Origin of the sequence: Mycolicibacterium neoaurum (genome assembly GCF_036946495.1) — a bacterium.
In the GTDB taxonomy this organism is placed as follows: domain Bacteria; phylum Actinomycetota; class Actinomycetes; order Mycobacteriales; family Mycobacteriaceae; genus Mycobacterium; species Mycobacterium neoaurum_B.
Genome location: NZ_JAQIIX010000001.1, coordinates 230,686 through 344,898, shown reverse-complemented (window position 1 = coordinate 344,898; position 114,213 = coordinate 230,686). Strand labels below are relative to the sequence as shown.

The window sequence follows — 114,213 nt, the reverse complement described above, 5'->3', positions numbered from 1 at the left end:
AAATGTCGAGCAGATCGGGACACCCGCCGATATCTACGACCGCCCGGCCACCGTGTTCGTCGCGGGATTCATCGGACAGGCCAACCTGTGGGCCGGCCGCCAGACCGGTCGGGTCAACCGTGATCACGTCGAGATCGAGGTGCTGGGCACCCGACTCAAATCCCGACCCGGCGAGACCGCCATCGAATCCGGCGGTCACGCCACGCTGATGATCCGTCCGGAACGGGTGCGGGTATCGGCCGACGAGCCGACCGGTGACCTTGCCGTCGTGCGGGGCACCGTGCGCGATCTGACGTTCCAGGGCCCCGTCGTGCGATTGGCCGTGGCGGCACCCGACGACTCGACCATCGTCGCGCACGTCGGTCCCGAACAGGATCTGCCGATGTTGCGCCCCGGCGACCCGGTGTATGTCAGCTGGTCCCCGGAAGCGTCCCTGGTTCTGCCCGCCGCCGACATCCCCACTACCGAGGATCTCGAAGAAATGCTCGACGAATCCTGACCCGCGCGTTCACGTTCCTCCCTCCCGACGAAAGGCCAAGTATGTCCCACGAGATCGATCCCCGACTGCTGTCCCGACTGGCGGCCAACCGCACCAGCCGGCGGCGGTTCATCGGTGGCAGTGCTGCCACCGCAGCGGCGGCGATCCTCGGCTCGTCGTTCCTGGCAGCGTGCGGATCCGACAGCGGCAGCTCATCCTCGGGATCGTCGGACACCGGTGAGACCTCCAGCGACACCCTGCGCATCTCCAACTGGCCGTTGTACATGGCCGACGGTTTCATCGCGGCGTTCCAGACGGCCTCCGGCCTGACCATCGACTACAAAGAGGATTTCAACGACAACGAGCAGTGGTTCGCCAAGGTCAAGGAGCCACTGTCGCGCAAACAGGACATCGGTGCCGACCTGGTCGTGCCGACCGAGTTCATGGCCGCCCGGGTCAAGGGTCTGAACTGGCTCAACGAGATCAGCGATGCCGGCGTTCCCAACCGTAAGAACCTGCGTCAGGATCTGCTGGACTCCAAGGTGGACCCGGGCCGAAAGTTCACCGCTCCCTACATGACCGGCATGGTCGGCCTGGCCTACAACCGCGCCGCCACCGGCCGCGACATCCGCTCGATCGACGACCTCTGGGATCCCGCCTTCAAGGGGCGGGTCAGCCTGTTCTCCGATGTGCAGGACGGCCTCGGGATGATCATGCTCTCGCAAGGCAACTCGCCGGAGAATCCCAGCACCGAGTCGATCACCAAGGCCGTCGACCTGGTCCGGGAGCAGAAGGACCGTGGGCAGATCCGCCGGTTCACCGGCAACGATTACGCCGATGATCTCGCCGCCGGCAATATCGCCGTGGCACAGGCGTATTCCGGTGACGTCGTGCAGTTGCAGGCCGACAATCCGGACCTGCAGTTCATCGTCCCGGAGTCCGGTGGCGACTGGTTCATCGACACCATGGTCATCCCCTACACCACCCAGAACCAGAAGGGTGCCGAGGCCTGGATCGACTACGTCTACGACCGGGCCAACTATGCCAAGCTGGTGGCGTTCACCCAGTTCGTGCCCGCCCTGTCGGATATGACCGACGAACTGGCGAAGGTCGATCCGGCCGCGGCGAAGAACCCCTTGATCAACCCGTCACCCGAGGTGCAGGCGAACCTGAAATCCTGGGCCGCGCTGACCGACGAGCAGACCCAGGAATTCAACACCCTCTACGCCGCGGTCACCGGTGGCTGATCACCCCACGGCACGGCGGAGGCGAGGAGCATAGATGGCAGGAGTCGCCGCGAGCAGCAGGCAGCGCAGCAAGATCGCCCCGTATCTGATGATCTTGCCCGCGTTGGCCTATCTCGCCATCTTCTTCGTGGTGCCGTTCGTGACGCTGGCCCGCACGTCGTTGTCATCATCGGGTGGATCGGTGTATCTGCCGACGCTGACCTTCGACTGGAATTTCGGCAACTTCGTCGATGCGTTCATGCTCTACAAGGACCCGATCCTGCGGTCCTTCGGCTACGCGGCAATGGCGACGGTGCTGTGCCTGCTGCTCGCCTTCCCGCTGGCATATGTCATCGCGTTCAAGGCGGGTCGGTTCAAGAATCTGATCCTGGGTCTGGTCATCCTGCCCTTCTTCGTGACCTTCCTGATCCGCACCATCGCCTGGAAGACGATCCTGGCCGACGAGGGTTGGGTGGTCAGCGCACTGGGTTCGATCGGTCTGCTACCCGATGAGGGGCGGCTGCTCTCGACGAGCTGGGCGGTGATCGGTGGCCTGACCTACAACTGGATCATCTTCATGATCCTCCCGCTGTACGTGAGCCTGGAGAAGATCGATCCACGACTGCTCGAGGCGTCCAGAGATCTGTATTCCGGTGGCACACGCAGCTTCCGGAAGGTGATCCTGCCCCTGTCACTGCCGGGCGTGCTCGCCGGCAGCATGCTGGTGTTCATTCCCGCGGTGGGTGACTTCATCAACGCCGATTATCTGGGCAGCACCCAGACCACGATGATCGGCAACGTGATCCAGAAACAGTTCCTTGTCGTCAAGGACTATCCGGCGGCGGCCGCGCTGAGCCTGGGCCTGATGGGCCTGATCCTGGTCGGGGTCATTCTCTACACGCGGGCACTCGGAACGGAGGATCTGGTATGACCGCCGTACAGCGGCCGTCGACCCCTGAGGCCGGTCATCGGCATTCGCCGAAGACCGTGCGGCCGCGCCCGAAGTGGGGTGACTACTCGTTGCGGATCGTTGCGGGACTGGTGCTGCTGTATCTCTTCCTGCCGATCGCCGTCATCGTGGCGTTTTCATTCAACAAGCCGGCGGGCAAGTTCAACTACACCTGGCAGGGTTTCACCCTGGACAACTGGCTCGACCCGTTCAAGTACCCCGCCCTCACCGATGCCCTCAAGCTCAGCCTGGAGATCGCACTCATCTCCACACTGATCGCCCTCGTACTCGGCTCACTGCTGGCGATCGCTCTGGTGCGGCAACGCTTTCGCGGGTACCGCGCAGTGGACACCTTCGTGATCCTGCCGCTGACCGCGCCCGAGGTGGTGATGGGAGCCTCGCTGTTGACGCTGTTCCTGGACCTCGGGTGGGCTGCCGGTTACACGACGATCCTGATCGCCCATGTCGCCTTCGAGGTGAGCTTCATCGCGATGACGGTCCGGGCCCGGGTCCGCGGGTTCGACTGGACGCTCGAAGACGCGTCGATGGACCTCGGTGCCAGTCCGTTGCGGACCTTCTTCAAGGTGACCCTGCCACTGATCGTGCCCGGCATCGTGGCGGCGGGGATGTTGTCGTTCGCCCTGTCGCTCGACGACTTCATCGTCACGTACTTCGTCAGCGGGTCGACGGTCACCTACCCGCTGTACGTCAACGCCGCGGTGAAAGCCGCCGTGCCGCCGCAGATCAACGTGCTGGCCACCGCCATTCTGGTGATCAGCCTGATCCTGTTGGCCGTCGGCACGCTGTACCGGCGCAAGGTCAAGGTGTAAGTATCAGCGAGACCCGTTGGCAGTCAACGATCAGCGGGTGCGCTCGGGGAACCGGTCGTTGCGAAAGTCGATCTGAGCCGCGGCATTGCTGACGGCGGTGACCATACCTGAGCCGATCGGGCCGTGACTGTCGAAAAGTGTCGAGGTACCGACCGCTATTCCGTCGGCCGCCCAATGCGAATCGGCCTGCACACCGATCCACTCATCGCGCGGTAACCGTGCCAACGCCACGGTGAGATCACCGTTGATATAGCCGACACCCGCGGTGCCGAGGTTGGTGACCAGGCTCGTTCCTTCGGCGACCATCGCGGCCCGCACGAACGGTGAATTGCGCACGCCCTCGACGACGTCGATCGGCCTGTTCAGCATCCGCTTGCGTGCGGTGTTCTGGTGGTCGGCGATCGCACCGGTCCACCCCAACGCATCGCTACCGATCCCTATGCCCCGTTCTTCGTCGCGCACGACCGGCATCTCGAAATCGGTCGTGCCGAACCACTCCTCGCCGCGCGGCGGCTCGGACCGGCGGTACTGGACCAGTATCGCGTGCACCACCGTGACCCCCTCCTGGATCAGCTCGCACTCGGAATTGCGTACCCGCCTGCCGTCGCGCACCATGGTCAGCTTGACGACGGTGGGTACCCCACGGGCCGCCTTGAACAGGTCAACGGTCAGGCGCGCGGGCAGGAAATCCGGTTCACCGAACTGGTTTTCCAGGCAGCCGGCCGCCAACCCGACCAGGGCGGGACCGTTCAGGTGGTCATCCCCCCAGTGACTCTGCGCATACCCGGTGGGCACGAAGGCATCGTGGTCGCCCCTGCTGAAATGAAACGGTCGTTCGGTCACTTTCGCATCGTCGCACGAGGACCGCGACGGCCACCCAGCGGATCAGGTGGACGGTCGCGCGGCCAGCATGTCGTCGGCCGGTTCGTCCCAACGGTCCAGGTTGACAGCGTGCGTCAGCGGACGTCGCCGCAACCTGCCGTGACGGCCTTTCGGCCAACCCACCACGATGTGCCCACCCAACATCCAGTCGTCGGGAACGCCGACGGCATCCCGCAGAATCTTCTCGCCACCGTAGGACGCCCAGCTGGTCAGGCAGGCACCCAGACCCTGCGCTCGCGCGGCGAGCAGGAAGTTCTGGATGGCCGGGAAGATCGATCCGCCGAGCAGCAATTCGGATGCTGTCGGAAAGCGCTTCTGCGCGAACAAGACCGACGTGAATTCCGTAGCGCGGTCGTGCAGTTCGTAGGTCGCCCTGGTGTTGCGGGCAATCAGGTCGGTCTCCTGATCGGTGGGGCGGGTCATCCCGTAGACCGGCTCGACGATCGCGAGAACGTGGCGTGCGGCCTCGGCCACCACCGCCCGCTGCTCGGGCGAACGCAGCACGATGAACCGCCAGGCCTGGGCATTGGCACCCGACGGGGCCCAGCTGGCGGCCTCCAGGCATCGAGTCAGGGTGGTGTCGTCGACCGGTTCGTCGGTGAATCTGCGAATCGTCCGCGCTGTCGACAGCACCTCCCAGATGTCACTGCTCGCTGAGGCCATCTGCGCACCCTAGCCTGCGCCCGCCGACGGGATGGTGGGTCCGGCGAGTCGCACAGGCATGGCGGATCTGCGCGCACGGCCCATGCATCCACGGAACCGAGTAGGTTCATCGACATGACCACAGGTGGATTCGACCCACAATCAACCAACTACGCTGCGTCCGGGCGCGTTCCCGGCGGCCTGCTCGCTCGCTGGCTCGCGCGCGTCATCGACGGCATCCTGATCGCCATCGTCTCGTTCCTGTCGGCCTTCGCCACCGACTCGCTGGAGAGCATCTGGGTGACCGGTCTGTTCACCGGACTGCTGACCTTCGTCTACTACGTCGCCTTCGAGGTGACCCAGGGCTGGACGCCGGGCAAGAAGGTGCTCGGCCTGAGCGTGAACGGCGCGGGTGATGGCGGAAAGCCGACCTTGCAGCAATCGGCCATCCGCAATGCGTTCACGTTGCTGCCGATCATTCCGCTGATCGGCGGACTGCTCGGCGTGATCGCCATCCTGGTGATCGCGGTGACCATCAACAGCAGCCCCACCAAGCAGGGCAAGCACGATGAGCTCGCCGGTGGCACGCAGGTCGTCAAGAACTGATATCGACGAAAGCGCCCGAATCCGAGTGGATTCGGGCGCTTTCGTCGTACCGGGGTCAGATGAACAGGTCGAGGATCAACACCACCACGAGGCCGGAGACCGACAGCACGGTTTCCATGATCGACCAGGACTTGATCGTCTGTCCCACACTGAGTTTGAAGTACTCCTTGACCAACCAGAAGCCGGCGTCGTTGACGTGAGAGAAGAACAGCGAGCCCGCGCCGACGGCCAGCACGATCAGCGACACCTCGCCCGAGCTCATACCCTCGATCAATCCGATCATCAACGACGATGCGGTGATCGTGGCGACGGTGGCCGATCCGGTGGCCAGTCTGATCGCCACCGCCAGACCCCAGGCCAACAGCACCACCGAGATATTGGTGCCCTCGGCCAGATTCTTGAGGGCGGTACCGATTCCGGTATCGACCAACACCTCCTTGAAGCCGCCGCCGGCGGCCACGATCAGGATGATGCCTGCGACCGGCGGCAACCCGGATTCGACGCATCTGGTGATCTCGGTCCGGGTCATCCCACCACCGCGCCCCAGCGTCACCATGCCGACGATGACCGCGATCAGCAGGGCGATCAGCGGTGTACCGAGCGTGTCGAAGACCTGCCGGAACCACTGGCCCTCGTCGGCGATGAAGATGTCCACCAACGCCTTGCCCAGCATCAGCACGACCGGCAGTAGCACGCTGAACAGCGTGATCGCGAAGGACGGACGGCGACTCTGGTCTCGGTCGGCGGACTCGTCGGCGTCGAAGGTGTCCGGGGCGCCGACCACGACCCATCTACCCGCCAGCTTGCCGAACAGCGGACCCGCGACCACGATCGTCGGGATCGCCACCGCGACGCCGAGCGCCAGGGTCAGGCCGAGGTCGGCGCCAAGGTAACCGATGGCCGCCAGCGGTCCCGGGTGCGGCGGGACGAAACCGTGCATGGCCGACAGTCCGGCCAGCGCCGGGATCCCGACGGTGATCAGCGACAGACCGGACCGGCGGGCCACCAGGTAGATGACCGGCATCAGCAGCACCAAGCCGATCTCGAAGAACATCGGCAGACCGATGATCGCGCCGACCAGCGCCATGGCCCACGGCAACATACGCGGTGACGACCGACCGATGATGGTGTCGACGATCTGGTCGGCACCGCCGGAGTCGGCGAGCAATTTCGCGAACATGGCGCCGAGCGCGATGAGGATGCCGACACTGGCCGCGGTCTTACCGAAGCCGTTGGAGAACGAGGTCAGTACCGTCGCGAATTCCTCACCGGCCACCACCCCGACCGTCACCGCCCCGAAGATCAACCCCAGGAACGGGTTCAGCTTCACCACCGTGATCAGCACGACGATGACAGCGATACCGGCCAGGAAGGCCAGCATCAGGTGTGGGGTGGAGGCAACGGGTTCGACGAGTTTCGGCGCGTCCGCGAGCACGGTATTCATCAGGCCTCCAGTCCGGTCCGGGAAACGTATTCGTCGACAATCGAATCGATGCTCTTGCCGACGTCGATGGTCTCGCCGTTCTCATCGGCGGCGAGTGGTTCGAGGGTGTCGAACTGAGACGCCAGCAGTGATGCGGGCATGAAGTGTCCGGGCCTGCTGGCCTGTCGGGCTCCGATGACCTCCGGGGTGCCACTGAGGTGAAGGAACCGCACGCTCGGGCAGTGGGTGCGCAGCTGGTCGCGGTAACGCTGCTTGAGCGCCGAACAGCTCATCACACCTCCGGTGCTGCACCGCTCTTCCAGCCAGTCCCCGATCGCCTCCAGCCACGGGTGGCGGTCTGCGTCGTCCAGAGGTTCGCCGGCGGTCATCTTGGCGATGTTGGCCGGCGGGTGGAAGTCGTCTGCGTCGGCGAACGGGACCCGCAGCCGCTGCGCGAGCGCGGCACCGACGGTCGATTTGCCCGATCCTGAAACGCCCATCACCACGGTTGGTGCCGTCATGTCCCCTACCGATGTCTTACTGTGTCTGGCCTCACATAGCGTGCATCAATAGTCTGATTATTGCAAGCAGATCACGGAAAGAATCTGTTCTTACTTCCCGTTGTGGGTCTATGACAGGATGTATGAGTGGTAACCCGGTACAGTGTCAGCGCGCTGCACGAGAACGTGCTGACCGCGCTCGGCACCGCCGTCGTGTCCGGCGCATACCCCGCCGGGCAGGTGATAAACCTCGAACGGGTCAGCGCGGAGCACGCCGTATCCCGCAGTGTGGCGCGCGAGGCGGTCCGCGTACTCGAGTCCATGGGAATGGTCGCCTCCCGGCGCCGCGTGGGCATCACCATCCAGGCCCCAGAACACTGGAACGTGTTCGACCCCAGGCTGATCCGCTGGCGGTTGGATTCCGGCGACCGAGCCGCACAGCTGTTGTCGCTTTCGGAGCTGCGGCGCGGATTCGAACCCGCCGCCGCAGCGCTGGCCGCCCAGCGCGCCGATCCGCACCACTGCCGCATCATGGCCGCTGCGGTGTCCGACATGGTGATGCACGGCCGCTCGGGCGATCTCGATTCATACCTGCAGGCGGACAAGGTGTTTCACCGGACACTTCTGGAAGCCAGTGGGAACGAGATGTTCCGGGCACTCAACGCCGTGGTGGCCGAGGTCCTCACCGGGCGCACCCACCACGGCATGATGCCCGCAGCGCCCAAGCCCGAAGCCATCGCACTGCACGATGAGGTCGCGCGCGCCATCCGATTGCGGGATGCAGACAGCGCCGAACGTGCCATGCGCGCCATCATCGACGAGGCCAGTGCGGCCGTCGCCGACGAACCAGCTGGTGATTGACTCTCAGGGGTGAGCAGATCCACGACCCTCGCCCGCCGACTGTTCGACCGCCTCGAGCCCGTGCACGCGGTCACCTACTTTGCGCCGCAGGCTCGCGCAGCCCTCGACGGCCTCGGATTCCGCGGATTCTGGAGCGGTTACTTCGCTGCGCGCTCGGCGCCGTTGGGACCGGTGCCGCCCGAGGTTGTCACCGCGGTCTTCTACAACTTTGCCCCGCACCGGGTGGCCAAGGCGCTGCCGGCTGCCTGGGAGATCGCCGCACCGCACGTGGTCCTGGCCGCCAGGGAGAATGCAGCGGTCGCTGCGCTGCGCGGGTACGGCCTCGCCGACGGGGTCGATACCGCCGCTGAGCTGCTCGGTGCCGTCGCCCGCAGCGCCGCGCCGGAGGGTCGGGCGTTGTTCGCGGCGAACCTGGCCCTGTCCTGGCCGGAGGAACCGCTGGCTCGGCTCTGGCACGCCGCTACCCTGCTGCGCGAACACCGCGGGGACGGACACATCGCTGTGCTCCAAGTGCTCGGCATCAGCGGCCGCGAATCGAATGTGCTGCACGCGGCGGCGGGCCGGGTGCCGGTCGAGATGATCAAACGCAGCCGCGATTACGACGATGCACTCTGGCAGGAGCAGGTCGACCGGCTTGCCGACCGCGGTCTGCTGGACGGCACCGGCGCACTCACCGATGCCGGGCGTGATTTGAAGTCAGAAATCGAAGACGCCACCGACCGGCTGGCGCTGTCGGCCTTCGACGTCCTCGGCGACACCGACCTGGATGTCTTGTTTCGTACCCTGACCCCGTTGACCAGGTTGGTGATCGGCGGCGGCGACGTCCCCGCGGCGACGCCCATGGGACTCGACCGCACCGACCTGGACAACGACACCTACTAACCCGGATGGGGTCAGCGCGGCGCGTACATGATCAGTCCGACGCCGAGCAGGCATATCAGCGCGCCCGAGAGGTCCCAGCGGTCCGGCCGGAAACCGTCGGCGACCATGCCCCAGACCAACGATCCTGCGACGAACACCCCACCGTAGGCGGCCAGCACCCGTCCGAAATTGGCGTCCGGTTGGAACGCCGCTACGAAACCGTAGGCGCCCAGCGCGATCACCCCGGCGCCGACGAACAGCCAGCCGCGATGTTCGCGCACGCCCTGCCACACCAACCACGCGCCACCGATCTCCAGGATCGCGGCCAGGACGAACAACACCATCGATTTGAGTACCAGCACGGCCATCACCATGCCGTGAGCGTGCGCGAAATGCGGTAGCTGCGCGGCGTGTCCTACGCAGACACGCACGCCGGCCGGGTTCAGTTGCGGTTCCACTCCAGCCAGCCGACGCCGGTACGGCCGTCGGCGGTCGTCACGCGCGCCCATGCCCGCGGGAACCTGCTGACCCGGCCGTCGGCAGCGGTCAACAGCACCGGGGCATGGCCCTCGATCGTAGCCACCGCCTCGACTCCCGTCGGCGCCAACGACAGCGTGGTCGAGATCGGCAGATCGTCGGCGCCGAACTCCTCGGTGGCGACCACACCGCCGAGCTCGATCAACGGCTCCCCTTCGCGCTGGACGTAGCCGATGCCGATCGGTCCCATACCGGGCACCCGCAGATCCAGCCCATGGATGTGGGTGCCATCGTCGAGATGCAGCGCACTCCACACCCAGTCCATGGTCCACCAGTCCCGCACGCCCCAGGAATGATCCCGCTGTCCGGGCACACCGGTGAGGTCATGGGTTCGACCGTCGGCGGACACCGAACCCGAGACCGCGCAGGCGATCTCGTACCGCGGCGTGATCCGGTACTGGTAGGGCGTGCTGAGTGAGGTGAACTCCAGATCGAAGGCGATGTCCACCGCACGCCCGGGACCGTGCCCGGGCTGTAACAGCACCGCCGGGTCATCGTAGGCCTGCGCCCGCCCCTGCAATGAGAGCCGATAGGTCTGCAGCGGCACGGTCGTCGAGAGCTCCAGCGTCACCTGATCGGTGCGCACCGCGCCGGGATCGGCGGGCAGGGCGGCAGCCTGGTCGTCGATCACGATGGTGGGTAACCCCGGTCCGCACAGGAACGCGTGAATCCAGGCCGTCTGCTGATTGGGTATCAGGCCCAACCGCACCCAGCCGCCCAAACCCTGTGTGGCATCGACGAAATCGAAGTACCAGCTCTCGCTCCAGAGGGCGTCCTCTGCCGGTGGGTGCGGGCCCTCGTCCGCGGGCTCGGGGCGAAGCGGTTCGGCCTGTTCTGCGCTGGGCAGCAGGTCCAGCGCGCCGGTGTCCAGCACATGGGTGCAATGTCGGTCGAGCATGGTCATGAACATCTCGTCACCGCGCTCGGTGCGCTCGACGAGCATCGAGGAGACGATGGCCATCATGACACCGAAGAAGCTGGACCGCCGGACGCCGGCACGGACATCGTCCAGTGACAGCGCAGACCCGGCGCCCAACGCCTGGTGATAGGTGCGCAGCAGCTCGTCGTAATGTGCGCGGCGCTGTTCGTTGGGCAGTGCGCAGCCGAGGAAGTAGGCCACATCGGTGTGCGCCGGTCCTCGTGTGACGGTCTGCCAATCCACCACCGTCAACGGACGCTCGGAGCCCGGCCCGCCGAAGAGCATGTTGTCCAGCCGGTAGTCGCCGTGCACCAGGCCCTGCAGTACCGATGCCTCGTCGGCGAGATAACCGTCGAAGGCCGCGACCAGACGTTCACACACCACCCGGTGCCGCGGGTCGATGCGATCGGCGAACCGTTCGCCGAATCCGGCCCACAGCGTGGCCAACAGCGCCTGCGTCACCGGCGCGTCCCGGTTGAGCCATTCGGCACCGGCCAGGCCGTCATCGCCGAGCAGCGGGCCGTGCACGCTGCCCAGCTCAGAGAGGGCGAGCATCGCCTGCTCGACTGTCGCGCCGCGGATCTCGTCGCCCACCGTGGCCGGGGACGCATCACCCAACAGTAGGTCGAAGGCGCCGGTTTCGGCGTCGTAGGCGTGGTGGTGGCACGGCGCGAACGGGCCGGTCCGGTCTCCGGTCAGACCCGGCGCGATCTCCGCGTAGAACCGCACCTCACGCTCGTAGAGCCCGAGCGCCAACCCGGTCTGTCTGCTGTTGGAGTCGGCTGCGGCGACCTTGAGTATCACGCTGGCCGGCCCCTGGACGCCATCGGCGTAGCGCAGTGTGACGCGGTAGCACTCGCTCATCTGCCCGGTCCCGATGCGCTCGAATTCATGCCCGGTGACGGTGCCGACACCGAGGGCGTCGGTGAGCCATTCGTCGGTCAGATCGGTCGGGCGCTCGATGAGTTGACTCTGCACACAGCTGAACCTAGCAGTGGCGCTGATCACATATGACAGGTGTCAACTTTTGTGGCATTCGGCCGGCGTCGGCGGCACATCCAAGGCCGGGTTGCGATCGAAGAAGCCGAACGGCTTCAGCCAGAACGACACCACGTCCACCGGCATGACCGGCCAGTCCTCCGGTCGGGTGATGTGATGGATACCGAAGACGTACCACAGCACCACATCGGTGTTCTCGATCGACCGGTTGGCCTTGGTCCATTCACCCAGCCCGGTGTCGGTTGCCGACTGGTTGACGAATTCACCTGCCGGCCAACGCTCGTCGGCCCGATTGGGTGTCACCCACAATGCATGCCCGATGACGTTGGCGCGCTGCAACACCGGCGCGGACGGGTCGAACATCGCCGGTATCGCCCCGGTCGGCACCAGCTTGTAGGAGGGGTGGGTGCCCAGGCGAGAGCGGACGTTGGTGTTGACGACCTTCCAGCCGCGCTGGGTGCCGAAATCGACGTCCTGCTTGCCCTCCTCCTCGGTGCGCAACGCGACATTTCGGGTCACCAGCGACAACCCGTGTGGGTTGTCCGGGCCGATGGGTTCGGCGAAGGATTCGGACATGTAGACCGTGTTGTCCGGTCCGTCGACGTCCAGGTCGAGCCGTGCCACCAGGAAGTGCTGGTGGAACGGCGCGTAGGTGCGCTCGTCGACGAGGGTGCCGTTGGGGCTCGCCGCGCCATCGGGCAACGGTGTGGTCACCATGATGCCGGTGGCACGCACCTCACATTCGATGTTGCCGTCCTGATACAGCCGCCAGTACACGAGGTACTCGTAGTTGGCGACGGTGACGTGGAACGAGATCGTCAGCCGGCGCATGCGGCGCACCTCGGCACCGGCATGGTGGTCGACGTGCTTCCACAGCACCGCATTGTCTTCCTCATGGATGCAGATGGCGTTGTCGATGGTGTACGGCTCGCCCTTGCTGTTGTGCAGTACCGCGTCCAGGTATCTGATCTCGCCGAGGCAGTCGCAACCCAGCGTCAGCGAGGTGGTCATGAAACCCAGTCCCCACTCGCCGATGTCGAATGCCGTGCGCCGGTAGTGATCGGCCGAGGGGTCCCGGTAGGGCACCACCATCTCGGCAAAGGACAGCCGGTGGGCCACCGAACGATCGCGGTCCCCGTCGCGGTAGCGCACCGAGTGCAAGACCATGCCCTCGCGATAGTTGAACCCGACCCGTAGTGACCAGTTCTGCCAGCGCAACAGGTTTCCGTCCAGGCTGAACGACGGTCCGTCGGGTTGGGTGATGTGCAGGGGCGCCAACGGTTCCCGGTGCTGTGCGGCACGGAGCCGTTCCGGGATGTGCCGCGGGGCGTACTCACCCATCACCGCCGGGATGTCGATGTGCTCGCCGTCCTCGACGCGCAGTACCTCCATCGAGTTGACGTCGATCACGCAGTGCAGCCCGCTGATCAGGTGGGCATATGGATTCATGCCGGGCCCATCCTTGAGCCAGGTGTCGGACCAGCCCAGCCTGCGGTCCGCGAATTCCGGAGGGGCGACGGCATCTCCGTAGGTCCAGGTGTCGAAGAACACCAGGTCGATATCGTGGATGCCCCGACGCGCCAGCGCCGCGAGCAGTTCGGGGTTGGTGCGCAGCAACTCGTCGCATTCGTTGAATTCGTCGACGGTGAAGTTCGGCTGCACGCCGGGAACGAGCTCGAAGGATTCCACCCGGTCCTCATCGAGTGCGATGACGGCGCGATGAGTGCTGTTGGCCGCCCGGTTCAGGCACACCGCCTGCGCCCGACGCGCGGGTCGTGCTCCCCCGGCCTCGAAATCGCGCAGCTCGGCCTTGTCGGGTTCGACGAGCTCGATCGACGCGAATCGCCAACCCTCCCCGACACCGTGAACGCGCCCCAAGATCGCGGCGACAGCACTGAATTCGTCGTGGCCCAGCGGGTCCAGCGGATGTGTCATCGGCACACGCAATCACACCCTGGCCCGTCGCGCACGCGGTTGCCGCCAATCGCTACCTGACCGCCAGCGTGAAACCCTCCCAGGCCTGGCGGCGGTCGGCGTGCGGGTCGTACTCGAGCCTGGTGTGCCGGTCGAACACCAGCACCGCCCGCATGTCCTCGTCATAGCGCGGCCAACCCTCACCGGGCGTTCCGGTGCGGCTGAACTCGCCCCACCGACGCTGGACGTCCCGGCTCACCCGGGCTGCCGACGCACGGTCCCCGGCCGCGGTCAACACCGACCCGAAACGAGTTCGGTAGATGTCGAACACTGCGAACAACTCGGTCGCATGTGTCGCTCCGAGACCGGACCACCGAAAGGTGCGCGGTGCGTAGTCGTAGCGGTAGACGTAGGTCGGACTGTGCGCACCGTGCGCCTCGGCGATCTGCCAGGCCGCGGTGCCGAAGGCGAAGTCCCCGCCCAGCCGCACACACGCCGACGGGCTCGGGTATCCGGGATAGGCGCTGGTGATCCGCTCGCGGACCTCGATATCGCTGTCGGCGAGCAACATCTCGATCGCCGGCTCGGTGGTCGGCAGCAACTGCAGGAAGCGGGTGAACAGCTTGCCCTCGTCGGCATTGGTACCCACGATGAGCGGCACCTGATGCGCGTCACCGTCACGCATCGCCACCACCGGGTCCTTCGGCAGCATCTTCGTGCCATATGTCGGCCCCACCGGGAACGCACCCCGCATGGCCTTCATCCCGTCGACCATCAGCCGATCCAGCGCCGCGATCAGCTGTGCAGGCTTCGCCGTCATCGCCGCGGCAGCCCCCTCCGACGGGCGGACACCGAGCAGGGCCGCGTAATCGTCGGCGAACGCCGCAGCCACCTCGGCGCTGCCGGCCATGCCACTGGCGGGGCTCTCGGCGATGGCCTGCCGGAACAGGCCGGCCGCCGCCGGTGTGGCCATCAGCGTCGCCACCGCGTGCGCCCCGGCGCTCTCGCCGAAGATAGTCACATTGTCGGGATCGCCGCCGAACACCGCGGCGTTGTCCCGGACCCACTGCAGGGCCAGCACCAGATCACGCAGGAAGAGATTGTCGTCGATGGGGTGCTCGGGGGTGGACAGCGACGAAAGATCCAGACACCCCAGCGGACCGAGCCGGTAGTTGACCGAGACGTAGACGCAGCCCCGTTTGGCCAGCGCGACACCGTCGTAGATCGGGGTTGCCGAGCTGCCGAGGATGTAACCACCGCCGTGGATGAAGAACATGACCGGCAACGGTTCGTCGCTGTCGCGGTGCTCGGGCGCGACCACATTGAGTGTCAGGCAATCCTCGCTCATCGGCTGGTATTTGCCGACGCCGAGCAGGGTGTACATCTTCTGTTGCGGGGCGCAGTAGGTGAAGCCGTGGCAGTACCGCACCCCGGGCCAGGGGTCGGCCGGTACGGGCGCCCGAAAACGTAACGGGCCGACCGGGGCCTTGGCATAGGGGATGGATCGCCATCGATGCACGCCGTCTTTGGTGAACCCCTCGACGGTGCCCGTGCTGATGCGGGCCCGGATCGTCTGCTGGTGCATGCTGCCGACGTTAGCGAAAAACCGGGTGCGTGCCGCGACTTGCGGGCCGCCGCCACGCCGCCAGCTACCCTGACCGCATGCGATGGATGTTGGTGACGGCGACATCTGTGCTGGTGGTGGGGTGTTCGGCGGGCCCGGGTGGGGATACCGGCCGGACGCCGCTGACCGTCGCACCGAAGACCACCGAACCCGCGCAATCGTCGACGCGCACCACGCCGACCACCACAAGTTCGACCGCGACAAGTTCGAACGCACCAGGAGTTCCGTCGGCCCAGGCCGACCTCACCGAGGTGATCGACTGGATCCAAGCGGGTACCGCCGCGCCGGCGGAGCGATACGCCACGGTGTCCCGCGCCGGGGCCACCTCGGCCGTCGACGGGGTGGCCTTCACCACGGCCGTCACCAACTGCATCAGCACGACGCGGTATCGCGGCGGCGCCCTGGCCTGCCTGGTCGACCTCGACGATCCGCCGCCGCGACCGCCGGACGCGATCACGGTGTGGCGGGGCGACTGGGTCGATTTCGACGGCTCGGCGGTGGACATCGGATCGGTGCGCGGCGACCCTGGTCCGTTCCGGGACGGCGCGGGTGCCGTCCTACCTGTCGGGGAGTCGTTGACGTTCGGCGATATGCGGTGCCGTGCCGACACCTCTGCGTTGGTGTGTGTGAACTACGCACAACGTACGGCGGTGCGGATGGCCGCCGACGGCGTCACCGGATACGGATGCCTTGTCCGGGACCGCCCGCAGCCCGGGATCGGCATCCGATTGTCCTGCTGAACTCCTCAGCGCCAGCCGTCGGCCGCCTTGGCCGCCCCGAGCAGGTCCTGGCACAGCGCCAGCAGCTCGGCGGCCGTGGCACCCTCCTCGACCGCGGTGGTGACATCCTCGGCGGCACAGCGCAGTTGGTAAAGCCGGTCGGACAGGTCGGCTGCTTCCTCTGCCGACAACACCACCGCGTCAGGGGCCACCGAGGTGCCCTTGACCTGCGCGCGTTGTTCATAGGCCCGCTGGCGACAGGATTGCCTGCAGTACTGGCGGCGTCGGCCCATCCCGGCGTCGGGCACCTCACGGCCACACCAGCGGCACGGTTGCGGCCGTGCCCGCCGGCGGGTGGCCGAACTGCCCGGCGTAGCAGAAGTCACGGGGCGACTGTAGACGGCCTGGCCGGGTGATCGCAGCATCTGCCGTATCCTGGTCAGTCGAGTCGGAGGACGCCGGGGAACCAATCGGGTATCTGCTGCGTTGATCCTCCGGAACAATTGCGCGTGTCTAAGGAGAGTTGACGATGGCTGATCGAGTCCTGCGGGGCAGCCGCCTCGGTGCCGTGAGCTACGAAACCGATCGCAACCACGACCTGGCACCGCGTCAGGTTGCGCGCTACCGCACCGACAACGGCGAGGAATTCGAGGTCCCGTTCGCCGATGACGCGGAGATCCCGGGCACCTGGCCGTGTAAGAACGGCATGGAAGGCACCCTTATCGACGGTGACGTTCCGGAGCCCAAGAAGGTCAAGCCCCCGCGTACGCACTGGGACATGCTGCTGGAGCGCCGTTCGGTGGAGGAGCTCGAGGAACTGCTCAAGGAGCGCCTCGACATCATCAAGACCAAGCGTCGCGGCTGAGCGCCCCACCGGGGGCCGGCACAGTTCGTCTCAGAGCTGTGCCGGCTTGCTGGTGACACCGCGGGCCCGGTCGATCCGCCCGCGCAGACCCCACTCGGCCACCTTGACCATGGCCTCACGGATATTCGATCCGCTCATCTTCGACACCCCGAGCTCGCGTTCGGTGAACGTGATCGGGACCTCGACGACCTTGAAGCCCGCGTTGATGGCGCGCCAGCTCAGATCGATCTGGAAGCAATACCCCTTGGAGTCGACGGCCGAGAGGTCGATTTTCTCCAGTACCTCACGCCGATAGGCGCGATAGCCGGCGGTGATGTCGTTGATGCTCACCCCGAGCAGCACCCTGGCGTAGGTGTTGGCGGTCTTGGACAGCGCGAACCGCCGCCGCGGCCAGTTGCGAATCGCACCGCCGGGCACATAGCGCGAACCGATCACGAGGTCGGCACCGGCATCCACCGCGTCCAGGAGCCTGCCGAGCTCCTCCGGGGCGTGACTGCCGTCGGCGTCCATCTCGACAAGCACCGAGTATCCGCGGCTCAGCCCCCAGGCGAATCCCGCCAGGTAGGCCGCGCCGAGACCGTCCTTGCTGACCCGGTGCATCACGTGCACCCGGTCCGGGTCGGCCAGGGCCAGTTCGTCGGCGAGCTGGCCGGTACCGTCCGGACTGCCGTCGTCGACGACGAGGATGTGCACGTCCGGTGTGGCGGCGCGCACCCTGCCCGCGATCAACGGCAGGTTCTCGCGCTCGTTGTAGGTGGGAATGATCACCAGCGTCCGCCGACTGGGAGAAGCGGGATAGCCGGAGTCGTGCTCCTGGTTATCGGTCGTGCTCATGCTCTCTCTTCTCATCCTCACTGCTCTGGGCGGATTGCTCCCGGACCTGCCCGGATGCGGCGGCGTCGGCTTCCGGCCGTCGGTCTCCGGTGTTGCTGGCGGCGGCCTTGCTCCCGCTTGCGAATCTCCGATTATGCAGCATCGCGGCGAGCACAGCGGTAAGGCCGATCCCCACCAGCACCCCCTGCACCACCGGCCCCCAGCGAGTGGCGAAGGTGATATCGGAGCGCAGCTTCACCACCGAATCCAGATACGCGGGTTCGAACCAGTCGGTGCGTGCCACCACCTGCCCGTCGGGGGCGATGACGGCGCTGATACCGGTGGTTCCCGCCACGACCACGTAACGGTCGTGCTCGACGGCCCGCAGCCGGGCGAACGCCAATTGTTGGCGGCTCATCGTCTCGTCGAAGGTCGCGTTGTTGCTGGGCACCGCGAGGAACTGCGCACCGCCCAGGACGGATTCGCGGACCGCCCGGTCGAAGATCACCTCCCAGCAGGTGGCGACACCGATCGGGACCCCCGCCGCCTGCACGACACCGTTGTCGGTGCCTGGGACGAAATAGCCGGCACGGTCGGCATAGGACGAGAACTTGCGGAAGAAGCCGCGCCAGGGCAGGTATTCACCGAAGGGCTGCACGATGCGCTTGTCGTGGCGGTCCTGCGGCCCGTTCTCCTGATCCCAGACCAGGACGGAGTTGGTGGTCACCGGCTGGGTGGGCGTGTAATCGGGCGCGGCCAGCACGGTCCCGACCAGGATCGGGGCACCGATGGCGCGGGCGGCTTCCGAAATGGCCGCCGAGGCGTCGGTGTTGCGCAGCGGGTCGATATCGGAGGAGTTCTCCGGCCAGATGACGACCATGGGCTGAGGTGCGCGTCCCGCGCGCACCTCGTCGGCCAGCCGCAGTGTTTCGGCGACATGGTTGTCCAGCACCGCACGACGCTGGGCGTTGAAGTCCAGCCCAAGCCGCGGCACGTTGCCCTGGATCGCGGCCACTGTCACCGCGGGGTGATCTCCGGCGCCGACACCGGATTGCCGCACCGCCGGCCAGACCAGCGCGGTGGCCAGCAGCACCACGCAGATGCACATGCCGGGCAGCACGGCTTCCGGGCGGGCGGCGTCGAAACTGCCGGCACGCCGGGGCTGGTTCGGGTGGCTGTGTCGCCACCACAGCACGATCTCCAGCGTCAGCGCCGTGAGACTGAACCCCACGAGTGCGGTGGCCACCGACACCAGCGGCGCCCCGCCCACCTGCGCCAGCGGTAGCAGTGGGCCGTCGGTCTGTCCGAAACCGACCACGCCCCAAGGGAAACCGCCGAACGGCACCGTCGATTTGAGCCACTCCCCAACGGCCCACTCCGCGGCGAACCACACCGGCCAGCCGGGCAGTCGTCGCACGAGCACCGCGAGCAGACCGAACAACGCCGGGAACAGCGCCTCCAACAGCGCCAACGCCAGCCACGGTCCGGTGCCGACGAACAGCCCAATCCACGGCAGCAGCGGCAGGGCGAACGCCAGCCCGAACAGCAGGCCGTAACCGAACCCGCCGGCGCGCGTGGTCTGGGCGCGGGTCAGCACCCAACCGAGCAGCGCCAGCGCCGGGAACGCCGTCCACCACCAGCTGACGGGCGGAAAGCTCAGATACAGCAGCGCCCCACCAATGATCGATGCCAGCAACCGGGCCCAGCGCGCGACCAGCGCACGCCGCACGCTGTCGGTGTAGCGGGCGAACCGGCCGGCCTCGCCGTCACCCATGCAGCACCGCGCCTCGATGCACGGTCCGCAGGCAGCGTGGCAGCACCCCGTCCAGGTTGGGCAGCGCGGGCACCCGCGACCGCGGATCGGTCGACCACCGCGCGGCCGCGTCGTTGGCGGGGGTGCTGATCTCCAGCGGGCCGGTTTCCCAGATGGCGTAGCTGGCGGGGGCACCGGGAACCAGTGTCCCGGTGACACCGTCGCGCACTCCCCCGGCCCGCCATGCTCCGCGGGTGGCCGCCGAGAACGCTGCGCGAGCAGAGATTCCGCTGCCCGGCGTCCGATGCTGGACGGCCGCGCGGACCGCCTCCCAGGGGTTGAGCCCGGTCACCGGACTGTCGGAGCCGAAGGCGAGGGGCACGCCTTGAGATGCTAACAGCGCGAACGGATTCAGAAGCGCGGCACGATCGGCACCGAGCCGCTGCGCGTACATGCCCTCGGGACCACCCCAGAGCGCATCGAAAGCGGGCTGGACGCTGGCGATGATCCCCCAGCGCCCGAGATCGGCGGCCTGCCCGGAATCGACCATCTCCAGATGCTCGAGCCGGTGGCCGCAGCGAGCGACCGCCGGACCCCCGAACCGCTCGACGACCTGCCGTACCGCCGCGGTGACCTCGCTGACGGCGGCGTCGCCGATGACGTGGAACCCCGCCGGGACGCCTGCCTCGGTGCAGGCGTGCAGGTGGGCGATGATCTGGTCGCTGTCGAGGTAGCGATTGCCGCACGTGTGGTCCGCATCGGCGTAGGGCTGGTGCAGCCATGCCGTGCGTGACCCCAGCGCACCGTCGACGAACAGGTCACCAGCCAGCCCTGCGGCGCCGGTGGACGCCATCAGGTCACGGGCGGCGGCCGCACTGTCGACGGCCTCGCCCCAATAGCCCGTGATCTGTACGCCGTGTTCGAGCGAGAGCACCGCATCGAAGTCCTCGCGGCCGCCGATATCGGGGCCACCACACTCGTGCACGGCGGCGATGCCGTGCGCGGCGGCCGCATCCAGTGCGGCGTGCTGGGCAGCGCGCCGCTGCCGGGGTGTCAGCATCTCGCGGGCGGCCGCGCGGACAAGGTGATGGGCGGTCGCGGTCAGCGGTCGCTGGGGATCGAAGCCCGCAGCCACCTCGAGCCCGGTGGCCGCGGACCGCAAACCCGTGGAGGCCACCGCTGAGTGCACGTCGACACGGCTGAGGTAGGCAGGGCGGTCGCCGAGAATTCCGTCGATCTCGACGGTGCTCGGTGGCGTGCGATCGGGCCAGCCCGACTCGTCCCAGCCGGAACCCCAGATGATGCCATCGGGATGCGCGGCGGCATGGGCGGCGAGCAGGCTCAGGCAATGTGCCCGAGAGGTGGCCGAGCGGAGGTCCAACCCGGTCAGACTCAGTCCGGTCGCGGTCAGGTGGACGTGGCTGTCGACGAAGGCCGGCGCCACGAACGCGCCGTCCAGATCGACCACCTCGGCGTCGGGGAACTCCGCTCGCGCCGTGTCATCGGCACCCAACCACTTGATGGCGCCGTCCGGTCCGTCGCCGAAGGCGATCGCGGTGGCGTCGGGTGCGGCGGGACTGTGTACCCGGCCGTTGATCAACAGTGTCGTCACGAAGGAGACACGTTAATCGTTGCGGATGCCCCGGTACTCCAGCGCAGTCGGATCGGGACGCGTCGACGGCGATCCGTCGACGTCCACGACTTCGATGACCTCACCCTCGACGTACTCGCGGGCGGGGTGCTGCGCGCGGGCGAAACCGCCCGGATAGACCGTCACGACCGGGGTCGCGGCGAGCCTGCGGCCTACCAGGCCGACGGCGAGCGGACGTGCGACGCGGCGGGTCGGCGGCAGCAGGAGCAGCGCACCGAGCAACGTGCTGGCCAGCCCGGGGATCACGACCAGCACCGCGCCGAGCGCAACCAAGGCACTGTCGGTGGCCAGCGCACCAGAGGCCGAACGCGAGGCCAGCGCGGACTGCAGCCGGGCGAGGTGGCGGGCAACCTGGGAACCGGCCAGCGCCAGGCCCACCACGAAGGTGACCATGACCGCCAGCACCGTCCAGCCGAAGCCGATGGCGTAGACCAGCCCGACCACCACGGCCAGTTCGACCAGGACGTAGATCAGGAACATCCGCATTGCCATGTCGGGTCAACGTATGGGGTGGGGTGCGGGTTCCTTGATCGCCGAAGTCCTGTCAGGTCAGGGCTGTCACGCTAATGCGATGCCCAGCTCGGCGGCGAAAACCTTGATCATGTGCTGCACACCGATCTCGTTACGACCGATGATCATGTGATCGTGTTGCGCGCGGCGAACGCCCTCGCCGCACTGCGGGAGCATGACGAAATCCTCGTCCCGCACGGCCGCGTGCACACCCTCGAAGATGAGGTCGTAATTGGCGCGCATCTCGTCGTTTTCGGCGGGCACCCGGCTCATCCAGCTGTGCCGCACGGTGCACCGGGTCGGTTCGCCGGCGGGCAGCATGTCGATGATCTCGACGCCCACCGGGCTGTTGGCGAGAATCAGGTTCGGATAGATCCAGTAGATCACCCCCATGTTCATGTGCGGATCCCACGATCCCGACGGGTCGTCGGCGAGATTGCGAATCCAGTTGAACGGGAAGCCGATTCGGTGGTGCCTGCCGAACTCGTCGTAGACACCGGTATTGGCCAGCGTGTTCTGACCGATGACGCTCTCGCCGTGCACGAACGGGAAGTGATAGCCCTCGGCGAACGCCTCCAGTGCGCCCTTCCAGGACACCTGCGATTGGAATTCCTTCTCGCCGTGATAACCGTAGGACGCGTAGTCCAGCAGTTCGAGTTCGGGCCCGAGCACGCCGAGGTGGGTGTCGACGTCGATATCGGCGTCCGCGGTCAACACGGCCCAGATGAAGCCGTGCCGTTCCTGGCTGGGCAGTTCGACCAGCCCGTAATCAGCTTTGTCCATCGAATCGAATCCGGCCTGGCCGGGTACGACGAACAGTTCGCCGGTATTGCGGTAGCTCCAGGCGTGGTACGGGCAGACGAAACGGGACGCGTTACCCGATCCGCAAGCAGGCATCGCGCCGCGGTGCCTGCAGTAGTTGAGGAAGACGTGGCTGTGGCCATGCCGGTCGCGGGTGACCAGCAACGAGTCGCCCAGCACCGACCGCACGACATAGTCGTTGACGCCCGCGACCTGCGCGCTCGGCACGATGGCCAGCGGCACCCTGCGCAGGATCTGGGACTCCTCCACCTCGGTGACCTTGGGGTCGCGGTAGTAGTGCAGCGGCACCCGTAGCTCGCGGGGGGCCATGTCGGTGGTCTTGCCGATGGCGTGTGCGAGGGCACGACGGGTCAGTTCTTCGTCCCGGTTGCTCACCGGCGTTCCGGTTGTTGCGGTCATGAATTTAGAGCATACATAGAAGACGATTTGTATGCTCTAAATCTGCTGCGAGGATCTCCGTCCCGCGCGTCGGGATGGCACGATGCCTTCATGCGCAGACACGGATGGGGCGGTGACATCCCCACCGACGACGACGAGGCCGCACGTCGGATCATCGATGCCGCGCGCCGCTGTATCGATGACAGCGGGTCGGTCACCATCTCCGATGTCGCGGCCGCGCTGGGGATCACGCGCCAGACGGTCTACCGCTATTTCGCGACCCAGGATGCGCTGCTTCAGGCGACCGCCCTGGCCTCGGTCGGTGGATTCCTCGATCGGCTCGCCGCCGATCTGCATGAGATCGACGACCCGACCGTCGCGGTCGTGGAGGGCATCGCCTACACCCTGGAACAGCTACCGCACGATCGATACCTCGGGTTGGTCATGCATCCGGGGCGGGCCAGCGCATTCGCCGTCGGTGTCACCGCCGATGTGGCGATCGCGTTCGGTCGCTCGATCCTCGAGCGCTTCGACGTCGATTGGACCGCAGCGGGTTTCACCGACGAGAGCTTCGACGAACTCATCGAGTTCATGCTGCGCGTACTGCAGTCGTTCATCCTCGATCCCGAGGGCACCAGCCGGCGCGGGGCAGAACTTCGTGGGTTCCTGCACCGGTGGGTTGCGCCCGCGGTGCTCGCCGCATCGGGAGCCCGGACGGTGCCGGAACGCTAATCCACCGGGCTGACCTCGATGGCGGCGTGCACCTTGTCCACTCCGCCGCGGATCAGCGCCTGCGGAATCCACCACCAGGCGTGCCACCAGTACCGCCGGGTCACCATGTCGAACACCCGGCGGGTCTCGGATTTCGGCAGGTTGCGTGCGACGGCCTCGACGGGCTCACCCTTGACCTTGCCGAGAACTCCGCACTTCTGGATGGTCACCCGCGGCGTGTTGTTAATCCGCTTGGTTTTCCACGAACCGTCATCGGTGCTGATCAACAGCTTGCCCTCGTGCGGCACACCCCACACCGGCGTCGGCTTGGGCCTACCGTCCTTGGTGAACGTGGTCAGCAGCAGGTACTTCTCGCGGTAGACATCGTCGAATGTCGGAGCCATGTCAACAGTTCACCACGGCGGACGGTCGACCGCTCAGAAGATGACGGTCTCGCCGTCGTGGCGGACGATCCGGTCCTGGCAATGCCACAGCACCGCCCTGGACAGCACCGCGCGCTCGACATCGGCGCCGAGGCGCACCAGATCCTCGACGGTGTGGGTGTGGTCGACACGAACCACGTCCTGCTCGATGATGGGCCCCTCGTCGAGATCCTCGGTCACGTAGTGGGCGGTGGCGCCGACCAGCTTCACACCGCGCTCCTTGGCCCGCCGATAGGTGTTGGCGCCGATGAACGCGGGCAGGAACGAGTGGTGGATGTTGATCAGTGGGCAGCCGATCTGATCCAGGAACTCTGGCGTGACGATCTGCATATAGCGGGCCAGTACGACGAGGTCGACGTTGCCCTTGAGCAGTTCCAGCTGGCGCGCCTCGGCCTCGGCCCGGGTATCGCGCGTGGCGGGGATGTAGACGAAAGGCACCCCGAACGGACGCACCTGGTCGGCGAGGTCGGGGTGATTGGCGATGACCATGACCACCGACATGTCGAGTTCACCACGACGATTACGCCAGAGCAGATCGAGCAGGCAGTGATCGGCCGTAGAGGCGAAGATGGCGACCCGCTTGGGGGTGGCCGCATCGGTGAACCGGTGATCGATATCGAACTCGGGTGCGATCCGTTCGGCGAACCGGGCTTCCAGTTCCGGCCGCGCGGCAGCGAGTCCTGGGAGATGGAACACGGTGCGCTGCAGGAAGGTGCCACCCTCGGCCTCGGTCGAATGCTGGTCGAGGGAGATGATGTTCGCGCCGGCCTCGGTGAGGAAGGTCGAGACCGCGGCGACGATGCCGGCCCGGTCCGGGCACCGCAACAGGAGCCTGCCGATGTCCTTGTGCCGGGCCGACTTCGACGTGCCCGTCGGATGACTCGCGGTCATCAGGAGTCGGCCGCGCGCAACTCCAGCGCGACATTGTTCTTCATCCCGCCGCGAAGCTTGGAGAACAGACCGAACAGCTTGCCCACGATGCCGTAGCGCCGAGCGATCCCGTCATAGGTCCGGCGCAGCGCCGCCTCGTCCAGGATCGCCGCCACCGCCTCGACGGGCTCGCTCTTCGGATTGCCCCGACGATCGCAGACGGCCACCGTGACCCGTGGGGTGTTGCGGATGCGCTTGACCTTCCACGAGCCGGCCTGGGTCACCACCAGCAGCCGATCCCCGTCCGGCACCGCCCATATCGCGGTGGGCTTGGGCCGCCCGTCCTTGGTGAACGTGGTGAGCAGGACGTAGTCGGCCTTGGCGACATCGGCGAAGGTGAGAGCCATGCGGGCAATCCTAATGCGCGGCACGGATGGCGCCGTCCGGCGCCGGCGGGCTCACCCCTCCAGTTCACCTTCGGTTTCCAGCAGCACCTGCTTGAGTCCGTCGAGGGTGGCCGTCTCGGGCTGAGCCCACATGCCGCGACCGGCCGCCTCCAGCAGACGTTCGGCCATCCCGTGCAGCGCCCACGGATTGGACTCGTTCATGAACTTCCGGTTTTCGGCGTCGAGTACGTAGGTCTGGCTCAGTTGCTCGTACATCCAGTCCGACATCACATGCGCGGTCGCGTCGTATCCGAACAGGTAGTCCACGGTCGCCGCCATCTCGAACGCGCCCTTGTAACCATGTCTGCGCATCGCGTTGATCCAGCGTGGATTGACCACACGGGCGCGGAACACGCGGGTGGTCTCCTCGGAGAGCGTGCGGGTGCGCACGGCATCGGGACGGGTGTTGTCGCCGATATAGGCGGCCGGGTCCTTACCGGTCAGCGACCGCACGGTGGCGATCATGCCGCCGTGATACTGGAAGTAGTCGTCGGAGTCGGCGATATCGTGTTCACGCGTGTCGGTGTTCTTGGCCGCCACCACGATCCGGCGATAGGCGCGGTTCATGTCCTCCGAAGCAGGCGCGCCGTCGAGGCCGCGACCGTAGGCGAATCCGCCCCAGGCGGTGTAGACCTCGGCGAGATCGGCGTCATCGCGCCAGTTACGGCTGTCGATGAGCTGCAACAGTCCCGCCCCGTAGGTGCCCGGCTTGGATCCGAAAATCCTTGTGGTGCTGCGTCGCTGATCACCGTGATCGGCCAGGTCGGCCAGCGCGTGGGCGCGGACGTAGTTGTCCTCCGGCGCCTCGTCGAGGGCGGCGACCAGCGACACCGCGTCATCGAGCATCGTCACCACGTGCGGAAAAGCATCGCGGAAGAATCCCGAGATGCGCACCGTCACATCGATGCGGGGCCTGCCGAGCTCCGCCGGAGTGATCACCTCCAGGTCGACGACGCGTCGCGATGCGTCATCCCAGATGGGCCGGACGCCCAGCAGGGCGAGCACCTCGGCGATATCGTCGCCGGAGGTGCGCATGGCCGAGGTGCCCCATACCGAGAGCCCGACCGACTTCGGCCACTCGCCGTGATCGGTGCGGTACCGCTCGACCAGTGAATCTGCCAGGGCCACACCGGTTTCCCAGGCAAGCCGAGACGGCACGGCCTTGGGATCCACCGAGTAGAAGTTACGCCCGGTGGGCAGCACGTTCACCAGGCCGCGCAGCGGGGATCCCGAGGGGCCGGCCGCGATGTAATGGCCGTCGATCGCCTTGAGTACCGCGTCGATCTCACCGGAGGTGGCGCGCAACCGCGGTGCCACCTCGGTGGCCGCGAACCGCAAGATCTGGGCCACCACGGGGTCGTCGGTCAGCTCGTCGACGGCGCCGGCATCCCAGCCGGTCTTCTGCAGCCCGGCGACCAACTGCCGCGCCGCGTCCTCGGCGGCATCGACGGCATGGCGTTCGTCGGCGCCGTCCTCGGCGAGACCGAGCGCCTGACGCAGGCCGGGTACGGTCTGCTCACCACCGAACAGCTGGCGAGCCCGCAGGATCGCCAGCACCAGGTCCAGCTCGGAGTCCCCCTCCGGTGCAAGGCCGAGGATGTGCAGGCCGTCGCGGATCTGGACATCCTTGATCTCACACAACCAGCCGTCCACATGCAACAACATGTCGTCGAAGGAATCCTCGTCGGGCCGATCCTCCAGGCCCAGGTCGTGGTCCATCTTCGCCGCGCGCATCAGCGTCCAGATCTGCTGGCGGATGGCGGGCAGCTTGGCCGGGTCGAGCGCCGAGACGTTGGAGTGCTCGTCGAGCAGTTGTTCCAGGCGCGCGATGTCTCCGTAGGTCTCGGCGCGCGCCATCGGCGGGATCAGATGGTCGACCAGGGTGGCGTGCGCCCGCCGCTTGGCCTGGGTGCCCTCCCCGGGGTCGTTGACCAGGAACGGGTAGATCAGCGGCAGATCGCCTAGGGCGGCGTCGGTCCCGCATGCGCTGCTCATCCCCAGCGTCTTGCCGGGAAGCCATTCGAGGTTGCCATGCTTGCCGAGATGGATGACCACATCGGCCTTGAACGCCGAGGGGCCATCACCGAATTGGCCAGAACCGAATTGCCCGTCCAGCCAGCGATAGGCGGCCAGGTAATGATGACTCGGCGGCAGGTCCGGATCGTGGTAGATCGCCACCGGATTCTCACCGAAACCACGCGGCGGCTGGACCAGGATCACGACATTGCCCGACCGCATGGCCGCGATGACGATATCGCCGTCCGGGTTGTGGGTGCGGTCGACGAACAGTTCGCCCGGGGGCGGGCCCCAGTGTTCGACCATGGCGTCGGCGAGTTCGGCGGGCAGGGTCGCAAACCAGCGCCGGTACTCGGCCGCGCTGACCCGGATCGGGTTGAGCGCCAGCGTCTCCTCGGTGAGCCAGTCGGGGTCCTGGCCACCGCGCTCGATAAGCGCGTGGATCAGGGCATCGCCGTCTCCGGCCTCGACGCCGGGTACCTCGCCGATGTCGATGCCATGGTCGCGCAGGGCGCGCAACAGCGCGATCGCACTGGCCGGGGTGTCCAGCCCGACGGCGTTACCGATCCTGGCGTGTTTGGTCGGATAGGCCGAGAAGACCAGCGCGACCTGCTTCTGCGCGGCGGGGATGCGGCGCAGGCGGGCGTGGCGCACGGCGAGACCGGCCACCCGGGCACACCGCTCGGGGTCGGCGTTGTAGGTGATCAAACCCTCGTCGTCGATCTCCTTGAACGAGAACGGCACGGTGATGATGCGTCCGTCGAACTCGGGCACGGCCACCTGGGTGGCGACATCCAGCGGGGAGAGCCCGTCATCGTTGGCCGACCAGGCGGCGCGCGAACTCGTCAGGCACAAGCCCTGCAGGATCGGGACATCCAAGGCCGCCAGATGGGCCACGTTCCAGCCGTCATCGGCGCCGCCTGCGGTGACGGTCGCCGGGGTGGCACCACCCGCGGCGAGCACCGTGGTGATCAGCGTGTCGGCGGTGCCCAGCAGGTCCAGCAGGTCGGCCTCTGCGGTCCGCAGTGAGGCGCAGTACACCGGCAGTGCGCGGCCGCCAGCCGTCTCGATGGCCGCGCACAGCGCCTCGATATAGCCGGTGTTGCCCGCCAGGTGCTGGGCCCGGTAGTAGAGCACGGCAACGGTGGGAGCGTCGGGCCGTGCCGCTTCGGCGCGTTCGAGGACACCCCAGGTCGGGATCTGTACGGGAGGGTCGAAGCCCTGGCCCGTCATCAGCAGCGTGTCGGACAGGAAGGCGTGCAGCCCGCGCAGATTCTCGACGCCGCCCTGAGCTAGATAGACATGCGCCTCCAGGGCCACGCCCGCAGGCACCGTCGAATACCGCATGAGCTCGGCATCGGGCGCCTGTTCACCGGAGAGCACGACGGTCGGCACGCCGCTGGCGACCAGAACGTCGATGCCGTCCTGCCAGGCGCGGTAGCCGCCGAGGATGCGCACCACGACGATGTCGACACCGGTCAGAAGCTCGGCCAGCTCCCGGTCGAGTTCGTCCTGCAGCAGCCGGGACGGATTGGCCCAGCGGTACTGCGCGCCGCTGGCGCGGGCGGTGATCAGGTCGGTATCGGACGTGGAGAGCAGCAATACGGTCGGCACCCGCTCAATCCTGCCCCACCGCACCCCCGGCGTGGGGCGCGCCCGGTGTTTCCCGCCGGGTACTTCCTCAGCCGCCCCAGCGGGCGTACCAGGAGCCTCGGTAGGGAGTCGCGATGGCGGCGACGACGAGGGCAACGCCAAGTCCGATGGCAATCAGGGACGCCATGTGTCGCCTCCTTTCGGTAGGGGGTACCGGCTGGTACCAGTTGGTACCGAGAACGTAGCCCCGGATCGGTCACAAAAGAGCGATCTGTGCGTGAGCCGACAGCTCCGATCTTGATGTGACCTATCACACATCGATCCACATTCCGGGGCGCTGACCTGCGCACAACGGCTTTTGGATCGCCGTCGGTAAAACCGTGGGCGGCTGCGGGTTCGCCTGGCCCAATATTCCTATGACCCTTCCCGACCCATCGCACCCACAGCCACCGGTACGCGTTGTGAAGCTCGGTGCGCACATCGGCGCCCGCGTGGACGGTGTGCGCCTGGCCGGTGACCTCGACCCGGCAACCGTCGCGGCCATCAACACCGCGATGCTGGAGCACAAGGTGATCTTCTTCCGTGGACAGAACCATCTCGACGACGAGGGCCAACTGTCCTTCGCGCAACGTCTCGGCACCACCACCGCGGCGCATCCGACGGTGCTGTCGCGGGGCGCCAGGGTGCTGCCCATCGACTCGCGCTACGACAAGGCCAACAGCTGGCACACGGACGTGACCTTCGTCGATCGCATCCCGAAGGCCTCGCTGCTGCGTGCCGTCACCCTGCCCGAATACGGCGGGACGACGGTGTGGGCCAACACGGCCGCAGCGTATGCCCAGCTGCCGGAACCGTTGCGGTTGTTGGCCGAGAACCTGTGGGCGGTGCACACCAACAAATACGACTACAGCGCGGACCACCCGGACGGCGACCAGCGGCACGACGTGCCGGCAGGTACGGTGCGCGAATATCGGGCCGAGTTCGAATCCGAGTACTTCGAGACCGAGCACCCGGTGGTACGCGTACACCCGGAGACCGGCGAACGGGCCTTGTTGCTCGGTCATTTCGTCAAACGACTGGTCGGACTGGGCTCGACGGAGTCGGCCGCGTTGTTCAATCTGCTGCAGGCGCGGATCACCAAGTTGGAGAACACCGTCCGGTGGAACTGGGCTCCCGGCGATCTGGCCATCTGGGACAACCGGGCGACTCAGCACTACGCGGTCGCCGACTATGACGACCAGTTCCGCCGACTCAGCCGGGTCACGCTGGCCGGGGATGTGCCCGTGGCTGTCAATGGCGCGACCAGCCGGGTGATCGCCGGTGACGCCGAAAAGTACTCAGTGGTGGTCACCCCGGTTGCACTGGCCGGGTGAGCATTCGGCATCGGGCAGTACGGTGGATGGGTGAGTCGAACCCGCGATCAGGACGCCTGTCCCGGCGCGCTGCAGGTGCACCAGGCCGCCGACGGGGCCCTGGTGAGAGTGCGTCTGCCCGGCGGTTTCCTCGACGCGGCGGCCCTGGAGACGCTTGCCCATCTGGCCATCGAATGCGGTAACGGTGCGCTCGAGTTGACCTCGCGCGGCAGCGTGCAGATCCGCGCGATCACCGACACCGCCCGCGTCGCCGATGCCATCGCCGGCGTCGGGTTGTTGCCGGCGCCGGCGCACGAACGGGTCCGCAACATCGTCTCCTCCCCCCTGTCCGGCAGGTCCGGTGGTCTGACCGATGTGCGCGGGTGGGTCCACGACCTCGACGCTGCGCTGCAGGCCGACAGTGCGCTGTCCCAGTTGCCCGGCCGGTTCTGGTTCTCCATCGATGACGGCCGTGGGGATGTCAGCGGACTGCACACCGATGTGGGTCTGCAGGTCACCGACGATGGCGTCGCACTGTTGCTGGCGGGTTCGGACACCGGTGTGCGGTTGTCGGTCGACAGCGCCATACCGACCGTGATCGAGATCGCCTCGCGATTCCAGCGCGATCGCGGAAAGCGTTGGCGAGTGGCCGAACTCGACGACCCCACCGTGTTGACCGCAGGCCATGAGGTGTCGGTTCCTGCCGGGCAGCGGCTGGTGGTCGGCGACACCGCGCGCGGACCGGTGGGGTGGATCGAGCAGACCGGCTCCGATCCCCTCGTCACGCTGGCGGCGGTGGTGCCCCTGGGGGTACTGCCCGCGCGCACCGCGGAATTCGTGGCCGCGATCGACGCACCACTGGTGGTGACGCCGTGGCGTTCGATTCTGATCTGCGATCTGCGCGAGGAGGTCGCGGATACTGCGCTACGCGTGCTCGCACCGCTGGGCCTGGTCTTCGACGAGGCCTCACCGTGGCTGACCGTCAGCGCCTGCGCAGGTAGTCCCGGCTGCGAACGGTCCAGGACCGATGTCCGTGCAGATGCGCTCGCCGCGGTCGACTCCGGTCCCGCTGCACCGTCGGGAGCCCATCGGCACTTCGTGGGCTGTGAGCGCGGCTGCGGCGCGCCGGCGGGCGCCCAGGTGTTGGTTGCCTCCGCGGACGGATACCGACCGCGTCACACGTAGGGTGAGCGGGTGCTCGAATACATCCGCGACGCCGCGGAGATCTACCGTGAGTCCTTCGCGACGATCCGTGCCGAAGCCGATCTGGCGCGCTTTCCCGAGGATGTCGCCCGGGTTGTCGTCCGCCTGATCCACACTTGTGGGCAGACCGATGTCACCGAACACGTCGCGTTCAGTCCCGATGTGGTGGCCAGGGCGAGCGCGGCGCTCGCCGCGGGCGCGCCGGTGCTGTGCGACTCGTCGATGGTGGCAGCCGGAATCACCCGGTCTCGCCTGCCCGCCGACAACGAGGTGATATCGCTGGTCGCCGATCCCCGCGCCCCGGAGGTGGCCGCGCGGCTGGGCAGCACACGCTCGGCCGCGGGCGTGGACATCTGGGCTGACCGGCTCGACGGTGCGGTGCTGGCGATCGGTAACGCACCGACCGCCCTGTTCCGATTGCTCGAGCTTCTCGACGACGGCGCGGCCGTCCCGGCGGCGGTGCTCGGCGGACCGGTCGGCTTCGTGGGGTCCGCGCAGTCCAAGGACGAGCTGATAGCCCGCCCGCGCGGGATGGACTACCTGGTGGTGACAGGCCGTCGTGGCGGGAGTGCGATGGCGGCCGCAGCGGTGAATGCGATTGCGAGTGAACGCGAATGAGTCGAGGAACGCTCTACGGTGTGGGCTTGGGTCCCGGTGATCCCGAGCTGGTCACGGTCAAGGCGGCCCGGGTGATCGGGGAGGCCGACGTGGTGGCCTATCACAGTGCCAGGCACGGCCGCAGTATCGCGCGTCGGATCGCCGAACCCTATCTGCGCGCGGGACAGATAGAAGAACACCTGGTGTATCCGGTGACCACCGAGACCACCGAGCATCCCGGTGGCTACGACGGGGCCATGGAGGACTTCTACGCCGAATCGGCCGAGCGCATCGCCGTCCACCTGCGGGCGGGTCGCAATGTCGCGCTGCTCGCCGAGGGCGATCCGCTGTTCTACAGCTCCTACATGCACATGCACACCCGGTTGACCGAACAGTTCCGGGCCGTGATCGTGCCCGGTGTCACCTCGGTCAGCGCGGCCTCGGCCGCCAACGGTATGCCGCTCGTGCAGGGCGATGAGGTGCTGACCATCCTGCCGGGAACCCTGCCCGGCGCCGAGCTGGCCCGTCGGCTGGCCGATACCGACGCCGCGGTCATCATGAAACTGGGCAAGTCCTATTCCGAAGTCCGCCAAGCACTCTCGGAGACCGGCCGGCTCGAGCGGGCCTTCTACGTCGAGCGGGCCAGCACCGACCAGGAGCGGGTGCTCGCCGCCGCCGATGTCGATGCGGACTCGGTGCCCTACTTCTCCATCGTCATGCTCCCCGGTGAAGCGGCGGTTCAGCGCCGCGGCGGCAGCGTGGCGGTGGTCGGGCTGGGCCCGGGCGACCTGGACTGGATCACGCCGCAGGCGCGCCGCGAGCTGGCCGCCGCCACCGATCTGATCGGCTACTTCCCCTATCTGGACCGGGTCGGTGTGCGCACCGGTCAGACCCGCCACGCCAGCGACAACACCGATGAACCGGCGCGGGCTCGGCTGGCCTGTGAGCTCGCCAGGCAGGGCCGGTCGGTGGTGGTGGTGTCCTCGGGAGACCCCGGCGTCTTCGCGATGGCCACCGCGGTCCTGGAGGAGGCCGTGCACTGGCCCGATGTCCACGTCCGGGTGATCCCGGCGATGACCGCGGCCAACGCGGTGGCCAGCCGTGTCGGTGCGCCGCTCGGCCACGACTATGCCGTGATCTCACTGTCCGACCGGCTCAAACCGTGGGACATCATCGCCAAGCGGATCAGCGCGGCCGCCGCCGCCGATCTGGCCATCGCGGTGTACAACCCGGCGTCCAAGACGCGGACCTGGCAGGTCGGCGCCATGCGCGATCTACTCCTGGAGCATCGGTCCCCCGACACGCCGGTGGTGATCGGCCGCGACGTGGCCGGACCGCAGGAAAGTGTGCGGGTGGTGACGCTCGGGGAATTGAATCCCGACGAGGTCGACATGCGATGCCTGCTGATCATCGGGTCCTCGCAGACTCGGGTGCACGGCGACATCGTGTTCACCCCGCGCACCTACCCGGAGCTGACCTCGGCCGAGCATCGTTGACAGCCCCCGGCATCACGTCTAGTTTTCGCTGGTGATCCCGCGTACTCCCGATGACGTGACGGCGGATTGGCTGACCGGTGTGCTCGGCGCACCTGTCGACAGTGTCGACATCACCCCAATCGGTACGGGCCAGACCGGTGCGACCTACCGCGTGCGGCTCGGCTACGCCGACGCTGCCGAGCTGCCCACCACCTTTGCCGTGAAGCTGTCCGCACAGGAAGATGCCGTCCGCGATCGGGTCGCCCTGGGCTATCGATCAGAGCATGCGTTCTATACCGGGATCGCCGACCGGGTGCAGGTACCGGTCCCACGCCACTACCACTGCGATATCGGCCCCGACGGAGGCGATTTCGTGCTGCTGCTGGCAGATCTGGCACCGGCCGAACAGGGTGACCAGATCGCAGGCTGCAGTCCCGAGGAGGCTGCGCTCGGGGCACGCGCGCTGGCCGGCCTGCACGCGCCGAGCTGGTGCAACCCCGAGCTGACAGGCTTACCCGGAATCCCGATGCCCAAGCCCGACGCCGCGATGGCAGCCGGGATGGGCGATCTGGCGAAGATGGCCGCCGAGGCCACCCTGGAACGACTCGGGGACCGGATGACCGCAGATGATCGCGCGACCCTGGCGGCGGCGCTGGCCATGGTGACACCCTGGCTGCTGACCGAACCGGGCCGGTTCGGGCTGTTGCACGGCGACTACCGCCTGGACAACATGCTCTTCGACCCGGCTCGTTCTACCGTGACGATCGTCGACTGGCAGACCCTCGCCGTCGGACTGCCCGCCCGCGATCTGGCGTACTTCACCGGAACCAGTCTGGATCCCGAGGTCCGCGCGGCGGCCGAGCAGGATCTGGTCGCCGAGTACCATGCCGCGCTGACCGAGCTCGGCGTCACCGATTACGACGTCGAAACCTGTTGGCGTGATTACCGTCTGGGCATGCTGCAGGCGCCGCTGATCATCGCGTTCGGGGTCGCCTTCGCGACCTCCACCGACCGCGGCGACGAGATGATGGTGGCCATGGCCCGACGGTCCTGCCGCGCCATCCGCGAACTGGACACCCTGGCCCTGATCTAGCGCCGGGCGTGCACCCAGTCGACCGCCGCGTCGACGGTGTGCACGCTGGCCACCCCGTCGGGCAAGGCCGGGCGGTCCACCATGATCACCGGCACGCCTGCCTGGCCGGCGGCATCGAGTTTGGCCTGCGTCATCGCACCACCGCTGTTCTTGGTGACCAGCGCGTCGATACCGTTGTCGCGCAGGAGTTTCAGCTCGTCGGCCAGATGGTAGGGCCCGCGCGAGAGCACCAGTCGGTGGCGATCCGGAAGCAGCTCGGGTTCGGGCGGCGTGACGGCGCGGATCAGGAACCATGCGTCGACGCCGCGGAAGGCGGCGGTCCCCGAGCGGCCGGTCGTGAGGAACACCCGCCGGTATCGGCGACGGGCCACCGTCTGTGCCGCCGCGCCGTCATCGGGCACGACGATGGCGTCACCGTGCGGCCAGCCCGGGCGGGCCAGGACGACATGCGGTACACCCACCATCGCCGCCGCGCGCGCCGCGTTCGCGGTGATGGTGGCCGCGAACGGATGGGTGGCGTCCACGACCAGGGTGATGCCGTTGTCGGTCAGCCAGCCGGCCAATCCGTCCGCACCGCCGAATCCGCCGATGCGCACTTCGCCGACCGGCAACGCGGGGTCGGGCACCCGGCCTGCCAACGAACTGATGACCGCGACCTCGGGATGTAGTCGGGCAGCCAGGTCGCGGGCCTCGCCGGTTCCACCGAGTAGCAAGACCCGCACTAGTGTCGACTCCCCCGCCGGCGCCCCGTCGAGTACAGATAGCTGTCGGTGAACCCCTGTGCGCCGAGGACATCTCCGACGATGATGACCGCGGTCTTGGTTATGCCGGCTGCGCGCAACCGCTCGGCCAACTCCCCGAGCTGGCAGCGCACCACCTGTTCGGCAGGCCAGCTGGCGTATGCCACCACCGCACAGGGCGTTTCGGTGGTATACCCGGCGTCCGGAGCGGTGAGCTCGGCGACGATGGACTCGGCCTGGGCGGCGGCCAGGTGCAGCACCAGAGTGGCGCCCGGTGCCGACAGCGCCGCCAGCGATTCGCCCTCGGGCATGGCGGTCGACAGCGTGGCGACCCTGCTCAAGGTGACCGTCTGCGCCACCCCGGGCACCGTCAACTCGCGCCCGAGCGCCGCGGCGGCCGCGGCGAACGCGGGCACTCCCGGCACGACCTCGTAGCCGATGCCGAGCGCGTCCAGCCTGCGGCATTGCTCGGCGAGTGCGGAGTACAGCGACGGATCGCCCGAATGCAGCCGGGCCACATCGTGTCCGGCGCCGTCGGCGGCGGCGATCTCGTCGATGATCTGATCCAGCGTCAGCGGTCCGGTGTCGATCACCCGCGCTCCCGGCGGGCAGAACGCCAACAGGTCCGGCGGCATGATCGAACCGGCGTACAGGCATACCGGGCTCTGCCCGAGCAGCCGTTGTCCGCGCACGGTGATCAGGTCGGCCGCCCCGGGACCGGCCCCGATGAAATAGACGGTCACGGTTTCACCCAGGCCCACTGGGTGACCGGCAGCGCCGGGCGCCACGCGGTGAAGCCACCCACCGGCCCACCGTGATAGTGCTGAAAACGTCGCAACTCGCCACCCTTCTGTGCGTACCACTGTGCCAGTGCGGCTTCGGACTCCACCGTCACGGCATTGACCACCAGCCTGCCCTGGCGGGGCAGTCGGTCGACACAGGCCTCGATCAGCCCGGGCTGCGTCACGCCTCCCCCGACGAACATCGCCGCCGGGGGCGCCACATCACCGAAGGGCTCCGGTGCCGCGGATCGCACGTCGATGCGCACCCCGAAGGCGGCCGCGTTCATCGTGATCCGGTTGCGGCGGTCGGCATCTCGCTCGAAGGCCACAGCCCGGCATCCAGGGGCGCTGCGGCACCATTCGACCGCGACGCTACCCGATCCGGATCCGACGTCCCAGAGCAGTTCGCCGGGGCGTGGACCGAGCGTGGCCAGCGTGACGGCCCGGATGGACTGCTTGGTGATCTGTCCGTCGTGGGCGAACGATTCGTCGGGCAGCGCGTGTGCGCGGCGCATATCGGGCAGGTACCGCACCGCGACCACGTTGAGGTCGTCGACATGCGCGGTGAAGGTGTCTGCCGTGCTCCGGGTGATGCGTTCATCCGGGCCACCGAGGTTCTCCAACACGATGAATTCGGACTCGCCGCGGTCGGTTTCGGTCAACAGCCGGGCCAGTGTGGCGGGTGTGTCGCCGTCGCGGCTGAGCACGACGGCCCGGCCACCCCGGCGTACCGCCGTCACGGGGTCTGCGGTGACCAGACTGATCACCTCGGTCTCCTGCGCGGGCCAGCCCAGCCGCGCGCACGCCAGCGTCACCGACGACACATGGGGCAGGACGCGGACGGCATCGGCGCCGAACACCCGGATCAACGTGGCCCCGATCCCGTGCAGCATCGGGTCTCCCGAGGCGACGACGTGCACGGTGTCCAGACCGTCGAACATCGTGGGCAATGCGTCCAACAGGGGTGAGGGCCACTGCCTGCGCTGGGCGCAGATGCTCTCATCCAGCATGTCGAGCTGTCGACCGGAGCCGTAAACGACGGTGGCGCCGCGTAGTTCGGCTGCCGATACCGGCGAGAGTCCGGCCATCCCGTCGGCACCGATGCCGACCACCACGATCCGTGCACTCATCGTGGCAGCCTCCGCCAGATCGGGGCGGGAAGAAGGCGGAACACCGCGGCGATCCCTCCAACCTGCCACGGCACCCAAACCCGCCGTCGCCTGCCGGACAGCGCCCGTACCGCGGCATCGGCGACCTGCGCCGGGGTGCTGGAGAACGGTGCCGGCGCCATCCCCTCGGTCATCCGGCCGATGACGAACCCGGGACGGATCACCAGCAACCGGACGCCCGAACCGTGCAGTGCCTGTGCCAGTCCGGAGCAGAAGCCGTCCAGACCGGCCTTCGCCGAGCCGTAGACGTAGTTCGCGCGGCGCACGCGGACCCCGGCGATCGAAGAGAAGGTCAGGATGGTCCCGGCGCCGGCCGACCGCATGGTGGCGGCGAGTTCGGTCAGCAGACTGACCTGGGCGACGTAATCGGTGTGGGCGATCTGCGCTGCATGCGCGGAATCGCTCTCGGCCCGGTGCTGATCGCCGAGGATGCCGAAGGCCAACACCGCCACGTCGATGGGCCCGTGTTCGGCGACCAACGCCGCGATGAGCCCGCCGTGCGAGCCCAGATCGTCGGCGTCGAACTCGACGGTGTGCACCTGCGCCGCCCCGGCCGCCCGTACCGCGTCGGCTTCGGCGGTCAGGGTTCCAGACCGCCGGGCGGCCAGCACCACCGACCTGGCCGGTGCCAAACGCGTCGCGATCTCCAGACCGATCTCGCTGCGCCCGCCGAAAATCACGACGAGCCCCGTGTCCTTCATGGCTGTGATTATGTCCTGCGCTAGCGTGGACCCCGATGGGCAAGGCAACCACACGACTGACCAATGACGCACTGGCATTCCTGACCGAGCGTCATCTGGCCATGCTGACCACGCTGCGGGGTGACAATTCACCGCATGTGGTGGCCGTCGGGTTCACCTTCGACCCGACCACCCATCTTGCGCGTGTCATCACCACCGGTGGATCGCAGAAGGCTGTCAACGCCAAAGAGCGCGGCGTGGCCGTGCTGAGCCAGGTCGACGGTGCGCGCTGGTTGTCGCTGGAGGGTACGGCCACCGTCAGCGGTGACCCCGACGACGTCCGGGATGCCGAATTGCGTTATGCGCAGCGCTATCGGACCCCGCGGGTCAATCCGCGTCGAGTGGTCATCACGGTGCGCATCGAACGGGTGCTCGGCTCGTCGTCGTTGCTGGACCGCAGCGAGAGCTGAGCACCGGAGCTACACCGGAACGATGACCAGCTCGTGCGGCCGGTTGTTCACCGACTCGACCCCATCCTCGGTGACGATCACGATGTCCTCGATGCGGGCTCCCCACTTCCCGGCGAAGTAGATGCCGGGCTCCACCGAGAAGGCCATTCCGGTCTCCAGGATGATGTCGTTGCCCGTGACGATATAGGGCTCCTCGTGCACCGACAGGCCGATGCCGTGACCGGTGCGGTGCACGAACGCCTCGGCAAGGCCCGCTGCGGCGAGCACATCACGAGCGACGGCGTCGACCGCCTCGGCGGTGATGCCGGGACGCACCGCCGCGACGGCCTCGGCCTGCGCACGCTCGAGCACCGCGTACTGCCGGGCCACCTCGGCATCGGGCGCGCCGAGGCTGTAGGTGCGGGTGGAGTCGGAGTTGTAGCCGGGAGCGTACGGCCCACCGATGTCGACGACGACGATATCGCCGGCGCACAACACCCGCTCGGAGCATTCGTGGTGTGGGTCGGCACCGTTGGGACCGGATCCGACGATGATGAACGCCACCTCCGAATGTCCCTCGGCGACAATGGCTTCGGCGATATCGGCCGCCACCTCGGCCTCGGTGCGCCCGGGCACGAGGAAATCCGGCACGCGGGCGTGCACCCGGTCGATGGCCGCACCGGCCTTGCGCAGCGCGTCGATCTCGCTCTCGTCCTTGACCATCCGCAACCGACGCAACACCTCGGTGGCCAGCACCGGAACCCGGCCGAGGATATCGGCCAGCGGCAGCAGGTGCAGAGCGGGCATCGAGTCGGTGACCGCCGTCGCCGGCCCGTCACCTGTCGCTGCGCCGGCCCCACCCGCTCCGAGAGCCGCGGCCACCAACGCGTAAGGATCCTCGCCGTCGACCCAGTCCCGCACCGTCACACCGAGTTCGGGGATGGCGGACTCGCGCAGCGCGGCCAGTTCCAGGCGCGGCACCACCACCGTGGGCGTCGACCCGTCGGCAGGCAGCACCAGCGCGGTCAGTCGTTCGAAGGTCTGCGCGCGCGAGCCGGTCAGATACCGCAGGTCGTAGCCGGGCGTGATGATCAGCCCGGACAATCCGGCAGTGGCGGCGCCTGCGGCGGCATCACGTAGCCGGCGGGCGTAGACATCGGTGCTGAAACGGGTGGTGTCCCCGGCGTTGGCCATACCCATAGGCTAGTGCGATGCCCGACTCCGGATCTCTCCGCACCGCAACGCTCGCCCCGGGGGACCGCCCCGTCCTGCTCCTCGACGGTGCCAGCATGTGGTTCCGGTCCTTCTTCGGTGTGCCGTCCTCGATCACCGCTCCCGACGGGCGCCCGGTCAACGCGTTGCGCGGGTTCATCGACAACATCGCCGCGCTGGTCACCACGCACCGGCCCGGCCGGCTGGTGGTGTGCCTTGACCTCGACTGGCGCCCGCAGTGGCGAGTGGACCGCATCCCGTCGTACAAGGCCCACCGAGTCGAGGAAGCTCTGCCCGCCGGCACCCCAGACGTCGAGGAGGTCCCCGACGAGCTGACGCCGCAGGTCGACATGATCATGGCGATGCTCGACGCGTTCGGGATCGCCACGGCCGGTGCCCCCGGATACGAGGCCGACGATGTGTTGGGCACCCTGGCCGCCGCGGAGAAGCAGGACCCGGTGGTGGTGGTCAGCGGCGACCGCGACCTGCTCCAGTTGGTGCGCGACGAACCGGTACCGGTGCGGGTCTTCTACATCGGGCGTGGCTTGGCCAAGGCGGTGCTGTTCGGGCCCACCGAGGTCGCCGAGACCTATCACGTTCCGGTCGACCGGGCCGGGCCCGCCTACGCCGAACTGGCGTTGCTGCGCGGTGATCCCTCCGACGGATTGCCAGGGGTGGCCGGTATCGGTGAGAAGACCGCCGCGACGCTGCTGGCCCAGCACGGATCTCTGGAGTCCATCATCGCCGCAGCGGCCGACCCCTCGTCGAGTGTGCCGACGGCACAACGCAAGAAGCTGCTGGCCGCCTCGGATTACATCGCCGCCGCCGAGCCGGTGGTCCGGGTGGCGCTCGATGCGCCGGTGACGCTGTCCGGGGACGGCGACGCGCTACCGCTGGCCGCCGCCGACCCGGCGCGCGTGGTCGCGCTGGCCGAGGAGTTCGGTGTGCAGTCCTCGATCGCGCGGTTGCAGAAGGCACTGGACACGCTGCCTTCCTGAGTCCCGCGGGCGTCGGTTACTTCGGGCGGCCGACCTCATAGGTGCCGTTGTCGTCCTGGAAGGTCACGGTGACCTGGCGCTTGGTGCCGTCGATGCTCACCTGGCAGGTGAAGGTGTCGCCCTTCTTCACCTCGGGGCTGACACCGCCGTTGCAGGTGACGTCCTTGACGTTCTTGGCGCCGTAGCCGTTGGCTTCATCGGTGAGGATCTGCTGCACACCGGTCTGGGCGGCGTCCACGTCCAGCGTGGTGGTCACGAAGAATCCCGGCTTCCAGAAGCCGAGTACCAGCACCGCGATGATGACCACCAGCGCGAGACCGCCGAGGACGCTGCCGATGACGGCCAGCGACTTCTTCGAACCCTCTTCGGGTCCAGGCTGGCCGTAGGGCGGGTACTGCTGCTGCGGGTCGTACTGGCCGGGCTGGCCGTACTGGGGCTGCTGGCCGTAGGGCTGGCCGTACTGCTGCGGGTAACCCTGCGGTGCATAGGCCGTGGGCTGCTGGCCGTACTGGTCGGGCTGCGGGTACTGCTGCGGCTGACCATAGGCGGGCTGACCCGGCTGCTGATACTGCGGATAACCCTGCGGTGGCTGATAGGCCGGCGGCTGGCCCCAGGCCGGCGCGTCGTGACCGGGCTGTTCCGGGTTCTGAGGCGGCTGCCAGGCGGGTTGGTCACCGGAGGGCGGGTTTCCGCCGGACTGCGGCGGCTGACCCGACCACGCCTGCGTGGGGTCAGATCCCTGCGGTCCGCTCATCGTGTCTCCTTGATCCGAGCTCGTTCTGGTCTATGTGACCCGCCGCCGCGGATCCACGCCGTCACACTACCCTGCATCAACTGCAACGACGCCGCGTCGAATGTCGTTGATGGCGCGTTTCGCCGATGCCCGCAGCGTCGGCTCCGGCGCGGTGATCCGAACCTGGTCGAGCAGATCGAGCACCTGACGGCACCACCGCACGAAATCACCGGCGGACAACACCGATCCGTTGCCGTTGACATCGGAGGCCGCCAGCGCGGAAGCCAGATCGCCGGTGGTGGCCCACTGGTGGATGGCCGCGACGAAACCGTCGTCGGGCTCACGGCTCGCTGTGATGCGTTGGCGCTGTTCATCACTGCGGATATCGGCCGACAGCCGTCGAGTCGCCGCCAGCGCCTTGCGCAGATTCGCGGTCGGGATGCGCATGCCCTGCGGTGCCGACCCGTCCCCGCGGGATTCGAACTGGACCGCCGAGAGGACACCGGCCAGCTCGGCGGGACCGAGCCCGTCCCACACCCCGCGACGTAGACACTCGGCCACCAAAAGGTCGCTCTCGCTGTAGATCCGCGCCAGCAGCCGACCGTCCTCGGTGACTTTCGGCGTGTCGCCGGTACGGTCCACGAAACCGCGCTCGCATAGCAGTACCAGGATCCTGTCGAAGGTGCGGGCCAACGAGTTCGTGGCGGCCGCGACCTTCTGGCGGATCTGCTCGTTGTCCCGCTCGATACGCAGATAGCGTTCGGCCAACCGAACCTTGTCCTCGCGGTCGCCGGCACTGTGCACGGGGTGCCGACGCAGCTGATCGCGCAGCGTCACCAGTTCGGGATCGACATCGGGTTCACCACGACCGGCCCGGTGCCTGCTGGGCACATCGAGCCCGGCCGCCGCCGACAGCAGCGCCGAGGCCAGGTCGCGGCGCACCCGGGGTTGGCGGTGCTCGACACGCTTGGGCAGCTGCATCGATCCCAGCGGCGCGGAGCCACCGGAGTAATCCGCCGACGAGATGCGGCCGGCCCAGCGGTGCTCGGTCAGCACCAGCGGCCGGGGATCGTCGGTGTCTCGGGCCGGTTCCAACACGACGGCCAGCCCACCGCGACGCCCGTTGGTGATGTTGATGATGTCGCCGCGCCGCAGGGCGGTCAGGGCGTCATCGGCGGCGCGCCGACGCTGCATCCGTGAGGCCCTGGACTGGGCGCGCTCACGCGCCGAGATCGCCGCGCGCAGGCGGGCGTACTCCAGCACCGGCGGTTCGGTCTTCTTCCCCGGCTGGGCGCCCATCTCGGCGGCCAGGTCGGTCAGCATCTTCTCCCCGCGCGACAGGCCGCGTACCAGTCCGACGACCGAACGATTCGCCTGGAACTGGGCGAATGACCGTTCCAGCAGGCTGCGCGCCTGGTCGGGTCCCAGCTGTCCGACCAGATTGATGGTCATGTTGTAGGTCGGGGCGAACGAGCTCTTCAACGGGAACGTGCGCGTGGAGGCCAACCCCGCCACCTCGGCCGGGTCGGCGGCGACATCATCGGGATGCCACAGCACCACCGCGTGGCCCTCGACGTCGATCCCGCGCCTTCCGGCTCGGCCGGTCAGCTGGGTGTACTCCCCCGGCGTCAGCGGAGCGTGTTGCTCACCGTTGTATTTGACCAGACGTTCGAGCACCACGGTGCGGGCCGGCATGTTGATGCCCAGCGCCAGCGTCTCGGTGGCGAACACCGCCTTGGTCAGGCCCGCGGTGAACAGCTCCTCCACGGTGTGCCGGAACACCGGCAGCATGCCCGCGTGGTGTGCGGCCAACCCGCGCAGCAGCCCCTCACGCCATTCGTAGTAGCCGAGCACCGACAGGTCCGAGTCCTGCAGGTCGGCGCAGCGGCGGTCGATGACCTCGGCGATCCGGGCGCGGTCCTCATCGGTGGTCAGCCGCAGCGGCGAGCGAAGGCACTGCTTGACCGCGGCATCACAGCCGGCCCTGGAGAACACGAAGGTGATGGCCGGCAGCAGACCTTCGGCATCGAGTGTGGTGATGACATCGGGTCGGGACGGTGGCCGGTTCAACGTCGGCCTGCCCTGCTGACGACCGCGACCGCGACCGCGGCCGCGCGGGGAGAAATCGGTCAGTCGCTCGGCTTCGCGCCGGTGGGCGATATGCCGGATCAGATCCTGGTCGACCAGCGTGTGATCGGAGCCGGCGAAGAGGTCGAACAGCCGCTTGCCCACCATCATGTGCTGCGACAGCGGTACCGGGCGGTGCTCGTCGACGACCACGGTCGTGTCGCCGCGCACGGTCTGGATCCAGCCACCGAATTCCTCGGCATTGCTCACCGTCGCCGACAGGCTGACCAGCCGCACCTCCTCCGGCAGGTGCAGGATCACCTCCTCCCACACCGCGCCACGCATCCGGTCGGCAAGGAAGTGCACCTCATCCATGACCACATGGGAAAGACCATGCAGCGCATCGGAATTGGCGTAGAGCATATTGCGCAACACTTCGGTGGTCATCACCACCACGGGGGCGTCACCGTTGACGGACTGGTCACCGGTCAGCAGACCGATCTTGTCCTGGCCGTAGCGACGCACCAGATCGGCGTGTTTCTGATTGCTCAGCGCCTTGATCGGGGTGGTGTAGAAGCACTTGCGGCCTGCGGCGAGCGCCAGGTGCACGGCGAACTCGCCGACCACCGTCTTGCCCGCTCCGGTGGGGGCGCACACCAGGACCCCGTGACCTGCCTCGAGCGCGGCACAGCCGCGCAACTGGAATCCGTCGAGATCGAACGGGAGCTGTGCGGCGAATGCCCGCAGCTCCGGTCCGGCCTCAGGTGGCGTCGTCATCGATCAGCGTCTGCGCGGATACCGGTGCCGGCCGGTCGATCGGTTCGGCAGCGGGGATGGGCGCCGCCTGGTCCTCGGGCACATCGGCCAGCGCTTCCCGCTTGGCCTTGCGCTTGTCGTGGATACGGGCGATCTGGATGGCGAATTCGAGCAGCAGGGACAAGGCCAGTGCCAGCGCCAACATCGAGAAGGGGTCCGAGCCGGGGGTGGCGAAGGCGGCGAACACGAACAGCGCGAAGATCAGCCCGCGTCGCCATTCCTTCAACCGCGCATAGGTCAGCACACCGATCAGGTTCAGCATGATGATCAACAGCGGGAATTCGAAGCTGATACCGAACACCAGCAGCAGGTTGATCAGGAATCCGAAGTACTGCTCACCGGAGAGCGCCGTCACCTGGACATCGCTGCCGACCGTGAGCAGGAAGCTCAACGCGGTGGAGAGCACAACATAGGCAAGCACGGCCCCGCCGATGAACAGCACACCGCCGACGGTGACGAAGGCGATCCCGAAACGGCGTTCCTTCTTGTACAGGCCCGGTGTGATGAACGCCCAGAGTTGATAGAGCCAGACCGGACAGGCCAGCACGACGCCTGCGGTCAGTGCCACCTTCAACCGCAGCATGAACTGATCGAAGGGGCCGGTGGCCAAGAGCCGGCATTGCCCGTCCGGCGCGATCGTCGCGCGCGCCGATTCGGGAAGCGAACAGTACGGCCCCCGCAACCATTCGCCGAGGCTGTGGAACCCGAAGAAACCGTGGGTGTACCAGATGAAACCGAAAATGGTGGTCAGCAGCACCGCGAGGACCGCGATCAGCAGCCGGTTACGCAGCTCGGACAGATGGTCGACCAACGACATGGTGCCGTCGGGGTTTGCACGCTTGCGCCCCGGCATGCGGCCGTTGCGCGGGTTGAGTCGTGAGAAGATTCCGGGGGTCGGCACGGGCAGCCTTAACGTCGGTGCAGGCGAGATCCGCCCGCGACATCATGGCGACGTCGCGCCGCGGGTGGGACGGACTGCAGCAGTCTAGGCCGGTCGTTTGTCGGTGGACTGCTCGGCGGTGTCGACCCGCTCCGAGCTGACCGGGGTGGCCGGGCCGCTGCTCTCGGGCAGCGGAGTGCTCGGCTTGTCGCCGTCCGCCTGCATCTCCTTGATCTCGGACTTGAAGATGCGCATCGACTTACCCAGCGAGCGCGCCGCGTCCGGGAGCTTCTTGGCACCGAAGAGCAGGATGAACGCCGCAATCACGATGAGCCAGTGCCACGGTTGAAGACCGCCCAATTCAAACACCTCCAGAGATTGTGGTCGAGTCTACTCGTCTTCGTACGCGAGCACCGCTGCCGCGGCGGTCTGGCGGACCCGGTCGGCGAGCTCGGGTGGGTGCAGTACGCGCACCGCGGACCCGAAGCCCAGAACGAAGCGGGCCATCCATTCCAGCGAAGCGTAGGTCATGGCCGCCTCGCAGGCACCGTCGGCAAGCTCGGCCAGCACGCGCAGCGGGTAATAGTCGAACATCCACCCTGCCGACCTGTCGATCAGCAGCGTCGCCGAGGGCAGCGCCGGGTCGGCATCGAACAGCGCGGTGTCGGGGCCCGCGGCGACGGCCGGGGCCGGTGGCCTGGACGGCTCGTCGAGAACTCGCGCCGAGACGATCCGGTCGAAACGGAACAGCCGCACGCCCTCGGCGCTGCGGCACCAGGCCTCCAGATAACTGCGATCGCTGATCAGCACCACGCGGATCGGATCCACCGTGCGGCTGGAGACGGTGTCGTGCGAGGCCGAGTGATACTCCAGTTCCAGCGCCCGGCCGGTGCGGGTGGCCTCCCGGACCGCCGTTGCCGATGCGCTCTCGGGTTCGGCGAGGTCGACCGTGTCCGCCGCGGCTGCCGCTCCGGCCGCCGATTCGATCTTGGCGATGGCGCTGCGGGCCGCCTGCGGGTCCACCATGCCCGGCACGTCCAGCAGCGCACGCAGGGCGACCAGCACGCCGGTCGCCTCGGTGGAGGTCAGCCGCAACGGGTGGTCGACACCGGCGGCGAAGGTCACCTCGATGGTGTCCCCGGTGAAGTCGAAATCGATCAGATCGCCGGGACCGTAGCCGGGAAGCCCACACAGCCAGAGCTGCTCGAGATCGGCATCGAGTTGTTTGCGGGTGACGCCCAGCGCGGCCGCCGCCTCATCCCGGGTGACCCGTGGATTGGCCTTGAAATACGGGACCATGTTCAACAGCCGGACCAGCCGGGTGGAGACCTGGGTTGTCACACCGCCTCCTCGCTCGGCGCACCGGCGTGGGCGCGCAGCCGGGCAAGCACATCGTCGCGCAGCGAGGGTGGATCGAGGGCGACGGCATCGGTGCCGTAACTGGCGATCTCACGGCCGAGGCGGTCGAACATCCCGATGTCGACCGTGATCTCCTCGCCTTGCCTGCCCCGCCAGGACATGGGGCGCGCCGCGGTCGCCTGCCTGCGCAGCGCCGTGGCCCGGCCGTCGGCGATCCACACCCGGGCCCGCTCACCGGTGGGGACATCGGCCACCGCGCGTGCCACGATCTCGCGCAGGTTCACGTCGTCGGGGACAGTGACCGCACCGGCCGGCCCGACGGCCTTGGCGCCGGGCCCGATACGCGACAGCCGGAACGTCCGGGTATCGGCGCGATCCCGGTCGTGACCGACGACGTACCAGCGGCCGCGATGGGTCACCACCCCCCAGGGCTCCAGCGTGCGCGTCCGGTAAGGGTCGTTGCGGCTCTGTCGATGCTCGAACTGCACCACCCGCCCCGAGTTCGTCGCCGAGAGCAGTACGCCGAGCGCCTCCTCTGACCCGCGCAGGCCGGGCAGCGTCGCCGTCGAGCTGATCGCCACCCCGACATCCTCGGAGTCCACCTCGACACCGGCCGCCCGCAGCTTCAGCAGCGCGCTCTGGGTTGCCGTGACCAGCTCCGGGGATTGCCACAGCTGCGTCGCGACCGCCACCGCGGCCGACTCCTCCGCCGTCAGCTCGACCGGCGGCAACGCGTAGGCCTGCCGGTTGATCCGGTAGCCCTCGGTGGCATCGAAGGACGACACCTTGCCGGTTTCGAGCGGAATGCCCAGATCACGCAGTTCGTTCTTGTCCCGCTCGAACATCCGCGAGAACGCCTCGTCCGAGGGGCTGTCAGAGTACCCGGCCACGTTCTTGCGGATCTTCTCCGCCGTCAGATACGAGCTGGTGGACAGCAGCGCGATCACCAGGTTCATCAGTCTCTCGACCTTGGACGTCGCCACCTGAAGCAGCTTAGGGGGTGCCGACCGCCGCGACCGCGCGCGACGTGCCCATCACATGCTGGCGATGAGTCGCTTGACCCGTTCGTCGACAGACCGGAACGGGTCCTTGCACAACACGGTGCGCTGCGCCTGGTCGTTGAGTTTGAGGTGCACCCAGTCGACGGTGAAGTCGCGGCCCGCTTCCTGTGCGGCGCTGATGAATTCGCCACGCAGCTTGGCGCGGGTGGTCTGCGGCGGGGTGTTGACCGCGGCGTCGATGTCCTCATCGGTGGTGATCCGTGCCGCCAGCCCCTTGCGCTGCAGCAGGTCGAACACCCCACGTCCGCGTTTGATGTCGTGGTACGCCAGATCCAGTTGGGCGATCTTCGGATCGGAGAGCTCCATGTTGTAGCGATCCTGATAGCGCTGGAACAGTTTGCGCTTGATCACCCAGTCGATCTCGGTGTCGACCTTGGCGAAGTCCTGGCTCTCGACCGCGTCGAGCTGGCGGCCCCACAGATCGACGACCTGCTCGATCTGGGTATTGGGCTCGCGGGTCTGCAAGTACTCCACCGCCCGGGCGTAGTACTCGCGCTGGATGTCCAGGGCGCTGGCCTGCCTGCCACCGGCGAGGCGCACCGGTCGACGGCCGGTCAGATCGTGACTGACCTCGCGGATGGCGCGGATCGGATTGTCCAGCGAGAAGTCGCGGAAGGCCACCCCCGCCTCGATCATCTCCAGCACCAGCGACGCGGTGCCGACCTTCAACATGGTCGTCGACTCGCTCATGTTGGAATCGCCGACGATCACATGCAGCCTGCGGTACTTCTCGGCGTCGGCGTGCGGCTCGTCGCGGGTGTTGATGATGGGGCGGGAACGGGTCGTCGCACTCGAGACGCCTTCCCAGATGTGTTCGGCGCGCTGAGACAGGCAGAAGGTGGCCGACTTCGGGGTCTGCAGCACCTTGCCTGCCCCGCAGATCAACTGCCGGGTGACCAGGAACGGCAGGAGCACATCGGAGATGCGGGAGAACTCGCCGGCGCGCACGATCAGATAGTTCTCGTGGCAGCCGTAGGAGTTTCCGGCCGAGTCGGTGTTGTTCTTGAACAGGTAGATGTCGCCGCCGATACCCTCGTCGGCCAAGCGCTGCTCGGCGTCGATAAGCAGGTCCTCGAGCACCCGTTCCCCGGCACGGTCGTGGGTCACCAGCTGGGCGAGGTTGTCACACTCGGCGGTGGCGTACTCCGGATGCGACCCGACATCGAGGTACAGCCGGGCTCCGTTGCGGAGAAAGACGTTGGAACTGCGGCCCCAGGACACCACCCGCCGGAACAGATAGCGTGCCACCTCGTCAGGGCTGAGCCGGCGGTGACCATGAAAGGTGCAGGTCACGCCGAATTCTGTCTCGATTCCCATGATCCGTCGCTGCACACGATCGAGCTTACGGGGTGGGTCCGGGTATCGGTGGGCAAGGCCGGCCCGCGGTTCGTTTTCGGTGTGCGTGCGAAACGCGGACGAGACCAGCCGTTGCGGTCTACCCCAGCGGCTGGTCGGGGTTGCCGGCACCGGCCTCGCCGGTGTCGGTTTTCCCGTCGCTTCGCTCGCCGGTGCCGGTTTTCCCGTCGCTTCGCTCGCCGGTGCTGGTTTTCCCGTCGCTTCGCTCGCCGGTGCCGGGCACCAGCGCCTCCAGCGCCGCACCGGTGATCCGCCGGAACGCCCGGCGCGGCCGGTTGGCATCGAGGATGGCGACCTCCATGGTCGACGGCTCCAACACCCGGGGTTCTGACCCGTTGCCACCGGCGCGCAGGGCGTTCACCGCGATCGTGACGGCTTCGGCAAGCGTGGCGTTCTCGGTGTAGGACTCCCCCAGCGCCGTGGCGATCGGCTCGGTGGTGCCGCCCATCACCACGAAATGCGGTTCGTCGGCGATCGATCCGTCGTAGGTGATGCGGTACAGCTCCGGAGCTTTCGACTCGCCGTGATGCGCCACCTCGGCCACGCACAGTTCCACCTCGAAGGGCTTGGCCTGCTCGGTGAAGATGGTGCCCAGCGCCTGGGCGTAGACGTTGGCCAGCTGACGGCCGGTCACGTCGCGACGGTCGTAGGCATAACCGCGGGTATCGGCGAACTGGATGCCGGCCACCCGCAACTTGTCGAACTCGTTGAACCGGCCGACCGCGGCGAACCCGACCCGGTCGTAGAGCTCGCTGACCTTCTGCAGTGAGCGCGACGGGTTCTCCGCGACGAAGAGCACGCCGCTGTCATAGGCCAGCACCACCACGCTGCGCCCGCGTGAAATACCTTTGCGCGCAAGCTCGGAGCGCTCACGCATCGCCTGCTCGGGCGAGATGAAATAGGGAAAACTCATCAGCCGTTACCGCCCGCGCGTGTCCTCTTCTCGATGACCTGTCGGGCCAGATCGGCGATCCGGGCCTCGGTCACTTCCTCAGCTCCTTCGGCGCCGATCAGCACCGCGGTCGGGTAGATACCGCGCACCAGATCCGGGCCGCCGGTGGCCGAATCGTCGTCGGCGGCGTCGTAGAGCGCCTCGATGGCAGCCATCAACGCCGAGTCGGCATCGCTGACCTGCGGATACAGCTTCTTGATCGAGGACTTCGCGAACAGCGAACCCGAGCCCACCGACTGGAAGCCCTCTTCCTCGATATTCCATCCGCCGGCGGCATCGAAGGAGACGATGCGCCCGGCGTTGCGGGCGTCGGGATCGTCTATGTCGAAGGCAACCAGCAGTGGCAGCGCCACGAAACCCTGCAACGCGGCACCCAAGTTGCCGCGCACCATGGTGGCCAGGCGGTTCACCTTGCCGCGGAAGGTCAGCGGGACACCCTCGACCTTCTCGTAATGCTCCAGTTCGACGGCGTAGAGCCGGGCGAACTCGACCGCGATGGCCGCCGTACCGGCGATCCCGGTGGCCGCGTAATCATCGGCGATGTGCACCTTTTGGACATCGCGGCTGGCGATCATGTGACCCTGGGTGGCCCGCCGATCACCGGCGATCAACACACCGCCGGGATACTTGAGCGCCACGATCGTCGTGCCGTGCGGCAATTCCGTGCCAGGTCCGGCGGACACCTCGCGTCCACCCGGCAGCAGCTGCGGGGCCTGCCGGCTCAGAAAGTCAGAGAACGACGACAGGTTCAGATGCGTGTTGGTGATATCGAGACTGGTGGGGACCGGCTTATTCGACCACGCCGTCACTGGCCGCCCTTTTGGACATAGGCACGCACGAAATCTTCGGCGTTCTCCTCGAGGACGTCGTCGATCTCGTCGAGCAGATCGTCGGTGTCCTCGGCCAGCTTCTCGCGACGCTCCTGCCCGGCCGCGGATGCGCCGGTGACGTCATCGTCCTCACCGCCGCCACCGCCACGCTTGGTCTGCTCCTGAGCCATCGCTGCCTCCTGATTGCTCTGTCCGGTTCTTTCACATTACCGGTCGGCACCGGTATTACTCGGGTCAGTCGGTATTACCGGCCGTCACGTCGTGAGCTGCTCGACCAGTTCGGCGGCACTGTCCACGGAATCAAGCAGCGCACCCACATGCGCCTTGCTGCCCCGCAACGGTTCCAGGGTCGGGATGCGCACCAGCGAATCCCCACCGAGGTCGAAGATCACCGAGTCCCAACTGGCCGCGGCGATATCGGCACCGAACCGGCGCAGACATTCACCCCGGAAGTACGCCCTGGTATCGGTCGGCGGATTGTCCACCGCATCGAGCACCTGTTGCTCGCTGACCAGGCGCTGCATCGAGCCGCGGGCGACCAGCCTGTTGTACAGGCCCTTGTCCAGCCGGACGTCCGAATACTGCAGATCCACCAGCTGCAGTCGTGGGGCGGACCACGTCAGGTTCTCGCGGTTGCGGAACCCCTCGAGCAGTCTGAGCTTGGCAGGCCAGTCCAGGATCTCGGCGCATTCCATCGGATCGCGCTCCAGCAGGTCCAGCACATGCGCCCAGGTGTCGATGACGTGGCTGGCCCGCGGGTCGGGCTCGCGGGCGTCGACCAGTTTTGCCACCCGATCCAGGTAGATGCGTTGCAACGCAAGCGCTGTCAGCTCCCGCCCATCGGCAAGTGCGACGGTCGCCCGCAGTGCGGGATCACGACTGATGACGTGCACCGCGTGCACCGGCCGGGCCAATGTGAGGTCGGACAGGTCGATACCGTGCGCGGGCCCCTCCTCGATGAGGTCGAGCACCAGGGAGCTGGTCCCCACCTTGAGATAGGTCGAGGTTTCGGCGAGGTTGGCATCACCGATGATGACGTGCAGCCGCCGGTACTTGTCTGCGTCGGCGTGTGGCTCGTCGCGGGTGTTGATGATGCCGCGCTTGAGGGTGGTCTCCAGGCCGACCTCAACCTCGATGTAATCGGCGCGCTGGGACAGCTGGAAGCCCGGCTCGTCACCGGAGGGGCCGATCCCGACCCGGCCGGAACCGGTGACCACTTGGCGCGACACCAGGAACGGGGTGAATCCCGCGATGACCGAGGAGAACGGCGTCTGCCGGGACATCAGATAGTTCTCGTGCGTGCCATAGGACGCGCCCTTGCCGTCCACGTTGTTCTTGTAGAGCTGCAGTTTCACCGCCCCGGGCACGCTGGCCACGTGACGCGCCGCCGCCTCCATCACCCGTTCGCCGGCCTTGTCCCAGATGACGGCGTCCAGCGGATCGGTCACCTCGGGTGCGGAGTACTCCGGGTGGGCGTGATCGACATAGAGCCGGGCGCCGTTGGTGAGGATCATGTTGGCCGCCCCGACCTCGTCGGCATCGACGATGGGCGCGGGACCGGTTCCGCGGGACAGGTCGAAGCCGCGGGCATCGCGCAGCGGCGATTCGACCTCGTAGTCCCACCGCGTGCGCTTGGCCCGCTGCAACCCGGCCGCCGCTGCGTACGCCAACACCGCTTGGGTCGAGGTCAGGATCGGATTCGCCGTGGGATCCGACGGCGAGGAGATGCCGTATTCGACCTCGGTCCCGATAATCCGTTGCATGGGCAAAGCCTAGGCGACGGGCCCGGTCGCGACGTCGGCGCGTCCACCGCGGATGGGAGCGGTCGCGGCGCGAGCGGCCAGGTGTTCGGGCCTGCTCTGCGCGGCGGCATACGGCGCCCCGAGCCGGTTCTCGACCGAGTTGAACACCAGGAACACATTCGACCTCGGCAGCGGGGTGATATTGGAACCCGAACCGTGCAGCAGATTGCAGTCGAACCACAGCGCGCTGCCGGCCGCGCCGGTGAATTGGTCGATGCCGTGCGCGTCGACGGCCTTGGTCAGGATGTCCTGGTCGGGAACACCGAATTGCTGTGCCACCAAGGACTTCTCGTGATGGTTGTCGGGAGTGCGGCCCACGCATGGATAGAAGGTGTGATGCGACCCCGGGATCACCATCAGCGAGCCGTTGAAGGGGTAGTTGGGTGTCAGTGCGATCGAGCAGGACACCGCGCGCATGCTTGGCATCCCGTCTTCGGCATGCCAGGTCTCGAAATCGGAATGCCAGTAGAAGCCGGACCCGGTGAACCCTGGCATCAAGTTGATCCGGGCCTGATGGATGTAGACCTCACCGCCGAGCAACTGCCGGGCCACCGGTAGGACGGTGTCCGAGCGCATCACATCGGCGATCAGCGGGCTCAGCAGATGGGGCGCGAAGATGGACCGGATGGCGCCACCCGGTTCTCGGATCACCCGCCGGTCGTCGGGGGCGAGCTCGGCGGCCAGCCGGTCGATCTCGGTACCGAGCGCAACCACCGTCGCGAGGCCGATGGTTCCGGGGCGGGTCAGGTAACCCTGCTCATCGAAGCGATCGAGATGGTCCGGACTCAGTGGTCCTGACTTCGACCTCCGGTCACACCACACGGTGGGTTCCCGGCGCTCGATCGGCGAGATCGCATGGTCCAACCGGCTCGGGTACGGGTCGCGTAGGGCGGGCATGACGGCAGAACTCACGCCTTCACCACCTGCTGTGGTGCCGGGTAGGCGCCGGTCTCGTCGTGAACCTCGGCCCCGGTCACCGGCGGATTGAACACGCACAGCATCCGCAGCTGATCGACACACTCGACCCGATGCCGTTCGTGCCCGTCGAGCAGATACATGGTTCCGGGTTCGAGCTGATGGTCCTCACCGGTCTCCAGGTTGGTCAGGGTGCCCCGGCCCTCGATCACCCAGACCGCCTCGACGTGGTGCTGATAGTGGAATTCACTGACCGAATCCGATTCGATGACGGTCTCGTGGAAGGAAAATCCGACCCCGTCGCCGGCCAGGATGATCCGTTTGGAGCGCCAGGCGCCGGCTGCGACATCGCGTTCGGTTCCGGTGATCTCGGCCGTGGTGCGCACGATCATGACATCAACTCCTTTGTGTTCTAAGCGGTGGCAGCGACGGATTCGGCCAGGATCGCCAAACCGGAATCCAGGTCTTCGGTCGATGTGGTGAGCGGCGGCAGCAGTTTGACCACTTCATCGGAGGGTCCGCTGGTCTCCATCAGTGCACCCCGCTCGAACACCGCCCGGCGGACCCGCTCCGCCCGTCCGGCGTCATCGAAACGAAGCCCCTGGGCCATCCCGCGCCCGCGCGCCGACACGCCGTCGTGTGCGGTCGCGATCCGATCCAGCCGCTCGCGCACCAGATCGCCCTTGGCGGTGGTCTCCTGCGCGAACTTCTCGTCCTTCCAGAATGTTTCGAGCGCCTTGGTGGCGGTGATGAAGGCCGGGTTGTGGCCACGGAAGGTGCCGTTGTGCTCACCCGGGGACCAGACGTCCAGATCGCGGCGCAGCAGCGTCAGCGCCATCGGCAGGCCATAACCACTGATGGACTTGGACAGTGTGACGATATCGGGCACTATGCCGGCCGCCTCGAAGCTGAAGAATCCCCCGGTGCGCCCGCACCCCATCTGCACATCGTCGACGATCAGCAAGATTTCGCGCTTCCGGCACAGCGCCGCAAGTTCCTGAAGCCATTCCAGCCGAGCGACATTGAGGCCCCCCTCACCCTGTACGGTCTCGACGATCACGGCGGCGGGGCGGTTCAGGCCGCTGCCGGAATCGTCGAGCACCCGCTCGAACCAGTGGAAGTCTTCGGTGACACCACCGAAGTAGTTGTCATAGGGCATCGGCGTGGCGTGCACGAGTGGAATGCCGGCGCCTGCGCGTTTCATCGAGTTGCCGGTGACCGACAGCGATCCCAACGTCATACCGTGAAAGGCGTTGGTGAAGCTGATGATCGACTCACGGCCGGTAACCTTGCGCGCCAGTTTCAGTGCCGCCTCGACGGCGTTGGTTCCCGTCGGCCCAGGAAACTGCACCTTGTAGTCGAGTCCGCGCGGCGTCAGGATCAGCCGGTCGAATGCCTCCAGGAACCGCTGTTTGGCGGTCGTCGCGATATCCAGCGAGTGCACGATCCCGTCCGCGGCAAGATAGTCCAGCAGGGCGCTTTTGAGGATCGGATTGTTGTGGCCGTAGTTCAGCGCACCCGCACCGGCGAACATGTCGAGGAAGGTGCGCCCCTCGGTATCGGTGACCCAGGAGCCACGGGCCGTTGCCAGCGTCGTCGGCCAGGCCCGGCAATAGCTGCGGACCTCGGACTCCACCGACCCGTACACATCCGGCAGATTGGACTCTGTCAGCGACGAGGCGTCGTGAAGCAGAGTTGATTCGAGCAGCAAGAAACTATCCTCCAATGGATGGCGATCCATCTTCGATGAGATGGTTTGACGCACTGCGGGTTACAGTGCTCGATCAGTTTTCTCCGGAGCGGCGATGGGTCCGATGCGCAGCAGCGGTTCGTCCGCATGCGTCAGATCGGGGTCGAGTTGCGCCGCGGTGAAATGGGGCTGCTCCGACATAGGCACACCGTGACGTCGGGCGAACGCCGAGAAAAACGCCCGCGACGGCGCGTTGTCGGGGGCGACCGTGGCTTCCACCGTGAGCGGCCCGTCACCACCGTCTCGTGCGACGCGGCGTACCAGGTGGTCGAGCATCGCGGCGGCGATCCCCCTACCTTGCACCGCAGGCGCGACGGCAACCTGCCAGACGAACAACACCCCGCGCCGATTTGGCGGGGGGTAACCGGTGATGACTCCCGTCACGCGACCGTCGATCTCGGCGACGACCGAGGTGTCGGCGAAATCGGTGGCGAGCAAGAGATAGGCGTATGTCGAATTGAGGTCCAGCACATCGGTTTCGGCAACCAGGCGTCGGATGGCGATGGCATCGCCGCCGCGCGGCCGGCGCAGTACGGGCGCCTGGCCCAGATCGCTCTCGGATTGTCGGACTTGGGTTTTGGTCGAGCCGTTCGTATTCAGTAAGAGTCACCACCGAGCAGTTATCGATCATCGCGGAGTTTCGTATCTTCGGTAACCCGACCGTAATCAGCAGTGCCCGACGGGATCAAGCACCACCGTCGCCGCGAAGCGCCGACGGCCGCCCTGTCAACCTGCGGAAAGTCCGACAATCCCCAGCGCCGCCCGACGCCCGTCGTCGTTACCCAATCGTGACCTTGATTTCGACGATGTGACCCCGCTCACGTGCGCGGATGCCGGCAGCCGGTGGTCTGTTCGATTCGGCCGCCGATGTCGCCGCCGGCGACTATCGTCGACATCAGCCGGAGGTGAAAATAGCTGGTCGAGGCGTCGAAAGACGCGCCGGGCCGTCGGCGCGCCACGGGTGGCCACACCGTCATGCTCATCGTTGACAGCAGGGTATGGGGGCCGGCGCACCCGTGACGCGCCGACCTCGCACCCAACCGGTGCGCCCCGCGCGTCCCGAGCCGACCATGAAGCCGGTAGACATAGAGGCCTATGAGAGTGCTGATCGTCGAGGACGAACCTCGGCTGAGTTCGACCCTGGCCATCGGTCTGCGGGCCGAGGGGTTCGTCGTCGTCGAAGCCGCCAATGGTGTGGACGGTCTGTGGCAGGCCACCGAGAACGATTTCGACGTCGTCGTGCTCGACATCATGCTGCCCGGTCTCAACGGTTACGAGGTCCTGCGGCGGATGCGCGCGAAATCGGTGTGGACCCCGGTGCTGATGCTCACCGCCAAAGACGGTGAGTACGACCAGACCGATGCCTTCGACCTGGGTGCCGACGACTATCTGACCAAACCGTTCTCGTTCATCGTGCTCGTCGCCCGGTTGAAGGCCCTCGTCCGGCGCGCGGCGCCGCACCAGCCACCTGTGCTCACCGCGGGGACGCTCTCGGTCGACCCGGGACGTCGTACGGTGCAACGAGGCGACAAGGCACTCTCGCTCACGCCGCGCGAGTTCGGCCTGCTGGAGTACCTGATGCGCAACAAGAACGTTGCGGTCACCAAGGCCGATATCCTGCACAACGTCTGGGACGCGCACTACGACGGACCGGACAATGTCGTCGAGGTGTACATCGGTTACGTCAGACGAAAAATCGATATCCCGTTCGGTACCAGCACCATCGAGACCATTCGCGGTGTCGGCTACCGGTTGACCGCCGAGGACAACTGAACCACTGCGCGGGTACCGCCGCCGGGACGGTCCTCGATACTCACCCGGCCGCGGTGCGCGGCGACGATCTCCGAGACGATGGCCAGCCCGAGACCGGTACCACCGGCATCGCGTGAGCGGCCCTCGTCCAGCCGCACGAAACGATCGAACACCCGTTCCCGATCCGACAACGGGATCCCCGGCCCGTCGTCGCCGATACTGAGCACCGCGGTGTCACCGGTGGTGCGCAGGTCGACCTCGATCGACGAGACCGCGTGACGCGCGGCATTGTCGAGAAGGTTGCGCAGGACCCTGGCCAGCGCGGCCGGATCGCCGCTGACCCGCACGGGTTCGATGGCGACCCGCACCGCGATACCCGCTCCCGCGTCCGTCGGTCCGCCGATCTCCCGACGCATTCGCCGCACCGCCTCGGCCGCCAGGTCATCGAGGTCGACATCATCGCGACGCAGATTCCAGCCGCGCTCATCGGCGCGAGCCAACAGCAGCAGGTCGTCGATCAGCGAGCGCATACGTTGCGCCTCCGGCATCAGGGTGTGCTCGGCGAGCTCGGTGTTGAGCAGTTCCGGATGTGCCTGGGCTACTTCGAGGGCCGAGATGATGGTGGCCAGCGGGCTGCGCAACTCGTGGGACGCGTCGCCGACGAAGCGCTGCTGGGCGGCGTGGCCCGCCTCCACCCGGGCGAGCATCTCGTTCATCGTCACCGCGAGCGCCGCGATCTCGTCACGGCCCTCGGGCACCGGCACCCGACCGGTGAGATCGGATGTGGTGATCTCGGCAACCCTGGACCGGATATCGTCCACCGATCGCATCGAGCGGCGCACCAGCAGATACGTTGCCGCAGCCGAGACTCCGATCACCACGGGCGCCGCCACGGCGAGCGCACCGACCACGGTGGCGACGGTGGAGATGACCACACGGCTGCCCTCACCGACCACCACGGTGTACCGATCCCCATCGGGCCCGGCGACCGACTGGGCACTGAACCGGATCTGACCGACGGCCGAATCCTGTTCCGGCATACCGATCAACGGGCCGGCACCGATCTGGTCGATGGGGATCAACGGGGTATCCGGGGCACCGGGCGAGCGCCGCACGACATTGGCCCGACCGTCGATCACCTGGACCGACAGGATCCTGGTGTCGGTCGACAACAGCTCGGCTTCCAGCGCGGCCGGACCACCGGTGGCGACCGCGGCGGCCACCCTCGCCACGCGCGCCGCCGCGGCATTGTCGACCCCGGCGAGCATCGATTGGTAGAGAACCCAGGACACCACGACAGCGGTGACCGCCAGCGCCCCGAGCACCACGCTCGCCGCGACGAAGGCCGACCGAGCCGAAATACCCCATTCGCCTGGCCGGGTCAGCACGGGTCGCATGCGTCCACTGTGCCAAACAACCGGCCGTCGATACCGCACAATATGGCGGTGTCCGAGTTCAGCCCACGAACAAGCGACGAGCTGGTGCACGAATGGTTCCTGCACCGGGGCTTACCGCTGGTGCTCACCCGCCGGGTGCGGTCGCGAGCACTGATCGAACGCTCCGCCCCGATGATCAGCTCGGTGGGGGCGTTGACTGCAGTGACCATGTTGCTCGCCGAGATCACCGGAGCGGACCCGAACTACGGGTATGCGCTGCGGCTGAGCATCATCGCCGTCGTTCTGCTGGCCGCGCCCTTCGCGCTGTACCTGCTGCACCGTCGCGATACCGCGCTCGGCGAGATGGTGCGCCGGTCGGGCGCGTGGCTGGTGATGGCGATCTTCGTCATCGTCATGCCTGTGACGGTCAACGGCGCCACCGCAGCGGCGGCCGCCGAAGTGCCGCTGTTCCTGTTGATCTCCCTCATCGCGATCTGGCTGACCTACCTCGGGTTCGGGTCGATCGCCTCATGGGCATTTCGCTTCGCCTGGGTCCAGCTCGGTGCGCTCGGCAACCTGATGAGCCGTGCGCTGCCGCTGCTGATGCTCACCGTGGTGGTCTACTTCACCGGCGAGCTGTGGCAGCTGGCGGCCCGCATGACGCGGCAACGGCTCTGGGAGACAATCGGTTTCCTGGCCCTGATCGCGCTGCTGTTCATGGTCACGACGATCCGCGACGAGGTGAAGGCATTGCGCGAGGATCGGGCCGGGCAGACCGATCCGGCCAGCCTGCTCGCCGGGACCCCGTTGGCACCGCCGACCGGCCACCAACCCACCCGCACACCACTGTCGCGCGCGGAACAGGTCAACGTGGTGGCCGTCATGGTGGTGTCGCAGGCGATTCAGGTGGTGCTGTTCACCGCGGGCCTGTTCGCCTTCTTCCTTGCGTTGGGCATCATCGCGGTCCCCTATGAGGTGACGGTGCTGTGGGCAAGCGAGCAGACGTGCGCTGTCGGTGAACCACCCTGCGCGGGAACATGGTTCGGAATTCATATTCCGGTTCCGCAGACGGTGGTGCACACCTCGCTGTTCGTCGCGGTGCTCTCCGGCCTGTACTTCACGGTGAGCACGAGTGTCGATCCGCTGTACCGCGAGCGCTTCTTCGATCCACTGGTGGCCGACGTTGCCGTCAGCCTCGCCGGCCGTGATGCTTACCTGCACATGGAGTCTGCCAGCTGAGTCTCGGAGTTTGCACTGCAGACTGCCAGACTCGGACATAGAATCCCTACGCTGCGCATCACCGGCGACCGTCCTGTGAGTGTCGATCACTGCGCAACACGGGATGAAGGGGAAATCATCATGGCAAAATTCGTGCTGCCCGCCGTCGCTGGTTTGTTCGCGGCCGGGCTCGCCTTCGCTGCGCCGGCCTATGCCGATGAGGCAAGCTATTTCACGGCCCTGACCGACTACGGATACGGGGACACCTCGCAGGATGTCGCCCTGGATCTCGGGTATTCGGTGTGTAAGGACCTGGCCAACGGGGTGCCCATGCAGGTCACCCTCGATGCGATCTACGAGAACACCAACGAGAACGTCAATCACGAAGACGCCAACTTCATCTACAAGACCGCCATCGTCCACCTCTGCTGATCGTCGGCGACCGCGCGCCGATGCCGGCGGGTAGCGGCGCGCAGGCGCCCGGCTTGGTCTCCACTGCGCGGCCCCATTGGGTGCCCGCGAGAACCATTGCTGCGCCGAGCAATCCGATCATTGTCAGCGACTCCCCGGCGAGGCCGACGGCGATGAGGACGGCCCACACGGGTTCCGTGCCGAGCATCAGGGCCACCCGCGCGGGCGTGCTCCGGCGTACCGCCCAGACCTGCAGTCCGAACGCGAACACCGTGCAGGCGATGGCGAGATACCCGGTCAGCGCCCACTGGCGCAGCGACATGTCCAGCACCGCGTCGGACTGACCGAGCATTGCGGCCGGTACCGCTGTCAGCACCGATACGGTGCACAGCTGGACCAGGGTCACCGCCGCCGGATCGACGATGCCCGGACGTCGCGCCATGACGGTGATGTGGAGTGCGCGCACCACGGCGGCCAGCGCGATCAATGCGTCGCCGGCACCGGGTGGTGCGAATCCGCCGGACTGGGTGAGCAGCACACACCCGAGCACCACCATCGCCGCGGGCACGTAGAACAGCGCTGGGGTTCCGCCGCGCGCCAGCAACGGGGTGATCACCACGGTGAGCGCCATGATGAGTCCGGCGTTCGACGCCGACGTGCGCGTCACACCGTAGGTCTCGGTGATGCAGATGACGGCAAGGATCACCCCGAACAGCGAGCCCGAGACCAGTTCGGCGCGCGTGATGCGCCGCAGCCGCCGGGCCATCAGCACGGCCAGCAACACCGCGGCCAGGGTGAAGCGCACCGCCAGGAAACCGAAAACCCCGGTGGGAACGGCCGATTCCTTGATGGCCAGGTAACTCGACCCCCAAACGGCCGCCACGGCCAGCAGTGCGAGATCGACGCGAAATCGGGTCATGGGGACAGCGTGGCTGCTCGATGAGTGTGCAGTCCAGCTACTTATTCTTATCGCAAGAAGTAGAGTTACTTCATGGATGTGCATCGGCTACGGATGCTGCGCGAACTCGCCGACCACGGCACGGTCGCTGCGGTCGCCGAGGTGCTGTCGATGACGCCGTCCGCGGTCTCCCAGCAGTTGAAGACGTTGCAGCGCGAAGCCGGGGTCACGCTGCTGGAGCCGGCCGGCCGCCGGGTCCGACTCACCGATGCCGGCCGGGTGCTCGTCGGTCACGCCGACCAGGTGCTGGCAGCGCTGGAGCGAGCGCAGGCTGATCTGGACAGCTACCGCAGCACACCCCGCGGGCAGGTGAGGGTCTCGTTCTTCCCATCCGGTGCGGCGATGTTGTTGGCACCGTTGATCGGCGACGCCCGCGCGCAAGGTGTCGAGGTACTGGGACGCGATATCGACCTTCCGGCGGCCGATGCCCCACAACAACTCGCGGATTTCGACATCGTGGTCGTGCACCGGGACGACCGCGATACGAGTTCGTGGGGACCGAGGTTCAGCTCGACGGTGCTTCTGCGCGAACCACTCGATGTGTTGCTGTGGCCGACCCATCCGCTGGCAACGCGGCCCCGTGTCGAGCTCTCCGAACTCGCAGGTCAGGACTGGGTCGGCGTGGCGGGCGGCCTGATGGTCGACGATGCATTCAAGTCCATGGCCATCATGACCGGATCCGCCCCACGAATCATCCAGCGGGTGAACGACTTTCGTGTCGCCGAAGAACTCGTCGCCGCACGGATCGGCATCGCCCTGCTGCCCCGCTATGTGATGCTGGCCCGCGATCTGGTCCGCGTGCCGATCGGCGACGTGCGACTGGCCAGGCGGATCGAGGCCGTCACCCGCGCGGGCGCCGAGTCGCGCCCGGCGATCGCGCTGGTGCTGGCTCAGCTCAGTGCGATCGCGCGGGGATCGCTGCTTCGACGAGTGAGTAGGTGTTGGCCAGATCATCCTGGGTGACGATGGCCTCCGCGCCGGTGGTGTCGACAACGACCGGTGCAGCGGGGACATACGAGTGGAAACCCCAGCCCGCGGGGAGCGACAGCCGCGTCGCCAGACCTGCCAGATCAGCCATCTCCAGGTCCCTGTCGACCGTCTGGCTGTAGGTCTGCATGATCCATCGGCGACCGTCGGGATCGCGCAGTTCGTACACGCGGCGGCCCGCGTCGAAAACGAACACCGCGCGCCGATCCACCCGATTCTCACCGTAGGGCGCGGGATTCATCGCCGACAGTCTGACCGTCGCCTGGCACAGCATGTCCAGGCCGCCGAACGTGGCCCGCGGCATGGCCGCACCGGGCGCCTTCTCGATACGGCTCATCAGCCAGTACCTCGGACCGTTCAGATGCGCGGCGAGCACACCATGCTCGGCCGCGATCGCCGTGGCGTCCAGGGCATCCCACAACCGCGCTGGACAGTCGTTGAGCCCGAAGGTGTTGTAGACCGTCGCCTGCAGCCCACCCTCTGCCGCCTCCACCAACAAGACCTCGCCGTAGCGCTTGCCGAAAACGTCGCCACCGGATGACTGCACCGCAGGATCCCAAGCCGCGATCTACAGGTACTGACCCAGATTCGACTCGGTATCGATGGCGCGACTTGCCGACGAACTCTTGCCGGTGACGAGCGTGCGGATGTAGACGATGCGCTCGCCCTTCTTCCCCGAGATCCTGGCCCAGTCGTCCGGATTCGTGGTGTTGGGCAGATCCTCGTTCTCGGCGAACTCGTCGACGATCGAGTCGAGCAGGTGCTGGATTCGCAGACCCTTCGACCCCGTCTCCAGCACCGACTTGATCGCGTACTTCTTGGCGCGATCCACGACGTTCTGGATCATGGCGCCGGAGTTGAAGTCCTTGAAGTACATGACTTCTTTGTCACCGTTGGCGTAGGTGACCTCCAGGAATCGGTTGTCGTCGATCTCGGCGTACATCCGGTCGACGACCTTCTCGATCATCGACTTGATGGTCAGCGCGCGGTCGCCGCCGAACTCGTCGAGGTCATCGGAGTTGACCGGCAGATCCTCGGTGAGGTACTTGCTGAAGATGTCCTGCGCCGCTTCGGCATCGGGCCGTTCGATCTTGATCTTCACGTCGAGACGGCCGGGCCGCAGGATGGCCGGGTCGATCATGTCCTCACGGTTGGACGCGCCGATGACGATGACGTTCTCCAGGCCCTCGACCCCGTCGATCTCCGAGAGCAGCTGAGGAACGACCGTGGTCTCCACGTCCGAACTCACACCGGTGCCACGGGTCCGGAAGATCGAGTCCATCTCGTCGAAGAACACGATCACCGGGGTGCCCTCGGAGGCCTTCTCGCGGGCCCGCTGGAAGATCAACCGGATATGCCGCTCGGTCTCACCGACGAACTTGTTGAGCAGCTCCGGCCCTTTGATGTTGAGGAAGTAACTCTTGGCCTCGCGGGACTCCTCGCCACGCAGTTCGGCCATCTTCTTGGCCAACGAATTGGCGACGGCCTTGGCGATCAGCGTCTTGCCGCACCCTGGCGGGCCGTAGAGCAACACACCCTTGGGCGGCCGCAGCGCGTACTCGCGGTAGAGATCCTTGTGCAGGAAGGGCAGCTCGACGGCATCGCGGATCTGCTCGATCTGGCGGGTGAGGCCACCGATATCGCCGTAGCTGACATCGGGCACCTCCTCCAGGACCAGATCCTCCACCTCGGCCTTGGGGATGCGCTCGAAGGCGTAGCCGGCCTTCGTGTCGACCAGCAGCGAGTCCCCCGGGCGCAGCTTGCGCGTCTGCTCTCCGTCGAGGTCCGCACTCTCGTCCACCTGGACGCCCTCGGGCAGGAACTCGGCGGCGATCAGCGGCTCGGCCAGCCACACGATCCGCTCCTCGTCGGCATGGCCGACGACGAGGGCGCGGTGACCGTCGTCCAGGATCTCGCGCAGGGTGCTGATCTCGCCGACCGCCTCGAAGGTGCCGGCCTCCACCACCGTCAACGCCTCGTTCAACCGAACGGTCTGGCCCTGTTTCAGGCCGGCGACCTCGATATTGGGCGACAGCGTCAGCCGCATCTTGCGACCGGAGGTGAACACATCGACGGTCTCGTCGTCATGTGTGGCCAACAACACCCCGTACCCGCTGGGCGGCTGACCTAGGCGATCGACCTCCTCGCGCAGCGCGAGCAGCTGCTGACGCGCCTCCTTGAGGGTGTCCATCAGCTTCGCGTTGCGCGCAGCCAACGAATCGATGCGCGCCTCGAGCTGCTGGATGTCACGGGCGCTGCGCAAGCCGCTACCCGCTCCCACCGTCTGCTCGAGTTGTTCACGAAGTGCCGCAGCTTCGCGGCGCAACCTCTCCAGTTCGGCGGCATCCTCGGCGGACAAGCCCGAACGCTCGGAATCAGTCATGTTGCGCTCCCTCCCGCACCGAATGTTGGCGCAGTAACAACTTCAACGCTACCGGCGATTCAGCCTTTGTGTGCGGTCTAGGAATTCGACACACCAGCAACGCTGTTAACCTCACTGAATACTTGGCCCGTTGGAAAGGACCACTGTGCTCATCAAAACCCTAGTGACCGGCGTAGTAACTAGTGCCGCAGCTGCCGGTCTGGTCACCGCTGCCGCTGCGGGCGTGTCGTCGGTGGCAGCGAGCAACGCACCGGCAATCGCGCCCGTGGTGTGGGATACCCCGCTGCCACAGGCGCCCGCACCCGATCTGGCCGCGCCGTTGACGCAAACGCTCACCGCGCTCGCCAGCCCCGGATCGTTCGCCGGAAAGGCGCCCTACATCCAGGGTGGCGTCGGACGTTTCGAGTCCATCGCGGCCGACCGTGCCTACAACAACGCCGCGCGTGAGGGCAAGTTCCCACTGACCTTCAATGTCGTCGATATCGACGTCAACGGTCCCGTCGCCACCGCCAACGTCACCGCGACCGCGGCCACCGGCGGCACCGCCACCCAGCCGGTGACGTTCATCGCAGGACCCAGCCCCACCGGCTGGCAGGTCACCAAGCAGTCCGCGCTGTCGCTGCTCTCGGCGGCCGGCTGACCGGACGGCAATGCGCCGCATCGGGGGCCTCCCCCTCATCACCACGCAGGCATTGGGCGCCGTCACCTCGGTGGCGGCGCTCTTGCTGTCCGGATGCGCCGCCGAGCCCAGCCCGGACGTACCCGCCACGGCGCCCGGCTCGGCCACGACATCCGCGGTGCCCTTGCCGCCGCCCGCCGCTGCGCTGCCGGCACCGGAAGCGCTCACCGAGGTACTGGGAAAGCTCGCCGATCCTTCTATTCCTGGCGCGCAGAAAGTGCCGCTGGTGCAATTCGCCACACCCGAAGACGCCGCGGCCCTCGATCGTTTCGCCAAGGCCACCGTCGATGCCGGTCTGGCTCCGCTGACCTTTCAGGCGGCCGATCTGATGTGGGCGGAGCGCACTGGCTCGGGTGCGGCGGATGCCGGTGATGTCGTGGCCACCGTGACGGTCGCGCCGGCCAATCCGATTCCCGGTGCCGCACCGTTCACCTTCCCGATGCAGTTCACGCTTAACGACGGTGCTTGGCAGTTGACCAGGGACACCGCCGATCAGCTGCTCGAGTTGCAGGCGCAGAACCCGCTTCCACCGGCCCCACCGACACCGCCGCGCTGATTCCGCGCGGAGGCGTCAGACCTGTTGCTTACGCCGCTTGAGCAGCGTCGGGGTGATGGTTCCCGGCGCGAGCTTGCGCGCGGAGATCAGGAAAGCGGTGTGCCCACGCATGTTGTGCTGGGGACGCACCGCGAGGCCGACGACGTTCCAACCCCGCTGCATGGTCTCCCATGACCGTGGCTCGGTCCAGCACTGCTGTTCGCGCAGCGCCTCCACCGTGCGGGACAGCTGCGTCACGGTGGCGACGTAGACGATCAGAACCCCGCCGGCCACCAGCGCGCCGGCCACCGTGTCGAGCACCTCCCAGGGTGCGAGCATGTCCAGCACCACCCGGTCGACCTCCCGCTCGAGCCCGGCTTGTCCGTCCGCACCCACCGGGTACTGGTTGAGGTCTGCGATGCGCAGATCCCAGTTGGCCGGCCGCTCGCCGAAGAACGTCTCGACATTCCGGATGGCGTGCACGGCGTGATCGTCGCGCACCTCGTAGGAGATGACCTGCCCGCTCGGACCGACGGCCCGCAGCAGCGAACACGTCAGCGCCCCCGAGCCGGCACCGGCCTCCAGCACCCGCGCCCCGGGGAAGATGTCGCCCTCGTGGACGATCTGGGCGGCGTCCTTGGGATAGATGACCTGCGCGCCGCGCGGCATGGACAGCACATAGTCGATCAACAGCGGGCGCAGCACGAGGAAGGGATCGCCGTTGGTGGACTTGACGACGCTCCCCTCCGGCAGGCCGATCACCCCGTCGTGCGGGATCGCGCCGCGGTGGGTGTGGAACTCCGCGCCAGGGGCGAGCACCATCGTGTAGTGCCGCCCCTTGGCGTCGGTGAGTTGCACGCGATCGCCGACGACGAACGGACCAGTGATTGCCACGGGGCCCTAGCCTGCCAGACGCGCGCAGGCCGACCACGCCGGGATTGCCGAGGAATTGTCGGGGCCCGGGCATAGGCTCGGGCCATGAGCGTCGCCACCACAACCGGACCGGTAACCGGTCGGCGCCCCGCCCTGTCCCCGTCCCGGGCCGGTGATTTCAAGCAGTGCCCATTGCTGTACCGCTTCCGGGCCATCGATCGGCTGCCCGAGCCGGTGTCCCCGGCGCAGCTGCGCGGGTCGGTGGTGCACGCCGCGCTGGAAGATCTCTATGCGTTGCCCGCCGCGCAACGCGGCCACGACACCGCGCTGACCCTCGTCGACACCGCGCTCGACCGCGTCGCCGCCGAGAACGAGCAACTCGGCCGCGCCCTCGACGCGGACCTACGGGCAGAGTTGGTGCGCGACGCCCGCAAGTTGCTGTCCGGGTACTACCGGCTGGAGGACCCCACCCGGTTCGATCCGCACAGTTGCGAGCAACGGGTCGAGGTCGAGCTTGAGGACGGCACCCTGCTGCGCGGCTTCGTCGACCGCATCGACATCGCGGCCACCGGCGAGATGCGCGTGGTCGATTACAAGACCGGGAGGGCTCCGTCGGAGCTGTGGGCGCTGGCCGAGGCCAAGGCGCTGTTCCAGATGAAGTTCTACGCGGTGGCGCTGTGGCGGTCCCGCGGCGTGCTGCCTGCCCGGTTGCGGCTGATCTACCTCGCCGACGGTCAGCTGCTGGACTACTCCCCCGATCCCGATGAGTTGGTGCGGTTCGAGCGAACCCTGACCGCGATCTGGCGTGCCATCCAATCCGCCGGTAGCACAGGCGATTTCCGGGCCAAGCGGTCCAAGCTGTGCGACTGGTGCGCACACCGGGCGCTGTGCCCCGAGTTCGGCGGCACGCCGCCGCCCTACCCGGGCTGGCCGGAGGCGCCGGCCGAATGACCGCGTCGCACAGCGTCGGACCGCGCACCCCGCACTATCGGCGGCTCGGATCCGACGGCGCGATCCAGCTGTTCGAATCGACGATCGGTACGGCGAGCAACTGGGATGCCGCCATCCAGCACGGCTCACCGCCGCTGGCACTGCTGACCAAAGCCATCGAGGAGCTGTACCTCGACCGGCCGCAGCTGCGGGTGGGGCGTCTGCTGCTCGATATCCTCGGCGCCGTCCCGGTGGCCCCCGTGCAGGTGCGGGCCTGGGTGCAGCGGCCGGGCGCGCGCATCACCCTGGCCGTGGCGGAGATGAGCACCACCGATGCGCCGGAGCGCCCGGTGGCCCGCGTCAGTGCGTGGCTGCTGGCCACCAGTGACACCGCCGACGTCCGCACCGACCGGTACCCGCCGCTGACCGAGGGTGCGGCAGTGGACAATCCGCACGGCTGGATGGGCGCCCCGGGATATCTGGAGACGGTCAGTTGGCGCAGCCAGGCCACCACACCGGGCGCGGCCGCGGAGGCCTGGATGAGTCCGTTGGTCCCGCTGGTCGACGATGAGCCGACGACCCCGCTGCAGCGGCTGGCCCAGGTGGTCGATTCGGCCAACGGCATCGGCGCCGCATTGGACCCGACCCGCTTCGTCTTCATGAATACCGACACCGCCGTGCATTTGCACCGGGTCCCGCGCGGAACGGATTTCGGTCTGCGCGCCCGAGGTTCCATCGGCCCGGACGGTATCGGGGTGACGACGGCCGAGATCTACGACCGGGACGGCTTCATCGGTACCTCGGCGCAAACCCTGCTGGTCCAGCGAACCCGCTGAGCCGTTATAAATATTGTATTGCATCTATATAGATGAGATGCAATACTCGCTGGCGTGGATGTCTTCGAGGCGGTCGCCGAGCCCAGCCGGCGCGTATTGCTGGATGTTCTGCGCGACGGTGAGCGCTCGGCGGGCGAGCTGGTCGCCAGCCTGCCCGAACTGACCCAGCCGACGGTGTCGCGCCATCTGCGGGTGCTGCGCGAGGTCGGCCTCGTCGAGGTGCGCTCGGACGCGCAGCGCCGGATCTACGCCCTGCGCGCCGACGGCCTGGTGGCGATGGACGAGTGGCTGAACCGATACCGGCACTTCTGGACCGCCCACCTCGACGCCCTCGAGCGCCACCTCGACGACCCGGAGCGGATATGAGCGAGACCGCCGGCGAACTGATCATCGACGGAGAACGTGCCACACTGCGTTTCGATCGCTGGCTGGCGCATCCGCCGGCCACGGTGTGGGCGGCGCTCACCGAACCGGCGCAGCGCGCCCGGTGGATGGGACCCACCGTCATCGAACCGCGCGTCGGCGGACAGATCGACATGGTTCCGACCGATCCCCCGAACCCCGAAGCCGCGAAGCGGATGACCGGACGGATCACCGTCTGGGACCCACCGCACGTGCTCGAGCACGAATGGAACCAGCGGATCGCCGAGCCGGGATATGTGCGCTACGAACTGCACCCCGAGAACGCCGGCACCCGTTTGGTTCTCACCCACCGCGGCCTCGGCGTGCGCAACGCAGGCGGCTTCCGGCCGGGCACTCATGCGTTCCTGGACCGACTCACCGCACTACTGGACGGAACACCGCTTCCGCCCTGGCGGCACCGCTATCGCCAACTGGCACAAACGATCTACCACGGAGGAGATACCCATGATGTCTGATAGCACCCCCACCGTGGCGGTGGCCTGTCACTCCGGCTTCGGCCACACCGCGACCTTGGCCGGCGCCGTCGCCGACGGCGTCCGCGCGGCGGGCGCACACGTCGGCATGGTCGACCTCGGTGAGCTGACCGACAGCGCATGGGCCACCCTCGATACCGCAGACGCCATCATCTTCGGCGCACCCACCTACATGGGCAACATCTCGGCCGGCTTCCAGGCATTCGCCGAGCAGACCGGACGGCGCTGCGTGACCGGGGCCTGGCGGGACAAGGTCGCCGCCGGGTTCACCAACTCCGGCGCCAAGAGCGGTGACAAACTGACCGCGTTGATCTCGCTGTCCGTCTTCGCCGCCCAGCACCACATGCATTGGGTCAACCTCGGTTTGGGTCCGGGGTGGAACAGTTCGGCGGGCAGCGAACACGACCTCAACCGGCTGGGCTTCTGGTTGGGCGCCGGCGCACAGACCGATGTCGACGCCGGTCGCCACGAGGTGCATCCCGCCGATCTGGCCACTTTCACCCACCTCGGCACACGCGTCGCGCAGGTGACCGCGCAACTCACCGCGGGCCGCGCCGCTACGTCAGCGGCCTGAGATCCTGCAACAGCGTCGGAATCAGCTCGCTGACCGTGGGATGGATGTGCATGGTCCGCGATATCGCGGTGTAGGGCAGTTTCGCGGTCATGACATCCAAGATCGCGTGCACCACCTCGTCACCACCGACGCCGAGGATCGAGGCACCGAGGATCTGGTGGGTCTCGGCGTCCACCACCACCTTCATGAAGCCCTGCGTCTCACCCTTCTCCACCGCCCGGCCGACCCGTGTCATCGGACGCGTACCCACCAGCGCCTTTCGGCCCGAGCGCAGCACCTCGTCGGCGGTCATCCCGGCCCGGCCCAGCGGCGGGTCGATGTAGAGCGCGTAGGTCGGTACCCGGTCACTGACCCGGCGGGGATCATCGTCGAGCAGATTGGCCGCGACGATCTCGAAATCGTTGTACGAGGTGTGGGTGAACGCGCCCTTGCCGTTGCAATCCCCCATTGCCCAGATGTGTTCGACGGACGTGCGCAGCTGGTCGTCGACCTCGATGTAGCCCCGGTGGTCGGTGCGCACCCCGGCCTTGTCCAGCCCCAGGTCGTCGGTATTGGGTGTCCGCCCCACCGCAATCAAGGCGTGGCTACCTACGATCGGATCGGCGCCCGCCCGCGGGGTCACCTCGAAGCCGTTGACGCACTTGGCGAACCGAATGTCATCGGCGCCGGTGTGCACCACGATCCCCTCGGCCTCCAGGATGCCGCGGATGGCCGCGGATACATCCTCGTCCTCGCGAGAGGTCAGTCGCGGTCCGCGTTCGACGACGGTGACCGCCGCACCGAACCGGCGGTACATCTGCGCGAACTCCAGCGCGATATAGCTGCCACCGATGACCACCAGATGTTCGGGGACGATATCGAGTTCCAGAATCGAGACATTCGTCAGATAGTCGATAGCGGACAGGCCGGGCAGGTCGGGCACCACGGCCCGCCCGCCCACATTGAGGAAGATCCGCTCCGCGCTGATGAGCGTGCCGTCGACGTCCATGGTGTGCGGATCGACGAAACGGGCGTGTCCGCGTAGCAATGTCGCGCCGTGCATCCCCTCGATCCAGGATTCCACCCCGCGGCGGTCGGACTCGACGATGCCGTCCTTGCGCGCCTTCACCTTGGCCATATCGACGGTGACGGAGCCGGTGTCGATGCCGAAATCCGCTGCGCGACGGGCCGTATGAGCAGCGTGGGCACTGGCTACCAGGGTCTTGGTGGGGATACAACCAGAATTGACGCAGGTGCCGCCGACCAGCTTGCGCTCGATCACCGCGACGCGTTGGCCGGCGTCGGTGAGCCGCCCGGCCAGCGGCGGACCGGCTTGCCCCGCACCGACGATGATGGCGTCGAATTCCGTTGTCTTCGACATCAGATCATCGACGCGAAGTAGACCACCGCGAATCCGCCCACCACGGCGATCACGTCTTCGACCAGGGCCACGGGAAGGTCTCTGCCGCCGCTGCGCTCGACCAGTGCCTTACGGGCCTGGTAACCGCCCATGGTGCCCAGCACCGCGCCGATGATTCCTGCGCCGATACCGGAGACGACGTTGCCCGCGGAGGCATCACCGATGACGCCGCTGACCAGCACCGCGCCGGCGAACGCACCGGTGAACAGGCGCGCGGCGAACTGCATGGCGACCGTGCGCGGCGGTGTGGCGGGCAGCTGATCGGTGACCAGTTCGACCACAAGCAGGATGGTCAGCACCGTGACGGTGATGGGATGAGTCAGCCACTGCGCCCAAGTGCCGTCGAGCGCGATCCAGCCGAGCATGCCACCCCAGGCGACGACAGCGGGCGGCGTGAGTGCGCGCAGACCGGCCACCACGCCGATCAACAACGCGAGCAGCAGAACCAGGACCACCGTCATGAGCACCTCCGCGCCGGACCAGCTGATCTCCGGACGCTAACACGCATGACGCTGGTGAGCCGGATGATCCGGCAGCCGATCAGAACCGGCAGAAGCGGATATCGGAGGCCAGGATCGCCTTGGCGCCGATCGCGGCGAGCTCGTCCATGATGGTGTTGACCGTCCGACGCGGCACCAGCGCCCGCACCGCCACCCAGTCGGGGTCGGCCAACGGGGCGATGGTGGGCGATTCCAGGCCTGGGGTGACCGCAGTCGCCCGGTCCAGAACCGCACGCGGGCAGTCATAGTCGAGCATCAGGTATTGCTGGCCGAAGACCACACCCTGCACCCGGGCCGCCAACTGGTCGCGCGCGGGGTCGGGATCGGAGTCCGACCGTTCGATCAGGATGGCCTCCGAATCGCACAGCGACTCACCGAAGGCGACCAGATTGTGCAACCGCAGCGTGCGCCCGGAGCCGACGATATCGGCGATCACATCGGCCACCCCGAGCTGGATGGAGATCTCGACCGCACCGTCGAGCCGGATCACCGTCGCTTCGATTCCCTTGGCGGCCAGATCGCGACGGACCAGATTCGGATATGCGGTGGCGATCCGCTTGCCCGCCAGATCGCCCACCTGCCAGTCCTGACCCTTCGGGGCCGCATAGCGGAATGTCGACGAGCCGAAGCCCAATGCGAGCCGTTCCTTGACCGGCGCATCGGCATCGGCGGCCAGATCCCGGCCGGTGATGCCGAGATCGAGCTCCCCCGAACCCACGTAGATCGCGATGTCCTTGGGCCGCAGGAAGAAGAACTCGACGTTGTTCGCCGGATCAACGACAGTCAGGTCCTTGGGATCGGTCCGGCGGCGGTAACCGGCCTCCGAGAGGATCTCCGACGCAGATTCGCTGAGTGCGCCCTTGTTGGGCACCGCGACACGCAACATGGTCACAGGTTCCGGTAGACGTCGTCGAGCTTCAGACCGCGCGCCAGCATCAGCACCTGGGTCCAGTACAGCAGCTGGCTGATCTCCTCGGCCAGCGCCGCGTCGCTCTCGTGCTCGGCCGCCAGCCACACTTCGCCGGCTTCTTCGAGGATCTTCTTGCCAAGGCCGTGGACGCCGGAATCCAGTGCCGCGACCGTCCCGCTCCCGGCGGGCCGGGTCTGGGCTTTCTCACTGAGCTCGGCGAACAGGGCATCGAAGGTCTTCACGGACAGCGATTGTTTCATGCGCCTGGGACAAGACCCAATGGGATTGCAGTGTGGGGGGCGGCCACGGCCGCCGAGTCAGCGGCGAGTGGTCACTTCCCCACCGCGTCGTCGGCACTCAACAGCTCGGCATGCATGTCCTCCAGGGAGACCCCCTTGGTCTCACGCACCCACTTGGACACGAACACGAAGGAAAGCACCGCGCACAGCGCGTAGAAGCCATAAGCCAGGCCCAGGTGGTTGCGCAGCTCCGGGAATGTCACGGTGATCGCCCAGTTGGCGGCCCATTGACCGGCGGCGGCAAGCCCGAGAGCGGCGGCCCGGATGCGGTTGGGGAACATCTCGCCGAGCAGCACCCAGACCACCGGTCCCCACGACATGCCGAACGCGACCACGAAGAGGTTGGCCGCCACGAGCGCGATCACGCCGGAGGCGCCGGGCAGGCTCGGGGTGCCGTCGGGGTTGACCGTCGCGTTGGCGAAGATGACCGCCATGGTCGCCAGCGTGACCGCCATCCCGGCCGACCCGATGAGCAGCAGCGGTTTGCGGCCGATCTTGTCGATCAGGGCAATCGCGATCAGGGTCGTCAGCACGTTGATCACCGAGGTGATCACGGTGTAGACCGCCGACTCGTCGGCGCTGAATCCGACTGCCTGCCACAGCACATTGGAGTAGTAGAAGATGACGTTGATGCCGACGAACTGCTGGAAGATCGACAGGCCCAGGCCCACCCAGACGATGCCGTAGATCCCACCGGCGGGTTTGCGCAGATCTCGCCACGACGGTTTGTCCTCCCGCTCCAGGGTGTCCTGGATGCGGGTGATGGTGATCTCCAGGTTCTTCTGGCCGAGCAACATGCTCAAGACCCGGCGCGCTTCCGGAATCTTGTGGCTGGCAACGAGATAGCGCGGCGATTCCGGGATGGTGAAGGCCAGCGCACCGTAGAGCACGGCAGGCACGGCCATCGCCAGGAACATCCAGCGCCACGCGTCCAGGCCCAGCCACAGCACCTCATTGGGTCCGCCCGCGGCCCACTGCAGCAGCCAGTTGACGGCGAAAGAGGCGAAGATGCCCAACACGATGGCCAGTTGCTGCAGCGAACCCAACCGGCCCCGGATCTGCGGCGGTGACGTCTCGGCGATATACGCCGGTGCGATCACCGAGGCCACACCCACTCCGATGCCACCGACGATGCGGAACAGCACCACCGTCCACACGTCGTGAGCCAGACCGGTACCGAACGCGCTGATCAGGAAGAGCACGGCGGCGATCTTCATGACCGCGATGCGGCCGATCCGGTCGGCGATGCGGCCGGCCGTCATCGCGCCCACCGCGGCACCGAGTAGCGCAGAGGCAACCGCGAATCCCAGTTCGGCGTTTCCGATCCCGAAATCTTCCTGGATCGAGCTCACCGCGCCGTTGATCACCGCGCTGTCGTAGCCGAACAACAGACCGCCGAGGGCGGCCACCGTAGCGATCCGCACCGCCGTGCGGCCGGAATTGAAACTCGCGTCGTCGTCGAACAACGAGGCTTCGTCGCCCCCGACCGGACCGTGCGTCATCGAATCGTCCTTCCGCGGCCACCGTGATACGTGTCGCTTCACGATGGCACAGACGTGGCCGCGCCGGGCCGTTAATCCGCGCTGTTTCGCCGCGCTGCGGTAAACGGCCGGACCTCGCTCAGGGTGATCTCGGACGAGATCCGATTAGTGTCGGCACATCGGGGGTACAGCGGGCGGAACTCAGCTCGATCCGGATCCGCTCGCAGGGAGACCCATGTTTGGCAAACTGACGCTCATCGCGCTCGCCGCACTGGTGTGTGTCCCGCTCAGCACGGCCAGGGCCGAGCCCGATGATATCGACGCGCGGGTACGGCTGGCCACCACCGAAGCCGCCTCCTCAGGTGCCGATCTGGAGCTTGCCGTGCTCGACAGGGGCACCGGCCGACTCGTCAGCAATGGCAATACCGCCTTTCCCATTGCATCGGTGGTGAAGCTTTTCATCGCCGATGATGCGCTGTTCGGTGAGGCAACAGGTTCGTCGACGTTGTCCGAGTCCGACCACGCCGCGCTGGATGCCATGTTGCGGTCGTCCGAAGATGGTGCGGCCCAGATGTTCTGGGATCGCGGTGGTCGTAACGCCGTGATTGCCCGTGTCACACAGCGATACGGGCTGGCGGCGACCACCGCCCCCGCCAACGGGCGCTGGGATGTCACCCAGAGCACGGCCGCCGATCTGGTGCGGTACTACGACATGCTGCTCGACGGTTCCGGTGGGCTCCCGCCCGAACAGACCGAGATCATCGTCGGCAACCTGGCCGGTTTCACCCCATCGGGTGCCGACGGCTACCCACAGCGGTTCGGGCTGCCCGACGGGTTGGCGGGCACACCACTGGCGGTCAAACAGGGGTGGTTCTGCTGCTGGAACGGGGGCAACCAGCTCCACGTCTCCACCGGTATCGTCGGCGCCGACCGCCGCTACGTGATGGCGATCAGCTCGCTGGATCCCAACGGAGCCGCGAGCGCCAGGGACACCATGACGCGCGCCGTGCGCACGGTGTTCCCGTCGGGAACGCCGTGATCAGGCGCTGCGCTGGTCGCTGACCTCGTCCAGTTCGGTGTGGATCGCGCGCAGTGCCTCCACGTCGAGATCCGAGAGCGAATCGGCCTGCCGCCGCCGCGGCCCACCGGGCACGCTGATCTCGTTCGGTACGACCAACACCGCGCAGCCGGCTGCCTCCGCGGCGGCCGCCCCGGTGACGGAATCCTCGACGGCCAGGCATGCGGCCGGATCGAGGCCCAGCAGCGTGGCGGCGCGCAGATAGGGATCCGGCGCGGGTTTGCCGCTGGGCACCTCGTCGCCGCACACGGTCACCGCGAAATAACCCCGTCCGATGCTGTCGAGAGCCTTCTCGGTGAGCACGCGACGGGTGTTGGTCACCAATGCCATCGTGACGTCGGCGGCCGCGAGCTCGTCGAGCATCTCCCGGGCCCCGGCGCACCACGGCAGACCCTCTGCGAAGAGTTCGCCGACGTAATCGTGCATCCAGTCCGCGGTGCGCGCCATGTCCTCGGGATCGAGTGGCAAACCCAGGTCGGCGTAGACGATCGCCATGACGTTCTCGCTGGACCCGCCGATCGTGCTGGTGCGCACCTCGGCGGACAGTTCACGACCGTGCTTGCGGTACAGGTCCTGAATCGCGATGTCCCAGAGCTTTTCGGAGTCGACGAGCGTTCCGTCCATATCCCACAACACCGCACGCATGAACCCAGTGTCTCATCAACGCCGACGCCGCCCGAATTGTCGAATCCCGTGGCTACGGTGTCGTTATGACGATTCTCGTGACGGGCGCAACGGGCAATATCGGCAGGCAGGTGGTCGATGAGTTGATCGCGCTGGGGGCCAACGATATCCGTGCGTTGACGGTGAACCCGACGAAGGCCGCCCTGCCCGATTCGGTGACCGCGGTCACCGGGTACCTGGGAAAGCCTGATTCGTTACGCGCCGCCTTGGACGGTGTCGAGCGGGTCTACCTTGCACCGCATCCCCCGACACTGGCGGCCACCCTGGAGCACCTCACGAATGCCGGTGTGCGCTACGTGGTGGCGCTCACCGGCGGCGCGCACTGGCAGCAGCATGCCGATGCCGTCACCGCCTCCGGGCTCGGCCAGACCCAACTCGGTCCCGGCGAGTTCAGCGACAACTTCACCATGTGGGCGCCCCAGATCAGGACCGGGGTGGTGCACGACATCGCGCCCGACGCCGTGCAATCGCCGGTGTCCATGCGCGATATCGCCCGGGTGGCCGCTCACCTGCTCGCCGATCCCCAGGACACCCACCTCGGCAAGATGTACGAACTGACCGGACCGCGTGCGCTCAGCCGTGCCGAGATCGCCCGTGAGATCGGCACCGGGGTCGGCATCGACGTCGAGATGCGGCGTTGCAGCCGTGCCGAGGCCGACGCGTTGCTGCGCCCGCTCATGGGCGATGGCGTGGACTGGTATCTCGACCTCTTCGACCGTGCCGCCAACCCGCAGGGAGCCGAGGAGCAATTCGCTCGCGACCAGATCGTCACCGGCCAGCGGGCCAACGACCATGTCGAGCGGCTCACCGGCACGCCCGCGGAGTCGATGGCCGAGTGGGCCGCCCGCAACCGCGAGGTGTTCCTCTGATCGCTGCCGACGGCCGATCGGTACAGACCTGCGCGCTCAGTCCTCCGGGTTGTAGCCCAGGTTGGGCGCCAACCAGCGCTCCGCCTCGGCCAGCGTCCAGCCCTTTCGCTTGGCGTAGTCGGCCACCTGGTCCTGGGCCAGCCGACCGACCACGAAGTACTGCGACTGCGGGTGCGAGAAGTACCACCCGCTGACCGCCGCACCCGGCCACATCGCCATCGACTCGGTCAGCTCGATACCGGTCCGCTTCGTCACGTCCAGCAGCTCGAACAGGGTCGTCTTCTCGGTGTGCTCGGGGCACGCCGGGTAGCCGGGGGCCGGGCGGATGCCGACATACTTCTCGCCGATCAGCTCTTGGTTGTCGAGCTGCTCGTCGGGCTGATAACCCCAGAATTCCTGGCGCACCCGCTGGTGCATGCGTTCGGCGAACGCCTCGGCCAGCCGGTCGGCCAGCGACTCCAGCAGGATCGCGCTGTAGTCGTCATGATCGGCCTTGAATTCGGTGATCTTGTCCGCGCTGCCCAGGCCCGCCGTCACGGCGAAGGCGCCGACGTGGTCGGCCAGGCCGGTCTGCTTGGGCGCGATGAAATCGCCGAGGGACCGGTTGGGGATGCCGTCGCGGTGCTCGCCCTGCTGGCGCAGGTTGTGCAGCGTGGTGAGGACCTCGCGGCGGGTCTCATCGGTGTAGACCTCGACGTCATCGCCGACGGCGTTGGCGGGAAAGAACCCGATGACACCGTTGGCGGTCAGCCACTTCTCCTTGATCAACGTGTCGAGCATCTGCTGCGCATCGTCGTAGAGCTTTCGGGCGGCCTCACCCGATGCCGGGTTGTTCAGGATGTCCGGGAATCGGCCCTTCATCTCCCAAGCATTGAAGAACGGCTGCCAGTCGATGTACTCCCGCAGCTCGGCCAGGTCGTAGTCGAGAAATTCCCGCACCCCGAGGCCCTGGGCAGGCACCGGCGGCGTGTAGCCCTCCCACTCGATCGGAGTGCGGTTGGCCCGGGCCTTCTCCAGGGTCAAGGTCGGCCGTTCGTTCTTCTGGGCGTGCCGCTCGCGCAGCGAGGCGTAGTCGGCCGCGGTGGCCTCGAGCAGTGCGGGACGCTGCTTGTCGTCGAGCAGCGCGGCGGCCACCGGCACCGAGCGGGAGGCGTCCTTGACCCACACCACCGGCCCCTTGCGGCGCGGCGCCACCTTGACCGCGGTGTGGGCGCGCGAGGTCGTCGCACCACCGATCAGCAGCGGGATCTCCAGGCCTTCGCGCTCCATCTCGACCGCGAAGTTCACCATCTCGTCCAACGACGGGGTGATCAGACCGGAGAGTCCGATGATATCGGCATCGTGTTCCTTGGCCGCGTCCAGGATCTTCTGGGCGGGCACCATCACGCCGAGGTCGATGACCTCGAAGTTGTTGCACTGCAACACAACTCCGACGATGTTCTTGCCGATATCGTGCACATCGCCCTTGACGGTCGCCATGATGATGGTGCCGTTGGTGTCCTTGCTCGAGGAGGTTCCGTTGGCCTCCTTCTCGGCCTCGATGAACGGCAGCAGGTACGCCACGGCCTTCTTCATGACGCGGGCGGACTTCACCACCTGAGGCAGGAACATCTTGCCCGACCCGAACAGGTCGCCCACGACGTTCATGCCGTCCATCAGCGGTCCCTCGATCACCTCGATCGGCCGCCCGCCGGCGGTCTCGATCTCGGCGCGCAGCTCCTCGGTGTCGGCGTCGACGTGCGCGTCGATACCCTTCACCAGCGCATGCGTGATGCGCTCGCGGACCGGCAGCGACCGCCACTCGGCCGCGGCGGGATCCTCGGATTTCTCGGTCTTGTTGAACCGTTCCGCGATCTCGAGCAGTCGTTCGGCGGCATCCTCGCGCCGGTTGAGGACCACGTCTTCGATCCGGTCCCGCAGCTCGGGATCGATCGAGTCGTAGGGCACCAGCGCGCCGGCGTTGACGATGCCCATGTCCAGGCCGGCCTTGATGGCGTGGAACAGGAACACCGCGTGGATGGCCTCGCGCACGGGGTTGTTGCCGCGGAACGAGAAGGACACGTTGGAGATGCCCCCGGAGATGTGCACACCGGGCAGGTTCTCCTTGATCCAGGCGCAGGCCTCGATGAAGTCGATCCCGTAGGTGGCGTGCTCCTCGATGCCGGTGGCCAGCGCAAAGCAGTTCGGGTCGAAGATGATGTCCTCGGCGGGGAAGCCGACCTCCTCGGTGAGCACCCGGTAGGCGCGTCCGCAGATCTCCTTGCGGCGCTCGAGGTTGTCGGCCTGGCCCTGCTCGTCGAAGGCCATCACGACCACGGCGGCGCCGTATTTGCGGCACAGCCGCGCCTCCCTGATGAACTTCTCCTCGCCCTCCTTCAGCGAGATCGAGTTCACGATCGGCTTGCCCTGCACGTTCTTCAGGCCCGCCTCGATGACCTCCCACTTGGAGGAGTCGATCATCACCGGGACCTTGCTGATATCGGGTTCGGCCGCGATGAGCTTGGTGAACCGGTCCATCGCGGCGACGCCGTCGATCATGCCTTCGTCCATGTTGATGTCGATGACCTGGGCACCGACCTCGACCTGTTGCAGGGCCACCGAGAGCGCGGTGTCGTAGTCCTCGGCCTTGATCAGGTTGCGGAATCGCGCCGACCCGGTGATGTTGGTGCGCTCGCCGATGTTGACGAACAGCGAATCGTCGGTGATGTTCAGCGGCTCCAAACCCGACAGTCGGGTGGCGACCTCGATCTTCGGCAGTTCACGCGGCGGCTTCCCGTCGACGATCTTGGCGATCTCGGCGATGTGCGGCGGCGCGGTACCGCAGCAGCCACCGACCAGATTCACCAGTCCGGCGTCGGCGAATTCGGCGATATAGCCGGCCTGGCGCTCCGGGGACTCGTCGTACTCACCGAAGGCGTTGGGCAGGCCGGCGTTGGGATAGCAGGACACGTAGGTGTCTGCGATACGCGCCATCTCCGCGATATAGGGCCGCATCTCGGGAGCGCCCAGCGCGCAGTTCAGACCGATCGCGAGCGGTTTGGCGTGCCGGATCGCGTTCCAGAACGCCTCGGTGACCTGCCCGGAGAGGGTGCGTCCGGAGGCGTCGGTGATGGTGCCGGAGATGATCACCGGCCAGCGGCGGCCGCGCTGCTCGAACAGTGTCTCGATGGCGAACACCGCGGCCTTGGCGTTCAGGGAGTCGAAGATGGTCTCGACGATGAGCAGGTCGGATCCACCGTCGACCAGGCCGTTGACGGCTTCGAGATAGGCGGCGACCAACTGGTCGTAGGAGACATTGCGGGCACCCGGATCGTTGACGTCCGGTGAGATGGACGCGGTCCGTGTCGTCGGCCCGACGGCGCCGGCAACATAGCGTGGTTTCTCGGGCGTGCTGAACTCGTCGGCGGCCGCCCGCGCCAGGGCGGCACCGGCGTAGTTGAGCTCGTAGGCCAGATCGGCCATGTCGTAGTCGGCCAGCGAGACCGCGTTCGCGTTGAAGGTGTTGGTCTCGAGGATGTCCGCGCCCGCCTCCAGGTACTCGCGGTGGATTCCCTCGATGATCTGCGGCTGGGTCAGGTTGAGCAGATCGTTGTTGCCCTGCAGCGCCGTCGGCCATTCGGTGAACCGGTCGCCGCGGTATCCGGCCTCGTCGGGGCGGTCGCGCTGGATCGCCGTGCCCATCGCGCCGTCGATGACCAGGATCCGCGCATCGAGTGCAGCCGTCAGTTCGGCGGTGCAGTCGGGCCGGATGTTCGGGGTGAACTCGGTCGCTCCGGTGCTGGTCGCCGTTGCTGAGGTGGCAGATGTCGCAGCGGTCACATGCACTCCTTCCATGACGGAAGGCGTCCTTGACTCTGCCGAGCGTGGCGGATACCGGGGCTGCTGGTCCCCTGGTAGCCGTTGCAACGCCTCTCGACGGAGAAAAGTCTACGTCGTCCCCCAAACGACGTCTGGACGCCCATGATGTCGCCGGCACCGACCCTGACCAGGGCCTTGTCGGCGACCACGCGGCAATCATGATCAACGCGATTGCCGCCGAACATATTTCGTCTCGACGGGCTCGCCGACAACGGTGTCGGCAACCACCAAAACAGGGTAATCGGGCCCGTCAACCGGGTTTGGCACCCGTCGGAGCGCGCCCCGGCGACGGATGCCCGTTCGCCACGCGGCCCGGCAGGACTCATGACCGCCGGTCAGGGCTTACGCTGGCAGAGTGACACCGTCGGATGCGAGTGGCCCCCGCCTGCCGAACCTGCAGAACACCGTCGTCGTCGCGGCCTTCGAGGGCTGGAACGACGCCGGTGATGCGGCCAGCGGTGCGCTCGAACACCTCGACTCCATCTGGGAGGCCGAGACCATCGTCGAGATCGACGACGAGACGTACTACGACTACCAGGTCAATCGCCCGGTGATCCGGCAGATCGACGGAGTGACCAGGGAGCTCGTCTGGCCCTCGATGCGCATCTCACACTGCCGCCCGCCCGGCAGCGACCGCGATATCGTGCTGATGCACGGCGTCGAACCCAATATGCGGTGGCGCACATTTTGCGCAGAGTTGCTGGCAATCGCCGACAAGCTGAATGTCGACACCGTGGTGATCCTCGGTGCGCTGCTGGCTGACACCCCGCACACCCGCCCGGTGCCGGTCTCCGGCGCCGCCTACTCCGCCGACTCGGCCAAGTTCTTCGGGCTGGAAGAGACTCGCTACGAGGGGCCGACCGGGATCGCCGGGGTGTTCCAGGATGCCTGCGTGCAGGCCGGGATACCCGCGGTGACGTTCTGGGCGGCGGTGCCGCATTACGTGTCGCAGCCGCCGAACCCCAAAGCCACCGTGGCGCTGCTGCGTCGGGTGGAAGACGTGCTCGATATCGAGGTGCCGCTGGCCGATCTGCCGAGTGCCGCCGAGGAGTGGGAGCAGGCCGTCACCGAGATGACCGCCGAGGACGACGAGATCGCCGAGTACGTGCAGTCCCTTGAGGAACGCGGGGATGCCGAGGTCGATATGAACGACGCGCTGGGAAAGATCGACGGGGATGCACTGGCGGCGGAGTTCGAGCGGTACTTGCGCCGGCGCGGCCGGTAGTTCTTTCGGCCCAGTGGCCACTTATGCCACGCATTCTCGATTCTCGCGTGCAATAACCGGCCACTCGGCGGGGGTTCAGTCCTCCAGCGCCTCGGTGCGGGCGCTGAGTGACCGTCCGAGCGCGGCAACCTCGGCGTCGAGCTGCGGCAGGAGCTCCGGGGTGAACCTGCGGATATCGCGTTCGGCCGGTGCGGTGGAGACCACCGGGCGGATCCACCGGAAGGCCCCGACCCAGTTCGGGCAGTAGATGCGCTTCTTCCGTGCCTCGATGCCCTTCACGAACGCTTCTCCGCACTCGGCGACCGTCGTCGTCTTCTTCAGCGGTCCCGGCATGCGCCTGAGCATCTCGCGGAACGTGGACAGGTCGGCCTTGGCGTCCTGGACCAGCGGGGTGTCGATCCAGCTCATGTGCGCACATCCGACATCGACCCCGTGATGGGCGACCTCCAGGCGCAAGGTGTTGGCGAAGTACTCGGCGCCGGCCTTCGACGCGTGGTACGCGGCCAGCCCCGGCGCTGAGGTGAACGCCGCCAGCGAGGACACCACCAGCACATAGCCGCGGCGTTCGATGACGGCGGGCAGGGTGGCCCTCACCGTGTTGAACACGCCGACGATGTTGACGTCGATGACGCGCCGGAACGCCTCGGGATCGACCTGCAGCACCGAGCCGAAGCTGGCGATCCCGGCGTTGGCCACGACGATATCGATGCCGCCGAATCGTTCCACGGCGGCATCGGCGGCCTGCTGCATGGCGGATAGGTCACGAACATCGGCCAGCGCGGTCAGCACGTGCGCAGGCCCGCCGAGTTCGGCGGCCAGTTCCGCCAGCGGTGCCTCGTCCAGATCGGTGAGCACCAGGCTGGCGCCCTTGCGGCGCAGTCTGCGGGCCACCTCGGCGCCCGCACCGCGCGCTCCCCCGGTGATGAAGACGACCTTGCCGTGCAGTGAGCTCATGGCCGACAACCTACTCGGCGGTTACAACCGGACCCCGAGCAACGCATCGACGAGGTCTCTGACCAGCCCCGGTGCCGTCGGGTCGGTGCCGCCGTAGGTCGATGCGTCGGTACACCAACCATCAACGGCGGCAAGCGCTTTCGGGGTATTCAGGTCATCGGCGAGGTAGCCGCGGACACGGCTCAGCAGATCGGTGGCATCGGGACCTGCCGGCAGCGCGGTGGCTGCCCGCCACTGCTGCAGCCGCGCCTGGGCCTGGGCCAGGACGTCATCGCTCCAGAACCGGTCCTGCCGGTAATGACCGGCGAACAGACCAAGCCGCACCGCGGAAGGATCCACCCCGTCGGCCCGCAACCGCGATACCAGCACCAGGTTGCCGCGACTCTTGCTCATCTTGTGGCCGTCCCAGCCGATCATCCCGGAGTGCACATAGTGCCGGGCGAAGCGCCGTTCGCCGCTCACGGATTCGGCGTGGGCGGCCGAGAACTCGTGGTGCGGGAAGATCAGGTCCGATCCGCCGCCCTGGATGTCGAGGCCGGTGCCGATGCGGGTCAGCGCGATCGCCGCACACTCCACGTGCCAGCCGGGCCTGCCCGCGCCGAACGGTGACGGCCAGCTCGGCTCGCCGGGACGTTCGGCACGCCACAGCAGGGCGTCGAGCGGATCGGCCTTGCCTGCGCGGTCCGGGTCACCACCGCGCTCGGCGAACAACCGGGACATGGTCTCGTGGTCAAAACCGGACTCGTAGCCGAACTGCCGGGTCGCATCGGCACGGAAGTACACATCGGGATACTGCGGATCGTCGACGACGTAGGCGGCCCCGGAGGCCAGCATCTTCTCGACGAGTTCGACGACCTCGGCGATGGCATCGGTGGCCGCCACGTAGTCGCGCGGCGGCAGCACCCGCAGGGCGGTCATGTCCTCGCGGAACAGCTGTGTCTCGCGATCACCGAGTTCGCGCCAGTCGATACCGTCGCGGTCGGCCCGCTCGAACAGCGGGTCGTCGACATCGGTGATGTTCTGGACGTAATGCACGTCGTGGCCGCCGTCCCGCCATACCCGGTTGACCAGGTCGAAGGTCAGATAGGTGGCGGCGTGCCCGAGGTGGGTGGCGTCATAGGGGGTGATCCCGCAGACGTACATGGTCGCCGTGGGACCCGGCGAAACCGGGCGCACCTGGCGGTCGGCGGTGTCGTAGAGCCGCAGCGCGACACCGGCGCCCGGCAACGTGGGAACGGTCGGCGCCGGCCAGGACTGCATGACGTCGACTCTAGGTTGTTGGCTCACCGGTGCCCTCCGTTGGATCTGCCTTTCGCCAGGAACCGACAAGTAGCAGGGCCGGTTCATTCCCCGAACCCATCCTCAGAAGGCCGAGCGGATGGTGTCGAGCAGCGGGCCCGCCAGCTCGGGCCGGCACATCAGCAGATCCGGCAGATAGGGATCGCGCCGGTTGTAGACCAGCGGCGCCCCGCCCAACCGGGTGGCGTGCAGACCTGCGGCCCAGAGAACGCCTGCGGGGGCGGCCGAATCCCACTCCCACTGCCCGCCGGCATGGATGTAGGCGTCGACATCGCCGCGCACCACGGCCATCGCCTTCGCGCCGGCCGAGCCGATCCGGACGACCTCGATGTCCATCTGTTCGCGCAACCACCACAGCACGGCCGGTGGTCGGTAGGCGCTGGCGGTGATCCGGATGGGACCGTCGCGTCGCGGTAGCGGTGGGGTGACGGTGTCGGTGCGATACACCTGGTGCAGCGCGGGCAGGGCCACGGCGGCGTCGGTGATGGCACCCCGGTCATCGGTTGCCGCCGGGGCGGCTCCGGGCTGGTTGGTCGCCGCCGGGGCGGCTCCGGGCCGGTCGGTCGCCGCCGGGGCGGCTCCGGTCTGGTTGGTCGCCGCCGGGGCGGCTCCGGGCGCAATGCCGTGCCTTTGCCACAGCGCGATGTGCACAGCCCAGTCGGCGTGCCCGGCCATCGAATACTCACGGGTGCCGTCGACGGGGTCGACGATCCACACCCGGTCGGCATGCACCCGGGACAGGTCATCGACGGCCTCTTCGGACAGCACAGCATCCCCCGGGCGCAATTCGGCCAGGCGATTCAGGATGAAGGTGTTGGCACGGCGATCGCCGGCGTCACCGAGTTCGTAAGGGTCGTAGAAACCGACCTCCTCGCGGACGGCCAGCAGCAGCTCCCCGGCTTCGGCGGCCACCATCGCGGCCACCTCGGCGTCGGTATGCGCGGCGAGAGTCACCGGACAAGTATCGCGGTGGGGCCGCGGCGACGGCTGGTCGGGTACCCGCGCTCAGAAGGCAGGCCATGGGATCGGGCGGTGCCGATCCGGTGACGGCATCACCGGATCGTCAAGCAGTGCAGTGATTCTCGCACCGAGTGCGGCCACTTCGGCGGCGGTCAGGTGTTCGCGCAGCTGGTCAGCCAAGCCGTCGCGCACACTGACTCGCAACTGGTCGATGGCGCTCAGCGAGTCGTCAGAGACCGGCTTGCCCGCCCATCCCCACAGCACCGTGCGCAGCTTGTCCTCGGTGTGCAGGGTCACACCGTGGTCGACGCCACGGACCCGGCCGTCAACACCGGCGAGGATGTGCCCGCCCTTACGGTCGGCATTGTTGATCAGGACGTCGAACACGGCCATCCGCCGCAGCCGGTCATCGTCGGCATGCACCAGCAGAACGGCGTCACCGGACTGGTCATAGGCCTGCAGGATGGGCAGATAACCGGCGGGCACCTTCCCGGCGGGCACCAGGTCGACCAGGTCCAGACCATCGTCGCCGTCATCCTCGGATGGTCCGTCGGTCAATCCGTCACCGGGCTGGTCGACCCACACCTGCACCATGCCGATTCCGGCGGGACCGCCGCGAATGACGGTGTGCGGCACGATATCCCAGCCGAGTGCCGCCGAGATCTGATAGGCCGCCCGCTCGCGGCCCGCCAGCGTGCCGTCCGGGAAGTCCCACAGCGGCGCCTCCCCGGCGACCGGCTTGTACACACAGTGCACGGTCTGCTCCCCGAGGGTGGACTCGCACAGGAACGTCGCGTTGCTCGCCGAGCGGATGCGCCCGAGAACGTTCAGCTCGCCGGTGCTCAGCAGTTCCGCGAGATCGGCATCAGAAGGGCGGTTCATCATCTGTCCCGCCGAAGGCACCGCGCCGATATCCGTTGGTGCGCACGCAGATGTGGCCTTCGGGATCGAGCGGTTCGTCACACAGCGGGCACGGCGGCCGTCCGGCCGAGATGACCCGGTTGGACCGGGTCGCGAACTCCCGTGCCGATTCCGGGCTCAAAAAGACCCGGACCGCATCGGGTCCCTCCTCGGCATCGTCGAGCACCACCGAGGCGTCGAACTCGGTGTCGGAGACCGCGAGCAGCTCGACTACCACTGTCTGCGCCTCGGCATCCCAACCCAGCCCCATCGTGCCGACCCGGAACTCCGCGTCCACGGGCATCTCGAGGGGTTGCAGGTCGTCGATCTCGCCGGTATCGGGCGGGATCGGCGTGCCGAACCGGCGATTGATCTCCACCAACAGCGCGGTGATGCGCTCGGCGAGCACGGCCACCTGCTGTTTCTCCAGCATCACCGACACGATCCGTTTGTCGTGGACGGCTTGCAGGTAGAACGTGCGGTTCCCGGGCTGCCCGACGGTCCCGGCCACGAAACGGTCGGGTGAGCGGAAGACGTGAATTGCGCGGGCCATGGCACCTTTCAAAATAGCCGGTAGCGGCCGGACTCAATCGGTGGAGCCGCCGACGACCGCGTCACCGGCAGGGGTGGCGGCCGGTTTGGTGCTCAGCGCGGCAGTCAACCCGTCGCCGGTGTGGTTGACATGCAGCACGAAAGGCCGCATCTCGGTGTAGCGGATGACGCTCATGGATGCGGGGTCGGCCGTGATGCGCTGGAAGCTGTCCAAGTGCGTACCGAGCGCATCGGCGAGCACCGATTTGATGACATCGCCATGGGTGCAGGCGATCCACAACACGTCGCCGCCATGCGTTTCCGACAGCCGCCGGTCGTGTTCGCGGATCGCCGCGACGGCGCGGGCCTGCACCTGCGCCAGGCCTTCACCGTCGGGAAAGACGGCCGCGCTCGGTTGCGCCTGCACCACCTTCCACAGCGGCTCTTTGAACAGTTCGGCGATCTTGCGCCCGGTCCATGCGCCGTAATCCACCTCGGTGATCCGCTCCTCGACGGCCGGCTCGATACCGAGAGCGGCGGCCAGCGGGGCCACGGTGTTCGCGCACCGCAGCAGCGGCGAGCGCACGATCGCCTTGACCGGTAGTGATCCGATCCGGGCGACCAGCGCCTCGGCCTGTTCGCGCCCGGTGTCGTCGAGGTCGACGCCCGCCGAACGGCCCGCCAGGGTGTGCGCGGTATTTGAGGTGGAGCGGCCGTGCCGCAGCAGGATGACGGTCACGGACGGGCCCTTCGGGTCGGCGGGGTCATTTCGCGGCGAGGACCCCGGCGCCCAGCAGGATCATCACGACGACGCCGAGGGTGATCCGATATCCGACGAACCAGTACATGCTGTGGTTGACCAGGAACTTCAGGAACCACGCGACGGCGGCATACCCGACGACGAAGGCGATGACTGTGCCCAGCACGATCTGCGCGACGCTGGCGCTCATACCGGTGTCGCCCGGCTCGAACACGTGGCTCAGTTCGTAGAGCCCGGAACCCAACACCGCCGGGATGGCCAGCAGGAAACCGAAGCGGGCCGCGGCCTCGCGCTTCTGTCCCAGGAAGAGCCCCGTGCTGATCGTCACACCGGAACGTGAGACACCCGGGATCAACGCGAGCGCCTGGGCCGAACCGATGAGCAGACTGTCGCGCAGCGTGAACTGCTCGATGGGACGGGTTTGCTTTCCGAAATACTCCGCGGCGGCGATGACAAAGGAGAACACGATCAGCGCGGTGGCGATGACCCACAGATTGCGGACGTCATCGCGGATGAAATGTTGCAGCGTGAAACCGAAGATGCCGATGGGGATGGTGCCGATGATCACCCACCAGCCCAGCCAGTAGTCCGGGGTGCGCCGGTCGGGGGCACGCAATCCGCCGAACCAGGCCGTCACAATCCGCCCGATATCGCGGGCAAAATACAGCAGGACGGCCACCTCGGTACCGATCTGCACCACGGCGGTGAACGACGCGCCGGCGTCGGCGCCGAAGAACGCCTCGGACACGATCGCGAGGTGACCGGACGAGGACACCGGCAGAAACTCGGTCAGTCCCTGGACGACCGCAAGCACGACGACCTGCAACCAGGACATCTCAGGCATGGACATCTCTCATCACGCGGACGACCGTACCGTGGGGGCCTGGTCACCGCGTCGCGCGCACCGGCTCCGCTCCGGCGACGGCATCACGCACGGTGGCCGCTACGCTGCGCTCATCGGCAAGATCGATATCTTTCAGACTGCGGGACGTGCGGGCGATGACGTCCTCGCGCTGCGGGACGGGCCCGCTCAGCCGGGGCCGGTACACCTCGACAACCAGGTTCTGCCGGTCCTCGACGTGAAAGGAGAAGCTGCGGCCATCACCGAGGGTTCCGAACCCGCTGGCGTGCACGCCCGTCGAGACGTGCTCGATGGCGAACTCGCCTGCCGACAGTTCGGTCTCCGGAGCCAGTGCCATAGCTCGCACCATACCCACAAATTGACGGTTAGGTCCCCATTGGCAAACTTTGCGCAAAGCGCGAACGCGAACGCAGGCGGAATGCGGAATCAGGAGTTTTGAAGGCCCATGACCACGAAACCCGTATTCCGGGTGCGCTCACTCTCGGCATTGACACTGGTTGTCGGCGTCGCGTCGGCGTGCTCGTCGACGCCTGCCGATTCGCCACCACCGACCATCCCCGTCGCAACACCGGCCGTGTCGCCACAGGTCAGTGGCGCCGTCGACGGTGTCGTGACGCCGTTGGCCGCGCCGGGAATGGCCGCCGTCTTCGATATCCGCACCTCCTCGGCGGTCGTGTTGGGCCCTCCCGATCGCCTGACCGTGGTGCCCGCCGACGGGCGGACGCGCACCATCGAGCTGCCCGCGGCGGCCACCGCGATCACCGGCGACGGTTCCGGGGAGGTCTGGTTGTCCATCCGTGGCGGATATGTGCGAGCGAACGTCGCCGCCGGCGCCGCCACCCCGGTGGAGATCAAGGACCACGCCGACACCGATTTCACCGCGATCGGCCGCAACACCGACGGGACGCTGGTTCTCGGCAGCGCCGACGGCACGGTGTTCACGCTGCGCTCCGATACCGAGGTCGGCGCGAGTCTGAAGAACTTCGCACGTGTCGATGCCCTTGTCACTCAAGATGATTCGGTCGTCGTCTTGGACCGCGGCCAGACCTCGGTCACCGAGATCGACGAGGGCGGCACCAAGCCGGAGCAGGCGTTGCGCGCCGGCGAGGGTGCCACCTCGATGACCGTCGACCCGGCGGGACGGGTGCTCGTCACCGATACCCGAGGCGGCGCCCTGCTGGTCTTCGGCACCGACCCGCTGATCCTTCGACAGCGCTATCCGGTGGGCGAGGCACCCTACGGCGTGACCGGGTCGGCGAAGATGACCTGGGTGTCACAGACGGCGACCAACACCGTCATTGGCTACGATCTGGCTACCGGAATACCCGTTGAAAAGGTGCGTTATAGGACTGTGCAGCAACCCAATACCTTGGCCTTCGACGATGCCGGCGACACCCTCTATGTGGTCTCCGGTGTTGGTGCCGGGGTGCAGGTGATCAAGGGGGCGAGTAGGTCATGACGACGGTGGCACGAAGCCGGATGCCCGCGGGCTGGGCCGGTGACCTTTCCGAGGACTACGAATGGGTGCCGCTGCGCTTACCCCCCGACGTCACGCGTTTGTCGGCGTCGGTGCGCTTGTCCATCGAGGCGCAGTATCGCGGCTGGGAGCTGACCAAGGTGCGGCTCTATACCGATGGGAGCAGGCGCGTGTTGTTGCGGCGCAAGAAGACCGTACTCGGAGAGCAGCCTGCCCTGTGATCTACCGCTTGATGCGGCGCGCGTTCTTCCTCGTCGCGCCCGAACGTATTCATGCCGTCGTGTTCGCGATACTGCGGCTGGCCACATCGACCGGGTGGAGCCGCCGCGTCCTGTCGGCCAGGTTGGGCGCGGTGGACCCGATCCTGGCCAGCACGGTCGCCGGTGTGCGCTTTCCGGCGCCGCTCGGGCTGGCCGCGGGTTTCGACAAGGACGGCCACGGTCTGCAGACCTGGGGCCCACTGGGCTTCGGGTATGCCGAGATCGGCACGGTCACGGCCGAGGGCCAACCGGGGAATCCGGCACCGCGGATGTTCCGGCTGCCCGCCGACCGCGGTCTGCTGAACCGGATGGGCTTCAACAATCACGGTGCCGCGGCCCTGGCCCGGCAACTGCGATCCCACCGCCCCGATGTACCGATCGGGGTGAACATCGGCAAGACCAAGACCACCCCCGCCGAGCAGGCGGTCGACGATTACGTCACCAGCGCGCGGTTGGTCGGTCCGCTGGCGTCCTATCTGGTGGTCAACGTCAGCTCACCGAACACCCCGGGGCTGCGCGATCTGCAGGCGGTGGAGTCGCTACGACCCATCCTCGCCGCGGTTCGTGCGGTCGTCACTGTGCCGGTGCTGGTGAAGATCGCTCCCGATCTGTCCGACTCCGATATCGACGATATCGCCGATCTGGCCGTCGAATTGGGCCTGGCCGGCATCGTCGCCACCAACACCACCATCTCTCGGGCCGGCTTGCAGACCCCTGGTGTGGACGAGCTCGGCGCCGGCGGGGTGTCCGGTCCACCGGTCGCCCGGCGAGCCCTTGAGGTGTTGCGTCGGCTCTACGCCCGCGTCGGTGACCAACTGGTGCTGATCAGCGTCGGCGGCATCGAGACCGCCGAGGACGCCTGGGAACGCATCCTGGCCGGCGCGTCGCTGTTGCAGGGCTATACCGGGTTCGTCTACGGCGGTGGGCTGTACGCCAAGCAGATCCACGACGGCCTGGCGCGCCGACTGCGCGAGGGCGGGTTCGCCTCGCTGTCGGAGGCAGTCGGCGCGGAGACCCGCTTCTAGTTCTGTTCGTAGGTGAAATGCAGCACGGCGCGAGCGATGGCCTTACCGAAGAGGTTGAACCCGAGGAAGGCCGGGGTGGCGCCGTCGGGCAGCTCGAGTGACTCCACCGGCAGTGCATGCACGGCCACGTAGTAGCGGTGCGGGCCGTGTCCGGCCGGGGGCGCGGCACCGAGGAAACGCTTGAGTCCCGCATCGTTGGTCAGCGTCACCGCGTTGCCGGGCAGCGGATCGCCGTTACCGGCGTCGGCGGGCAACGAGGTGACCGTGGCGGGCAGGTCGGCGACGGCCCAGTGCCAGAACCCCGACAGCGTCGGAGCGTCCGGGTCGTACACGGTGACCGCGAAGCTACGCGTCTCCTCGGGAAAGCCCGACCAGCTCAGCTGGGGTGAGACATCCTTGCCGCCCGCACCCATGATGCCGCTGACCTGGTCGTTGCCTACGGGCTGGCCGTCGGCGAAGGTCTCCGAGGTCAGCTCGAAGGTCGGCAGCTTCGGCAGGTTGGCGTAGGGATCTGCGGGTGTTGCGGTCATATCGCCCCTCTTCTGGTCAGCAGTTGGTGAGGAAATGCTCGAGCACCTCGGTGCCGAACTGTAGTGCGTCAACGGGTACCCGTTCGTCGACGCCATGGAACAACGCGGCGAAGTCCAGATCCGGCGGCAACCGCAGCGGGGCAAAGCCGAAGCAGCGAATCCCCAAGCGTGAGAATGCTTTTGCATCGGTGCCACCGGAGAGCATGTACGGCACGATCCGCGCCTCGGGATCGACGGCCAGCAGCGCGGCGTTCATCGCATCGACCAGATCACCGTCGAAGGTGGTCTCGACAGACGGCAGATCTCTTTCCCAGGTGCGCACCACGTCGGGCCCGATGAGCTCGTCGACTTCGCGTTCGAAGGCCTCGCGACGTCCGGGCAGCACCCGGCAGTCGATGACGGCCTCGGCCGTTGCCGGGATCACGTTGGCCTTGTAGCCGGCCTTGAGCATCGTCGGGTTGGCGGTATCGCGCAGCGTGGCCCCGACGATGCGGGCGATATCACCGAGTTTGGCGATGGTGCCGTCGAGATCGGGTGAGTCGATGTCGAATTCGTAGCCGGTCTCCTCGGCGACCGCCGCCAGGAACTGCGCCACCGGTTCGGTGAGTACCAGCGGGAACTGATGTCTGCCCAGCTTTGCGACGGCTTCGGCGACCGCGGTGACCGCGTTGTCCTGGTGCACCATCGAGCCGTGCCCGGCGCGGCCCCGCGCCGACAGCCGCATCCAGGCGATGCCCTTCTCGGCGGTCTCCACCAGATACAGCCTGCGCTCGCCGCCGTGCCGCGACGGCACGGTCAGCGAGAAACCACCCACCTCGCCGATCGCCTCGGTGACGCCGTCGAAGAGATCAGGCCGATTGTCGACGAGCCACTGTGCACCGTAGGTGCCTCCGTGCTCCTCGTCGGAGACGAACGCGAAGACCAGATCGCGCGGGGGGACGATGCCCGCACGTTTGAAGTGGCGGGCGACGGCGATCATCATGCCCACCATGTCCTTCATGTCGACCGCGCCGCGGCCCCAGACATAGCCGTCCTTCACCGCACCCGAGAACGGGTGCACGCTCCAGTCGGCAGGCTCGGCGGGCACGACGTCCAGATGTCCGTGGATCAGCAGAGCGCCGCGCGAGCGATCCGCACCCGGCAACCGGGCGAACAGATTGCCGCGACCGGGGGCGGCCTCGACGTACTCGGTGGTGTAGCCGACCTCGCGCAGTCGGTCGCCCACCCACTGCGCGCAGTCCGCCTCGCCCCGCGTGGTCGCCGGATCTCCGGTGTTGGAGGTGTCGAAACGGATGAGGGTGCTGACGAGGTCGACCACCTCGTCGGCGGCGCTGGGCTGGACGGTCACAACCCCATTCGTACCATCGCCGGTGTCTGCCCGGACAGGGTGGCGCACCGGCGCCGACGGGCTGGTTTGGGTCCGACCGCCCCTATCCGTTAGCCTTAGTCGCTCCTCGCCGACGGCGCGGAGAATGTCCGAGTGGCGGAATGGCAGACGCGCTAGCTTGAGGTGCTAGTGCCCTATTAACGGGCGTGGGGGTTCAAGTCCCCCCTCGGACACAATTTCTCGGTACGGCCCCGGTTGCTCAACCGGGGCCGTATCGATTTATCGGGCGCCGGCCACCAGCGCGGCCAACCGTTCGGCCGCTCCGCTGTCGGGCACCGGCAGGTAGGCCACGATCTGGATGTTCGGCACATCCACCGGCGCCAACTGATGGTGTTCCAGGCGCATCTCCCCGATCCCGGCACGGAAGAAGCGACGCTCCCGCGAGGTGAACCGTTGCACACTGCGGCGGCGCCACTGCGACTCGAAATGCTCGCTGGCCGCGCGGAGCCTGTCGACCAGTGTCGAGTAGGCCGGCTCCCCCGCTCGCGATCCCGCCTCTGCGCGGAACTCGGCAAGGAAGCGGCTGCTGTCGTTCTCCCAGTCCGGCAACAACTCCCGGATCGCGGGGTCCATGAACATCAGCCAGAGCAGGTTGCGGTCGGTCTCGGCGGTCACCGCGATGTTCGGGTACAGCGCGGCGTAGGCACCGTTCCACGCGGTGATCTCCCAGAACGGTCCGATCGCGAACGCCGGGTAGCCGGCCAGCGCGTCCAGGAAGCGTTGCACGTGCGCGGGCGTCGGCACGTCCGAAGGAACCGGGTCCGGGGCATGACCGCCGAGGCTGCGCACGTAGTCACGTTCGGCAGGCGTCAGCCGCAGGGCCGTACTGACCGCATCGAGAACCTGACGCGAGGGGTTGATCTCGCGGCCCTGCTCCAGCCACGTGTACCAGGTGACGCTCACCCCGGCCGCCAGTGCGACCTCCTCACGCCGCAGGCCGCTGGTGCGCATCCGCGGCATGGGGTCATATCCGAGGTCCTCACGTGCGGCGGCCTCCCGGCGGGCCCGCAGGAACTCTCCCAGCGCGCGGCGCTGCCTGCTGCGTGTATTCATCCTCCGATGGTAGTGCCAGTTCTAGTATCAGCACCGTCTTCCCACGTAGAGGCCCTTGATGCCACGCTGTGTGTTATGGCAGAACTGAGATCTCGCACGGTCACCCACGGTCGCAATATGGCCGGCGCGCGTTCGCTGTTGCGGGCCGCCGGCGTCGCCGGGTCCGATATCGGCAAGCCCATCGTGGCGGTGGCCAACAGCTTCACCGAGTTCGTGCCGGGGCACACCCACCTGCAGCCCGTCGGCCGCATCGTTTCCGAGGCCATCTCGGCGGCCGGTGGGGTTCCGCGCGAGTTCAACACCGTCGCCGTCGACGACGGTATCGCGATGGGTCATGGCGGAATGCTGTATTCGCTGCCGTCCCGTGAGCTCATCGCCGACTCGGTGGAGTACATGGTCAACGCGCACTGCGCGGACGCGCTGGTGTGTATCTCCAACTGCGACAAGATCACTCCCGGCATGCTGATGGCCGCGCTGCGCCTGAACATCCCGACCGTCTTCGTCTCCGGCGGCCCGATGGAGGGTGGCACCGCCGTCCTGGTCGACGGCACGGTCAAGACCCGATTGAACCTGGTGTCGGCCATCGCCGATGCGGTGAACACCGATGTCTCCGACGCGGACATCTCGCGCATCGAGGAGGCTGCCTGCCCGACCTGTGGCTCGTGCTCGGGGATGTTCACCGCCAATTCGATGAACTGCCTCACCGAGGCGCTCGGGCTGGCCCTGCCCGGCAACGGTTCGGTGCTGGCCACCCACACCGCGCGCCGCGCGCTCTACGAAAAGGCCGGTAGCACGGTGATGGACATCGTGCGGGCCTACTACGACGACGATGACGCCTCGGTCCTGCCCCGCAACGTCGCCACCCGCGACGCATTCGATAACGCGATGGCACTCGATATCGCGATGGGCGGATCCACCAACACCGTGCTGCACCTGCTGGCCGCCGCCCGCGAGGCCGAACTGGATTACACCTTGGAAGATATCGAGAAGCGCAGCCGGCTCATCCCGTGCCTGTGCAAGGTTGCCCCCAATGGTCACTACCTGATGGAAGATGTGCACCGCGCCGGCGGTATCCCGGCCATCCTCGGCGAGCTGTGGCGGGGCGGTCATCTGCACGAGACGGTGCACACCGTGCACTCGGGCTCGCTCGCGGAGTGGTTGCGCGCATGGGATATTCGCGGCGGATCCCCGTCGGCGGAGGCCGTCGAACTGTTCCACGCCGCCCCCGGATGCGTGCGGTCGGCATCGGCGTTCTCCCAGTCCGAGCGGTGGGACAGCCTGGACACCGACGCCGAGAGCGGTTGCATCCGTGATGTGGCCCACGCCTATTCCGCCGACGGCGGGCTGGCCGTACTGCGCGGCAACCTGTCGGTGGACGGCTGCATCGTCAAGACGGCCGGCGTCGACGAATCCATCTGGACGTTCTCCGGTCCGGCCGTGGTGCTGGAATCGCAGGAGGACGCCGTCGACGCCATCCTTTCCGGACGGGTGCAGCCCGGCGATGTGGTCGTGATCCGTTACGAGGGGCCGAAGGGCGGCCCGGGCATGCAGGAAATGCTCTATCCGACGGCCTATTTGAAGGGCCGCGGGCTGGGCACGCAATGCGCACTGATCACCGACGGTCGGTTCTCCGGCGGTACGTCGGGTCTGTCCATCGGCCACGTCTCCCCCGAGGCGGCCGCCGGCGGCACCATTGCGTTGGTCGCCGACGGTGACCTGATCACCATCGACATCCCGCGCCGCAGCATCGAGGTCGACGTGCCGCACGCGGAACTGGAGCGTCGGCGCGTGGCCCTGGAGGCCGCGGGCGGGTACCGGCCCAAGGATCGGCCTCGCACGGTGTCGGCGGCCCTGCGTGCGTACGCCGCGCTGGCACTCTCGGCCGACAAGGGCGCGGCCCGAGACATCGATGCGGTGTAGCTCACCCTGCTAGCCTGTGCGGGCCAGTCACCTCCGCAGGGAGTAGGGAACCCGGTGTGAATCCGGGACTGACGCGCAGCGGTGAGGGGATGACGAGGCGGGCCACGTGCCACTGGGAGTGCATGCTCCCGGGAAGGCGTCCCGCCGAGGACGACCCCCGAGTCCGAATACCTGCTGGCATCCGCGACGGCGTGTCGCGGCTTGTCACCGGGTCTCGCTGATCAGGCCCCTGATGCCGAAGGAATCCCTCATGTCCGCATCTGTCCATGGCGATCTCGCCGATCCCGCCGACCTCGTACGGGCGTGGGATGACCAACAATCGGCCTATATCGCGGGCCGCGAATCCCGCTTCCGTGCCATCACCGACATCATCGGACTGGCCTGCGGCGAGGAACCCGTGGTCGTCGACCTGGCCTGCGGGCCGGGATCGTTGAGCGCCCGCATCCTCGACGCACTCCCCGGTGCCCGGGTGATCGCCCTCGATTTCGACCCGCTGCTGCTCGATCTGGCCGGTCGGACGCTCGGCGCCCATGACCGTGTCATCGTCGTCGAGGCCGACCTTGCCGAGGACACCTGGCCGGACGCGGTGGCGACGGCCACGGCGGGCACACCGATATCGGCGTTCGTCTCCACAACCGCGCTGCACTGGCTGACCCCGCAAACATTGTTGAGCGTGTACACCGCTGCGGCAGAGATGCTGTCCGACAACGGCATTCTGCTCAATGGCGACCACTTCCGGTTCGACGGTCGCCAGCCGACCCTGCGCAGGCTGGCCGAAGCACACGACGCCGGCACCCAGGCGCGGGCACACGCCGCGGGATCGCCCACCTGGGATCAGTGGTGGTCCACGGCGACCGCGCGCGACGGCGTAGCCGACTTGGCGGCACTGCGCGAGCAGCGGTTTGCGCACCGAAACCCACCGCCCACCACGGCGGTGGACTTCCATCTCGCTGCATTGGCCCAAGCCGGTTTCTCCGAGGTCGCCACCGTCTGGCAACTGCTCGACGACTACGTGGTCATGGGGGTCAAGTGATGTCGTGGCAGCGCGTCATCGGCGCTCTGGGCGCGGTGTCGATGTTGGTCTCGGGATGCGGTACCCGGACTCCCGACCCGGCCGGCGCATCGGCGACACCGGCGGCCGGCGCGGGATTCCCGGTCGCACTGCAGAACTGCGGCGTCGACGTCGAGGTTGCCGCTGCGCCGGCACGCGCCATCTCCATCAATCAGCCAGCGACCGAGCTGATGCTCACCCTGGGGTTGGCCGATCGGATGGTCGGCACCGCATCGTGGAACGAACCCGTGCCGGCGCAACTCGCCGAGGCCAACGCGAAGGTTCCCGAACTGAGCGCCGATTTCCCCTCGCTGGAAACCGTTCTGGACACCGAACCCGACTTCGTCTACGCGACGTTCGCCTACACGTTCTCCGACCAGGGCGTCGCATCGCGGGAACGCTTTTCCGAGTTGGGCATCCCCACCTACCTGTCGGCGAGCGAGTGCAGCGGACAGCAGGCCGAACAGCACCGCGCCTTGACCTTCGAGGACATCTATATCGAAATCGGAGATATCGCACAGATATTCGGGGTCAACGAGGAAGCGGCACGACTCGTGACGTCACTGAAAGATCGAGTCCGGTCCGCCACCGACGGTCTGAACTCCTCCGACACCAGCCTGATGTACTGGTACTCGGCGACCAGGGCGCCCTATATCGCGGGTTGCTGCGGCGCCCCGGGAATGATCACCGATGCCGTCGGCGCGCGTAATGCCTTCGCCGACAGCCGCCAACTGTGGCCGGAAACGTCCTGGGAAGCGATTCTGGACCGCGATCCCGACGTGCTGGTGCTCGCCGACCTGACCCGCGGCGACGACGGCGACACTGCCGCCGCCAAGATCGCCTTCTTGGAAAGCGATCCGTTGGCCCGGCAGCTCACCGCCGTCCGCGAACAGCGTTATGTCGTGGTACCCGGCACCGCGCTGGACCCGTCACTGCGCAATGTCGACGCCGTGGAGATGATCGCCGACGTCCTGAGAAGGAACAGCTGACTGGGCGTCAGCCGGCCAGTTCCACGTCGCCGCGGTGCACGTGCACGCAGGCGCGCTTGTTGCCCCACACCGTGGGCACTGTGAAGCAGACCACCTTGGGCTTTCCGAAGACCGTGGTCTCGGCCACCGTGCCGACGGCGCCTTCCGGCACCGTCTGGACATCCATTTCGTCGATCTCGCGGCTGGCGGTCACAGTGTCACCGGTCTGCCAACTCATGTTTCGTGTCTCCTGATCCAAGTTCTGGTTCGTACGACACATGCAACCAACGCGAGTGGATTTTTATTCACGCTGATCGATCAATACACGTCACGGACGTATCGCTTGGTGGCGACGAGCTCCTTCTTGTAATCGTTGGCGGCCTCGACGGACAGCGATCCGTGCTTGCGGATGATCGCCAGCAGCGCCGCGTCGACATCGGCGGCCATCCGGCTCGCGTCACCACAGACGTAGAAATGCGCACCGTCCTGCAGCCAGCGCCACAGGTCGGCGCCGCGTTCGGCCATCTTGTGCTGGACATACACCCGACGTGGCTGGTCGCGTGAGAAGGCGAGGTCCAGTCGGCTGAGGAAGCCGTCGTCGACCATGCCCTGCACGTCTTCGCGGTAATAGAAGTTCTGGTCGCGATGTTGGTCACCGAAGAACAGCCAGTTGCGGCCGCGGTGGCCGAGTGCGCGACGCTCCTGCAGGAACGCCCGGAACGGCGCGATCCCGGTGCCCGGTCCCACCATGATCATCGGTGTCGTCGAGTCCTCGGGCGGGCGGAAGTTCGGCGAGCGCTGCACGAACACCGGTGCTGCCTGTGCCCGGTCGGCCAGGAACGTCGAGGCGACGCCGCCGCGCGTGATGCCCCGGGCGGTGCGATAGCGCACCACCGACACCGTCAACTGCACCTCGTCCGGGCTCACCAACGGACTCGACGAGATGGAGTACTGCCGGGGGGTGAGCCGGACGAGCGCGTCCAGCCATTCGGCAGCGTCGGCCCGGACGGGAAACTCCCCGACGATGTCCAGACCGTTGCGGCCGGCGAGCCAGCTGTCGAGTTTCGCGCCGGATCGACGCAGCACCTTCGCCTGCGCGCACCGCTCGGTGACGAACCCGAGCAGGTTCGGGGTCACCTTGCACAGGTCATAGGAATGCGTCAGCGCGGTGCGCAGGTCGACCTCGGCGCCGTCGACCTCGACGATCTCGTCACCGGACAGTCCGGTGGCTGCCAGCCAGGCCCGCACCGAGTCGGCATCGTTGCCGACGAACACCCCGAGGGAATCCCCGGCGGCATAGCTCATGCCGTGTTCGGCGGCATGCTCGGTGATGTCGAACCCGATGTGGCGCACTTCCTTGGCGGCCGCCACCGGGGTCAGGCGAATGTTGCGGCTCACCGGCGCCGACAGCGGATTGCCGCGGGTCAACGGTGGAGCGGGTGTGGTTGTACGCGTGTGTTCGGGTGCGGTAGCGGTAGGTGCGGTGGTGACCGCGGCGGCCCAGGCGGCCATCGGTGCCTCGTCGTGCGATTCGCACTCGACCAGCTCGTGTGTCCGGACCGCGCCCAGCTCGGCCAGGCGGGCATCCAGGGCCTTGGCGTGACCGCAGAAGTTGGCGTACGCCTTGTCTCCGATACCGAGCACCGAGTAACGCACCCCGGTCAACGGTGGCGCGTCGGCGCGGCACAACCGGTCCCAGAAGTCCGCACCATTGTCCGGTGGCCCACCGTCACCGAAGGTGCTGGTGATCACCAACACCTCGGTCGCCGCGGCGACATCGTCCAAGGTTGCCTCGTCCATGATGACCGATCGGGCGCCGGCGATCCGCGCGGCCAGCCCGGTCGCGAACTCCTCGGCGTTGCCGGTCTGGGAAGCCCACAGCACCAATGGCCCGGTGGCGGGTTGCTCGGGTGTGCGTGAGTAGGTGCCCGCCAGCAGTCCGTCGACCCACAGTCGGACCGCCGGGCGCACCGGCGCCGAGAGCGGCAAGACCGGGACGCCGCCCGGTGTCGCGTCCAAACCGGTGAAGAACCCGGACAGGTAGAGCCTCTCGTCGTCGGTGAATTGTGGTGCGGCCGTGCGCAGACCGAGCGGATCGGGGGCGGCCACCTCGATGGGCCGTAGCCGCACGGCACACACTTTCAGTTCCGGTTGCAGGGAGTCCGCGTCGACGGCATCGTTGGTGACGGCGTTGACGGCGAGATACTCGCCGTGCTCGTCGTTCCAGTGGAACGGCGCCCACACGTTGCCCCGGCGCACCCGTTCGCTGATGGCTGCGGGCAACACGACGCGACCACGCCGGGAGGTGAGCTCGACGTGGTGGGCGGCGGTGATGCCCAGCGCCGCGGCATCATCGGGGTGGATCTCGACGAACGGCGAGGCATCGAGTTTGTTGAGTTTGGCCACGCGTCCGGTCTTGGTCATGGTGTGCCACTGATGCTGCAGCCGACCGGTGTTGAGCACCATCGGATAATCGTCATCGGGCAGTTCGCGCGGGTCCATGTGCGGCCGGGCGAGGAATTGTGCCCGCCGTGACGGTGTCGGAAACGCCAGCCGGGGCCGGTGCCCGTCGGCGTCGACGTGCAGGGTCTGCGATACACCGTCATTGAGGTATCGGATGGGGTGGCGGTCGTCGGGATCGGCGGGTGGGCAGGGCCATTGCACGGGTGTCTCACGCAGCCGGTCATAGCTGACGCCGCGCAGGTCGTATCCCGTGCGGGGATTGGCGAAGCGACGGATCTCGTCGAAGATCTGGGCGCTGGACTTGTAGGCGAAATCGTCACCGAAACCCAGATATTCGGCGACACCGCAGATCAACTCCCAGTCCGGCCGCGCCTGGCCCACCGGTGCCACCGACTGCTGCAGCAGGGTGATGTTGCGCTCGGAGTTGACCATCACCGCGTCGCACTCGGACCACAGTGCGGCAGGCAGCACGATATCGGCGTAACGGTTCGTGGCCGTGTCAATATAGGCGTCCTGGGTGATGACGAGCTCGGCCGCTTCCAGGGCGGCGATGACGGTCGATCGGTTGGGCACGGAGACAACGGGATTGGTGCAGATGATCCAGCAGGCCTTGATCTCACCGGCGGCGGCCTGTTCGAACATGGCTACCGTGCCCGGGCCGACGTCGGACCGGATTGTGCCCGGTTCCAGGCCCCATTGTTCCTCGCAGAACGCCCGGTCCTCGGCCGAGAGCACCGCCCGCTGACCGGGCAGGCCCGGTCCCATATAACCCATCTCGCGGCCGCCCATCGCGTTGGGTTGTCCGGTCAGCGACATCGGCCCGCTTCCCGGCCGGCAGATCGCACCGGTGGCCAGATGCAGGTTGCAGATGGCGTTGGTGTTCCCGGTGCCGTGGGTGCTCTGGTTCAGGCCCATGGTCCAGCACGTCATCCACTCCCCTGCCGCGGCGATCATCGATGCGGCGGTGCGGATATCTGCCTCGTCCAACCCGGTGATGGCGGCGACCCGGGCGGGCGGGTAATCGGCGAGGAACGCCGGCATATCCTGCCAACCCTCGGTGTGTTCGGCGATGAATTCCTCGTCGATGTCTCCGTTCACGACGAGCAGATGCAGCAGCCCGTTGAGCAGTGCGAGGTCGGTACCCGGTGCGATCGGCAGGTACAGGTCGGCCTTGTCGGCGGTGGCGGTGCGCCGGGGGTCGACGACGATCATCTTGGCGCCGGCCTTGAGCCGGTCGGCCATGCGCAGGAACAGGATCGGATGACAATCGGCCATGTTCGCGCCGATGACGAAGAACAGGTTCGCCGAATCGAAATCGGTGTAGGAACCCGGCGGTCCGTCGGCGCCGAGGGATTGTTTGTAGCCGGTGCCCGCGCTGGCCATGCACAACCGTGAGTTCGATTCGATGTGCACGGTGCGCAGATAACCCTTGGCCAGCTTGGTCGCCAGATATTGTGCCTCCAGCGACATCTGGCCCGATACATACAGCGCGACCGCGTCGGGCCCGTGTTCGTCGACGATGGCCCGCAGCCGGTTTCCGGCTTGCGCCACGGCTTCTTCGACCGGGGTTTCCATCGGCTCGCCACCCCGCTCGGGACGCACCAATGCGGTGGTCATCCTGCCCTCGGTCGCGGCCATCAGCTCGGCGTGAGTGGCGCCCTTGGTGCACAACCTGCCGTGGTTGGTGGGATGCAGCTTGTCACCGTTGACCTTGGCGATCACCGGCAGACCGGTAGTGCGATCGGTTGTGGTGGTGACCTCGATCCCGCAGCCCACACCGCAATACGAGCAGGCGGTCCGCGTGGTCACCGACATGCCACCATCGTGTGCTGGCACTGTTCCGGCTCCTTTGAGGCGACGTTATGGCAAGGAAAACTCGGCCTCACAAGACGCTCATCCCCGCGGTGAGCGCTTCGTGAGGCCGAGTCGGCCCGATTACGCGGTGGCCACCGATTCCGGTAGCGCAGCCGGGCTGACCGGGGCCTTCGACGAGGACAACCGCAGGAACACGGCCCAGGTCACGATGGCGCAGATGACGTAGAAGCCGAGGAAGACCCAGAAGGCATTGGTCGCCGACTTCGCGTCGCTGACATAGGACATCCGCAGCACGATGTTGATGAACACTCCGCCCAGTGCGCCGATCGCACCGGCGAACCCGATGAGGGCTCCGGACATGCTCCGCGACCACGCCGCCTTCTCCTCGCGGCTCCATTCGTCGTGGCCCTGCGCTTTGGCTTCGAAGATCGACGGGATCATCTTGTACGTGGAGCCGTTGCCCAGGCCCGACAGGATGAACAGCAGGATGAACCCGGCCACATAGGCGATCATCTGACCGCCGGTGGGTGCGCCGGCCGTACTGTCGTCGAGAACGCCTGCGGCGACGAGGATCCCGGCGGCGAAGATCATGGCGACGAACACGTACAGGGTGATCCTTCCCCCGCCGATCTTGTCGGCGAGCTTGCCGCCGATCGGACGCGAGATCGATCCGAGCAGCGGGCCGAGGAAGGCGATCTGCGCGGCATGCAGCGATGCCTGCGCCGCAGTGTCACCGCCGGCGAGGAAGTTGATCTGTAGCACCTGCCCGAATGCGAAGCTGAATCCGATGAACGAGCCGAACGTGCCGATGTACAGGAAGCTCATCACCCAGGAGTGCTTGAATCGCATCGCCTCGACCATGGCTCCCAGATTGGAGCGCTGGTTACCGAGGTTGTCCATGAAGAACGCGGCACCGAGGGCTGCGAGGCCGACGAGCACCAGATAGATCGCGCAGACCAGGTAGGGCGCCGTGTTGCTCACGGTGGCGATGATCAGCAGGCCGATCAGCTGGATGACCGGCACGCCGATGTTGCCGCCGCCGGCGTTGAGCCCGAGCGCCCAGCCCTTGAGACGCTGCGGGTAGAACGCATTGATGTTCGTCATCGAGGAGGCGAAGTTGCCACCGCCCAGACCGGCGAATGCCGCCACCAGCATGAACGTCGTGTAGGACGTGCCTGGCTGCGACATCACCCACAGCGTCAGCGCCAACGGGATCAACAACAGCAGGGCGCTGACGATGGTCCAGTTGCGGCCGCCGAAGCGGGCCGGGGCGATGGTGTACGGGATGCGCATGAACGCACCGACCAGTGTCGGCATTGCCACCAGATAGAACTTGCCCGCGGCGTCGATGCCGAAGACGTCCTGCGGCATGAACAAGACCATCACCGACCAGATCGACCACACCGAAAAGCCCACGTGCTCAGCGAAGATCGACCAGATCAGGTTGCGCTTGGCGATGTCTTTCCCACCGGATTCCCAGGCGTCGACATCTTCGGCATCCCAGAGCGCGATATCGCGTTTGCGGTGTGTGTTGAGCACGGATTCCTCCCAGCAATGGAAACGGTTGAGACAGAAGTTATTGCTCGGCCATTCCGCACCGGTTGCACCACCATGTCGGCGTTGTCAACACCTACTCACACCGAGTCCGATGGCCCTGGTGCGGCAGGGGTTTCACGACCGCAGCATCGACGAAATTAAACGGAAACATGCGACCCGCGTGTCCGGGAGCCTTCTGCGGGCTTTGCCGCCGCCGAGGTTCATGTACCGAACTGCCTGCTTGTACACCTCAAAGCGGTTGGGCGCCATAAGCTTTTCGCAATCTGTGGATAGCTGGGCGGCCTGTGGATAACGCGTTCACATGTCGGTGGGCGTCGGTAGAATTTCGAACATGCTAGCGAATGGGGTGTCGGATCGAGAGGCTGTGCTGGCGGCCTTCGATGCCTACGATTCCGCATGCGCGCAACTCGCCGCCCTCGATGTCACACGGCTGTCGCCGGCGGATCTGTTGACCCTGCAATCCCGGCGCGAGCACCGCGCCCGCACCACCGCCGTGCTCGACCACCGCATCATGGCCGCGCTGCAGGCCCAGAGCACGCCCAAGGACATCGGTGCGCGTACGTGGGCGCAGATCCTGACCATCCGGCTGCGGATCTCTGAGGCCGAGGCCGCCCGCCGGTTGCGTGACGCTGCCGATCTCGGGCCCCGCCACAGCCTTGACGGCCGACTGCTGGGGCCGGCCCTACCGGCATGTGCCGCGGCATTGGCCGAGGGCACCATCAACCTAGATCATGTGCAGGAGATCAGGACCGCGGTCGAGCGGGCGGGCCGATACGCAGAACGGCACCGGTGCGAGGAGCTGGAGGCGGATCTGGTTGCGGCGGCGGCCGGGATCACTCCGCGCACCTTGCGGGAGGTCGCCGACTACGCGCTCTGCGCGCTCAACCCCGATGGCGATGGTCCCGATATCGCTGCTCATGAGCGCGGGATCAGCTTGGGCCGCCAGGACGCCGACGGGTTGATCCGCATCTCGGGGTGGGTCGATCCGGAACTGGGCGCCTATCTCAAGACGGTGAATCAGGTGTGGGGCGCTCCGGGGGTCAACAATCCCGCCGACGAAGAGCCGGTTTCCAACCCCTCACCGAACCCGTTGGACGATACCGACGGTCTGCCCGCACCGGCACCGACTGTGCCCAGTGAGCCCGATACGCCGACCATTGCGCCCACGGACGAACCCTTCGAGCAGCGCCGTACCGCTTTGGACGCGGCGCTGGCTGAGCCGAGTCCCGCGCCGGTACCGATCGAGGAATTGCAGGGGCGCCGCGCCGCACTGGATGTCGAGCCCGGCAGTGCGGCCGCTCGTGACACCCGCGGTGCCTCCCAGCGCTATCACGATGCACTCAAGGCGGTCGTTCGAAACGCGTTGATGTCCAAGGAATTGGGCCAGCACAACGGGTTACCGGTCACGGTGGTGGTGTCCACCACGTTGGCCGAACTGCACGACGCGGCAGGTATCGCGCACACTTCGGTGGGCACCAGGATGCCGATGCGCGACCTCATCCGGCTCGCCGCGCATGCGCACCACTACCTGCTGATCTACCGCGAGCACACCGCCGAGCCGCTCTACCTCGCCCGCTCCAAACGCCTGGCATCCAAGGCCCAACGGCTGGTCATGATCAGTCGTGACCGGGGTTGCACCATGCCCAACTGCCCGGTCAGCGGTGCGGGTTGCCAGGGCATGCACGCCGAACAAGACTGGAGCGCAGGCGGGCAGACCGATATCACCGGACTCGGATTGGGTTGTGCCGCCGATAATCAGTTGGCGTTCGACACCGGGTGGACCACCAGCATCGGTCCGGACGGCCGCGTGCACTGGCATCCGCCGCCATTGCTCGACACGGGGCAGGACACCGTCAACCACTACCACCACCCCGAAGAACTCCTCAGACCTCGCGAGGACGACTCCGGCGAGGAGCCGTAGGCGCCTCAGCGCCTGCGCTGCCAGAACCTCTTGCGGGGTTCGCGGGCCACGAGTGGAGTTGTCGAAAAAGGTGTGTCCTTTGGCGCTGCCGCAACTTCGGTTTCGGTGCTGTCATCGGTTTTGGCAGTGTCTTCGGGCTCAGCGGTGTCTTCGGGCTCAGCGGTGCCTTCGGGATCAGCAGCGTCCTCGGATTCCGACTGTTCGGCGTCCTCGGCGTCAACCGATTCCTCGGACTCAGCGGACGGCTCGATCCCTTGGACCGCCAGCAGTTCTGCTTCCGGGCCGGTCGGCAACGCGTCGGGGTCATCGGCTGATGCCGCTGCCTCGGTCGTAGGCTCACTGTCGTCGGCGGGCTCGCTGTCCTCCGCAGACACGGCATCCGGCTCAGCGGCGGAATCAGACTCCGCCGACTCGGCCTCGGAGGATTCCAGGGACTCCGGCCCCTCGTCCTCAGCAGTCTCGACCGCCTCGGCCTCAGCCTCGGCTCTGTCAGCTTCGTCGACGACCTCGTCCTCACCCGCAGTGTCGGGCTCGACATCGGTCACCGCCAACAGCTCGGCCTCCGGCCCGCCCTGCTCGACTTCGGACTCCGCATCCTCGCCCTCAGCAGTCTCGACCGCCTCGGCCTCACCCTCAGGTCCATCAGCTTCGTCGACGACCTCGTCCTCACCCGCAGTGTCGGGCTCGACATCGGTCACCGCCAACAGCTCGGCCTCCGGCCCGCCCTGCTCGACTTCGGACTCCGATGACTCCGAGTCCTCGACGAAAGTGTCCTCGGTGGCAGACTCGGCCGCGAGCTCATCGGCCGCCTCTGCCATGGCAGAACCCTCGACCTCTTCGCCTTCGACTTCTTCGCGCCCGACCTCGTCAACGGCCGCGTCCGGCTCGGCGATCTCGAGCACCGCGGTCTCGACAGCCACCTCGTCGACATCGGCACGGTCGGCCGCTTCGGCGACCTCGGTCTCCTGCTCGTCGAGAGCCACCTTCGTCTCCGGCGGATCCGCCACCGCCACCGCAGCGGTGGCACCACCTGCGGCACTGGTCGTCGCGATCACCGCGGTATCCAAGTCGTCCACCGACACCTGCTGTGCCTGTTTACCGGCCAACGTCTCGGGCGCCTCGCGTCCCTTGGGCGCGACCATGATGTAGACCACCGCTCCGATGAACACGAACGTCGAGGTGAACGAATTGATCCGGATCCCGGCGATCAACGTCGCGGTATCACTGCGCAACAGCTCGACACAGAACCTACCGACGCAGTACCCGGCCACATACAGCGCGAACAACCGGCCATGGCCGAGGTTGAACCGTCGGTCGGCCCAGATGAGCAGCGCGAACACCAGCAGGTTCCACAACAGTTCGTAGAGGAACGTCGGGTGCACCACGCCGATGACCTGCCCGGTCGAGACACCGTTCAGCGTGTCCCGGAAGCCGGCCGCATCACGGCGTTCATAGATCTCCAGGCCCCATGGCACGGTCGTCGCGCGGCCGTACAACTCCTGATTGAAGTAGTTACCGAGCCGGCCGATGGCCTGGGCCAGGATGATGCCCGGTGCGATCGCATCACCGAACGCCGGCAACGGGATCCCGCGCTGCCGGCACCCGATCCAGGCGCCCACCGCACCCAACGCGACCGCGCCCCAGATCCCCAGGCCGCCGTCCCAGATGCGGAAGGCAGCAACCAGACCGGCGCCACCCTCACCGAAATAGGTGGGCCAGTCGGTCATCACGTGATAGAGCCGCCCACCGACCAGACCGAACGGCACCGCCCACAGTGCGATGTCGTAGATGACGCCGCGTTCACCACCGCGGGCCGCCCACCGGCGATCACCGATCACCAGCGCGGCGACGATGCCGGCGATGATGCACAGCGCGTACGCCCGCAGCGGCACGCTGCCGATGAACCACACACCCTGATCCGGACTGGGGATATAGGCCAGCGTGGTCACCGTCATGCGCGAACCGCCTGCCGCACGCCATCGGCCAATTCGGTCGTCAACGTCCGCAGCGCATCGACACCGTCATCCAATGCCGACACCAGCGCCGAGCCGACGATGACACCGTCGGCGTAGGACGCGATCTCGGCGGCCTGCTGTCCCGAGCGCACACCGAGCCCGACCCCCACCGGGATATCCGAGATGGCCTTGACCCGACTCACCAGCTCCGGTGCGGCGTTGGACACCGCGTCCCGCGCACCGGTGACCCCCATCGTCGAAGCGGCGTAGACGAATCCACTCGAGGCCTGCACGGTCGCGGCCAGCCGCTCCGGTGTCGAGGACGGCGCCACGAGAAAGATGCGATCCAGGCCGTTGGACTGCGATGCCGCGATCCAGTCGTCGGCCTCGTCGGGAATCAGGTCGGGGGTGATCAGCCCGAGCCCGCCTGCGCTGGCCAGATCGCGGGCAAACGTCTCGACTCCCTTGCGCAGCACCGGATTCCAGTAGGTCATCACCACCGCGGCACCACCGGCGTTGCTGATCGCCTCGACAGCCCGCAATGCATCGTGCACACGCACCCCGCCGGCCAGCGCCACCTCGGTGGCTCGGGCGATCGTCGGTCCGTCCATCCCGGGATCGGAGTACGCGACGCCGACTTCAACGATATCGCAACCGGATTCGACCAACGCCGTCATGGCTTCGATGGAGGTGTCCACATCGGGAAATCCCGTGGGGAGATAACCGATCAGTGCCGCACGCCCCTCGGCACGGCAGGTCTGGAACACCGACGACAATCGGCTCACGCGTCATCCCCCAGCAATCCGAACCACTTGGCGGCCGTCTCGACATCCTTGTCACCGCGGCCCGACACGTTCACCAGGATGATCGCCGACGGACCGAGTTCGGCGGCCAGCTTGACCGCACCGGCCACCGCATGGGCCGATTCGATGGCCGGGATGATTCCCTCGGTGCGACACAACAGCGAAAAGGCCTCCATCGCTTCGGTATCGGTGATCGGTCGATATTCGGCGCGACCGACATCCTTGAGCAGCGCGTGCTCCGGTCCCACGCCCGGATAGTCCAGACCCGCGGAGATCGAGTGCGACTCGATGGTCTGACCGTCCTCGTCCTGCAGCAGGTAGGAGAACGATCCTTGGAACGCGCCGGGTGAACCGCCGGTGAAGGTCGCCGCATGCCGACCGGTCTCCACACCGTCACCGGCGGCCTCGAAACCGATCAACCGGACACCCGGATCATCGATGAAGGCGTGGAAGATGCCGATGGCGTTGGACCCGCCGCCCACGCACGCGGCGATCGCGTCGGGCAACCGGCCGGCCTGGTCCTGGATCTGGACCCGGGCCTCCAAACCGATGATCCGCTGGAAATCGCGGACCATGAGCGGGAAGGGGTGCGGTCCGGCGGCGGTGCCGAACGCGTAATAGGTGTTGTCGGCGTTGGCCACCCAGTCCCGGAAGGTCTCATTGATGGCGTCCTTGAGCGTTGCCGAACCCGACTCCACCGCCACCACTCGCGCACCCAGCAATCGCATCCGGGCGACGTTGAGTGCCTGCCGAGCGGTGTCGACCGCGCCCATGTAGATGACGCACTCCAACCCCAGCAGCGCACACGCCGTCGCGGTCGCGACGCCGTGCTGACCGGCCCCGGTCTCGGCGATCACCCGGGTCTTGCCCATCTGACGGGCCAGCAGCGCCTGCCCGAGGACGTTGTTGATCTTGTGAGATCCGGTGTGGTTGAGGTCTTCTCGCTTCAGGAAGATCCGCGCACCACCGACGTGGCGGCTCAGGTTCTCCGCTTCGTACATCGGCGAGGGACGTCCGCTGTAATGACGCTGCAACCGGTCCAACTCGTCGAGGAAGGTCTGATCGCTGCGCGCCTTCTCATAGGCGGCGGTGACCTCCTCGATGACGGCCATCAGCGCCTCGGGTACCAGTCGGCCCCCATAGGCACCGAAATGACCCCTGGCGTCGGGATCGTGGCTGGTCGGTTCGGCCAGTGCAGCACTGGTGTTCGGCAATCCGGAGATATCGCCCATGTTCACATCGCCTCTTCGAGTGCGCGGCTCATCGGTTGAGTCAGCGGGCAGGTTTCGGGCATGACGGGTGCGCACCCGCGGTGACCAGCTCTGATACGGCCCCGCGCGGGTCGCCGCTGGTCACCAGGCCCTCGCCGACCAGCACCGCATCGGCACCCGCACCGGCATAGGCCAGCAGATCGGCGGTACCGCGGACACCAGATTCGGCGATCCGGATCACGTCGGTCGGCAGACCGGGGGCGATCCGGGCGAAGCAATCCCTGTCGACCTCGAGGGTCTTCAGGTCACGGGCGTTGACACCGATGACGGTCGCCCCGGCGTCGAGCGCGCGGTTGGCCTCTTCCTCGGTGTGCACCTCGACAAGGGCGGTCATACCGAGCGATTCGGTGCGGTCGAGCATCGACTCAAGTGCCCGCTGTTCCAACGCCGCGACGATCAGCAGCAGCATATCCGCACCGTGAGCGCGCGCCTCGTGGATCTGGTACGGCCCGACGATGAAATCCTTGCGCAGCACCGGGATGGACACCGCGGCACGGACGGCGTCCAGATCATCCAGCGATCCGTGGAAACGTCGTTCCTCGGTCAACACGCTGATGATGCGGGCGCCACCGTCCTCATAGGCCGTCGCCAGCTGCGCCGGATCGGCGATCGAGGCCAGCTCCCCGCGCGACGGACTGGCCCGCTTGACCTCGGCGATCACCGCGATACCCGGCGCCCGCAGGGCCGCCATCACATCCAGCGCCGGCCGCGCGTCCTTGGCCCGCTGCTTGATATCGGCGAAGCTGACCGCGGCTTCCCGGTTGGCAACGTCGGCGCGGACTCCTTCGATGATGGAGTCGAGCACTGTCGCCGTCATTGGCCTTGGTCCTTTGCGATCGGTCGGAGCGTTCCCATGAAGGTTAGTCGCCATCGCTGCACCTGCCATCACCGACCCTTGTTGTCCGGTTCGCCGCCCGGTTCGTTGTGCTCATCCACCCGTGCCGGCGCCGCTTCCACCGTGGGATCGGCCCCCTCGTCGATGGCATCCCACATGGTCCGCTCCGACATGCCCGCCGCACCGTCGGCGGCCTCACCGCGCACCGCCTCGCGACGCGCTGCCGGCGCCGCGTAGCGCGCCCCGGCCGACGTGCCGGTACCCGCCGAACGCATCAAGATCACGGCTGCGACCAGCGTGATCACTCCCGCGAGCAGCGCGGTGCCCGCTCCGGCGTGGAACCGCTGCGATCCCACCAGATCCGCCACCTGCACCCCGGCCAACCCGGCGGCGCGCACCGAGATGTCGTGGACCACCCACTGGCTGACGCCCAGATAGCCGATCCCGGCACTGCACGCGGCCACCAGCACGGCCACCGCCCGCAGCAACCGCCCCCGCACCGCGAGTGCGACGACGGCGGCGGCCAGCAGCACCAGCGCCAGCGGCACCAGCGCGGTCGACCACGCGGCACCGTTGAGCGTCGTGGTCTTCGGCTGGCCAAGCCCGTCGGCGGAACTGATCTGCACCCACGGCAACCGGGAGGCCACCCAGAGTGCGAGAGCGCCCAGAACCAGCAACCCCTGCGCGGCCCTGATCATGACGTCCCGGTCTGTAGCGGCTCGCGCAGCGTCTCGGCGGCGGCGACCGCCGCCAGCACCGCCTTGGCCTTGTTGGTGGCCTCGTTGTATTCATAGGGGCCGTTGGAGTCGGCGACGACTCCCCCGCCGGCCTGGACGTAGGCGGTGCCGTCGCGCATGAGCGCGGTCCGGATGGCGATGGCGAAATCGGCGTTGCCGGCGAAGTCCAGATACCCGAGCACCCCGCCGTAAAGGCCACGCCGAGTCAGCTCGACCTCCTCGATGAGCTCCATGGCGCGCACCTTGGGCGCACCGGAGAGAGTGCCCGCCGGGAAGCATGCGGTGACGGCGTCGAGCGCGGTGCGGCCCCCCGCGAGCTGCCCGGTGACCGTCGACACCAGGTGCATCACGTGGCTGTAGCGCTCGATGTGGCTGTAATCCTCGACGCGCACGGTGCCCGGTTCCGACACCCGCCCGAGGTCATTGCGGCCCAGGTCCACCAGCATGAGGTGCTCGGCGCGTTCCTTGTCGTCGGCGAGCAGCTCCTTTTCCAGCAGCAGGTCCTCTTCCTCGGTGTCCCCGCGCCACCGGGTGCCGGCGATCGGATGGGTGGTCGCCTTCCCGTCGGTGACGGTGACGAGCGCCTCCGGACTGGAACCGACCACCGAAAAGTCAAGCCCGCCTTGGGCATCGGGCACATTGAGCAGGTACATGTACGGGCTGGGGTTGGTGGCGCGCAGCATCCGGTAGACATCCAGTGGATCTGCGGTGGTGGTCATCTCGAAACGCTGCGAGGGCACCACCTGGAATGCCTCGCCGGCCTCGATATCGCCGACAAGCTTCTCGACGATGGCCGTGTACTCCTCGACGCTGCGTTGCGCCCGGTACTGCGGGACCGGCCTGCTGAAGGTGGCGACGCTGGAACCCAGCGGCTCGGCCAGCGCGGCGGTCATCACATCGAGGCGCCGCACCGCATCGTCATAGGCCTCGTCGACGCGTTCGTCGGTGCCGTTCCAGTTCACCGCGTTGGCGATCAGGGTGATGGTGCCCTCGTGGTGGTCGACGGCGGCGATATCGGTGGCCAGCAGCAGCAGCATGTCCGGCAAGCCGAGGTCGTCGGTGGCCAGCTCGGGTAACCGCTCCAACCGCCGCACCAGGTCATAGGCGAAGAACCCGACCAGGCCGGAGGACAGCGGCGGCAAACCGGGCAGCGCCGCCGTGGCGAGCAGATCCAGGGTCGTCCGCAGCGCCGCGAGCGGGTCACCGCCCGAGGGCGCCCCCTGCGGGGTGGTGCCCAGCCAGACGGCCTCGCCGTCGCGCACCGTCAGCGCCGACGGTGCGCCGGCTCCGATGAACGACCAGCGCGACCAGGATCGCCCGTTCTCCGCGGATTCGAGCAGGAACGTGCCCGGCCGGTTGGCGGCCAGCTTCCGGTAGGCCGACAGCGGGGTTTCGCTGTCGGCGAGCACCTTGCGGGTCACCGGCACCACACGATGGCCTGCGGCAAGGTCGCGGAAGTCCGCGCGCGCGGTCGTGACGGCCAGTGTGTCGGCGGGCGTTGGTCGTTGCACGCGGCCAATCCTCCCAGACGCCGAACCCGCGCCCGGCGTAGCGTGGGCAGCCGTGACTCTTCTGAAGATCGGCGACCAGGTGGCCGAGTTCGAACTGCCCGATCAGACCGGCACACCCCGCAGCCTGACCGCGTTACTGGCGGACGGTCCGATCGTGCTGTTCTTCTACCCCGCGGCCATGACCCCGGGATGCACCAAGGAGGCCTGTCACTTCCGCGACCTGGCGGGTGAGTTCGCCGCCGTGGGCGCCTCCCGGGTGGGAATCAGTACCGATCCGGTCGACAAGCAGGCCAAATTCGCCGAGCAGCAGCGTTTCGACTACCCACTGCTCTCCGATGTCGACGGCACCGTCGCCACCGCATTCGGCGTCAAACGCGGCCTGCTCGGCAAGTTCATGCCGGTGAAGCGCACGACCTTCGTGATCGACACCGACCGCCGGATCCTCGACGTCATCTCCAGCGAGCTCAGCATGGACACCCACGCCGACAAGGCACTCGAGGTGCTCAGGTCGCGTTGACCGCGTGCAGAACCGCTGCCATCGAGGCGCCGAGCACCGAATCGCTGCGCCCACACGACCAGCCGGCCCGGTGCTCCAGATAGCTGACAGCGGTGGCACCGACCGACTGCTGGGTGAGACTCAGGATCTCGACGGGGCGCCCGGCGGTGGCCAGCGTCCGAGTGAGCGCCTCGACCGGCCCGATGCCGTTGTGCGCGCCGGTGTGCGTGCACCCGTCGATGACGAGGGTGATCTCGGTGGTCCCGTCGGCGCCGGTGTGCCAATCCTTCAACTGCACCGGACCGTCCGTACCCAGGTAGGCAGCCTCGAACAAGGCCAGCAGTTCAGCGGAGTCGATCTCGACCCCGCTCTGTTCGGTGCGCGTCTGGACGCGGCGGGCGAAATCCATCTGCAGCCTGCGCGGCAGGTCCAGCCCGTGGTCGGCCTGCAGCAGATAGGCGATACCGCCCTTGCCGGATTGTGAGTTGACCCGGATCACCGCTTGATAGGTACGCCCGATATCGGTCGGGTCGATCGGCAGATAGGGTACGCGCCAGTCGATCTCACTTTCCGGGCGGCCGGTTGCCGCGGCCCTGGCCCGATGCTCTGCCAGTCCCTTCTTGATGGCGTCCTGGTGGGTGCCGGAGAACGCCGTGTGCACCAGATCGCCCACATACGGATGTCGCTCATGTATCGGCATCCGGGTGCAATGGACGACCGTGCGGGCGATCTCGTCGATATCGGAGAAGTCGATCTCGGGGTCGACGCCCTGGGCGTAGAGATTCAGCGCCAACGTGGCGATGTCGACATTGCCGGTCCGTTCGCCGTTGCCGAAAACGCACCCCTCCACTCGCTGCGCGCCGGCCAGTACCGCGAGTTCGGCACAGGCAACCCCGGTTCCGCGATCGTTGTGCGGGTGCACCGAGAGGATGACGCTGTCTCGGCGGGCGATGTTGCGGTGCATGTATTCGATCTGATCGGCATAGACGTTGGGCGAGGCGACCTCGACGGTGGCCGGCAGGTTCAGGATCACCGGTCGATCGGGGGTCGCCGACCACAGCTGCGTCATGGCATCGCAGATCTCCAGGA

Annotated in this window: 111 protein-coding genes, 1 tRNA gene and 1 riboswitch (2 of these 113 cut by a window edge); of the genes, 40 read left to right on the top strand and 72 right to left on the bottom strand. The window is 67.2% G+C overall.

Annotated features, from left to right (window positions below; genetic code table 11):
- The 4 genes in view from PGN27_RS01520 to PGN27_RS01505 are tightly spaced (at most 41 nt apart) and all read left to right on the top strand, a layout consistent with a single transcriptional unit that may run on beyond the window.
- A protein-coding gene (locus tag PGN27_RS01520; RefSeq protein ID WP_418888543.1) for an ABC transporter ATP-binding protein crosses the window boundary here: on the top strand, positions 1–499 show its 3' end. It extends 653 nt beyond the left edge of the window; the window shows 499 of its 1,152 coding nt (coding positions 654–1,152); its start codon lies off the left edge, out of view; it ends in the stop codon at positions 497–499.
- A gap of 41 nt (positions 500–540) precedes the next feature.
- Positions 541–1,725 (top strand): polyamine ABC transporter substrate-binding protein, encoded by a 1,185-nt coding sequence (locus tag PGN27_RS01515; protein ID WP_335324495.1) that lies wholly within the window; start codon positions 541–543, stop codon positions 1,723–1,725.
- Positions 1,726–1,759: 34 nt separating this feature from the next.
- A complete protein-coding gene (locus tag PGN27_RS01510) occupies positions 1,760–2,635 on the top strand; it encodes an ABC transporter permease (RefSeq protein WP_335324494.1) in 876 nt (291 codons plus the stop codon).
- On the top strand, positions 2,632–3,483 hold the full coding sequence (locus PGN27_RS01505) for an ABC transporter permease (RefSeq protein WP_335324493.1): 852 nt from the start codon (positions 2,632–2,634) through the stop codon (positions 3,481–3,483). Before PGN27_RS01510 ends, PGN27_RS01505 begins: the two co-directional genes overlap by 4 nt.
- A gap of 30 nt (positions 3,484–3,513) precedes the next feature.
- Here PGN27_RS01505 and PGN27_RS01500 read toward each other — a convergent pair whose 3' ends face one another.
- Together PGN27_RS01500 and PGN27_RS01495 are read right to left on the bottom strand one after the other, a co-directional pair.
- Positions 3,514–4,326 (bottom strand): acyl-CoA thioesterase domain-containing protein, encoded by an 813-nt coding sequence (locus PGN27_RS01500; RefSeq protein WP_335324492.1) that lies wholly within the window; start codon positions 4,324–4,326, stop codon positions 3,514–3,516.
- A gap of 42 nt (positions 4,327–4,368) precedes the next feature.
- Positions 4,369–5,028, bottom strand: a complete 660-nt coding sequence (locus PGN27_RS01495) for a nitroreductase family protein (RefSeq protein ID WP_335324491.1) — start codon at positions 5,026–5,028, stop codon at positions 4,369–4,371.
- Between the two features lie 114 nt (positions 5,029–5,142).
- On the opposite strand from PGN27_RS01495, the gene PGN27_RS01490 reads away from it, so the two are divergent.
- Positions 5,143–5,613, top strand: coding sequence for an RDD family protein (locus tag PGN27_RS01490; protein WP_335324490.1), 471 nt, complete (start codon positions 5,143–5,145; stop codon positions 5,611–5,613).
- Positions 5,614–5,668: 55 nt separating this feature from the next.
- On the opposite strand, the gene PGN27_RS01485 is transcribed toward PGN27_RS01490, so the two are convergent.
- Both PGN27_RS01485 and PGN27_RS01480 read right to left on the bottom strand, forming a co-directional pair.
- Positions 5,669–7,057: a GntP family permease gene (locus tag PGN27_RS01485; RefSeq protein ID WP_335324489.1), complete on the bottom strand. Its 1,389-nt coding sequence runs from the start codon at positions 7,055–7,057 to the stop codon at positions 5,669–5,671.
- Complete coding sequence (locus PGN27_RS01480) at positions 7,057–7,557, bottom strand: gluconokinase (RefSeq protein WP_335324488.1); 501 nt, start codon at positions 7,555–7,557, stop codon at positions 7,057–7,059. The genes PGN27_RS01485 and PGN27_RS01480 overlap by 1 nt, the downstream gene beginning before the upstream one ends.
- Positions 7,558–7,683: 126 nt before the next feature.
- On the opposite strand from PGN27_RS01480, the gene PGN27_RS01475 reads away from it, so the two are divergent.
- Positions 7,684–8,397 (top strand): FadR/GntR family transcriptional regulator, encoded by a 714-nt coding sequence (locus PGN27_RS01475; protein ID WP_335324487.1) that lies wholly within the window; start codon positions 7,684–7,686, stop codon positions 8,395–8,397.
- A 9-nt stretch (positions 8,398–8,406) separates the two neighbouring features.
- Positions 8,407–9,279 (top strand): SCO6745 family protein, encoded by an 873-nt coding sequence (locus tag PGN27_RS01470; protein ID WP_335324486.1) that lies wholly within the window; start codon positions 8,407–8,409, stop codon positions 9,277–9,279.
- 11 nt (positions 9,280–9,290) lie between these two features.
- Here PGN27_RS01470 and PGN27_RS01465 read toward each other — a convergent pair whose 3' ends face one another.
- The 4 genes from PGN27_RS01465 to PGN27_RS01450 all read right to left on the bottom strand — a co-directional run bounded on the left by PGN27_RS01465 (position 9,291) and on the right by PGN27_RS01450 (position 15,212).
- A complete protein-coding gene (locus PGN27_RS01465; RefSeq protein ID WP_335325191.1) occupies positions 9,291–9,617 on the bottom strand; it encodes a YnfA family protein in 327 nt (108 codons plus the stop codon).
- Positions 9,618–9,700: 83 nt separating this feature from the next.
- A complete protein-coding gene (locus tag PGN27_RS01460; protein WP_335324485.1) occupies positions 9,701–11,692 on the bottom strand; it encodes a DUF7064 domain-containing protein in 1,992 nt (663 codons plus the stop codon).
- 42 nt (positions 11,693–11,734) lie between these two features.
- Positions 11,735–13,648, bottom strand: coding sequence for a primary-amine oxidase (locus PGN27_RS01455; RefSeq protein ID WP_335324484.1), 1,914 nt, complete (start codon positions 13,646–13,648; stop codon positions 11,735–11,737).
- 52 nt (positions 13,649–13,700) lie between these two features.
- The gene (locus PGN27_RS01450) at positions 13,701–15,212 is read right to left on the bottom strand and encodes a carboxylesterase/lipase family protein (protein ID WP_335324483.1); all 1,512 of its coding nucleotides are present in this window, start codon (positions 15,210–15,212) and stop codon (positions 13,701–13,703) included.
- A gap of 77 nt (positions 15,213–15,289) precedes the next feature.
- On the opposite strand from PGN27_RS01450, the gene PGN27_RS01445 reads away from it, so the two are divergent.
- Positions 15,290–15,991, top strand: a complete 702-nt coding sequence (locus PGN27_RS01445) for a hypothetical protein (RefSeq protein WP_335324482.1) — start codon at positions 15,290–15,292, stop codon at positions 15,989–15,991.
- A gap of 5 nt (positions 15,992–15,996) precedes the next feature.
- On the opposite strand, the gene PGN27_RS01440 is transcribed toward PGN27_RS01445, so the two are convergent.
- Positions 15,997–16,356 (bottom strand): hypothetical protein, encoded by a 360-nt coding sequence (locus PGN27_RS01440; RefSeq protein WP_045546509.1) that lies wholly within the window; start codon positions 16,354–16,356, stop codon positions 15,997–15,999.
- A gap of 143 nt (positions 16,357–16,499) precedes the next feature.
- Here PGN27_RS01440 and PGN27_RS01435 point away from each other — a divergent pair, with 143 nt between their 5' ends.
- On the top strand, positions 16,500–16,835 hold the full coding sequence (locus PGN27_RS01435; protein ID WP_030135466.1) for an RNA polymerase-binding protein RbpA: 336 nt from the start codon (positions 16,500–16,502) through the stop codon (positions 16,833–16,835).
- Between the two features lie 30 nt (positions 16,836–16,865).
- Here PGN27_RS01435 and PGN27_RS01430 read toward each other — a convergent pair whose 3' ends face one another.
- The 5 genes from PGN27_RS01430 to PGN27_RS01410 all read right to left on the bottom strand — a co-directional run bounded on the left by PGN27_RS01430 (position 16,866) and on the right by PGN27_RS01410 (position 22,783).
- Positions 16,866–17,669, bottom strand: coding sequence for a polyprenol monophosphomannose synthase (locus PGN27_RS01430; protein WP_335324481.1), 804 nt, complete (start codon positions 17,667–17,669; stop codon positions 16,866–16,868).
- On the bottom strand, positions 17,653–19,422 hold the full coding sequence (gene lnt, locus PGN27_RS01425) for an apolipoprotein N-acyltransferase (RefSeq protein ID WP_335324480.1): 1,770 nt from the start codon (positions 19,420–19,422) through the stop codon (positions 17,653–17,655). The genes PGN27_RS01430 and lnt overlap by 17 nt, the downstream gene beginning before the upstream one ends.
- Positions 19,415–21,013, bottom strand: a complete 1,599-nt coding sequence (locus PGN27_RS01420) for an amidohydrolase (protein ID WP_335324479.1) — start codon at positions 21,011–21,013, stop codon at positions 19,415–19,417. Before PGN27_RS01420 ends, lnt begins: the two co-directional genes overlap by 8 nt.
- Positions 21,014–21,025: 12 nt before the next feature.
- Positions 21,026–21,544, bottom strand: coding sequence for an FxsA family protein (locus tag PGN27_RS01415; protein WP_335324478.1), 519 nt, complete (start codon positions 21,542–21,544; stop codon positions 21,026–21,028).
- Between the two features lie 66 nt (positions 21,545–21,610).
- On the bottom strand, positions 21,611–22,783 hold the full coding sequence (locus PGN27_RS01410; RefSeq protein ID WP_335324477.1) for an aromatic ring-hydroxylating oxygenase subunit alpha: 1,173 nt from the start codon (positions 22,781–22,783) through the stop codon (positions 21,611–21,613).
- A gap of 90 nt (positions 22,784–22,873) precedes the next feature.
- Between PGN27_RS01410 and PGN27_RS01405 the strand changes: the two genes are divergently transcribed.
- Positions 22,874–23,494 carry a TetR/AcrR family transcriptional regulator gene (locus PGN27_RS01405; RefSeq protein ID WP_335324476.1) on the top strand — a complete coding sequence of 207 codons (621 nt, stop codon included), beginning with the start codon at positions 22,874–22,876 and terminating at the stop codon, positions 23,492–23,494.
- Here PGN27_RS01405 and PGN27_RS01400 read toward each other — a convergent pair.
- From PGN27_RS01400 to cobN, 4 genes are read right to left on the bottom strand one after another with little or no spacing between them, the layout of a single operon-like run.
- Positions 23,491–23,877 carry a PPOX class F420-dependent oxidoreductase gene (locus tag PGN27_RS01400; RefSeq protein ID WP_335324475.1) on the bottom strand — a complete coding sequence of 129 codons (387 nt, stop codon included), beginning with the start codon at positions 23,875–23,877 and terminating at the stop codon, positions 23,491–23,493. The two genes, PGN27_RS01405 and PGN27_RS01400, sit on opposite strands and share 4 nt — an antisense overlap.
- Before the next feature lie 33 nt (positions 23,878–23,910).
- Complete coding sequence (gene purU, locus PGN27_RS01395) at positions 23,911–24,807, bottom strand: formyltetrahydrofolate deformylase (RefSeq protein WP_335324474.1); 897 nt, start codon at positions 24,805–24,807, stop codon at positions 23,911–23,913.
- Positions 24,807–25,193 carry a PPOX class F420-dependent oxidoreductase gene (locus tag PGN27_RS01390; RefSeq protein ID WP_335324473.1) on the bottom strand — a complete coding sequence of 129 codons (387 nt, stop codon included), beginning with the start codon at positions 25,191–25,193 and terminating at the stop codon, positions 24,807–24,809. Before PGN27_RS01390 ends, purU begins: the two co-directional genes overlap by 1 nt.
- Before the next feature lie 51 nt (positions 25,194–25,244).
- Positions 25,245–28,862, bottom strand: coding sequence for a cobaltochelatase subunit CobN (gene cobN, locus PGN27_RS01385; RefSeq protein WP_335324472.1), 3,618 nt, complete (start codon positions 28,860–28,862; stop codon positions 25,245–25,247).
- A gap of 395 nt (positions 28,863–29,257) precedes the next feature.
- Between cobN and PGN27_RS01380 the strand changes: the two genes are divergently transcribed.
- From PGN27_RS01380 to PGN27_RS01360, 5 genes are read left to right on the top strand one after another with little or no spacing between them, the layout of a single operon-like run.
- Positions 29,258–30,214 carry a TauD/TfdA dioxygenase family protein gene (locus tag PGN27_RS01380; protein WP_335324471.1) on the top strand — a complete coding sequence of 319 codons (957 nt, stop codon included), beginning with the start codon at positions 29,258–29,260 and terminating at the stop codon, positions 30,212–30,214.
- 30 nt (positions 30,215–30,244) lie between these two features.
- Positions 30,245–31,378, top strand: coding sequence for a precorrin-3B synthase (gene cobG, locus PGN27_RS01375; RefSeq protein ID WP_335324470.1), 1,134 nt, complete (start codon positions 30,245–30,247; stop codon positions 31,376–31,378).
- A 9-nt stretch (positions 31,379–31,387) separates the two neighbouring features.
- Positions 31,388–32,014, top strand: a complete 627-nt coding sequence (locus tag PGN27_RS01370) for a precorrin-8X methylmutase (RefSeq protein ID WP_335324469.1) — start codon at positions 31,388–31,390, stop codon at positions 32,012–32,014.
- Positions 32,011–33,489: a precorrin-2 C(20)-methyltransferase gene (locus tag PGN27_RS01365; RefSeq protein ID WP_335324468.1), complete on the top strand. Its 1,479-nt coding sequence runs from the start codon at positions 32,011–32,013 to the stop codon at positions 33,487–33,489. Before PGN27_RS01370 ends, PGN27_RS01365 begins: the two co-directional genes overlap by 4 nt.
- A 31-nt stretch (positions 33,490–33,520) precedes the next feature.
- Positions 33,521–34,561: a phosphotransferase family protein gene (locus PGN27_RS01360; RefSeq protein WP_335324467.1), complete on the top strand. Its 1,041-nt coding sequence runs from the start codon at positions 33,521–33,523 to the stop codon at positions 34,559–34,561.
- On the opposite strand, the gene PGN27_RS01355 is transcribed toward PGN27_RS01360, so the two are convergent.
- The 4 genes from PGN27_RS01355 to PGN27_RS01340 are packed head-to-tail and all read right to left on the bottom strand — an operon-like array spanning position 34,558 to position 37,953.
- Positions 34,558–35,283 (bottom strand): cobalt-precorrin-6A reductase, encoded by a 726-nt coding sequence (locus tag PGN27_RS01355; RefSeq protein ID WP_335324466.1) that lies wholly within the window; start codon positions 35,281–35,283, stop codon positions 34,558–34,560. The genes PGN27_RS01360 and PGN27_RS01355 overlap by 4 nt on opposite strands.
- Positions 35,283–36,044 (bottom strand): precorrin-4 C(11)-methyltransferase, encoded by a 762-nt coding sequence (gene cobM / locus PGN27_RS01350; protein ID WP_335324465.1) that lies wholly within the window; start codon positions 36,042–36,044, stop codon positions 35,283–35,285. Before cobM ends, PGN27_RS01355 begins: the two co-directional genes overlap by 1 nt.
- The gene (gene cbiE / locus PGN27_RS01345) at positions 36,041–37,213 is read right to left on the bottom strand and encodes a precorrin-6y C5,15-methyltransferase (decarboxylating) subunit CbiE (protein ID WP_335324464.1); all 1,173 of its coding nucleotides are present in this window, start codon (positions 37,211–37,213) and stop codon (positions 36,041–36,043) included. Before cbiE ends, cobM begins: the two co-directional genes overlap by 4 nt.
- Positions 37,210–37,953 carry a decaprenylphospho-beta-D-erythro-pentofuranosid-2-ulose 2-reductase gene (locus tag PGN27_RS01340; protein ID WP_335324463.1) on the bottom strand — a complete coding sequence of 248 codons (744 nt, stop codon included), beginning with the start codon at positions 37,951–37,953 and terminating at the stop codon, positions 37,210–37,212. The genes cbiE and PGN27_RS01340 overlap by 4 nt, the downstream gene beginning before the upstream one ends.
- A 35-nt stretch (positions 37,954–37,988) precedes the next feature.
- On the opposite strand from PGN27_RS01340, the gene PGN27_RS01335 reads away from it, so the two are divergent.
- Entirely contained in the window at positions 37,989–38,402 is a 414-nt protein-coding gene (locus PGN27_RS01335; protein WP_030135486.1) for a F420-dependent biliverdin reductase, read from the top strand.
- 9 nt (positions 38,403–38,411) lie between these two features.
- On the opposite strand, the gene PGN27_RS01330 is transcribed toward PGN27_RS01335, so the two are convergent.
- Positions 38,412–39,581 (bottom strand): M24 family metallopeptidase, encoded by a 1,170-nt coding sequence (locus PGN27_RS01330; protein ID WP_418888511.1) that lies wholly within the window; start codon positions 39,579–39,581, stop codon positions 38,412–38,414.
- Positions 39,582–39,592: 11 nt separating this feature from the next.
- Here PGN27_RS01330 and PGN27_RS01325 point away from each other — a divergent pair, with 11 nt between their 5' ends.
- Positions 39,593–40,591 carry a 5'-3' exonuclease gene (locus PGN27_RS01325; RefSeq protein WP_335324461.1) on the top strand — a complete coding sequence of 333 codons (999 nt, stop codon included), beginning with the start codon at positions 39,593–39,595 and terminating at the stop codon, positions 40,589–40,591.
- Between the two features lie 16 nt (positions 40,592–40,607).
- Here PGN27_RS01325 and PGN27_RS01320 read toward each other — a convergent pair whose 3' ends face one another.
- The 16 genes from PGN27_RS01320 to PGN27_RS01245 form a co-directional block, all read right to left on the bottom strand.
- Complete coding sequence (locus PGN27_RS01320) at positions 40,608–41,345, bottom strand: DUF4333 domain-containing protein (RefSeq protein WP_335324460.1); 738 nt, start codon at positions 41,343–41,345, stop codon at positions 40,608–40,610.
- Between the two features lie 66 nt (positions 41,346–41,411).
- A complete protein-coding gene (locus PGN27_RS01315) occupies positions 41,412–44,168 on the bottom strand; it encodes a DEAD/DEAH box helicase (protein ID WP_335324459.1) in 2,757 nt (918 codons plus the stop codon).
- Positions 44,152–45,108 (bottom strand): twin-arginine translocase subunit TatC, encoded by a 957-nt coding sequence (gene tatC, locus PGN27_RS01310; protein WP_335324458.1) that lies wholly within the window; start codon positions 45,106–45,108, stop codon positions 44,152–44,154. The genes PGN27_RS01315 and tatC overlap by 17 nt, the downstream gene beginning before the upstream one ends.
- Before the next feature lie 84 nt (positions 45,109–45,192).
- The gene (gene tatA, locus PGN27_RS01305) at positions 45,193–45,447 is read right to left on the bottom strand and encodes a Sec-independent protein translocase subunit TatA (RefSeq protein ID WP_335325190.1); all 255 of its coding nucleotides are present in this window, start codon (positions 45,445–45,447) and stop codon (positions 45,193–45,195) included.
- Positions 45,448–45,477: 30 nt separating this feature from the next.
- Positions 45,478–46,428 carry a helix-turn-helix transcriptional regulator gene (locus PGN27_RS01300; protein WP_335324457.1) on the bottom strand — a complete coding sequence of 317 codons (951 nt, stop codon included), beginning with the start codon at positions 46,426–46,428 and terminating at the stop codon, positions 45,478–45,480.
- Positions 46,425–47,429 carry a helix-turn-helix transcriptional regulator gene (locus PGN27_RS01295; protein WP_335324456.1) on the bottom strand — a complete coding sequence of 335 codons (1,005 nt, stop codon included), beginning with the start codon at positions 47,427–47,429 and terminating at the stop codon, positions 46,425–46,427. Before PGN27_RS01295 ends, PGN27_RS01300 begins: the two co-directional genes overlap by 4 nt.
- Before the next feature lie 51 nt (positions 47,430–47,480).
- On the bottom strand, positions 47,481–48,839 hold the full coding sequence (gene pafA / locus PGN27_RS01290) for a Pup--protein ligase (RefSeq protein ID WP_335324455.1): 1,359 nt from the start codon (positions 48,837–48,839) through the stop codon (positions 47,481–47,483).
- A gap of 103 nt (positions 48,840–48,942) precedes the next feature.
- Positions 48,943–49,776 carry a proteasome subunit alpha gene (gene prcA / locus PGN27_RS01285; RefSeq protein WP_335324454.1) on the bottom strand — a complete coding sequence of 278 codons (834 nt, stop codon included), beginning with the start codon at positions 49,774–49,776 and terminating at the stop codon, positions 48,943–48,945.
- Complete coding sequence (gene prcB / locus PGN27_RS01280; protein WP_335324453.1) at positions 49,776–50,624, bottom strand: proteasome subunit beta; 849 nt, start codon at positions 50,622–50,624, stop codon at positions 49,776–49,778. The genes prcA and prcB overlap by 1 nt, the downstream gene beginning before the upstream one ends.
- Entirely contained in the window at positions 50,621–50,815 is a 195-nt protein-coding gene (locus tag PGN27_RS01275; protein WP_030135498.1) for a ubiquitin-like protein Pup, read from the bottom strand. The genes prcB and PGN27_RS01275 overlap by 4 nt, the downstream gene beginning before the upstream one ends.
- An 84-nt stretch (positions 50,816–50,899) precedes the next feature.
- Positions 50,900–52,408, bottom strand: a complete 1,509-nt coding sequence (dop, locus tag PGN27_RS01270) for a depupylase/deamidase Dop (RefSeq protein WP_335324452.1) — start codon at positions 52,406–52,408, stop codon at positions 50,900–50,902.
- A 9-nt stretch (positions 52,409–52,417) separates the two neighbouring features.
- Positions 52,418–53,344 carry an ectoine hydroxylase gene (thpD, locus tag PGN27_RS01265; RefSeq protein WP_335325189.1) on the bottom strand — a complete coding sequence of 309 codons (927 nt, stop codon included), beginning with the start codon at positions 53,342–53,344 and terminating at the stop codon, positions 52,418–52,420.
- An 11-nt stretch (positions 53,345–53,355) separates the two neighbouring features.
- Positions 53,356–53,754: an ectoine synthase gene (locus tag PGN27_RS01260; RefSeq protein ID WP_335324451.1), complete on the bottom strand. Its 399-nt coding sequence runs from the start codon at positions 53,752–53,754 to the stop codon at positions 53,356–53,358.
- A gap of 20 nt (positions 53,755–53,774) precedes the next feature.
- The gene (gene ectB / locus PGN27_RS01255; protein ID WP_335324450.1) at positions 53,775–55,103 is read right to left on the bottom strand and encodes a diaminobutyrate--2-oxoglutarate transaminase; all 1,329 of its coding nucleotides are present in this window, start codon (positions 55,101–55,103) and stop codon (positions 53,775–53,777) included.
- Positions 55,104–55,133: 30 nt separating this feature from the next.
- Complete coding sequence (gene ectA / locus PGN27_RS01250) at positions 55,134–55,661, bottom strand: diaminobutyrate acetyltransferase (protein ID WP_335325188.1); 528 nt, start codon at positions 55,659–55,661, stop codon at positions 55,134–55,136.
- A 269-nt stretch (positions 55,662–55,930) separates the two neighbouring features.
- Entirely contained in the window at positions 55,931–56,095 is a 165-nt protein-coding gene (locus tag PGN27_RS01245) for a hypothetical protein (protein ID WP_335324449.1), read from the bottom strand.
- Between the two features lie 112 nt (positions 56,096–56,207).
- Here PGN27_RS01245 and PGN27_RS01240 point away from each other — a divergent pair, with 112 nt between their 5' ends.
- Entirely contained in the window at positions 56,208–56,885 is a 678-nt protein-coding gene (locus PGN27_RS01240; RefSeq protein ID WP_335324448.1) for a response regulator transcription factor, read from the top strand.
- On the opposite strand, the gene PGN27_RS01235 is transcribed toward PGN27_RS01240, so the two are convergent.
- Positions 56,858–58,261 carry a sensor histidine kinase gene (locus tag PGN27_RS01235; protein ID WP_335324447.1) on the bottom strand — a complete coding sequence of 468 codons (1,404 nt, stop codon included), beginning with the start codon at positions 58,259–58,261 and terminating at the stop codon, positions 56,858–56,860. The genes PGN27_RS01240 and PGN27_RS01235 overlap by 28 nt on opposite strands.
- A 42-nt stretch (positions 58,262–58,303) precedes the next feature.
- Here PGN27_RS01235 and PGN27_RS01230 point away from each other — a divergent pair, with 42 nt between their 5' ends.
- Positions 58,304–59,479 carry a hypothetical protein gene (locus PGN27_RS01230; protein WP_335324446.1) on the top strand — a complete coding sequence of 392 codons (1,176 nt, stop codon included), beginning with the start codon at positions 58,304–58,306 and terminating at the stop codon, positions 59,477–59,479.
- A 120-nt stretch (positions 59,480–59,599) separates the two neighbouring features.
- Positions 59,600–59,890: a DUF732 domain-containing protein gene (locus PGN27_RS01225; protein WP_335324445.1), complete on the top strand. Its 291-nt coding sequence runs from the start codon at positions 59,600–59,602 to the stop codon at positions 59,888–59,890.
- Here the strand turns inward: PGN27_RS01225 and PGN27_RS01220 are convergent.
- On the bottom strand, positions 59,856–60,788 hold the full coding sequence (locus PGN27_RS01220) for a DMT family transporter (protein ID WP_335324444.1): 933 nt from the start codon (positions 60,786–60,788) through the stop codon (positions 59,856–59,858). The genes PGN27_RS01225 and PGN27_RS01220 overlap by 35 nt on opposite strands.
- A gap of 72 nt (positions 60,789–60,860) precedes the next feature.
- Here PGN27_RS01220 and PGN27_RS01215 point away from each other — a divergent pair, with 72 nt between their 5' ends.
- Complete coding sequence (locus tag PGN27_RS01215; RefSeq protein WP_335324443.1) at positions 60,861–61,790, top strand: LysR family transcriptional regulator; 930 nt, start codon at positions 60,861–60,863, stop codon at positions 61,788–61,790.
- Here the strand turns inward: PGN27_RS01215 and PGN27_RS01210 are convergent.
- Complete coding sequence (locus PGN27_RS01210) at positions 61,723–62,361, bottom strand: hypothetical protein (RefSeq protein ID WP_335324442.1); 639 nt, start codon at positions 62,359–62,361, stop codon at positions 61,723–61,725. The genes PGN27_RS01215 and PGN27_RS01210 overlap by 68 nt on opposite strands.
- Before the next feature lie 21 nt (positions 62,362–62,382).
- A complete protein-coding gene (gene arc / locus PGN27_RS01205) occupies positions 62,383–64,197 on the bottom strand; it encodes a proteasome ATPase (RefSeq protein ID WP_335324441.1) in 1,815 nt (604 codons plus the stop codon).
- A gap of 145 nt (positions 64,198–64,342) precedes the next feature.
- On the opposite strand from arc, the gene PGN27_RS01200 reads away from it, so the two are divergent.
- Both PGN27_RS01200 and lppK read left to right on the top strand, forming a co-directional pair.
- Positions 64,343–64,837, top strand: a complete 495-nt coding sequence (locus tag PGN27_RS01200; protein WP_335324440.1) for an MTB12 family secreted protein — start codon at positions 64,343–64,345, stop codon at positions 64,835–64,837.
- Positions 64,838–64,847: 10 nt separating this feature from the next.
- Complete coding sequence (lppK, locus tag PGN27_RS01195; RefSeq protein WP_335324439.1) at positions 64,848–65,432, top strand: lipoprotein LppK; 585 nt, start codon at positions 64,848–64,850, stop codon at positions 65,430–65,432.
- A gap of 15 nt (positions 65,433–65,447) precedes the next feature.
- Here the strand turns inward: lppK and PGN27_RS01190 are convergent, their stop codons facing one another.
- A complete protein-coding gene (locus tag PGN27_RS01190; protein ID WP_335324438.1) occupies positions 65,448–66,305 on the bottom strand; it encodes a tRNA (adenine-N1)-methyltransferase in 858 nt (285 codons plus the stop codon).
- Between the two features lie 84 nt (positions 66,306–66,389).
- On the opposite strand from PGN27_RS01190, the gene PGN27_RS01185 reads away from it, so the two are divergent.
- The 5 genes from PGN27_RS01185 to PGN27_RS01165 are packed head-to-tail and all read left to right on the top strand — an operon-like array spanning position 66,390 to position 69,520.
- A complete protein-coding gene (locus tag PGN27_RS01185) occupies positions 66,390–67,235 on the top strand; it encodes a RecB family exonuclease (RefSeq protein ID WP_335324437.1) in 846 nt (281 codons plus the stop codon).
- A complete protein-coding gene (locus PGN27_RS01180; protein ID WP_335324436.1) occupies positions 67,232–68,050 on the top strand; it encodes a thioesterase family protein in 819 nt (272 codons plus the stop codon). Before PGN27_RS01185 ends, PGN27_RS01180 begins: the two co-directional genes overlap by 4 nt.
- A gap of 54 nt (positions 68,051–68,104) precedes the next feature.
- A complete protein-coding gene (locus tag PGN27_RS01175) occupies positions 68,105–68,416 on the top strand; it encodes an ArsR/SmtB family transcription factor (protein ID WP_335324435.1) in 312 nt (103 codons plus the stop codon).
- Positions 68,413–68,928: an SRPBCC family protein gene (locus PGN27_RS01170; protein ID WP_335324434.1), complete on the top strand. Its 516-nt coding sequence runs from the start codon at positions 68,413–68,415 to the stop codon at positions 68,926–68,928. Before PGN27_RS01175 ends, PGN27_RS01170 begins: the two co-directional genes overlap by 4 nt.
- Entirely contained in the window at positions 68,921–69,520 is a 600-nt protein-coding gene (locus PGN27_RS01165) for a flavodoxin family protein (protein WP_335325187.1), read from the top strand. The genes PGN27_RS01170 and PGN27_RS01165 overlap by 8 nt, the downstream gene beginning before the upstream one ends.
- Here the strand turns inward: PGN27_RS01165 and PGN27_RS01160 are convergent.
- The 5 genes from PGN27_RS01160 to PGN27_RS01140 form a co-directional block, all read right to left on the bottom strand.
- A complete protein-coding gene (locus PGN27_RS01160; protein WP_335324433.1) occupies positions 69,504–70,880 on the bottom strand; it encodes an FAD-containing oxidoreductase in 1,377 nt (458 codons plus the stop codon). The genes PGN27_RS01165 and PGN27_RS01160 overlap by 17 nt on opposite strands.
- Positions 70,880–71,380 (bottom strand): DUF4126 family protein, encoded by a 501-nt coding sequence (locus PGN27_RS01155; RefSeq protein WP_335324432.1) that lies wholly within the window; start codon positions 71,378–71,380, stop codon positions 70,880–70,882. The genes PGN27_RS01160 and PGN27_RS01155 overlap by 1 nt, the downstream gene beginning before the upstream one ends.
- A 79-nt stretch (positions 71,381–71,459) precedes the next feature.
- The gene (gene hisG, locus PGN27_RS01150; RefSeq protein ID WP_335324431.1) at positions 71,460–72,305 is read right to left on the bottom strand and encodes an ATP phosphoribosyltransferase; all 846 of its coding nucleotides are present in this window, start codon (positions 72,303–72,305) and stop codon (positions 71,460–71,462) included.
- Between the two features lie 2 nt (positions 72,306–72,307).
- Positions 72,308–72,589, bottom strand: a complete 282-nt coding sequence (locus PGN27_RS01145) for a phosphoribosyl-ATP diphosphatase (RefSeq protein ID WP_030135522.1) — start codon at positions 72,587–72,589, stop codon at positions 72,308–72,310.
- A 71-nt stretch (positions 72,590–72,660) separates the two neighbouring features.
- Positions 72,661–74,130 (bottom strand): sugar porter family MFS transporter, encoded by a 1,470-nt coding sequence (locus tag PGN27_RS01140; RefSeq protein WP_335324430.1) that lies wholly within the window; start codon positions 74,128–74,130, stop codon positions 72,661–72,663.
- A 214-nt stretch (positions 74,131–74,344) separates the two neighbouring features.
- Between PGN27_RS01140 and PGN27_RS01135 the strand changes: the two genes are divergently transcribed.
- Positions 74,345–75,148, top strand: a complete 804-nt coding sequence (locus tag PGN27_RS01135) for a serine hydrolase (RefSeq protein WP_335324429.1) — start codon at positions 74,345–74,347, stop codon at positions 75,146–75,148.
- On the opposite strand, the gene PGN27_RS01130 is transcribed toward PGN27_RS01135, so the two are convergent.
- Complete coding sequence (locus PGN27_RS01130; RefSeq protein ID WP_335324428.1) at positions 75,149–75,832, bottom strand: HAD family hydrolase; 684 nt, start codon at positions 75,830–75,832, stop codon at positions 75,149–75,151. It lies immediately after the preceding gene.
- Positions 75,833–75,897: 65 nt separating this feature from the next.
- On the opposite strand from PGN27_RS01130, the gene PGN27_RS01125 reads away from it, so the two are divergent.
- A complete protein-coding gene (locus tag PGN27_RS01125) occupies positions 75,898–76,740 on the top strand; it encodes an SDR family oxidoreductase (protein WP_335324427.1) in 843 nt (280 codons plus the stop codon).
- Between the two features lie 36 nt (positions 76,741–76,776).
- On the opposite strand, the gene metH is transcribed toward PGN27_RS01125, so the two are convergent.
- Positions 76,777–80,574: a methionine synthase gene (metH, locus tag PGN27_RS01120; protein WP_335324426.1), complete on the bottom strand. Its 3,798-nt coding sequence runs from the start codon at positions 80,572–80,574 to the stop codon at positions 76,777–76,779.
- Positions 80,575–80,953: 379 nt separating this feature from the next.
- Here metH and PGN27_RS01115 point away from each other — a divergent pair, with 379 nt between their 5' ends.
- Positions 80,954–81,823 carry a PAC2 family protein gene (locus tag PGN27_RS01115; RefSeq protein ID WP_335324425.1) on the top strand — a complete coding sequence of 290 codons (870 nt, stop codon included), beginning with the start codon at positions 80,954–80,956 and terminating at the stop codon, positions 81,821–81,823.
- 75 nt (positions 81,824–81,898) lie between these two features.
- Here the strand turns inward: PGN27_RS01115 and PGN27_RS01110 are convergent, their stop codons facing one another.
- The 8 genes from PGN27_RS01110 to PGN27_RS01075 all read right to left on the bottom strand — a co-directional run bounded on the left by PGN27_RS01110 (position 81,899) and on the right by PGN27_RS01075 (position 88,426).
- Positions 81,899–82,777, bottom strand: a complete 879-nt coding sequence (locus PGN27_RS01110; protein WP_335324424.1) for an SDR family oxidoreductase — start codon at positions 82,775–82,777, stop codon at positions 81,899–81,901.
- Between the two features lie 21 nt (positions 82,778–82,798).
- Positions 82,799–84,037: a cysteine--1-D-myo-inosityl 2-amino-2-deoxy-alpha-D-glucopyranoside ligase gene (gene mshC, locus PGN27_RS01105; RefSeq protein WP_335324423.1), complete on the bottom strand. Its 1,239-nt coding sequence runs from the start codon at positions 84,035–84,037 to the stop codon at positions 82,799–82,801.
- A 102-nt stretch (positions 84,038–84,139) separates the two neighbouring features.
- Complete coding sequence (locus tag PGN27_RS01100) at positions 84,140–84,991, bottom strand: 3'(2'),5'-bisphosphate nucleotidase CysQ (protein ID WP_418888542.1); 852 nt, start codon at positions 84,989–84,991, stop codon at positions 84,140–84,142.
- Between the two features lie 90 nt (positions 84,992–85,081).
- Positions 85,082–85,918, bottom strand: coding sequence for an Rv2133c family protein (locus tag PGN27_RS01095; RefSeq protein ID WP_335324421.1), 837 nt, complete (start codon positions 85,916–85,918; stop codon positions 85,082–85,084).
- Positions 85,902–86,489 (bottom strand): Rv2134c family protein, encoded by a 588-nt coding sequence (locus PGN27_RS01090; protein WP_030135533.1) that lies wholly within the window; start codon positions 86,487–86,489, stop codon positions 85,902–85,904. The genes PGN27_RS01095 and PGN27_RS01090 overlap by 17 nt, the downstream gene beginning before the upstream one ends.
- Before the next feature lie 33 nt (positions 86,490–86,522).
- Complete coding sequence (locus PGN27_RS01085; protein ID WP_335324420.1) at positions 86,523–87,206, bottom strand: histidine phosphatase family protein; 684 nt, start codon at positions 87,204–87,206, stop codon at positions 86,523–86,525.
- 25 nt (positions 87,207–87,231) lie between these two features.
- The gene (locus PGN27_RS01080; protein ID WP_335325186.1) at positions 87,232–88,062 is read right to left on the bottom strand and encodes an undecaprenyl-diphosphate phosphatase; all 831 of its coding nucleotides are present in this window, start codon (positions 88,060–88,062) and stop codon (positions 87,232–87,234) included.
- Positions 88,063–88,114: 52 nt separating this feature from the next.
- Entirely contained in the window at positions 88,115–88,426 is a 312-nt protein-coding gene (locus PGN27_RS01075; protein WP_335324419.1) for a hypothetical protein, read from the bottom strand.
- 108 nt (positions 88,427–88,534) lie between these two features.
- Here PGN27_RS01075 and PGN27_RS01070 point away from each other — a divergent pair, with 108 nt between their 5' ends.
- Genes PGN27_RS01070 through PGN27_RS01060 form a run of 3 tightly spaced genes read left to right on the top strand, consistent with a single transcriptional unit; the run spans position 88,535 to position 90,851 of the window.
- On the top strand, positions 88,535–89,548 hold the full coding sequence (locus PGN27_RS01070) for a YncE family protein (protein WP_335324418.1): 1,014 nt from the start codon (positions 88,535–88,537) through the stop codon (positions 89,546–89,548).
- On the top strand, positions 89,545–89,787 hold the full coding sequence (locus tag PGN27_RS01065; RefSeq protein WP_335324417.1) for a DUF5703 family protein: 243 nt from the start codon (positions 89,545–89,547) through the stop codon (positions 89,785–89,787). The genes PGN27_RS01070 and PGN27_RS01065 overlap by 4 nt, the downstream gene beginning before the upstream one ends.
- Before the next feature lie 11 nt (positions 89,788–89,798).
- Positions 89,799–90,851 carry a quinone-dependent dihydroorotate dehydrogenase gene (locus tag PGN27_RS01060; protein WP_335325185.1) on the top strand — a complete coding sequence of 351 codons (1,053 nt, stop codon included), beginning with the start codon at positions 89,799–89,801 and terminating at the stop codon, positions 90,849–90,851.
- On the opposite strand, the gene PGN27_RS01055 is transcribed toward PGN27_RS01060, so the two are convergent.
- Together PGN27_RS01055 and PGN27_RS01050 are read right to left on the bottom strand one after the other, a co-directional pair.
- On the bottom strand, positions 90,848–91,381 hold the full coding sequence (locus PGN27_RS01055; protein WP_335324416.1) for a YbhB/YbcL family Raf kinase inhibitor-like protein: 534 nt from the start codon (positions 91,379–91,381) through the stop codon (positions 90,848–90,850). The two genes, PGN27_RS01060 and PGN27_RS01055, sit on opposite strands and share 4 nt — an antisense overlap.
- A gap of 16 nt (positions 91,382–91,397) precedes the next feature.
- Positions 91,398–92,729 (bottom strand): M20/M25/M40 family metallo-hydrolase, encoded by a 1,332-nt coding sequence (locus PGN27_RS01050; protein WP_335324415.1) that lies wholly within the window; start codon positions 92,727–92,729, stop codon positions 91,398–91,400.
- Positions 92,730–92,855: 126 nt separating this feature from the next.
- On the opposite strand from PGN27_RS01050, the gene PGN27_RS01045 reads away from it, so the two are divergent.
- Positions 92,856–92,941 (top strand) — tRNA-Leu (locus tag PGN27_RS01045).
- A 46-nt stretch (positions 92,942–92,987) separates the two neighbouring features.
- Here PGN27_RS01045 and PGN27_RS01040 read toward each other — a convergent pair.
- Entirely contained in the window at positions 92,988–93,821 is an 834-nt protein-coding gene (locus PGN27_RS01040) for a helix-turn-helix transcriptional regulator (RefSeq protein ID WP_335324414.1), read from the bottom strand.
- Positions 93,822–93,896: 75 nt separating this feature from the next.
- Here PGN27_RS01040 and ilvD point away from each other — a divergent pair, with 75 nt between their 5' ends.
- From ilvD to PGN27_RS01025, 3 genes are all read left to right on the top strand, one after another.
- On the top strand, positions 93,897–95,741 hold the full coding sequence (gene ilvD / locus PGN27_RS01035; RefSeq protein ID WP_335324413.1) for a dihydroxy-acid dehydratase: 1,845 nt from the start codon (positions 93,897–93,899) through the stop codon (positions 95,739–95,741).
- A gap of 7 nt (positions 95,742–95,748) precedes the next feature.
- Positions 95,749–95,934: riboswitch (cobalamin riboswitch) on the top strand.
- Positions 95,935–95,991: 57 nt separating this feature from the next.
- The gene (locus PGN27_RS01030; protein WP_335324412.1) at positions 95,992–96,774 is read left to right on the top strand and encodes a methyltransferase domain-containing protein; all 783 of its coding nucleotides are present in this window, start codon (positions 95,992–95,994) and stop codon (positions 96,772–96,774) included.
- Positions 96,774–97,781, top strand: coding sequence for an ABC transporter substrate-binding protein (locus tag PGN27_RS01025; protein WP_335324411.1), 1,008 nt, complete (start codon positions 96,774–96,776; stop codon positions 97,779–97,781). Before PGN27_RS01030 ends, PGN27_RS01025 begins: the two co-directional genes overlap by 1 nt.
- Before the next feature lie 7 nt (positions 97,782–97,788).
- Here PGN27_RS01025 and PGN27_RS01020 read toward each other — a convergent pair whose 3' ends face one another.
- The 3 genes from PGN27_RS01020 to PGN27_RS01010 form a co-directional block, all read right to left on the bottom strand.
- A complete protein-coding gene (locus PGN27_RS01020; RefSeq protein ID WP_335324410.1) occupies positions 97,789–97,998 on the bottom strand; it encodes a hypothetical protein in 210 nt (69 codons plus the stop codon).
- An 80-nt stretch (positions 97,999–98,078) separates the two neighbouring features.
- Positions 98,079–102,038, bottom strand: a complete 3,960-nt coding sequence (locus PGN27_RS01015; RefSeq protein WP_335325184.1) for a bifunctional nitrate reductase/sulfite reductase flavoprotein subunit alpha — start codon at positions 102,036–102,038, stop codon at positions 98,079–98,081.
- 120 nt (positions 102,039–102,158) lie between these two features.
- Positions 102,159–103,577 carry a nitrate/nitrite transporter gene (locus PGN27_RS01010; RefSeq protein WP_335324409.1) on the bottom strand — a complete coding sequence of 473 codons (1,419 nt, stop codon included), beginning with the start codon at positions 103,575–103,577 and terminating at the stop codon, positions 102,159–102,161.
- Positions 103,578–103,926: 349 nt separating this feature from the next.
- On the opposite strand from PGN27_RS01010, the gene PGN27_RS01005 reads away from it, so the two are divergent.
- A complete protein-coding gene (locus tag PGN27_RS01005) occupies positions 103,927–105,516 on the top strand; it encodes a DUF222 domain-containing protein (RefSeq protein WP_335324408.1) in 1,590 nt (529 codons plus the stop codon).
- A gap of 5 nt (positions 105,517–105,521) precedes the next feature.
- Here PGN27_RS01005 and lgt read toward each other — a convergent pair whose 3' ends face one another.
- From lgt to PGN27_RS00975, 6 genes are all read right to left on the bottom strand, one after another.
- Positions 105,522–107,471, bottom strand: a complete 1,950-nt coding sequence (gene lgt / locus PGN27_RS01000) for a prolipoprotein diacylglyceryl transferase (protein ID WP_335324407.1) — start codon at positions 107,469–107,471, stop codon at positions 105,522–105,524.
- Positions 107,468–108,256, bottom strand: coding sequence for a tryptophan synthase subunit alpha (gene trpA, locus PGN27_RS00995; RefSeq protein WP_335324406.1), 789 nt, complete (start codon positions 108,254–108,256; stop codon positions 107,468–107,470). Before trpA ends, lgt begins: the two co-directional genes overlap by 4 nt.
- The gene (gene trpB, locus PGN27_RS00990; protein ID WP_335324405.1) at positions 108,253–109,506 is read right to left on the bottom strand and encodes a tryptophan synthase subunit beta; all 1,254 of its coding nucleotides are present in this window, start codon (positions 109,504–109,506) and stop codon (positions 108,253–108,255) included. Before trpB ends, trpA begins: the two co-directional genes overlap by 4 nt.
- A 40-nt stretch (positions 109,507–109,546) precedes the next feature.
- Positions 109,547–110,362 carry an indole-3-glycerol phosphate synthase TrpC gene (trpC, locus tag PGN27_RS00985; RefSeq protein ID WP_335324404.1) on the bottom strand — a complete coding sequence of 272 codons (816 nt, stop codon included), beginning with the start codon at positions 110,360–110,362 and terminating at the stop codon, positions 109,547–109,549.
- Between the two features lie 68 nt (positions 110,363–110,430).
- Positions 110,431–111,078, bottom strand: coding sequence for a TIGR02234 family membrane protein (locus PGN27_RS00980; protein ID WP_335324403.1), 648 nt, complete (start codon positions 111,076–111,078; stop codon positions 110,431–110,433).
- Positions 111,075–112,628 (bottom strand): anthranilate synthase component I, encoded by a 1,554-nt coding sequence (locus tag PGN27_RS00975; protein WP_335324402.1) that lies wholly within the window; start codon positions 112,626–112,628, stop codon positions 111,075–111,077. Before PGN27_RS00975 ends, PGN27_RS00980 begins: the two co-directional genes overlap by 4 nt.
- Before the next feature lie 52 nt (positions 112,629–112,680).
- Here PGN27_RS00975 and PGN27_RS00970 point away from each other — a divergent pair, with 52 nt between their 5' ends.
- A complete protein-coding gene (locus PGN27_RS00970; protein ID WP_335324401.1) occupies positions 112,681–113,145 on the top strand; it encodes a peroxiredoxin in 465 nt (154 codons plus the stop codon).
- Here PGN27_RS00970 and PGN27_RS00965 read toward each other — a convergent pair.
- Positions 113,132–114,213: the 3' portion of a 2-isopropylmalate synthase gene (locus PGN27_RS00965; RefSeq protein ID WP_335325183.1), read on the bottom strand. 556 nt of this gene lie beyond the right edge of the window; only the last 1,082 of its 1,638 coding nucleotides appear in the window; the start codon falls outside the window, past its right edge; its stop codon occupies positions 113,132–113,134. The two genes, PGN27_RS00970 and PGN27_RS00965, sit on opposite strands and share 14 nt — an antisense overlap.

Bases quoted from the DNA above. Each gene is read 5' to 3' on its own strand.
- ectB (WP_335324450.1), bottom strand. From the start codon at position 55,103: ATGGATCGCCATCCATTGGAGGATAGTTTCTTGCTGCTCGAATCAACT.
- PGN27_RS01185 (WP_335324437.1), top strand. From the start codon at position 66,390: ATGAGCGTCGCCACCACAACCGGACCGGTAACCGGTCGGCGCCCCGCC.
- PGN27_RS01455 (WP_335324484.1), bottom strand. From the start codon at position 13,648: ATGACACATCCGCTGGACCCGCTGGGCCACGACGAATTCAGTGCTGTC.
- lgt (WP_335324407.1), bottom strand. From the start codon at position 107,471: ATGACGGTGACCACGCTGGCCTATATCCCCAGTCCGGATCAGGGTGTG.
- thpD (WP_335325189.1), bottom strand. From the start codon at position 53,344: ATGCCCGCCCTACGCGACCCGTACCCGAGCCGGTTGGACCATGCGATC.
- PGN27_RS01240 (WP_335324448.1), top strand. From the start codon at position 56,208: ATGAGAGTGCTGATCGTCGAGGACGAACCTCGGCTGAGTTCGACCCTG.
- PGN27_RS01140 (WP_335324430.1), bottom strand. From the start codon at position 74,130: ATGACGCACGGTCCGGTCGGGGGCGACGAAGCCTCGTTGTTCGACGAC.
- PGN27_RS01260 (WP_335324451.1), bottom strand. From the start codon at position 53,754: ATGATCGTGCGCACCACGGCCGAGATCACCGGAACCGAACGCGATGTC.
- PGN27_RS01110 (WP_335324424.1), bottom strand. From the start codon at position 82,777: ATGAGCTCACTGCACGGCAAGGTCGTCTTCATCACCGGGGGAGCGCGC.
- PGN27_RS01075 (WP_335324419.1), bottom strand. From the start codon at position 88,426: ATGGCACTGGCTCCGGAGACCGAACTGTCGGCAGGCGAGTTCGCCATC.
- PGN27_RS01135 (WP_335324429.1), top strand. From the start codon at position 74,345: ATGTTTGGCAAACTGACGCTCATCGCGCTCGCCGCACTGGTGTGTGTC.
- PGN27_RS01245 (WP_335324449.1), bottom strand. From the start codon at position 56,095: ATGAGCATGACGGTGTGGCCACCCGTGGCGCGCCGACGGCCCGGCGCG.
- PGN27_RS01485 (WP_335324489.1), bottom strand. From the start codon at position 7,057: ATGAATACCGTGCTCGCGGACGCGCCGAAACTCGTCGAACCCGTTGCC.
- PGN27_RS01100 (WP_418888542.1), bottom strand. From the start codon at position 84,991: ATGGTGGCCGCCGAAGCCGGGGAGCTGCTGCTGGCCGTCCGCGAGGAG.
- PGN27_RS01230 (WP_335324446.1), top strand. From the start codon at position 58,304: ATGGCGGTGTCCGAGTTCAGCCCACGAACAAGCGACGAGCTGGTGCAC.
- hisG (WP_335324431.1), bottom strand. From the start codon at position 72,305: ATGTTGCGTGTCGCGGTGCCCAACAAGGGCGCACTCAGCGAATCTGCG.
- trpC (WP_335324404.1), bottom strand. From the start codon at position 110,362: ATGACGGCGACAGTGCTCGACTCCATCATCGAAGGAGTCCGCGCCGAC.
- PGN27_RS01515 (WP_335324495.1), top strand. From the start codon at position 541: ATGTCCCACGAGATCGATCCCCGACTGCTGTCCCGACTGGCGGCCAAC.
- lnt (WP_335324480.1), bottom strand. From the start codon at position 19,422: ATGGGTGACGGCGAGGCCGGCCGGTTCGCCCGCTACACCGACAGCGTG.
- PGN27_RS01065 (WP_335324417.1), top strand. From the start codon at position 89,545: ATGACGACGGTGGCACGAAGCCGGATGCCCGCGGGCTGGGCCGGTGAC.
- PGN27_RS00980 (WP_335324403.1), bottom strand. From the start codon at position 111,078: ATGATCAGGGCCGCGCAGGGGTTGCTGGTTCTGGGCGCTCTCGCACTC.
- PGN27_RS01480 (WP_335324488.1), bottom strand. From the start codon at position 7,557: ATGACGGCACCAACCGTGGTGATGGGCGTTTCAGGATCGGGCAAATCG.
- PGN27_RS01495 (WP_335324491.1), bottom strand. From the start codon at position 5,028: ATGGCCTCAGCGAGCAGTGACATCTGGGAGGTGCTGTCGACAGCGCGG.
- PGN27_RS01505 (WP_335324493.1), top strand. From the start codon at position 2,632: ATGACCGCCGTACAGCGGCCGTCGACCCCTGAGGCCGGTCATCGGCAT.
- PGN27_RS01325 (WP_335324461.1), top strand. From the start codon at position 39,593: ATGCCCGACTCCGGATCTCTCCGCACCGCAACGCTCGCCCCGGGGGAC.
- PGN27_RS01335 (WP_030135486.1), top strand. From the start codon at position 37,989: ATGGGCAAGGCAACCACACGACTGACCAATGACGCACTGGCATTCCTG.
- PGN27_RS01365 (WP_335324468.1), top strand. From the start codon at position 32,011: ATGAGTCGAGGAACGCTCTACGGTGTGGGCTTGGGTCCCGGTGATCCC.
- PGN27_RS01330 (WP_418888511.1), bottom strand. From the start codon at position 39,581: ATGGGTATGGCCAACGCCGGGGACACCACCCGTTTCAGCACCGATGTC.
- PGN27_RS01450 (WP_335324483.1), bottom strand. From the start codon at position 15,212: ATGCACCAGCAGACGATCCGGGCCCGCATCAGCACGGGCACCGTCGAG.
- PGN27_RS01235 (WP_335324447.1), bottom strand. From the start codon at position 58,261: ATGCGACCCGTGCTGACCCGGCCAGGCGAATGGGGTATTTCGGCTCGG.
- PGN27_RS01510 (WP_335324494.1), top strand. From the start codon at position 1,760: ATGGCAGGAGTCGCCGCGAGCAGCAGGCAGCGCAGCAAGATCGCCCCG.
- PGN27_RS01390 (WP_335324473.1), bottom strand. From the start codon at position 25,193: ATGGCTCTCACCTTCGCCGATGTCGCCAAGGCCGACTACGTCCTGCTC.
- PGN27_RS01180 (WP_335324436.1), top strand. From the start codon at position 67,232: ATGACCGCGTCGCACAGCGTCGGACCGCGCACCCCGCACTATCGGCGG.
- PGN27_RS01225 (WP_335324445.1), top strand. From the start codon at position 59,600: ATGGCAAAATTCGTGCTGCCCGCCGTCGCTGGTTTGTTCGCGGCCGGG.
- PGN27_RS01055 (WP_335324416.1), bottom strand. From the start codon at position 91,381: ATGACCGCAACACCCGCAGATCCCTACGCCAACCTGCCGAAGCTGCCG.
- PGN27_RS01025 (WP_335324411.1), top strand. From the start codon at position 96,774: ATGTCGTGGCAGCGCGTCATCGGCGCTCTGGGCGCGGTGTCGATGTTG.
- PGN27_RS01070 (WP_335324418.1), top strand. From the start codon at position 88,535: ATGACCACGAAACCCGTATTCCGGGTGCGCTCACTCTCGGCATTGACA.
- PGN27_RS01170 (WP_335324434.1), top strand. From the start codon at position 68,413: ATGAGCGAGACCGCCGGCGAACTGATCATCGACGGAGAACGTGCCACA.
- PGN27_RS01320 (WP_335324460.1), bottom strand. From the start codon at position 41,345: ATGAGCGGACCGCAGGGATCTGACCCCACGCAGGCGTGGTCGGGTCAG.
- PGN27_RS01160 (WP_335324433.1), bottom strand. From the start codon at position 70,880: ATGTCGAAGACAACGGAATTCGACGCCATCATCGTCGGTGCGGGGCAA.
- PGN27_RS01405 (WP_335324476.1), top strand. From the start codon at position 22,874: ATGCGCAGACACGGATGGGGCGGTGACATCCCCACCGACGACGACGAG.
- PGN27_RS01060 (WP_335325185.1), top strand. From the start codon at position 89,799: ATGCGGCGCGCGTTCTTCCTCGTCGCGCCCGAACGTATTCATGCCGTC.
- PGN27_RS01005 (WP_335324408.1), top strand. From the start codon at position 103,927: ATGCTAGCGAATGGGGTGTCGGATCGAGAGGCTGTGCTGGCGGCCTTC.
- trpB (WP_335324405.1), bottom strand. From the start codon at position 109,506: ATGGGCGATATCTCCGGATTGCCGAACACCAGTGCTGCACTGGCCGAA.
- PGN27_RS01490 (WP_335324490.1), top strand. From the start codon at position 5,143: ATGACCACAGGTGGATTCGACCCACAATCAACCAACTACGCTGCGTCC.
- dop (WP_335324452.1), bottom strand. From the start codon at position 52,408: ATGCAACGGATTATCGGGACCGAGGTCGAATACGGCATCTCCTCGCCG.
- PGN27_RS01155 (WP_335324432.1), bottom strand. From the start codon at position 71,380: ATGACGGTGGTCCTGGTTCTGCTGCTCGCGTTGTTGATCGGCGTGGTG.
- ilvD (WP_335324413.1), top strand. From the start codon at position 93,897: ATGGCAGAACTGAGATCTCGCACGGTCACCCACGGTCGCAATATGGCC.
- PGN27_RS01015 (WP_335325184.1), bottom strand. From the start codon at position 102,038: ATGTCGGTGACCACGCGGACCGCCTGCTCGTATTGCGGTGTGGGCTGC.
- PGN27_RS01415 (WP_335324478.1), bottom strand. From the start codon at position 21,544: ATGGCAATGCGGATGTTCCTGATCTACGTCCTGGTCGAACTGGCCGTG.
- prcA (WP_335324454.1), bottom strand. From the start codon at position 49,776: ATGAGTTTTCCCTATTTCATCTCGCCCGAGCAGGCGATGCGTGAGCGC.
- PGN27_RS01215 (WP_335324443.1), top strand. From the start codon at position 60,861: ATGGATGTGCATCGGCTACGGATGCTGCGCGAACTCGCCGACCACGGC.
- PGN27_RS01315 (WP_335324459.1), bottom strand. From the start codon at position 44,168: ATGACGACGCCACCTGAGGCCGGACCGGAGCTGCGGGCATTCGCCGCA.
- PGN27_RS01435 (WP_030135466.1), top strand. From the start codon at position 16,500: ATGGCTGATCGAGTCCTGCGGGGCAGCCGCCTCGGTGCCGTGAGCTAC.
- PGN27_RS01400 (WP_335324475.1), bottom strand. From the start codon at position 23,877: ATGGCTCCGACATTCGACGATGTCTACCGCGAGAAGTACCTGCTGCTG.
- PGN27_RS01040 (WP_335324414.1), bottom strand. From the start codon at position 93,821: ATGAATACACGCAGCAGGCAGCGCCGCGCGCTGGGAGAGTTCCTGCGG.
- arc (WP_335324441.1), bottom strand. From the start codon at position 64,197: ATGACTGATTCCGAGCGTTCGGGCTTGTCCGCCGAGGATGCCGCCGAA.
- PGN27_RS01220 (WP_335324444.1), bottom strand. From the start codon at position 60,788: ATGACCCGATTTCGCGTCGATCTCGCACTGCTGGCCGTGGCGGCCGTT.
- PGN27_RS01380 (WP_335324471.1), top strand. From the start codon at position 29,258: ATGACCCTTCCCGACCCATCGCACCCACAGCCACCGGTACGCGTTGTG.
- PGN27_RS01410 (WP_335324477.1), bottom strand. From the start codon at position 22,783: ATGACCGCAACAACCGGAACGCCGGTGAGCAACCGGGACGAAGAACTG.
- PGN27_RS01080 (WP_335325186.1), bottom strand. From the start codon at position 88,062: ATGTCCTGGTTGCAGGTCGTCGTGCTTGCGGTCGTCCAGGGACTGACC.
- PGN27_RS01165 (WP_335325187.1), top strand. From the start codon at position 68,921: ATGTCTGATAGCACCCCCACCGTGGCGGTGGCCTGTCACTCCGGCTTC.
- PGN27_RS01275 (WP_030135498.1), bottom strand. From the start codon at position 50,815: ATGGCTCAGGAGCAGACCAAGCGTGGCGGTGGCGGCGGTGAGGACGAT.
- PGN27_RS01340 (WP_335324463.1), bottom strand. From the start codon at position 37,953: ATGAAGGACACGGGGCTCGTCGTGATTTTCGGCGGGCGCAGCGAGATC.
- metH (WP_335324426.1), bottom strand. From the start codon at position 80,574: ATGGAAGGAGTGCATGTGACCGCTGCGACATCTGCCACCTCAGCAACG.
- PGN27_RS01130 (WP_335324428.1), bottom strand. From the start codon at position 75,832: ATGCGTGCGGTGTTGTGGGATATGGACGGAACGCTCGTCGACTCCGAA.
- PGN27_RS01125 (WP_335324427.1), top strand. From the start codon at position 75,898: ATGACGATTCTCGTGACGGGCGCAACGGGCAATATCGGCAGGCAGGTG.
- mshC (WP_335324423.1), bottom strand. From the start codon at position 84,037: ATGCAGTCCTGGCCGGCGCCGACCGTTCCCACGTTGCCGGGCGCCGGT.
- PGN27_RS01020 (WP_335324410.1), bottom strand. From the start codon at position 97,998: ATGAGTTGGCAGACCGGTGACACTGTGACCGCCAGCCGCGAGATCGAC.
- purU (WP_335324474.1), bottom strand. From the start codon at position 24,807: ATGACCGCGAGTCATCCGACGGGCACGTCGAAGTCGGCCCGGCACAAG.
- PGN27_RS01430 (WP_335324481.1), bottom strand. From the start codon at position 17,669: ATGAGCACGACCGATAACCAGGAGCACGACTCCGGCTATCCCGCTTCT.
- PGN27_RS01090 (WP_030135533.1), bottom strand. From the start codon at position 86,489: ATGGCCCGCGCAATTCACGTCTTCCGCTCACCCGACCGTTTCGTGGCC.
- cbiE (WP_335324464.1), bottom strand. From the start codon at position 37,213: ATGAGTGCACGGATCGTGGTGGTCGGCATCGGTGCCGACGGGATGGCC.
- PGN27_RS01145 (WP_030135522.1), bottom strand. From the start codon at position 72,589: ATGAAACAATCGCTGTCCGTGAAGACCTTCGATGCCCTGTTCGCCGAG.
- PGN27_RS01030 (WP_335324412.1), top strand. From the start codon at position 95,992: ATGTCCGCATCTGTCCATGGCGATCTCGCCGATCCCGCCGACCTCGTA.
- lppK (WP_335324439.1), top strand. From the start codon at position 64,848: ATGCGCCGCATCGGGGGCCTCCCCCTCATCACCACGCAGGCATTGGGC.
- PGN27_RS01095 (WP_335324421.1), bottom strand. From the start codon at position 85,918: ATGAACCGCCCTTCTGATGCCGATCTCGCGGAACTGCTGAGCACCGGC.
- PGN27_RS01445 (WP_335324482.1), top strand. From the start codon at position 15,290: ATGCGATGGATGTTGGTGACGGCGACATCTGTGCTGGTGGTGGGGTGT.